We start from the raw sequence: 114,737 nt of genomic DNA, 5'->3' as shown, positions 1-114,737 counted from the left end.
ACCGATGTCCCCGCTGCTGCTGCGGCTGGTGTCCACGCTCGTGCTCGCGATCAGCGCCACCGTGCTGGCGGCGCCCAGCGCGCAGGCCGCCACCCCCGTCGCCGGTCGCAGTGCCGCGGTGGGCTCGGACCCGCTCGCCGCGGGCAGCGATATCGTTGCCGCGCGGCAGGATTCGACGATCTCGGTGCTGCTCGCCAACGATCAGATCATCTTCCGTTCGGGCCTGCGGTCGGTGATCGAATCCGAGGTGGATCTGCGATGCGTAGCGGAGGTCGGCGACGGTGCGGCCGCGATTCGCGACATGCGGCGGCTGCGACCCGATATCGCCATCCTCGATCTCGACATGCCCGGTCTCGACGACCCGGCCGCGATCGAGACGGTCGCCGACCTCGGCAGCGCGAGCCGCATTCTCACCCTCGCCACCGAGGACACCGATGAGAACCTCTACCGCGCACTACGCCTGGGCGCCAGCGGCTTCTTCTCCAAAGCGGTGCCGGCGGCGGACCTGGTCGCCGCCATCCGGGCCGCCGCGCACCGTGACGCACTGATCGACCCCCGCCGGACCAGCCGACTGATCACGCGCCTGACCCACGGCATCGAACCGTTCCCCGTTGCGCCCGAAATCGCCACGCTCACCCCGCGCGAGCATCAGGTCCTGGTGTTGATGGCCGAGGCCCGCACCAACCCCGAGATCTCCGCGGTCCTCGGCGTCGGCGAGCAGACCGTCAAAACCCATGTGTCCAACGTTCTCGCCAAGCTCGGTGTCCGTGACCGCGTGGAGGCGGTCGTCTACGCCCATACCCGCCGCATCGTCACCGGCAGCCCGTTCACCCCGACCTCGGGTGTCGGCGACGGCGCCGCCGGTGCGGGTCATCCTGACGGAGTAGTCGCGGATTAGCTCTGTGGAGGGATGCCGACGACCACGACGCGTTCGTAGCGTCGTCGCCATGAAGAACGGAATGCGCATCGCGGTAGGAGCGCTGGCGAGTGTCGCGCTGGTCGCGACCGGATCGGCCGGGGCGGGGATACCTACCGGTTCCGCCGACGGCGTGGCCGAGGGGGTCTGGCAGACCGACGGATACGGCACGATCGTCAGCGTGCGGGGAGATCGCCTGCAGTACTTCGACTCCACGGCGATCAGCTGCTCACCCGGTGTCCTCTCCGCCCGACAGAAGCCGGGCACGCCCGACACCTTCGTCGCCGACGACGGATCACGGCAGCTCACCCTGCGGCCGCGGGGACGGGATCAGGCGTCGCTGCGCTACGCCGGTGCGGTGGGAGACATCGAATTGCGCCGGCTCCCCGCGCTGCCCGAATCCTGCGCGCACCCGAACGGCGCGCAGGACCCGCGTACCGTCTTCGATGTCTTCTGGACCACGTTCGCCGAGAACTACCCGTTCTTCGTGGCGAAAGGGGTGGACTGGACATCGGTGCGCGACCGGTACCGGACCAAGATCGGCCCGAACACCACCGACGCCGAATTGTTCGGGTATCTGCGCGACATCCTGACGACCCTCGGCGACGCCCACACCGCGCTGCGTTCCGGCACCGAGGAATTCGCCAGACCCCTGCGGCCCGGCACCCGCCCGCTCGACGGGCTTCCCGCGTACCGGGCCTTCGATCAGCGGGTCCGCGCTCTCGTCGAGCAGCACGACATTCAGGGGCCGCTGCGGACCTGGGGGCAGGAGATCATCGGATACGCCGATCTCCCCGATGATGTCGGCTATCTCCGTCTCTCCGCGTTCGACGGTTACGCCGACGGCGGTTACGAAGCCAACGCCGCCGAACTGAACCGCGCTCTGGACGAGATCTTCACCGCGAGCCGCACGGCACGCCTGCGCGGCCTCGTGCTCGATGTCCGGCTGAATTTCGGCGGCTACGACGCGCTCGGCCTCGAGTTGGCCTCCCGCCTGACCGGCAACCCGTACATCGCCTACACCAAAGAGGCCCGCAACGATCCGGCCGACCCCACCCGCTTCGCGCGCTCGGAACCCTCCCGCGTGACGCCCCACGACGGCCCTCGATACACCGGCCCGATCGCCATGCTCACCAGCCCGCTCACCATCAGCGCGGGCGAGACGTTCACCCAGGCCATGACCGGTCGCGCCCCGGAACCCCATCGGGTCGGCGACGCCACGCAGGGCGCGTTCTCCGACTTCCTGTGGCGTACTCTGCCCAACGGGTGGACCTTCGCCCTGCCCAATGAGCGATTCGACAGCAGAGGAACGAGTTTCGACCTCACCGGTGTCCCTCCCCAGGATGTCATCGCCGCGACGCTCAGCGACGAGGAACTCGCCACAGGGCGCGACTCAGCCTTCGATGGAGCGCTCGAGCATCTTCGCGGCCGACGGTGAGCGCCGTGGTTCGCCGGGTGATCTGGACAACGTGGCGAGCGCTGTCCGGCGCGGCGGTGACCGGTACACCGGAACCCCCGGGCCTGTCGTCCCGCCGGTTCCTGGCGCTGCCCGGCGAAATTCGCCTCGACCTGGTCCAGTTCGGTGACTGTGTGCTGGCTTTCGTGTGTTTCGCCGGGGGAGTCGCCTACATGGAAGGCCCGGCCGCCGCGTCCGGGCTGGTCGATGCGCGCTATCTGGTGCTCGTCTCGCTGAGCTGTTCCCTGCCGCTGGTACTGCGCACCCGATGGCCCTTGGCCGCCTGGCGGTTCGCAGTGGCGGCCGTGCTCACCGGTGCGTGGATGGTCGGCGACTTTCTGCACCCGCCCTACACGCCCGGGGCGATCACGGTCGCCTTGCTGGTGACCTACTCCGCGGCGGTCCGTTGCGGTGGCGAGGTCACCGCGGGCGTATGGCTGATCTCGATCGGGGCGGCGGTACTCGTGGACACGAGGACCGCGCTGCCGGCCGCCGTCGCGCTGACGGTCGCGGTCCTGTTCGGCCACAATGTCCGGGCGCGTCGATTGGCCACCGGGAAACTGGCGAATGAGCAACGGCGCGCAGAGGACGCGCTGGCCGAGCAGGCTGTGCTGGGCGAACGAGCCAGAATCGCCCGCGAATTGCACGACGTTGTGGCGCACCATATCTCGGTGATCGCCATCCAAGCCGAGGCGGTTCCCCTGCAAGCCGAGGGCGATCCGGGCCGTTTGGCGGACGGACTGGCCGAGATCCGGGCGCTGTCGCTGCGGACGCTGGCGGAGATGCGTCAGGTCCTCGGGCTCCTGCGCGAGCACGGCGGTGTGGGCCCCAGCGCGCCACAGCCGGGTCTGCATCTGCTCGACGAACTGGCCGCCACCGCGACTCACGCCGGATTCGATGTCACCGTTGCCGTTTCGGGCGTCGAGCCGGGTTCCGCGTCCGAAATACTGGGCGATGTGCCCGCCACGGTCGGACTCACCGCGTACCGAATCCTGCAGGAGTCGGTCAGCAATGCGATGCGGCACGGGGCGGGAACCGCCATCGCCGTGGAATTGACGCACTCCGGCGACGGCCTACACCTGCGAGTCCGCAATCGAGTCGGCGGTTCGCGGTCACACCGGCCGGAGTTCTCCGGCACCTCGTGCGCGCACGGCCTGATCGGCATGCGAGAACGCGCCGCCATGCTCGGCGGCACCTTCCAGGCTGAGCGCATGGGTGACGAATTCGTGGTCACCGCAACGCTTCCGATCGAATCCGACGCATGCCGATGATTACCGTTCTTCTTGTCGACGACCAGGCCATGGTGCGGACCGGATTCACCACCTTCTTGAGCTCCCAGCCCGATATCGATGTCGTGGGTGAGGCGGCCGACGGCCGGCAGGCGGTCCGGCGGGCCGCCGAACTCGTGCCCGACGTCGTGCTGATGGACGTGCGAATGCCGGTGATGGACGGGCTCGAGGCGACGCGCGCGATCGTGTCCGCGTCCACGGACCCGCCGAAAGTCCTCGTCCTCACCACTTTCGACCTCGACGACTACGTCTACGCGGCGTTGCGGGCCGGTGCGAGCGGCTTCCTGTTGAAAGACGCTTCCGCCGAGCAGCTCGCCGAGGCGGTTCGGGTCATCGCTGCGGGCGACGCGCTCCTCGCCCCGTCGGTGACCCGGCGGCTGATCGCCGAATTCACCCGCCTCGGCCCGCGCCGCTCACATTCCGCCCCCGCCGATATCACCAACCGCGAAGCGGAGGTGCTCACCCTCGTCGCCGAAGGCTTGTCGAATCGGGAGATCGCCGCGCGCCTGGTGCTTTCCGAGCACACGGTCAAGACGCACGTGGCCCGGACCCTGACCAAGCTCGGTCTCCGTGACCGCGCCCAGATGATCGTCTACGCCTACGAAACCGGTCTGGTCCGTCCCGGTTGGTGAATCATGGGCGCCCGGCGGGATAGTAAGGCTCCCCGCAGGATTCGCATTCGGCGCCCGGATACAGGTCGTTGAGGAATTCGCCCAGCTCGACCTGACCCTGCAGGGCCGCGGTGGCGGCGAGTAGATAGCGGGTGGTGGCGGCCGGCTGCGGGGTAGCCAGTTGCTCGGTGGCCAGAGTCAGCGCTTCGGGCAACGCGGCACGATATGCCTCGGCGATGTCGTCCGGGACATCGTCACCGGTCGCGCCGAATTCTCCTGAGCAGATGACTATCAGGCCCACGACATACAGAAGGTCCCCGCGCGCCGCAGGCGGGATCGAGCGAGCCGAGGCGACCAGGTGTGGCACCGCGGCATAGGCGGCCGGCCAGGCGGTGCCCTCGGAACACAGGTACGGCCACAGGTCGTCGAAGCGTTTCGCATCCTGCGGATCCTCGGCGATCCACCGCAGCTCGTGGGGTACGAACACGACCTCGCCGCCGAGAGGCCGACCATTCGACCAGTGGCGGTGGTCGAGTTCGAGCCAGCGCGGGTCATCGAGGGGCAGCATGGGAACGAGAGTAGAGAGTAGATTCCGGTCGTGACCGTCGACATCGATGCCGCGCAGTTCGGCAACCTCCTGCACGCGTACGGTCGGTCCACCGATACACCTGCGCACCTGGCCGCGCTGGCCGGTGCGGACCCGGACGCGCGTCGCGCCGCGCTGGAACACTTGTGGTCGGCCGTCATTCACCAAGGCACGCCGTGGACGGCCACACCGCCCGCGGCCGTCGTGGTCGCCGAGCTGCTGGCGGGCCCGTTGCTGACCGACGCCGAGTTGCGGGCCGACCTGCTCGGTTTCCTGGCGGCCGTCGCCGAGGCCGGTTGGGTGTACGAGAACCTCGACGAACTCGCCCCGCCAGCGGGTTTCGACTTCGACTCGGCTCTCACTGCGGCGCTCGACAGCGGCGACGAGGAGGAGCTGTACGGCGACGAGATCATGGCGAACGCGCTCTACGGCCGTGCTGTGGGCGGTTGCCGCGCCGCCGTCCCCGCTCTCCTCCCGGCCATCATGTCGGCACTGTCCGACCCCGAGGCCCCGGTCCGCGCGGCAGCAGCCCACGCGCTCGCCGCCTGCCGCGCCTCGCTCACCGAGCCGGACGCGGGTGATCGACTCGACGAATTGGCCGCCGGAGCCGGCTCCGACGAGCGAGCCGCGCTGGTGCTGGCCATGGGCGAGCTCGGTCTGAAACCCCGTGCGTACCTGGATGATCCGCACCCCGGCGTGCGGGCGTGCGCCGCGCTGGCGCCTGGCTTGGCCGACGACGAGGCCGCGACCGCCGAGATCCTCGCCGCGCTGCGGGACCCGGCGGCCACCGACGACTGGTTCACCCGACGTCCGCCGCAGCTGGGTATGCGCATGCGCTTCACCCTGGTCGCGGCGGCGATCGACCGCATCGAGGACACGGCCCGATTGCTCCCTGCCGCACTGGCCATCGCCGCGATCGCCCACCGCCACACCGTCGACCACGACTGGGGACCGCTCCTGCGCGCCTTCTTCGCCGACTACACCGGCGGCAGCCCGACCGACATCCACACCGGCTACCTCGCCGCGCTGGTCGACAACCCCGACCTGTGGGACCCCCGACACGGCAACGCCGGCCTCGTCTTCCGCGGCGCCGGGCTGCCGTATGACCGCGACACCTGCCGCGCTCTGATTCGGGCGGGAGAGTAGCGCGCGACAGCAGCTGTGCGCGTGACCGAGTTTGCGCCGGTTCATTCGGATACCGTCGAGTCCATGTTGGGAGTGCACTTCGCCATTACCGCCGAGCAGGAGCGGGCGCTACTCGCCGCCGACGACCGGGATGATGTGGACGCGATCGACGAGTTGATCGGCGACATCGAGGAATCCTGGTCGGAGCCCGACCTGAAAGTCGACACCGACAAGGCCTGGGACGCCATTCATCGCAGCCTGACCGACGGCACCCTCGACCCCAGCAGCGGGCAGTATCCGCTCTCGCCCGCCATTCTCGGCGGTCGGCATCTGCATGACGATTACTACGCGGTCTACGTGAGCGCGGAGCAGGTGCGGCACCTGGCGACAGCGCTGCACGAGGTTGCCCGAGCGGATATGCGGACGGCTTTCGATGCCATCGATGACGACGCATACGCCGGGGCCCTCGACGACGCGGACTTCGAGTACACCTGGAGCAATTTCGTCGACGTGCGGGCTTTCTACGACCGGGCGGCCGAAGCGCGACGAGCAGTCATCTTCACCGCTCAGTGACGATCCTGCCGTGATCGGCACCGAGTATTAGGGGATTGCCCTGATGTGGCGTATCGGCCCGGCCGATTAACGTGCCGCCTATCGACCATCACAGGTGCGGAGAATTCGGGTGACGATTCGGGCGAACCGGTTTCGAGCGATGACCGCTATCGCGGTGCTGATCGTAGCGGGAGGCGTGAGTTCCGGTCCGGCGATAGCGGATGGACCGGTGGGGCTCGAGCGGTTCTATGGCCAGAGGCTGGACTGGAAATCTTGTGACACAACCGAACTCGAAGCGGCCGAGTGCGCCGATGTGGTCGTACCGGTCGACTACACCGACCCGGGAGGACGCACGCTGGCGGTGGCGATCTCGCGGGTGCGCGCCACCGGGTCCGAGCAACGCCGCGGCGTGCTGTTGACCAATCCCGGTGGGCCAGGTGAATCCGGCCTCGAGTTCCCACTGGCCCTGCGATCCGCCATGACGGCGCGGACGCTGGCCAGATACGACCTGATCGGTATGGATCCGCGTGGCGTCGGCCGATCAGGCGGCATCGATTGCGGGTGGCCGGTCGGATTCGGCGTGGAGGCATCCGGCGTCGATCTGGCCGGCTACGTGAGGTCCGTGCTGCGTCAAGGCGAACTCGCGGCCCGATGCTGGGCGCGCGACGGCGATCTGCTGCCGCATATTTCGACCCGCAATACGGCGCGTGACATGGACGTGGTGCGCGCGGCGCTGGGCGAGCCGGCGATCAGCTATTTCGGCACGTCGTATGGCACGTACTTGGGTGCCGTGTACGCCCAGCTCTTCCCCGAACGCAGCGACCGTATGGTCCTCGACAGCGCGATCGACCCGACGGCATACGGGCGCAGCGCGGTGCAAGCCGACCGCGGCGCGCCGAATGAAGCGGCCCTCGACGATTGGGCCGATTGGGTCGCCGCCCTCGCCACCGAGTACGGCCTCGGAGTCACCCGCCGAGCGGTACGCGATCGCATCGAGGACCTGATCGGCCGTGCCGCCCAGGCACCGATCCCCTTCGGCCCGTTCCGCATCGACGACCACACCTTGCCCGTCGTGCTGTATCTCGCCCTCGGCGACACCCGCCGCTATCCCGATCTCGCCGTTCAGGTTCGTCAGCTGGCCGACGCGGCGAATGGACTGACAGTGCGTCCGTCCCCGCAGCTCGAGCGGCAGCTGGCTCTCATCCTCATGGCGCAGCCGCACGATCTGTCCGCCCTCACAGCGATCACCTGTGGAGACGTATCGGCGCCCCGGGACCCGGCCGCATACTGGCGTGACATCCAGGCCGTGCGCGCCGCCCAACCGGTATTCGGTCCGTTGTTCGGCAATATCAATCCGTGTGCGTTCTGGCCCACGCCACGTGAACCCGCCACGGTGGTATCCAATGCGGTTCGCGCGCTGATCGTTCAGGCCGACGGCGACACCCGAGCCGTCTACCCCGGCGCGGTAGGCATGCACCGCGCCCTGTCGGCGTCCCGACTGCTCACCCTGCGAAACACGGTCGTCCACGGGCTGTTCGGCAACCTGCCCAACCGTTGTGTCGAGGAGGTGGTCAACGTCTATCTCGCCGACGGGACGCTGCCGTCCGCCGACGGAGTCTGCGATCCGGAGTGACGGAGCGCGGCAGCGCGCCGAGATCGCGGGGAATTCACCGATCGGGGCCGATCGTCGGGAAGGTGGCCACGGCGTCGCCGCACGACTATGCGTCGCTGTCGAGGCGATGGTTGGTGGCCGGGCGCCGGCGGAGAGGGGTCGCGGGTCATAGCGGGGCGCCGAAATCTTGTGTCCACAAGGGTCCGTCGGTGCCGAAGTGGACTCCGATGCCGATATCGGTGTACGCGCAGTTGAGGATATTGCCGCGGTGGCCGGGGCGCGACAGCCACTCGGCCATCACCTCGGCGGCGTCGGCCTGGCCGTGGGCGATGTTCTCGCCGACGGTGCGCCACAGATAGCCGGCGGCCACGACTCGCTGGTTCGGCATCCACCCGTCTGGGTCGCGATGATCGAAGTAGGCGCGAGCGGCCATATCGTCGGAATGGCGCTGTGCCGCGTTCTGCAGGCGCGCGTCGGGCCGTAGTGCGCGGCATCCGTGCTGCGCGCGTTCGCCGTTCACGAGTTCGAGCACACCTGCTCGCGCCGCATCGGTCTGTGGATCGGACGGAGCGGGCGGCTGCGCCGAACCGACGTCCGGTCCCTGGGACGAGCCGATTCCGATCCACCCGGGCGGGTCCGACAGGGCAGTGGCATGGGAAAGCACTGCCCCGGCCATCACGCAGGTGATCACGGTGGCGGATCGCTTGAAATACACCACTGATGCTCCCATTGTCTCGTTGCTCCCGGATGTTTCGATAGCGGTCGGCGGCACCGACACGGCTAGGTGTCGATGTCGAGACGGTGGTTGGTGGCGGCCAGCTGTCGGAGGGTGCTGTCGGTCAGGTTCGCGGTTTGGGTGCTGTCCAGCGGCGCCGTCAGTCGATCCCAGTGGAGGGCAACGTGATCGCCGGGTCGCGGGTCTGTCGTCAGGCGGCCGTCGGCGGTGAGGGTCGCGGTGCGGGTGCCGGGTGTGCCCAGGTCGAGGTGGTGGCCGTCCCAGGTCAGGTGGCTGGCCTCCAGCCGGACGTGGGAGCCGTCGCGGGCCACCACGCGCGCCGGGGTGATGCGGCATTTGTCGAGGACTTCCAGGGCGGTGGGGGTCGCCGCCGTGCCGAGCAGGCGGCTCCACGGGTAGACGCCGAAGACGTGGAAGCAATGGTTGGGGGCTGCCTCGGGGGCGAGCCGGGGGGTCAGGTGGGTCCAGTACAGGCCCGCGGCCGGGCCCAGGATGGCGAGCAGTTCGGTGCAGAAGGCTGCCGGATCGAGGGTCGAGCCGATTCCTCCACCGTGCCAATAGGATTCGACCAGGCGCAGGTCGAGGGGGTCGGCGATGCCGGTCATGGCGGACATGACCTGGAGGTAGGGCCAGGCGCCGGTGAAGCGGCGGGCGGCGTCGCGGATCAACGCGGGCGATCCGTCGGACAGGGCCGTCGTGTCCGGTGGTCCGCAGTAGCCCAGCGCGTTCGGCGGGTAGGCGTAACGCGCGAACATCGTCTCCCCGGCCCCCGGGCCGGGTGGCTGGGACCGGGTGTAATCGGGGTGGGGGACGGTGATGGCGGCCTCCGTGAGTTGGGGGTCAGCAGATGCGTGGAAGCTGTTCTCCTGCGGGTAGATCGACGACCCGAGTGCCACCGAGCGCGGTATGCGCGGTCACCATGCCGGGATGCTCGGCCACACAGCGGCCGATGATCTCGGCGTGCACCCCGAGCGGATGGGCGCGCATGGCGGCCAGCACTCGATCGGCGTCCGCGGCGGGCACGAAGGCCACCAGCTTGCCTTCGTTGGCCACGTACAGCGGGTCCAGGCCGAGCAGCCCGCACGCGTCGCGGACCCCGGCGGGGATCGGAATCGTGTTCTCGTCCAAAGCGATTCCCACGCCCGCGGCGCGCGCGATCTCGTTCAGGCTCGCGGCCACCCCACCGCGAGTCGGGTCGCGCATGGTGTGCACGGTCGCGCCGGTCGCCAGCATCGCCGCGACCAGACCGTGCAGCGGAGCGGTGTCACTGCACACGGTCGTCCCGAATTCGAGTCCCTCGCGGCACGACAGTACCGCGACGCCGTGCAATCCGATCTCCCCGCTGACCATGACCACGTCTCCGGGCGCGGCGAGTTCGGGCCGGATGTCGACTCCGGGATCGAGCACGCCGATGCCCGCGGTATTGACGTAGATGCCGTCCCCGTGCCCGGCGTCGACGACCTTGGTGTCGCCGGTGACGAGCGCGACCCCGGCGCCGAGCGCCGCGGTGCCCATGGCCGAGGCCACTTCCGCGATCCGTACGAGCGGCGTGCCCTCCTCGAGGATGAACGCGGTCGACAGGACCAGCGGCCGCGCCCCCGACATCGCCAGATCGTTGACCGTGCCGTTGACGGCCAGATCGCCGATGGATCCGCCGGGAAAGGTCAACGGCTTCACCACGAACGAGTCGGTGCTGAACGCCAGCCGCGTCTCGCCGACCGTCACGACCGCCGAGTCGCCGAGCCCGGCCTGCGCCGCCGCCCCGAACGCGGGCAGGAACAAATGCTCGATCAGCTCGCCGGACATCGCGCCGCCGCCTCCGTGCCCCATCACGATGGTGGGTGAGTCGCGCAGCGGCATCGGGCACACCCAGTTCTCGAAATCGACGGCGCCGTTGCCGCTTCCGACAATGTCAGGCATGAGCCACCTCCGCGGGCAGATCCAGCCGCCGGTACAGGTAGTAGGCCGCGCAGGCGCCCTCGGAGGACACCATGGTGGCGCCGAGCGGATTACGCGGTGTGCACTCCTTGCCGAAGGCGGCGCACTCGTGCGGTTTGATCAGGCCCTGCAGCACCTCGCCCGATCGGCAGATCGGCGATTCCTCGGTGTGCAGATCGCTGACCGCGAACCGGTGTTCGGCGTCGAACTCGCGGTAGCGCGGCGAGAGCCGCCAGCCGCTCTGCGGGATCACCCCGATGCCGCGCCAGCCGCGGTCGGTGATCTCGAAGACATCGGCGAGCATGGCCTTGGCGGCCGGGTTGCCCTCGGCGGTGACCGCGCGCCGGTAGGCGTTCTCCACCTCGTGGCGGCCGTGTTCGAGCTGGTCGACGGTGCGCCGGATGCCCTCGAGGATGTCGAGCGGCTCGAATCCGGTGACCACCACCGGAACCCGGTACTTCTCCGACAGTGGCGGATACTCGGCGGTGCCCATCACGGTGCACACGTGCCCCGCGGCCAGGAAGGCCTGGACCCGGCAGCTCGGCGATTCCATGATGGCGGCGATCGCCGGGGGCACCAGCACGTGCGAGACGAGCAGCGAGAAGTTGCGCACGCCGAGCCTCTGCGCCTGGTAGACGGTCATGGCGTTGGCCGGTGCGGTGGTCTCGAACCCGATGCCGAAGAACACGACCTGGCGGTCGGGGTTGGCGCGGGCGAGTTCGAGGGCGTCGAGCGGTGAGTAGACGACGCGGACGTCGCCGCCTTCGCTCTTGATCCGGAACAGATCCTTGGAACTGCCGGGCACGCGCAGCATGTCGCCGAAGGAGCAGAAGATGACATTGGGCTGGGCGGCGATGGCCAGCGCCTTGTCGATCAGCTCGAGCGGGGTGACGCAGACCGGGCAGCCGGGACCGTGGATCATCTCGATCTGGTCGGGCAGCAGTTGGTCGATCCCGTGGCGGATGATCGAATGCGTCTGCCCGCCACAGACTTCCATGATCGACCAGCGCCGCGTGGTGGTGGAGCGGATCCGATCGAGCAGCAGCTTCGCCAGTTCCGGATTACTGAATTCGTCGAGGTATTTCATGGTTTCACCTCCGGATCGGCGGGCGGGGTGGTTTCCGGGTTGGCCACTCCGGCCTGGGCTGCGGCGATCGCGAATCCATCGCCGAATTCCTCCTTCAGCACGCCGAGGTGTTCGAACTCGGCGAGCGTCTGCATGGCCGACTCCTCGTCGAGCCGCTGGATGGCGAAGCCGACGTGCACGATCACGTAGTCGCCGACGGCGATATCCGGGATGTACTGCAGGCAGACATCCTTCTGGACGCCGCCGAAGTCGACCACCGACATCCGCGTGCCATCCCGCTCGTGAACGCTGAGCACTTTGCCGGGGACTGCCAGGCACATCGCTGTTCTCCTTCCGCTCAGCTCGCCGCGACGGCGAGTAACTGGCCGAACGCGATCCCACCGTCGTTGGGTGGCACGCGATGGTGGGTGAGGACGTGGAAACCGTGCTCGCGCAGCAGCCGCAGCACGGTCGTGAGCAGCAGCGCGTTCTGGAACACGCCGCCGGACAACGCGACCGGTTGCTCCGGATCGCCGTAGCGTGTCGCCAGATCCAGGACCAGGTGTGCGACGCCCGCGTGGAACCGCGCGCCGATGACACCGGCGGGCACCCCGCCGCGCACATCGGCGATCACCGCGGCGAGCACGGGCGCCGGATCGATGGCGGCCGTCTCGTCGATGGGGTCGCCGGGCAGGGCGAACCGGTAGGCGACCGCGCCCGGGTCGGCGTCACGGGACAGGCCCTCCCATTCGATGGCGGCCTGCGCCTCGTAGTCGACCTCGTGCCGCACCCCGCACAGCGAGGCGACGGCATCGAACAACCGGCCCATGCTGGAGGTGGGCACACAGCCGAGCCCGGTGTCGAGCTGATGTGCCAGCACCTGCGCCTCGCGCGGCGGGCAGGCGCGCATGCACGGCAGATCCGGCGACCAATCGAGGTTCGCGGACCGCAAGTGCGCCAAGGCCATTCGATACGGCCGCTGCACGCTGAGGTCACCGCCGGCCAGCGGCACGTAGCGCAGGTGCGCCAGGCGGCGGAACCCCTTGTAGCTCGCGGCGAGCACCTCCCCGCCCCAGATGGCGCGGTCGGGCCCGTAACCGGTGCCGTCGAAGGCGAATCCGAGCACGGTCGCGCTCGCGTCCAGGCCGTGCTCGCCCATGACGGCCGCCACGTGCGCGTGATGGTGCTGCACCAGCCGGATCGGCCGGCGGCCCGCGTGTTCCGCGGCCCAGGCGGTGGACCGGTAGCGGGGGTGGGCGTCGGCGGCGAGCTGCTGCGGGGCGACGCCGGTGAGCTTTTCGAGATGCCGCTCGGCGGCGGTGAACGCGCGCAGGGTCGCGACGTCGTCCATGTCGCCGATGTGCTGGCTCAGCCAGGCGTAGCGGCCGTCGGCGACGGCGCAGGTGTTCTTGAGGTCCGCGCCCACGGCGAGGGTCGGCGCGGCGGGCAGCGGCAGGGCGAGCGGCAGCGGGGCGTAGCCGCGGGAGCGCCGGAACGGCACCTCGACGCCGTCGACCACCTTGACCACCGAGTCGTCGCACGGCACCAGGATCGGGCGGTTGTGGGACAGGACGGCGTCGGCGAGCCCGGACAGTCGTTCGCGGGCGTCGGAGTCGGTGTGGCAGATGGGTTCTCCGCCGAGGTTGCCCGACGTCATGACCAGCACGCGCGGGCCGGGGGCGTCGCCGGGCAGTCCGAACAGCAGCAGATGCAGCGGCGTGTAGGCGATCATCACCCCGAGATCGCGGTTGTGCGGCGCGACCGCGTCCACGGGCAGCGGCGGCGCGTCGGGGTCCGCGGACGCGGAGGTCCGGCGCGGCAGCAGCACGATGGGCCGGGCCGGGCCGGTGAGCAGGGCGGCGGCGGTCGCATCCACGTCGGCGATGGCCGCGGCGGTCGCCAGATCGGGCACCATGACCGCGAAAGGCTTGTCGCCTCGCCGTTTCCGGCGGCGCAGCTCCGCCACCGCGGCGCTGTCGGCGGCATCGCAGGCCAGGTGATAGCCGCCGATGCCCTTGACGGCCAGAATCCCGCCGTCGCGCAGCGTGTTCCGTGCCGCTCGCAGCGGCTCCCCGGCCTCGGGGTCGGAGAAACGCAGGGTCGGCCCGCACTCGTTGCAGGCGATCGGCTGCGCGTGGAAGCGGCGGTCGCCGGGATCGGCGTACTCGCGCGCGCAGGTCTCGCACATGGCGAACCCGGCCATCGAGGTCTGCGGGCGGTCGTAGGGCAGCGCGGCGATGATGGTGAACCGCGGACCGCAGTTGGTGCAGGTGATGAACGGATGCCGGTAACGCCGGTTGCCCGGATCCTGGAGTTCGGCAGCGCATTCGGCGCAGATCGCGACATCGGGCGATGCGAGGGTACGCCCGTCGCCCCGGGTGGTGCCGGAGATGTGGAAGCCGGTCCCGCCGCGGACGGGGATCTCGGTCTGCTCGACGGTCTCGACGACCGCCAGCGGCGGCGGTCGGTCCTGCAGGCGCGCGACGAAGGCGTCCACGCCGTCCGCCGCCCCCTCGATCTCGATGACCACTCCGGAGCTGTCGTTGCACACCGATCCGGTCAGCGCCAGCTCGGCCGCCGTGGTGTACACGAAGGGCCGGAACCCGACGCCCTGCACCACGCCGCCGACGATGATCCGCCGCCGGACCCGCGCCCCGGTCACTGCTCCTCACCCGATCCCATCAGCCGCAGCCCCGCCAGCGCGGCGGCGGCCCCGGCCTCGTCGGTCTTCTCGACCGCGAACCCCATGTGGATGATCACCCAGTCGCCGGGTCCGGCCGGATCGTCCTCCAGCAGGCCGACATTCACGGTCCGCTGCTCGCCGGAGACGTCGACCAGCGCGATCTGACCGTGATAGCCCTCGACCGGTCCGACGACGCGGCCGGGAATGCCCAGGCACATCGTTCACACCTCCTGCGCGTGCCGCAGCGCGGTCACCACGGATTCGACGGCGGCCATCGCGGGGTCGACCGCGGCGGCCACGGGTTCGGTCAGGCCGATGCCGTCGGCGACGGAGCCGATCTGGCAGCCCACGATCACCGTCGGCGGAATGGTTCCGCCCATCGCCCGGACCACGGCGAAGACCGCGTCCGGGTGCATGGCGTGCGCGTCGAGACCGACGCCGCCGCCACCCGGATCGGCGTGGAACACGTCCACCTGCCCGGGTGTGCCGCGGTCGGGCAGCGCGTCGACGAGCACCAGCGCGTCCCAGCCGTCGAGCAGGTCGTAGGCCAGGTGCAGTCCGCGGATGCCGTAATCGGTCACGCGCACATCGGGTTCGGTGCTCGCCGGCATGCGCCGCACCACCTCGGAGCCGAACCCGTCGTCTCCGAGGAAGATGTTGCCCATGCCGGCGACCAGCACTCTCGTCGTGGGAATCACCCCGCTACATGTGCCGGATTCGCAAGTATCGGCGCATATCCGGTATCGACCGGATGCCGACCGCTGCCACCAGCAGCGCTGCCAGGGCCACGAGCACGACGGCGATCACACCTACGATTTCCATGGCGGGATTCCTTTCTCGATCGGTTCGACTTCGTCGGGCGCGAAATACAGGTATCGGCCGTACCATTCGTGCAGCTCGGCGGCGGGATCGTCCTCGACGACCACCGCCAGGTGGAGCTGCCCGTCGACGTCCTCGTGCACCGAGGCGACGCGCGCGGTGCGGCCCGCGTAGAACAGGTCCTGCGCGTCGGCGCGGCGGGAGGGATGCAACCGCACCCGGCTGCCCCGCGCGACCGGCGTGCCGCCGATCACCACGGTGTCGGAGTCGGGATCGACGGCGGTGTCGGACAGCGGATCCCACCACGGGGTGTCCGGGTCGAGCGCGGGCAGGACGCGCGGCGATCCCGGTGCGGCGTCCACGAGCCGGTTGTCCTCGCGCGGCAGGCTGTCGTCGCGGACTAGTCCGTGCAGTCCCTGCATGCTCTCCGGTGTCATGGCCTCGCAGCGGTCGATCAGCTCGGCGGCGCGCGGATCGGTGGCGCGGGCCTGATCCTTCTCCTCGTCGGTGAGGGTGAGCACGCGCAGGGTCAGGATCTCGTCGATCTCGGTGGAATCGAACAGCGGCCCTTCGCTCTGCTCGGCGATGCGCGGATGGTCGTAGAGGATGATCGGTGAGATCAGCAGCAGGTCCGCGGTGCCCTCGGGACCCGCGAGCACGGGAAAGCAGCGGCGCTGGGTGCAGGCCTCGGCCGCGTCGACGGCATCGTCCGGCGGGTCGATCAGCGACAGGAAGACGCCGTCGCGCAGTTCGCAGAGCACGTGCGCGCCGAGGAAGGATCGGGTGACCGCATCGTCCTTGTCGATCGCGGGGACGCCGAGATTGCGGACGGTGACACTGATCCGCTGATAGCGGCCGACCCGCTCGACGACGGTCTCGGCCAGGCCGCTCAGGGTTCGGCGCGTGCGCACGAGGCTGCCGAAGGGTGTGCCGTCGTCGTCGGCGAAGTCCTCGATGTCCACTCCGCCGTCGACGTCGATGCGGAACGTGGTGTCCGACAGCGGCCTCGGCCCCGAGTCGATCTCCTGCTCGACGGCCTCGTCCCATCCGGTCCAGACTCGCGCGCCCGCCCGGAGCTCGGGCACGGTCCGCCCGGTGGCGTCCTCGACGGTGCGACGCTGCAGTTGCAGGAACCGGATCGTCAGGCGCAGCGTCGCGGCGGGGCTCGCGTCGACCAGGAATTGCGCGGCGAGCGCGGACTCCTCACCGAAGCCCGCCGCGGCCGCGCCCTCGGGACCCAGGACCCCGAATTGCCAGCGGGACTGGTTCTTTCGCGCATTCGCGTGGTACGGGTACAGCAGGTAGCCCTCATACAGCACGGCGTCGGCGACCGCCCGCGCCTGGTCGCGGACGCTGCCGGGCTCGTGGCCGCTCACGACGGCTCCCGCGACGGGGCCGACAGCAGTTCGGTGACCGCCTGGTCGTAGTCGAGGAAGCCGTGCCCGGACTTGTAGGCGGTGAGGGCGTCGACGGTCTCGCGCCGCATCCGCACCCAGCCGGTGTCGGGGTAGTGGGTGTCCATGAGCTGCCGCCACACGGAGACGGGCATATTGAACCGGTCGTCGCGATCCCACGGGATCTGCTGCACCGAGAAACCCGACGCGCCTTTGAAGAACACGGTGCCGCTGAACAGGAACAACAGCGGCACGGTGCCGTCCCGCAGGGCGTGCAGGTACTTCGATCCGGTCACCTCGAGGTCGTAGGTGCACGGCAGCGGCAGGTCCACCTCGGCGCCGCCGGTGAAGCCGGGCACCGTCGTCGTGGTGTGCATCCACAGGAACGTTCGCTGGGTGTCGTGCCAGCGGTCGCGGGTGCCGAACAGGTCGAGCAGCCCACTGCCCTCGGCGTCGGTGTAGGCGCGCCGATTGGGTTCGATGCGGACCTGGGCCCGTAAGGCGATGGCGTGCACCGGTTCCTCGCCGAGCGCCGCGATCCCGACGCGCGCCGACAGGGTCGGCCCGATGGCGTAGGGCTCGGGCTTGATGTCGAGCACCGCGAAGGTGATCGAGTAGGCGGGACTCACGGCCGCCCACCGCCTCGGGCGAGAGCGCGGGCGTTCATGGTGGCGAAGAACTCGTCGATGTAGTGCCGGGCCTCGGAACCACCGTCGAATCCCTTCCACAGCAACCGCATTCGCCCGACGAACTCGTAGCAGGTGTCGATGGGCAGCAGCAGGCAGTCGCCGGGGCTCTCGCGGCCGGCGCTGCCGGGCATACGGATCAGCAGCGCTTCGACGTCGTCGGCGAGCACGTCGAGTTCGGGATGGTTGCGCAGCAGATCCCGCCAGTGCTCGGGCGGCAGTTCCGATTCGGTCGCGCCGGCCGGGCCCGGATAGAACGCGACGGTCCGGCCCTGCGCGGAATTCGCGAACACGAACGCCAGACCCACCGGAATCTCGAGCGTGTCCCACTCGGCGGCGGTGATCGCGGTCTGCCCGAACGCCAGATACCGGTCCGGGACCGCGCGGTAGCGCAGTGCCGCGGCCGGCTCGGTGAACAGCAGATAGCAACTGGTGCAGACACACTGCAGGTGGCGGCTCTCGACATCGACCACATGCCGGTGCGGTGCGCCGATGGGCTCGGCGCACATCTCGCAGCGCTCACCGGCCGGTCCCGGATCCGGCCGGTTCGCGAGTCGGCGCAGCACCGAGAACGAGGCGCTCATGCGGTGGGCTCCAGCGCGGGCACCGCCACCGTGGGCACGCCGTCGCGCAGCAGCACCGGCAGGGGGCGCAGGTGGCCCTCCCCGTCGAGCCGGTCCCCGGCGTGCACGGCGTCGTAGTGCGCCCGGCAGGACGGGCAGCGCAGCACGGCGTCACCGACCGGATACCCGGGCCGCCGATGCAGCTGGGCGCCGGTGAGCGAGCCGCCGCACGCCGGGCAGGTGTCGCGGTACACCAGCAGGTTGTCGCCGACGCGGCAGGCCAGCAGGGCCTGCCCGGCGACCTCGTAGCCGGCGACCTCGCCCTGACTCAGTTCCGCCAGTTCGGGCACGGCGACCCAGTCGGCGGCGGGCGCGGCGTGCACCCGGGTGAACAGGGACTCGGCCGGAATCACGGCCGAGTTCGAATCAGATTGCGCGGCAACGACTTCGATGCGCTCGATTTCCGGCGCCGCGGCACGGACGGCTTCCTCGACCGCCAGTTCCAGGGTCACCGAGGACGACGGGCAGCCGCGGCAGCTGCCCGAGAGCTCCAGCCGCACCACGCCGTCCTCGACGTCGACCAGGCTGACGTCGCCGCCGTGGGAACCCAGGTAGGGGCGGACGCTGTCGAGGGCGGACCGCACCCGGTCGGGAACGTCGTCGGGGTGGAGTCCGTGCACGATCAGCAGGCTGGCCACCAGTTCGTCCGCGGCCAGCCGCCGCACCGCGTCGTCGTCGAGCAGCTCGACGACCCGTCGCAGTCCCGCGCCGTACAGCTCGACGAGTTCACCGACGAGTTGTTCGGCGCGCTCGCGGGCGATCGGGCCGCCCGCGGAGCTCGCGTCGAGGAGGTCTTCGATCCGGTCGCCGGCGTGCCGCCAATGGTCGTCGCGCGCCGCCGGACGATCGTCTCCCATCGATGTCCCTCCTCACGGTCGGTGTCCTCGTCACTGGGTGACGGGCGTCTGGGTGGGGGAGTGCAGCAGGTCCAGCGACTTGCCACCGCCCAGGTACATGTGCACGCCACACGGCAGACACGGATCGAAACTGCGCACGGTGCGCATGATGTCGATCCCCTTGAAGTGCTCCCGGTCGTTCTCCTCGAAGATCGGCTGACCCTGCACCGCGTCCTCGTAGGGACCCGGCGTGCCGAAGCTGTCGCGCGGGCTCGCGTTCCAGGGCGTCGGCGGGTACGGGTGATAGTTGGCGATCTTGCCGTCGCGGATCACCATGTGATGCGACAGCACCCCGCGGACCGCTTCGGTGAATCCGCATCCGATGCCTTCGTCGGGGACCTCGAACGCCTCCCAGGTCTTGGTCCGGCCCGCCCGGATCTCGACGAGCGCCTGCTCCGCGAAATGCAGGGCACAGGCAGCGGCGTAGGCCTGGAAATAAGTGCGAGCCCGGTTCCGCTCGATGGTGTTCGAGCCGAAAGCCGGTATCTTCCACTCGAATTCGACCGGCCCGCGTAGGGCGGTCTTGGGCAGGTTGATCTGCACGCTGTGGCCGGTGGACTTCACATAGCCGATGTCGACCAGCCCGGCCAGCGCGGTGGCCCACAGCCGGGCCAGCGGTCCGCCGCCGGTATCGAGGGCCAGATGGTCGGTGCCGTCGAACCAGCGCGGCGACATCACCCAGCTGTACTTGTCCTCCAGATCGCGTTTCTGCGGTTGAGGGTTGGTGTGCTGGTTCCACGGGTGCCGCCGGTCCACCGGATTGCCCAGCGGATCCTGGGCCACGAACATCTCCTGATCGGTCCAGTCCTCGTAATACGAACTGCCCAGCAGGATTCGGAGGCCGAGGTTGATGTCGACCAGCGAGGTGGTGAGGAGCTTGCCGTCCACGACCACGCCCGGTGAGACGAACATGTGCCGACCCCAGTCCTCCATGTCACGGTAGGAGAAGTTGCAGAACTCGGGGTCCTGGAAGGAGCCCCAGCAGCCGAGCAGCGTGCGCCGCAGTCCGACCTTGTCGTAGCCGGGCAGGGCCTCGTAGAAGAAGTCGAACAGGTCGTCGTGCATGGGCACGACTTTCTTCATGAACTCCACGTACCGCATCAGCCGTGACATGTAGTCGGTCATCAGCTGGATCGTGGCCACGGTGCCCACGCCGCCGGGGTACAGCGTCGACGGGTGGACGTGGCGGCCCTCCATGAGGCAGAACATCTCTCGCGTGTAGCGGCTGACCTGCAGCGCCTCGCGATAGAAATCGCCGGTGAAGGGATTGAGCGCGCGCATGATGTCGGCGATCGTGCGATAGCCGTGCGCGTCCGCGTGCGGCGCGGCGGTCTTCTCCGCCAGCGTGAGCACGCCGGGATTGGTCTCGGAGACCATCTTCTCGCAGAAGTCCACGCCGACCAGATTCTCCTGGAAGATATTGTGGTCGAACATGTATTCGGCGGCCTCGCCGAGATTGACGATCCATTCGCCGAGGTTCGGTGGCTTCACGCCGTACGCCATGTTCTGGCAGTAGCACGAGCAGGTGGCGTGATTGTCCCCGCAGATGCCGCAGATGCGGCTGGTGATGAAGTGCGCGTCACGCGGATCCTTGCCGCGCATGAAGATGGAGTAGCCGCGGAAGATCGACGACGTGCTGTGACATTCGACGACTTCGCGATTCGCGAAATCGATTTTGGTGTAAATGCCCAGACTGCCGACGATGCGGGTGATCGGATCCCACGCCATTTCCACGAGCGAATCGGGCTCGATGAGGCGATGTGAGGGTTCCGGAATGATCTGTGTCATCGGAATTCTCCTACCAGGTGCGTCGCGCACCCGTCTCGAGCTCGGTACCCCGATGCCGCCAATGCGGCTCCTTGTCCACGGTGCGCGCCGTGATGTGACGCAGGCTGCGGATCACCGATCCGTACAGTCCGGAGGCGGCGGAGGACAGCTTTCCGCCCGGCGGTTCGTCCATGAACGGCATGAATTTGTCCGGGAATCCGGGCATGGTGCAGCCGATGCAGATACCGCCGACATTCGGGCACCCGCCCACGCCGTTGAGCCAACCACGCTTGGGCACATTGCATTTCACGACCGGACCCCAGCAGCCGAGTTTGACGATACACTTCGGCGAACCGTATTCGTGCGCGAAATCGCCCTGCTCGTAATAGCCCGCCCGGTCGCAACCCTCGTGCACGGTCGCGCCGAAAAGCCATTTCGGACGCAGCGCTTCGTCGAGCGGAATCATCGGCGCCTGGCCGGTCGCCATGTACAGCAGATAGGTCAGGGTCTCGGAGAGATTGTCCGGTTGGATCGGGCAGCCCGGCACGCACACGATCGGGATTCCCGCCTTGCTCTGCCAGTCCCAGCCCAGATAGTCCGGGACACCCATGGCCCCGGTCGGATTGCCCGCCATGGCGTGGATGCCGCCGTAGGTGGCGCAGGTGCCCACCGCCACCACCGCGGTTGCCTTGGGCGCCAAGCGATCCAGCCATTCGCTGGTGGTCATCGGCTGACCGGTGTCGGGGTTGTTGCCGAACCCGCACCAATAGCCTTCGGTGTGCAGCTGCTCGTTCGGAATGGAGCCCTCCACGACCAGCACGAACGGCTCGAGTTCACCGCGGTCGGCCTTGAAGAACCATTCCAGGAAGTCATCGGCGCCCCCGGCGGGGCCACATTCGAAATCGATCAACGGCCAGTGGACGGCGACCTTCGGCAGCCCCGGAAGGGATCCGAGAGCGATCTCCTCGACACTGGGTTGGGTGGCGGCAGTCAACGCCACCGAGTCACCGTCACAACTGAGGCCTGCGTTGATCCACAGCACATGGATCAGCGTCTCTTCGGCTTTGACTGCTTCGCCAGTTGGCATGAATGCCGCCCTTCAGAAGCTGGTGGCCACCTGCGTGGTTCCCATACAGCTCGGAATCGCGTCGAAATGTGACCCTGATCACGCCAGTCTATTCTCGGCGCAGACCTTCCTCAAGATCGCTGAGCAGGGCGGACGTCTGTTCGAACAGCCATTCGTACCAGTTCGCCAGGCCCATTCCCGTGGTCGCCGACACCGTCAGCACGCCGATCCCGGGATTGATGGAATTCGCGTACTCGCGGCACCGCTCCACATCGAAATCCACGTAGGGCAGCAGGTCAATTTTGTTGACCAGCACCAGGGAGGCGGCCGCGAACATGTGCGGATATTTCAACGGTTTGTCGGTGCCCTCGGTCACCGAGATGACCACGACCTTCGCGTGCTCGCCCAGGTCGAAAAGCGCGGGGCAGACCAGATTCCCGACATTCTCGATGAACAGCAGTGTGCCGGGGGCGGGGGACAGCGCCGTGAGCGCGCTGTCCATCATGGCGGCGTCCAAGTGGCATCCGGCGCCGGTATTGACCTGGACCACCGGCCGCCCGGTCGCGCGGATGCGCTCGCCGTCGAGCATGGTCTCCTGATCGCCCTCGATCACCGCGATCGAGGTGTCGGCGAGGTCGCGCAGCGTGCGCTCGAGCAGGGTCGTCTTGCCCGAGCCCGGGGAGCTGGTCAGGTTGATCGCCAGGATGGCCTGCTCGGCCAGCCGGCGCCGGACCGTGCGGGCCAGTGCGTCGTTCTTCGCCAGCACCTTCTGTTCGAGGGTGATCGTCTCGGTCGGCGCGAGGTGCACGTGCTCGCCGGGACCGTGCCCGTGCACATGGTCGCCCGCGCCGCCGTCGTGCCGGTGCGGATGATCGTGCTCGGGTGAATGGTGGTGGGGGACAACGGTGATCACGGCTGATCCGTCATCACCGCAGCCGCAGGTGGCGCACATTCCCGGCTCACCTCCAAGGACCGGATACGCAGCTCGCGCCCCGCGGTGATTTCCACGTCGGCGCTGCCGCAGGGACACAACAGGATCGGATCGGCGACCTGGAATCGGTCACCGCAGGATCGGCACGACGCACTGCCCGGAATCACGGCGATCTCGAGCCGCGCGCCCTCGGCCACGGTTCCCTCCGTGGCGATCTCGAAACAGAACTCCATCGCGGCGGGGATCACCGCGCACAGCGCCCCGACCTCGACGGTCACACTGTGCACCCGCCGACCGGCGGCGTGTTCACACACCGCCTCGACCAGGCTGCAGGTTATCGCCATCTCGTGCACACGGGCCTCGATTCGACGATCGGAGAAGACCCACGCTACTCCCCGGCCTCGGGTGCGCGGGCGGTTGTCTCCACCCGGGGCGCACCGGCCCACCGCTGCTCGATGCGGCCGAAGCGCCACCCGGCCAGGGCGATCACCCAGACACCGACGAAAACACCGACGACCAGGCAGCCGAGCAGTGTCGAATCGATGCCACCGGGGTCGGAACCCGCGCCACGCAGGCTCAGCAGTTCGACCGTGCCCACGATCAGGGCGACCGCCACCGACAGCGCCGTCACGGTGAGGTTGTAGTAGACCTTGCGCAGCGGCTGCGCGAAGGCCCACCCGTAGGCGAAGTTCATGAAGGTGCCGTCGAGGGTGTCGAGCAGGCTCATTCCGGCCGCGAACAGCACCGGCAGGCACAGGATGGCGTACCAGGGCAGCCCGGCCGCCGCGCTGGTCCCGGCCAGCACCAGCAGCGCGACCTCGGTGGCGGTGTCGAAGCCCAGGCCGAACAGCAGCCCGATCGGGAACAGCTGCCACGGCCGGGAGATCGACTTCATCACCGGGCCCAGCAGCCGGGTCACGAACCCGCGCCCGGCGAGCCGGTCCTCCAGCTCGGCCTCGTCGAAGCGGCCCGAACGCAACCCGCGCACCGCCCGCAGAATCCCGATCAGCACAACGAGATTGATGAGCGCGATGAGATAGAGGAAGCCGCCCACCACCGCGGCGCCGACCACGCCGGAGTAGCGGTGCAGCACCGAGGAATCGTCGGCCACCGGCCCGGCCACCGCTTTCACGCCCACCGACAGCAGCAGGGCCAGCCCGAACACCACGGTGGAATGCCCGAGCGAGAAGTACAGCCCGGCCGACAGCGGCCGCTGCCCGTCGTGCATGAGCTTTCGGGTGGTGTTGTCGATGGCGGCGATATGGTCGGCGTCGAAGGCATGCCGCAGCCCCAGCACGTAGGCGGTCAGCCCGACCCCGACCCCGAGCGTCCGGTCGCCGACGCTGAAATGTCGCGGGGCCACGATCCCGATCAGCGTGCCCCAGCCGATCACATGCAACCCGACGACCACCGCGACGATCCCGGCCAGGCGGAGCCATTCCTGCCTGGTGATGGTGAACCGATCGGTCAGAAAGCCGATCGGACCACGTCGCTGCACTGTCGACGCCACGGCTGACTCCCTGCGACCCGGGTTCCTCGACCGTAGACTCCGCCGACCCCGCGCGGCAAGGCCACTCGACGCTCGGACAGCGGCCGTACCTCGAGCACGGACGCTCAGGTGGTCGTGAGCAGTCCGCCGTCGATCACGAAGTCCGAGCCGGTGATGTTCGCGGCGCGCTCGCTGGCGAGAAAGACCGCGAGGTCGGCGATTTCGTCGGGGCGGGTGAAGCGGCCGGTGACGGATGCCGCTGCCGCGGACCGTGCGACGTCGTCGGCGTCGCCGCCGGTGGCGTGGGCGATCGCATGGGCGACACCGGTGTCTCCCAGCCACAGGTCGGTGGCGACGGGGCCGGGGCTGATGGTGTTGACCCGGATGCCGTGGGGGCCGAGCTGTTTCGACAGCGACTTCGCGGTATTGGTGAGAGCGGCTTTCGCGGCGCTGTAATCGATCACCGCCGGATCGGCGAGCGTGGCATTGACCGAACTGATCATGACGATGCTGCCCTGGCCCGCACCGAGCATGGCGGGCAGCACGGCGCGGGTGGTTCGGATCGCGGCCAGCAGATCCAGAGTGAGGGTGCCCAGCCAGTCGTCGTCGGTGACGTCGAGGAACCCGGTCAGGCGGGGCGTGACCTTGCCGACATTGTTGACCAGAATTCTTGTGTCACCGAGCTTCTCGGCGGCGGCAGCCACATCGATCGCGCCCTCCGGGGTGGACAGATCGACCTCGACCGGATGTACCCGGCCGCCGTCGGCGAGTGCGCGCAGCTCGTCACCGGTGTGGCGGGCGGCGGCGACCACGATCGCGCCTTCCTCGACGAGGGTCCGGGTGATGGCCAGACCGATACCCCGGCTCGCGCCGGTGACCACCGCGAGCACGTCGGTCAGTCCGAGATCCATGGCAGGCGCTCCTTCGTCCGGTCGGTTACTACAGGCCCTGGTCGGCCAGCCAGGCGAGCACGGCGTCGGCGACGTCCTTCCAGCCGCTGTCCACCGTCAGTGAATGGCCACGGCCCTCGAACTGCTTCAACTCGGTCACCGCGGTGGAGTCGCGGTACTGCTTCAATGTCGATCGAGTGACTACATCGGGCACCGTGTGGTCCTCGAGACCCGAGATGAGCAGCAGCGGACCTCGATCCGCGTTGCCGGTGTTCACCTTCGCCTGCGAGTGCAGCACGAAGTTGGCGGCGGCGGCCTGGAACAGCGGGCGGGCCGGTGAGGGAATGGTCCACCGTTCGAACAGCTCGTCGGATTCCTGCTCGGACACCGCATTCCCGAATCCGAATCGGAATTCCTTCTCGGTCAAGGAGACCGCCTTGTGCAAGTTGGTCGGGTTTCCCAATGCCGGCAGGCCGGCGCGCAGCTGCGCGAGGGGCAGCGGCAGGACTCCCTTGATCTGCGCCGGATCGATCGCGACTCCGGCGACGCCGCGCCCCTCGCCCAGGAGCTTCTCGGTGATGAGGCCGCCGAAGGAATGGCCGACAATGATCGGTGCGGCAGGCAGGGTGTCGATTATCTCGGCGAAATGCGCTGTGGCATCGTCGATTCCAATGTTCGCGACCGCTTCCGGATGCTCGCGCGCGGACGCGACCGTGTCGGGCTCACCCGGCCAGCCCGGAGCGATCGGAGCGTATCCAGCGGCGCGGAAGTGTTCGACCCACGGGCCCCAACTGGTGGCATGCAGCCACAAGCCGTGAATGAACACCACCGGGGTAGCGGACTGCGGCATGTCGATCCCTCTCTGCGCGAACCTGCGGCGGCGCCAGCGGGTTCGACGGCGCATCGCCCGGCGCCCACGGCCCCTGCCGAGTCCACCATCGCGTCCCCGCGGATGTCCAAGTCATATCCAGCCCAGATCGATAACCGAGACGGCATACTTGCAGGCGAGGATGCGTTCGAGGCCGCGGGGATCGAAGAGTGAGGGCGAATTGTGGACCTGGACATACGCCGACTGCGCTACTTCGTCGCCGTCGCCGACGAGCTGCACTTCGGGCGCGCCGCAGCCAAGGTCTACATCAGCCAGCCGGCGCTGTCGAAGCAGATTCGCAAGCTCGAGGATCAGCTCGGCGTGCGACTGCTGGAACGTGACAGTCGCCATGTGACACTGACTGCGCACGGACACCGGGTCCTCTCCGATGCTCGGGAGTTGATCGCCCTGGCCGCCCGCATCGGCGAACACCCCGTCGAGTCCGCGACGGTGCGCATCGCCCACATCTTCGAGCTGCAGACCAGCCGGATCGTCGCAGACGCCTTCGCTGCCGCCTATCCCGATGTCCGGCTCGTCGAGCGCTCGCTGGACAGCCGGCGGCAATTGGACGCATTGCTGAACAACCGGCTCGATGTCGCGATATTGCGTGTCACGGCCGAGATGGTCGCGCTGAATCCGACCGGCTGGCAATTTCATCGCCTGCGTCTCGAACCGATGTTGCTGGTCGGCCGCCCGGGCGATCCGCCGAAGGCCTCGGTATCCCTGTTCGAACGCCCGGTGGAGGTCTTCGCCGACACGCCCGCGTCCGGGCTGTACAACGCGCACGGCGACTATCTCACGACCCTCGAACGCGCCAGCGGGATGTCGATGCGATGGCTGGGTAACCCCGGTACCTTCGGGCATTGCCTGGCCGCCATGCACCGTGCCACCGAGTCGGGCTATGTCCTCGAATTCGAAAGTTACGCAGCACGATACGCGGAGTCTGGAATACCGATTCACCATCCCGCGGAGCTGCAACCGTACTACCCGTGGTGTATCGCCTGGCGCGACGAACCGCACAATGCAGCCGTCGCCGACTTCCTCCGAATCGCTGAACACACTGCCCGGCAGCACCATTGGCACCTCCCACCCCACCGTCCGGCGCGGCCCTGGGTGCCTCCTGACGACCCGACGCACTCGCCCCAAGCCGTGGCCGCGACCACCGCGCCGCGGCCACGGCCGTGAGGGTCAGCTGACTTTGACGTTGTCGAGGTCGATCGAGACCAGCACCGGCTCTTCGACGCGGTGCCCGGTCACGTCACGGCCGTAGACGACACGCTTGGTAGGTAGCACGATGCCATCGACCGTCAGGAAGTCGCTCGAGTAATGGGCGGCAGGCGAATTCGCCGAGATCTCGACGGAGTAGTCGCGCCTGCGGATCAGGCCGTCGGCATCGATGCAGAGCACCTGGTGCGCGCTGTGGGTGGCGATGGCGTCCGGGTACTGGACAGCCAAACGCCGCCAGGTCCGGCCGTCCTCGTGCCAGGTGCTCAGTTGCTGTAGACGCCGGGCAGGGTGAGCGAGTACGGCTCGGACAGGTAGGTCCACATCGCGTAGCCCGAGAAGTAGGCCAATTGCAAGGTAGACCAAGGGGTTTCCAGCACGTGCCCGGCGAACGAGTTGCGCGGCGTGGTCAGTTCCTCGACCGTGCGGGGTTCGGGTTCGTCGGATTCGATCGCCACGCGGTCGGGGCTGAACGACAGTCGAGTGCCGGGCGTGAGCGCCGGTCGGAGCCAGGTGCGCTGCTCGGGCAGCCGGATCTCGACGGTCGAATCGTCGATGATTCCGTCGACGCCCTCGAGCGCCCAGGGCACCCCACCGACGCGCTGATGCACCGAGATGGCGTCGATCCGCCGCCAGCGCTCGACACCACCGTTTCGCCGATCACATCGTCAGGTAGATCCATGACAATCGCTCCTCGTCTCCGCCTGCGGGAACCTCCCGCGGCATAACCACGGTCCGGCAATCCGGTCATGCTTCGCGCCAGTGATCACCCCTGGCCCGTGGCCCGCGCCGCGCGGGCCAGGGATCGTCGATTCAGCGGGCACCGGCGCTGCCGGGCCGGACGACGAGGATCGGGGGGCGCGATGTGCACCAGAGCGGAGCTGGTGGAACCCTGCAGCACGCCCGGGAAGCCGCCTCGCCCATGACCGCCGACCAGTGCCGAACCCTGGTCGGGCCTTGGGCGCGGTCGGGGACCGTCGGTTATCCATGCACAGGAAGGGCTGGGGGCACTACCCTCGAAGGTGCCCCGGCGGTCCGATGGAGGACCGTGACGGACAGGACTGCGTTTCAGGCCCGCTCACAGCCGGAGGGAGTTCTTCCGATGCCCAGCATCCGATCCGTCCAGGTGGACCATCCGGACGGCGAACTGTTCCTGACCACTCGCGACATACCCGATCCGGGGCCGGGACAGGTGCGGGTCACCGTCGAAGCCTGCGGTATCTGCCACTCGGACAACGCGTTCGTCACCAATGCGTTGCCGGGTGTGACGTTCCCGCTGACGCCCGGCCATGAGATCGCGGGTCGTATCGACGCGGTCGGCGAGGGTGTACCGCGCTGGCGTCCCGGCGTCCCGGCGACCGGGTGGCCGTCGGCTGGTTCGGCGGTGCGTGCCTGTACTGCGACCACTGTCGTGACGGGGACTTCATGCATTGCGAGAACCTCCAGGTGCCGGGCTGGCAGTATCCGGGGGGTTATGCTGACGCCGTGGTCGTGCCGGCCAGCGCGATCGCCCGCATTCCCGACGAGTTCACCGCGGTCGACGCCGGACCGATGGCCTGCGCGGGAGTGACCACCTACAACTCGCTGCGCCGGAGCCAGGCGCGCCCCGGCGATCTGGTCGCGATCCTCGGCATCGGCGGGCTCGGGCACCTCGGTGTCCAGTTCGCCGCGAAGATGGGTTTCGATACCGTCGCGATCGCACGGGGAGAGGACAAGGAACCGCTCGCTACGAAACTCGGGGCCCGGCACTACATCGACTCCACAGCCCAGGATGTCGCCGCCGAACTCCGTCGTCTCGGCGGCGCCCGCGTCGTTCAAGCCACCGCCGCGAGCTCCGAGGCGATGGCCGCCACCATCGACGGCCTGTCCACGGACGGTGAACTGATCGTCATCGGTGCGGTTCCGACGCCGATCCCGGTCAGCCCCTTCCAACTGATCTTTCAGTCCCGGGCCGTGCGCGGGCACCCGGCAGGCACCGCCCGCGACATCGAGCGCACCCTCGACTTCGCCGCCGTCACCGGCATCCGGGCCATGATCGAGGAGCGGCCGCTCGACGATGCGCCCGCCGCATATCGCCACGCTCTCAGCGGGAAGGCCCGGTTCCGTGTGGTCCTGACAACTGGACTCTGACCGCAGCCCGGTCGCCGGGCGGGGTCGAGGTCGCGGGGCTGTCGGACGGTCGTGGCAGGTCGGCGGCTATATGAATTCCCTTGCACGGTAGCGGGATTGGCTCATCGCTGATCCTTTGCACCTGTCGTGGCGTTGTTCATCGCGGGGCGGTCGCGGCCATGGCACTGGCGAGCCTCGGTCCAGCGCTTTGCCGCTGCGGATACCGATGCACTGTTTATGCATCGATAAGCCGGTTGAGTCACCTGGCGGGCAAGCCCGCCGCGGCGGCGCAGTACTGCCACACCCGTTCCCGGTCGGCGGCCGACGTGCGGGTCCCGGCCCGGTAGTGCTCCGGCCGGGCGCGGCGATCGTGCCAGAAGCGCCCGGACGGGACGTCGGTGGCCGCCAGCCAGACCGCGGTGTCCGCGCCTTGCTCGGGTGTGCGCAGGAGCGGTCCGGCCAGTCGGCGGAAGCGGGGCAGTGCCGCCGAGATGCCGGGGGTGTCCACCCAGCCCGGGTGCATGCAGTGCACGGAAATTCCCTGCGGCGCATATCGATCGGCGAGTATCGGGGTGAGGGCCACCTGGATGCGCTTGGAGCGCGCGTAAGCCGTCGCGCCGCGATAGGGCGTCGCCCGGTACTCGATGTCGCCGGGGTGCAGGGCCTGGGTGTACATGCCGCCGGAGGACACCAGGATCACCCGCGCCGCCGCCGAGCGGGTCAGCAGTGGTGCGAGCGCCTCGGTCATCAGCAAGGGGCCGAGCACGTGGGTCGCCAGGCAGAGCTCGTGGCCCTGTGGGTTCTCGGTTCGCCGCGGCGGCAGCACTCCGGCGTTGTGGACCAGCACGTCGACGCGATCGACCTGCCGGGCCAGGTCGGCGGCGACATCGCGGACGGCGGCCAGGTCGGAGACATCGCAGCATGTGACCCCGACCGCCGCGCCGGGCACGGCCGCGGTGATCTCCGCCGCCGCGGCGACGCCGCGCTCGCGGTCGCGCACGACCAGGGTGACCGCCGCGCCGACTTCCGCCAGCCCGGTCGCGATGGCCTTGCCGATCCCGGAGTTCGCGCCGGTGACCAGGGCGGTGCGGCCGCGCAGCGCATCAGTGGGGATCGACGGCCACGACCCGCGCCGGAGCCGGTGACCGAGGCGGCCGTAACCGAGTACGACCGTGCGATCCAGGAGGTCGTCGAGGCCGTGCTGTGCGCTCATGCTGTCTCGCCTTTCGCTCGCGTCGCTCGATGCCGGGCATAGATTCAACTGATGCATCGTTTTTGCATCGATTGAATGCTAGCATCGACAACCAGGAGCCGGGAACAACCGACCGGCGCACGCCCAACCGGCGGAGGAACCATGCACACCAGTCCATTGCGCGGCCGCCGATGGCTGCGCGCCGCGGCCGCCGCCGCGGTCCTGCCCGCCTGCTGGCCGCTCGCCGCCCGGGCGGCCGCCGCCCCTCCGCCGCCGGTGCCGATGCTGGAGGTGTCCCGGTATACCGGAACCTGGCTGCAGCTCGCGGCGATCCCACAGCCGTTCAATCTCGCCTGCGCACGCGACACCCGGGCCGAGTACACCCCCACACCGGACGGACTGACCGTGCGGAACTCCTGCACCACCTGGCTCGGCACCCGTGACGAGATCACCGGCACCGCGCGCATCACCGATCCGGCCACCAACGCGCAACTGGGGGTGAGCTTCCGGGGGGAGTCCGATCCGGCGACCAACTACATCGTCACCGCGCTGGATCCCGACTACCGCTGGTCGGTCGTCGTGAACCCCGGCCGCACAGCCGGTTTCGTGCTCTCCCGTACGCCCGCGCCCGACGCCGGGCAGTGGAGCGACATCCGCGCGGGCATCGACGCGGCGGGCATGGATCCCTGCCTGTTCCTGACCTCACCGGTGACCGGCGGCTTCGACGGAATCGAGCCGTTGTGCGCGCGCTGACCGGGGCGGCCCGTCGCCGCGTCGCGGTGATCGGCAGCGGAGTGTCCGGCCTCACCGCCGCCTGGGTGCTGGCCCGCGACTGCGAAGTGGTGCTGTACGAGGCGGATTCGCGGCTCGGCGGCCATGCCCACACCCATCGGGTGCCCGTGCGTGCGGACGGCTCCGGCGATCGCCTCGGCGTGGACTCGGGGTTCATCGTGCACAACGACCGCACCTACCCGACGCTGCTGCGGTTGTTCGATGAACTGGGCGTGCGCACACAGGAATCCGACATGTCGATGTCGGTGCGCTGCGACGGCTGCGGCCTGGAGTACGCCGGAGCGAAGGGGCCGCGCGGACTGATCCCGGAACCCTCGGTCCTGCTGCGCCCGCCCTATCTGCGCATGCTCGGTGAGATCACCCGCTTCCACCGGCTGGCGCGAGCCGAATTGGCCACCGGCGCCGACGAACCGCGCACCCTCGGCGAGTTCCTCACCGACTGCGCCTTCACGCCCTACTTCACGGCGCATTTCATGGTGCCGCTGGTGGCGGCGGTCTGGTCGTGTCCGCCACGGCTGGCCCTGCGCTACCCGGCCCGCTACCTGTTCACGTTCCTCGATCATCACGGCATGCTCACCGTGTTCGGATCGCCCACCTGGCGCACCGTCACCGGCGGCTCGGCGAGCTATGTGCGGGCCGTGGCCGCCCGCCTGCACCAGGTGCGCGCCGGGGTTCCGGTCCGCTCGGTGCACCGTGGCGCGCACACCGTCGGAGTGCGTGACGATGCCGACGAGGTGGAGTTCTTCGACGCCGCGGTCATCGCCACCCACCCGGAACAGGCGCTGCGCCTGCTGGATTCGCCGACCATCGCCGAGTCGCACATCCTCGGAGGGCTGCCCTATACGGCCAATCGAGTGCTGCTGCACACCGATGATTCGGTGCTGCCCCGGCGGTCCGGCGCGCGCGCCTCGTGGAACTACCGGCTGCCGCACTGCACGGCCACCCCGGAGCGGGTCCAGGTCAGCTACGACCTGACCCGGTTGCAACGCCTGCCCGACGGACCGGGCGATCGGCGGTTCCTGGTCACCCTCGGCGACGACGGCCGGGTGGCGCCCGAGTCCGTGCTCGCGACCATGGACTACGAACACCCCCGGTACACACCCGAATCCATGACCGCGCGCCGCCGGCTCGCCGAAATCGGGGACCACACAGTGGCGTTCGCCGGGGCCTACCACGGCTGGGGATTCCACGAGGACGGCGCACTGTCCGGCGTACGCGCCGCCGAACGGATCGGCGGCCGGTGGCACGGGAGCCCATCGACCCCGGCTGTCACCATCCGGGAGTCGTCATGACCCGAGCGAGACTGGTGCGCACCGTCATTCACCACACACGACTGGCGCCGGTGCGGCACGCCTTCACCTATCGCAGTTACAGCTGGCTGGTCGACCTGGACGAACTGCCCGCACTGTCGTGGCCGTGGCGCTGCTTGGCGAGCTTCCGTGCCCGCGACCACCTCGGCGACCCCGCTGCCACCCTGCGCGCCAATGTGATCGACTACCTGGCCGCGGCCGGAATCGAACTGGGCGATGGACGCATCCTCATGCTCGCCAACGCCCGGGTGCTCGGATACGTCTTCAATCCCCTCACCGTCTACTGGTGCCACGACGCGAACGGCACACTGCGCTGGGTGATCGCCGAGGTCCACAACACCTACGGCGAGCGGCACCGCTACGTGGCGCCCGCGCGGCCGGAAGCGATTGTCGCCAAGGAGTTCTACGTGTCCCCGTTCACTCCCGCCGCCGGACGGTACCGGCTGCGGGCTCCGGAACCCACGGATCGGCTCCGGGTGGCGATCACGCTGGAAGGAACCGACGGCCGCGCCGTCTTCGCCGGGACCGTCAGCGGGCAAGTGCTGCCCGCGAACCGGCGCACCGTGGCCCGGGTACTGGCGGCGCACCCGGTCGAAACGCTGCGGGTGACCGCCCTGATCCGCTGGCAAGGCCTACGCCTGTGGCGCCGGGGCCTGCCCATCACTGCCCGCCCGTCGGCTGCCTCCCGGGAGGTCCTGACATGAGCCGATCCTCGTTCGCACGGCCGCCCGCCGTCTCCGGTGCGCACCGAATCGCACCGCCGCCGGTGCCGATCGGCCCGCGGTCCGCACTCGGCCGCCCGGTCGTCCTGGCCCTGTTCGAGCGTGCGGTGCAACGCCTTCCGCTGCGGATCGAACTGCCCGGCGGTGAACGCTGGGGCGGCGCGCTCGACGACCCGGATGCGCCCCGCCTGGTGCTTCACGATCCCGACGCCTTCGCCCGGCGGATCGCGGTCTCCGGTCTCATCGGGTTCGGCGAGGCGTACATGGCCGGCGAGTGGAGCGCCCCGGATCTGCCCGCGGTGCTGACGGTGCTGGCCGCCGACATCCGCGCAGTGGTGCCCAGGCCACTGCACGTGTTCCGGCCGCTGCTGCTCCCGCGACACCCGCGGGCCACCAGGGCGACCGCCGCGGGTGCCCGCCGCAACGCCGCGCACCATTACGACCTGTCCAACGACTTCTTCGCGGCCTTCCTCGACGAGACCCTGACCTATTCGGCGGCGCTGTTCGAACGCCTGGAACCGGCACCGACCTGGGACGATCTCGCCGCGGCGCAGCATCGCAAAATCGATCGGCTGCTCGACGACGCCGGGGTCGGGCCGGGCAGCACGGTGCTCGAAATCGGCACCGGCTGGGGCGAATTGGCGCTGCGGGCGGCACGCAGGGGCGCGACGGTCCGGTCGCTCACCCTGTCCTCCGAGCAACAGCGTCACGCCCGGCAGCGGGTCGCGGCCGCCGGGCTGACCGACCGGGTGTCGATCGAGCTGCTGGACTACCGTCGCGTCGACGGGCGCTACGACGCCGTCGTCTCGGTGGAGATGATCGAGGCGGTCGGATACGACTACCTGCCCGGCTACCTGGCCACCCTCGAACGGGTGCTCTCGCCCGGCGGGCGCATCGCTCTTCAGGTCATCACCATGCCCCACGACCGCCTGCGGGCCGCCCGGCGAACGCACACCTGGATCCAGGAGTACATCTTCCCGGGCGGGTTCCTGCCCTCGGAAACCCTGCTCGCTCAGCTTCTTTCGGCGCACACCGGCCTGGGGATCACGCATCGCCGCAGCCTGGGCCACCATTACGAGCACACGCTGCGCCTGTGGCTGGAACGGTTCACCGCCGCCGCCGACCACGTCGCCGACCTGGGATTCGACGAGGTCTTCCAGCGGATGTGGCGGTTGTACCTGGCGTACTCCGAGGCCGGATTCCGCTCGGACTATCTCGATGTCGTGCACTTCGTGCTGCGCGAGCGGGACGGCGGTGCACGATGAATCCGACCACGCCCACCCGGATCCTCGGCGCGGCGACGGCCGCCTACGGTCTCGCCGTCGCTCTGCGACCCGAGATCCTGTTGCGGCCCACGGGTTTGGGCACCGGTCTCGAATCGGAGCCGCGAGCCGCGGCGCGGCTGATCGCCCTGCGCGACCTGGCCTCTGGCCTGGCGATGCTGCTGACCTCCGATCCGCGCGCGCGGCGCACCGCGATCGTCGTGCGTGTCGCTTCGGACGCGGCCGACACCCTGGTGTTCGCCCATGCCCTGCGCGGACGGCCCGAACAGGTGAAAACGCTGGCAGTGACCGGCGGTTGGGGAGTGCTGTGCGCGGCCGGCGCGCTCCACGAGTGGCGTCGTGGCCGGCGACACCGGCTCGCGGCGCACGGTGCGGTGCGGACGTGACTTCCGGGCCGGGCGGGACGCAGTCGGGCGCGGTGGCCGAGTTCACCGTGGGCGCGGTCGCGCGGCGGGTGGGTGTTCCCGTGGCGACCTTGCGCAGCTGGAATCGGCGTTACGGCATCGGCCCGCAGCGGCATCGGCCCGGGGAGCACCGGTCCTACACCTCGACGGACCTGGCGATGGTCACCCGCATGGTCGAGTTGGTGCGGGCCGGCGCGAGTCCCGGCAGTGCCGCGCGGGCAGCGCGGGCCGTCGCCGAACCGGCCCCGCGCCGCGGCGATGTCAGGCCGGTGCTGGCTGCGGCGGAGCGCATGGATGTCGCCCGGTTGCTGACGCTGCTGTCGGCGCACGTGGCCCATCACGGGGTGGGCGACACCTGGAATCTGTTGTGCCGCCCCGCCTTCGCGGAGATCGTCGATCGCCAGCGCCGCGGCGAAGGCTATATCGAGGTCGAGCACCTGCTGTCCTGGGCGTCCACGACGAGCCTGCATCGTGCGGTTCCGGCGGTGGCGGACGCGGCGGGGGAACCCCGAATCATGTTGGCCTGCACCGCCGGAGAGCAGCATGTGCTGCCGCTCGAAGTCCTGCGCGCGGCCTTGGCCGAATGTGGAACCGCGGCGCTCCTGCTCGGTGCGTCGGTTCCGCCGGAGGCACTCGAGCGCGCTCTGTCCCGGCGACGCCGCCCGGCCGCTGTCGTGCTGTGGTCGCAATCGCCGGGCACCGCGTCGCTCGAATCGCTTCGGGTGGCCACCGCCGGGGCCGGGCCGGTGTTCGCCGCCGGGCCGGGCTGGGAACACGCCGGCGGCGAGGCCGACGTCTCGCGATTGCGCTCGCTGGAGGAGGCGCTCGATGCGCTTACCGCGCCGCGGACGCGCTGAGCAGTTCGACCGCTTCGGTGAGATCGGCAAGCCGCCGGGCGGATTCGGGCAGGATGAGAGTGTCCCAGCCGGGACCGCCGACATAGACCATCGCCTGAGCGTCGGCGCAGGCCCGGATCGCGGAGGTGAGGGCCGTCGCCTCCTGCTGCGACCACAGCACGACCGTGGCCGGAACCGGGACGCGGGCCAGCGTGTCGGCCAGGGCCGCGGTCGGGACATCCGGCCCGAGCATGCGCGCCCCCACCTCTCGTTCCGCGAGCGCCGCGCGCAGCACTTCCAATGGCAGAGAATGGGTTTCACCGCCGGTGCAGGCGAGGATCAGCGGCGCGGACATGCGGGCGGTGGCCGGCGGCACGGTCCGGTGCAGGGCCGCGACGATGCCCCAGGACAGCAGATGCTCCACGTCCACGCAGCCCTCGCCGGCGAGCTGGCGGCCGACGATCTTCGCGAAGGCGGGGCGGCACAAGCCATCCCAGGTGTCGATCACCCCGTACATGCGCAGATGCTTCTCGACCAGATCGCAGACCACGTCGGTATCGAGATCGAAGGCCGCCGACACGAGCGCGGCCGCGTCACCGAACGACAGGGCGGAACCGCGGGCGGCCGCCGCCGCGCCGGCCGGCGTGGATCCGGCGCGGATCAGATCGACCATCCGCGTCAGCAGCGCGATATCGCCTTCGGTGTAGAGCCGGTGCCGGCCCGGGCGATCCTGTGCGGGGCCGATACCGTAGCGGCGATTCCAGCTGCGCAGGGTCGCGGTCGGGATGCCGAGCCGTTCGGCCGCCGCGCGGACCGAGAAACCGGTCTGTTCGTGGGCGGATATCGGGCGGTGCGACATGCCTTGATTGTGCCTGTTCATGATCGGAAGGGGTGATTACGGTGCGGTGTGTGGTGTTCGGGGCCACCGGCTATATCGGTGGCCGCCTGGTGCCGGAACTGCTGGCGGCCGGGCAGAGCGTGCGCGTCCTGGCCCGCGACGTCGGCAAACTCGACGACGTGCCCTGGCGGGATCGGGTGGACGTGGTGCGCGGCGACGTGACCCGCCCCGACGACGTGCGCGGCGCCCTGGCCGGGCAGGATGTTCTCTACTACCTGGTGCATTCGTTGGCGCGCACCGATTTCGAGCATGTCGATCGGGAAGCGGCGCGCACGGTCGCGGCGGCGGCGGACCGTGCGGGACTGCGGCGGATCGTCTACCTGGGCGGCATCACGCCCGCCGATCAGGAACTGTCACGTCATCTGGCGTCGCGCGCCGAGGTCGGTGAGATCCTGGTGCGGGCGGCGACGCCCGCGGTGGTGTTGCGGGCCGCCGTCATCATCGGTTCCGGCTCCGCGAGTTTCGAGATGCTGCGCTATCTCACCGAACGCCTGCCGGTCATGGTGACGCCGCGCTGGGTGCGCAACCGCATCCAGCCCATCGCGGTGCGCGACGTGCTCTACTACCTCGTCGCCGCCGCGGGTCTGGCGGGCGACGTGAACGACGCGTTCGACATCGGGGGCCCCGACGTGCTCACCTACCTCGGCATGATGCGCGGCTACGCGGCCGTCGCCGAGCTGCCTCGCCGGTTGATCGTGCCGGTCCCGGTGCTCACACCCTGGCTGTCGGCGCAGTGGGTGAATCTGGTGACCCCGGTGCCGCGGGCGATCGCTGTTCCGCTGATGGAATCACTGGTCAACGACGTGATCTGCGCCGATCACCGGATCGCCACGGTCATCGCCGACCCGCCCGGCGGGCCGACGCCGTATCGCCGCGCGGTGGCCCTGGCGTTGCAGCGGGTCCGAGCGCTGGACGTGCCCACCCGCTGGTCGGACGCGAATCCGCCGCACGCCCCGGCCAATCCGCTGCCCACCGACCCGGAATGGTCTGGCGGCTCGATGTATTGCGATGTGCGAGAACAGGATACGGCTGCAGACCCGGAAGCGGTGTGGTCGGTGCTGGAGGCGATCGGCGGCGCCAACGGCTGGTACTCCTTCCCGCCCGCCTGGGCGCTGCGCGGCTGGATCGACCGCCTGATGGGCGGTGCCGGGCTGCGTCGAGGCCGCCGCCATCCGCACCGGCTGCGCGAAGGCGACGCCCTGGATTGGTGGCGGGTCGAACGCCTCGAGCGCGGCCGCCGAATCCTGCTGCGCGCGGAGATGCGGGTCCCGGGCCGCGCCTGGTTGGAACTGTCGGTCTCCCCGGCCTCCGGTGGCGGCGCCCACTACCGTCAGCGCGCCCTGTTCGAACCCCACGGCCTGGCCGGGCACCTCTACTGGCATGCCATCGCCCCGTTCCACGCCCTGATCTTCGGCGGCATGGTTCGCAATATCACCAGCGCGGCACAGCGAGCGCGGTGAGCGCCAGGCTGGGTACTTCGAGGGTGCCCTCGGGCAGGCCATCCGTCCGCAGGGTCCGCCCGCACGTCCCCTTCCACCCTGTCCGCGTGACAGTTCTCGGGGAATTGGGCCGACCGTAGCCTGTCATTGACCTTGAACGCCTACCCTGGGGCAGGTCGGCCCCTCCGCGGTGGCGCAGACCCCTCGGCAATTGCCTTTCGGGCCCTCGTGGCATTCCTCGCGCGTGGTCGACCTCGGCGTACACCGCCGCCGCGAGTTGAGAATCCAGCCCGCCCGGTGAGACCGGCGTCGGGCACGGATTCGGAGGTACGCCATGACAGCAGCTCCACACGAATCACACGGTGACGGCCCCGCTCGGCGGGCCGGACGCCGGCACCGGACACCACCCACCATCACCCGCGGTTCCGACGATGACGCGCCGGTGGTGCGCTGGCCGGATCCGAGCCGGCTCGAATCGTGGTGGGACGCGATCATGCATCACGCCGACGAGCCGCCCGTCGCCACGTGATACGTCTGGGCGGCTGGGCCCGGGCGCCCATTCATCCGTAGCGCCCGGGCCCATCGGGTGACACGCCGTCAGGTGCTCGACTGCCAAGTTGCCCAACGAATTCCATCGAGGATGGACGGCTGCCTGGGTTGCCGAGGGCAACCACAACTCGGTGATCGGGCACTCTGCCGGCTCCCGGCGCAGATGGCCGGTCTCAGGTCACACCTCCTCCAAGCCCCATGTCTGGAGGTGGGGCTCACGCTCTTCCGTAGATGGCGGTGACGAACTCCCCGAGTGTGTGTTCGTCGAGGTGCCTGGCCAGATCGGCTTCGCTGATCATGCCGACCATCCGCTTGCGCCCGTCGATCACCGGCATCCGCTTGACCCGGTGGCTCTCCATCGACCCGAGCACCTCGGAGACGTCGGCGTCAGCGGCCACCCAGCGTGGTGTGGCCTCGCACAGCTCACTGGCTCGGGTGGCCTCGGGGGACAATCCCCGGGCAACGCATTTCACCGCGATGTCGCGGTCGGTGATGATGCCGACCATTCGTTCGTTGTCATCGGCGACAACCACCGATCCGACGTCGAGCTCGGCCATCACCTGGGCCGCGTCGGCGACGGTCTGATCCTGCGATATCCACTGGGCGCCGGGCCTCATGATCTCGCGTGCCGTGGTCATAGAGCTACCTCCTCATATCCAGCCTGTGCTGATCAATGGGATGAAGCGACCCAATTCTCCGCGCTTATCGCCGGAGGTGCGAGATTCCGGAGCATCACGAAGGTGTGACTGTTCGGCATCTTCAGCAAGGATCCGGCCTTGGGCGGCGGGAATTAACCCGAGGTGATGCTGTCGACCTTGTCGCGAAGAACCCCTATGCGGGCGCCGAGATAGCGGCGGACGGGCGAAGTGCGGACCAGCCCGTGTAAAGGGCGCGGTCGAAGAAGTGGGAGAACGACCCGCTCGAGCGGGGGCATCCAGCCGCGGTAGAAGTCCTCGGCCCGGTCGATCTCGGGGCTGCTGGCCACGGTCGCACCACTTTTTCGGGTGCTCGAGTTGGCCTCGGACGTTTGGAACTCAGGCCCTGCCAACGTCAGTTACTGATCGAATGGGAGACAAACAGGCCTAACGACTGCCGTCAAGGGCCTGTTGTCCCTTCGGCGCGGCCTTCGGAGGGCGCCGGTTCAGCCGACGACTCGAAGCCCGTTCTCACGTCCTTCGGGCACAGCGGTGCGTCGGGTAGCGGGTAGCAGGCGTAGGAGAAATAGGTATATCGGGGGTAGTTCGACCGTCGTGGTCGTGCCCACCGGCGACGAGGCTGAGAGGTGTCCCGTTGGCAACCCTCGAGCGGAGGAACCGATGTCTGCACCCACCCTTCAGCACAGCTCTCATGACGCCGGCATGGTCGCGGAAGAGATCTTGATGATCCGCAGATGCGTGACCTGTGACAGGTTGTTCGCGCCGATGACCGCCGGATGTTCCTCGTGTTCGTCGGACGACCTGGAGTGCGTGCCGTCGTCCGGCGTCGGGTCGCTCGTGTCGTGGCGGGTGGTGGATCGCGCCGGTGCGCGTGGTGGGTTGGTGCCGTTGACGGTCGCGATCGTGGAGCTCGACGAGGGGCCGTGGGTCTATGCCTCCCTCGAGGGTGAGGTGCCGCCCGTGGAGGGGCCGGTGCGTGTGCAGTTTCAGCCGCGGCCTCGGGACGACAGGTTTCCCGTCTTCGTGGTGTGACGCCCCTGGAACGTGCGGTGTGCCGAATTCGATCTCCCCGACCGCGGAGGTCGCAGCGATGCCACGGTGAACCGCAACGGGATCCGGATGGGGTCCGTCGACATCTACCATGTGGTCGAGGCGATACCCGCGATCGCCGAGGCGATGGTCGTCGGCGTCGACGGACCGGACGCGAACTATTGGATGCCGATGTTCCTCACCCTCATACCGGGCGCCGAGCTCACCGACGAACTCGTGAACGGAATCCAGGACAGGATACGAATCAGGTTGTCCCCGAGGCACGTTCCCGACGGGGTGATCGAGGCCCCGGGTATCCCCCACACCCGAACAGGGAAGAAGCTGGAGATTCCCGTACCCGCCATGCTCGCCGGACGCGATGTCAGCATCGATGCCAAATCCATTGGTCGGTCTTGTCTCAGCTGCTCGGAGACAGGAGGCGTCATGTCGGTCCGCCGAAGGCTGAAGCGCAAGTGACGCACAGGGTGCGGTCGACTTCGAGGATCCGGCCGAATGGGCATCCATTGGCAGGGACCCGAAGTGCATTCGACCGGCCGGTAGGAGGGTGCGCCAGTCGGCAGAGGGATACTCCTCCCGCGAAACGCGCGCAATTAGTGACTCCGCCGGCGCCGCTACCGGTGCGGGGGTGGTGGTCAGCGGAGATCTTTCCGATTCTGCGGGGAGTGGTCGACCCGGGGCAACCTTCGAAGCACGGTAGCAATCCATGCCGCGGGCAAGACGGGCGACAAGCGCCGGGCGAGTGCGCAATTGGGACATCAGAGTGGTGTGGGGTTTGGAATAGGGCACTTCGCTGACCAGGCGGGATACCTTCTCGGGGTGATGGACAAAGATGTATGACAGCGGAATCCGTGTCCTCCCTGAGCCATCCAAACTGAAACATCACTACGTCAACGGTAGGGTTACGACCTGGAATCCGAGGGTTATCGGATTCGGATGTTGCTCTATTAGGAGATCGATGAAGTACACAAAGTTCGTGGCTACCGCATTCGTCGCCGCGGCCGCGACCGGCATTGCCGCGGGCACCGGATACGCCGTTCCGCTCGACCAGGCTCCGGTCGTGGAGCAGGCCGCGTCGCCGCTGCACGGCACCCAGCAGGGCGTCGGCTACGACGTCGTGGTCAGCGATGCCAACGACATCGTCACCAAGGTCACCGGCGGACAGTTCAGCCTGGACGCCACCGGCCAGACGGTGTTCCTGAAGAACCAGGCCGGGAACGTCGTCACCCAGGTGCCGCTGACCGGCACCCTGGCCGGCAAGCAGTACGGGCTGACCGCGGCCATCGACACCACCGGCACCCAGCTGACGCTGACCTCGGTGTCGGCGCCGCTGGCCACCGCCAAGGACATCGACTCGCAGGGTGACTTCTTCGGGCAGCTGCAGCACGCGGCGCTGGGCGGGATCATCGGCGGCATCCTCGGCGCGTTCCTGTTCGGGATCGGCGCGATCCCGGGCGCGATCATCGGGCTGCTGGTCGTCGGCGGGCAGCCGCTGATCGATTCCGGGTCGGCCTACTTCAGCGGGCAGCCCTGAGAACGCTGATCCTCGGCGGCACCCGGGAAGCCCGGGAACTCGCCGACATCGCGTCCGGCGAGCGGGGATTCGAGATCGTGTCCTCGCTCGCCGGGCGGGTGCGCGCACCCGCCCTCCCGGTCGGCGCGGTGCGGGTGGGCGGATTCGGGGGTGCCGAGGGGTTGCGGGAGTGGCTGTCCGGCAACGGCATCGAGGCCGTGGTGGACGCCACCCATCCGTTCGCGGGCCGGATCACCGCCAATGCGGCGGTCGCGGCGGCGGCGCTCGGACTGCCGGTGCTGCATGTGCGGCGGCCGGGGTGGATCGAGCGGTGCGGGGACCGGTGGGTGCGGGTGCCGGATCTGGAATTGGCGGCGGAAGCCGCTGCGGCGCTGGGTAAACGGGTATTTCTGACCATCGGCCGCCAGGGTGTGGCCGCCTTCGAGCACTCCGACGAGTGGTTCCTGATCCGGGCGATCGACCCACCCGAGGGCGCGGTGCCCGCGCATCACGAATTGCTGCTCGCCCGCGGACCTTTCAGCGTCGAGGACGAGATCGCATTGCTCGTCGAACGGCGCATCGACGTCCTGGTGACCAAGGACAGCGGGGGCGCGCTCACCGAGGCCAAGCTGACCGCGGCCCGGGAACTGGGGCTGGCGGTCGTGATGATCGACCGGCCGCCGCTGCCCGCGGGCGCGGAGCAGGTGGAAACCGTTGCGGCAGCGTGGGATTGGCTGCGCGCCCGGCGCGACGAAGCGTAACGGCATCGGCCGGGCGGCGATCCGGTCAGGACAGGCGGCTGGTGCGGTCCAACAGCTCCGGCAGGCGGTCGAACCATTCCAGGACGGCGCGTTCGTAGCGGATGCCGAAATCCAGTGTGGCCCGCTCGTAGGGCGACATCCGCTGCTCGTCCTGACCGGACAGGTAGCCCGAGAGCCGCTGTTCGTGGACGGTGCGGTTGGCGGCGACGATGCGTTCCAGGCGGGCGGCGTCCACGAATTCCCCGAAGGACAGGGTCAGCAGTAGCGGCACCCGGATGGTCTCCGCGCCCGGATCGCGGGCGATCCATTCGGCGAAGGCCTCCCGGCCGTCCTCGGTGATCCGGTACGGCGTGCGGTCGCGGGCGCCCGAGGCGCCCTTCTCGACCAGGCCGAGGCCGTGCATGGTGGCGAGCTCGCGGTACACCTGGCTCTGGGTGATGGTCCAGAAGTCGCCGATGCGGTCCTGGGCCAGCGCCACCAGATCCCACCCGGACATCTCGCCCTGGTGCAGGAATCCGAGTAGGGACGCGGCCGTCGAGTTGAGCGGGCGTCGAGCGTGATCTTCTGGCACCGGCACTCCTTCCACAGCCTACGTTCTACATAGGAATATTACGGGGCCGGGCGTTCAGGCCTCGTAGCGACGCGAGGTGAACACGCGCGGACCGCCGGCCGCCTCGAACACCGTGGTCGTGGACGCGCCCACGATCAGCAGCGTGCGCATGTCCACCACGGCGGGATCCAGCTCACCCAGCGTCACCACCCGCACCGACTCCGTCGGGCCGCCCACATCGCGGCCGATCACCACCGGCGTCTCCGGCTTGCGGTGCTCGAGCACCAGATCCCGCATGGCCGCCACCTGCCAGGTGCGCTGCGACGACGCCGGGTTGTAGACGGCGAACGCCATATCCGCCGAGGCCACCGCCGAGATCCGTTGCGCCACCGTCTCCCACGGCTTGAGGCGATCCGAGAGCGAGATCATCGCGAAATCGTGGCCCAGGGGCGCGCCCAGCCGGCTCGCCACCGCGCTCGCGGCGGTCACTCCGGGCAGCACCCGCACGGGCACCTCGCGCCACTGCGGATCCGCCGACTCCTCGATCACCGCCGCCGCCATGGCGAACACGCCGGGATCCCCGGACGACACCACCACGACCTTCGCGCCCTGCTTGGCCATGTCCAAAGCCATTCCGGCGCGCTCGGATTCGACGCGATTGTCACTGGCGTGGCGCCGCTGACCCGGCCGCACCGGCACGCGGTTCACGTAGGTGGTGTAGCCGACGATGTCGGTCGCCTCGGCCAGCGCCCGAGACACCTCCGGCGTGGTCCAGGCCTCGTCGCCCGGTCCCAGTCCGATGACGACGACCTCGCCGACCTGGTCCTGCCGCGTCACCGAGGATGCCGGATCTGCTTCGATGGGAACCGCGCTCGAGACGCCGGTCGGAGTCGCTGCCGCCGGCGCACCGGTCGGAGTCGCTACCGCCGCAACCGATTCCGAGCCGTCCCGCGCGGCTGACTCGGTCAGGGTGATGCGGGTCTGCGGGGTGGGTCCCGGAACCACCGTGATCGCGAAGTACGGGACGCTCGACTCGTCGACGTCGGCCGCGCGCAGCACGCGCTGCCGGTCGGAGCTGGCGCGCTCGACGTAATAGGCGTCGTCGAGGCGGCCGGAGTCGGCGAGGGCGCGGCGCACACCGGGGTAGGTGCGGCCGAGCTTCATGATCGCGGCGGCGTCGGTCTCGCGCAGGCGGCGGGTCAGCTCCTCGGGCGGCAGCGTGCCCGGCAGCACGGTGAGAACCTGCTTCTCCTCCACCAAGGGGGTGCCCAGGGCGGCGGAGGCGGCGCTGACCGAGGTGACGCCGGGGATGATCTCGGTGTCGAACCGGTCGGCCAGGCGGCGGTGCATGTGCTGGAACGAGCTGTAGAACAGCGGGTCACCGGCGGCGAGCAGCGCGACGGTGCGGCCCGCCGCGAGGTGCTCGGCCAGGCGGGCGGCGGCGGACTCGTAGAACTCGTCGATCGCGCCCTGGTAGCCGCCGGGGTGGTCGGTGGTCTCGGTGGTGACCGGGTAGATCAGGTGCTCCTCGAGCTGACCTTCGCGCATGTAGGGGGCGGCGATGGCGCGCGAGATGCTGCGCCCGTGCCGGGCGCTGTGGAAGGCGATGACGTCGGCCTCGCCGATCGCCCGGGCGGCCTTGACCGTCACCAGTTCCGGATCGCCGGGTCCGAGCCCGACACCCCAGAGCTTGCTCATTCTTGTTCGCTCGCAATCGCATTGAGGGCGGCGGCGGTGATGGCGCTGCCGCCGCGCCGGCCTCGCACGGTCAGGAATTCGACGCCGCCGTATTCGGCCAGCGCCTCCTTGGATTCCGCGGCCCCGATGAACCCGACCGGGATGCCGAGCACCGCGGCGGGGCGGGGCGCGCCCGCGTCGATCATGTCGAGCAGGTGGAACAGCGCGGTCGGCGCATTGCCGACGGCCACCACCGCGCCGTCGAGGCGGTCGCTCCAGAGCTCCAGGGCCGCAGCCGATCTGGTGTTGTCCATCCGCGCGGCCAGGTCGGGTACGCGCGGGTCGTCGAGCAGGCACAGCACGTCGTTGTCGGCGGGCAGCCGCTTGCGGGTGACGCCGGAGGCGACCATCTTGGCGTCGCACAGGATCGGCGCGCCCGACCGCAGCGCGGCCCGCGCCTTGGCCACCACATCGGTGCTGAACTCGACGTCGCCCGCCAGGTCCACCTGCCCGCAGGCGTGGATCATGCGCACCACCACCTGTGACACGTCCGCCGGGAACCGGGTCAGATCGGCCTCGGCCCGGATGGTCGCGAACGAGCGCCGATAGATCTCGGCCCCGTCTTTGAGGTAGCTGGCACGCACGTCGGACATGGCCTCCACCCTAGATTTCGCCGCCGGGGCGGCGCTGGGCGGGTAGTGCGCCCGGCCACAGTGGACGGTCCGCAGCGGGCGCGGCCGGTGCTTTCGGGCCCGGCCGGGTCAGGTGCGGGGGCGTTCGAGCAGGCGGGACATGACGATATTGCTGCGGGTGCGCCCGACGCGGGCGTTCTCGCGGATGCGTTCGACGGTGGCCTCGATCTCGGCCATGTCGGTGGCCATCACGTGAACCAGTGCGTCGGCCTCACCGGCGATGGTCCACACGCCGACGACCTGGGGAATCGGTTCGAGGCCGCGGCGTAGTTCGGCGGGGGAGATGTTGTCGCGGTAGAAGACCTCGACATACGCCTCGGTGCGCCAGCCCAGGGCGGCCGGGTTCACGACGGCGGTGAAACCGGTGATCTGGCCCGCCGCGACCAGTTTGTCGACGCGGCGTTTGACCGCGGGGGCGGACAGACCGATGACCGCGCCGATGTCCTGGAACGAGGCGCGCGCGTTCTCCAGCAGGTGGGCCAGGATCCGGCGGTCGAGATCGTCCACGGTCGCTCCTTCGCAAGGATCCGGGCATATCGGGCGCGATGATGCCCACGCGTCATTCAGACGCAACGAATCGCTGTTCATAGATCGATCTACGCAACGTTTCGCTATTCCTGACGCAACGGTACGCCACTTATCTTCGTGTCAGATCCGTCCGCGCCGCTTCCGAGGGAGTCCCGTTGACGTCCGTAGCCACGCTGCCCGCCCGCGATCCCGCCGCCCGCCGGCCCGTGCCCCGCCGCTACCTCATGTGCCGCCCCGACCACTTCGACGTCACCTACGCCATCAATCCGTGGATGGACACCGCCGACCCCGTGAACCGGGGGCTCGCCCTGGCCCAGTGGGACGCGCTGCGCGTCGCCTACGAGGGGCATGGACACCGGGTCGACGTCATCGAACCGGTGGCGGGGCTGCCCGACATGGTGTTCGCCGCCAATGGGGGACTGGCCATCGGGGAGCGGGCGCTCTCGGCCCGCTTCGCCAATCCCGAACGTGCGCAGGAAGGCCCGGCCTACCACGACTGGATGGCCGCCCAGTGCTTCACGAGCGTGGCGCGCGCCCGTGAAACCAATGAGGGCGAGGGCGATTTCGCCATCGCGCCCGACCGCATCCTCGCCGGGACCGGGTTCCGCAGCGCCCGCGGCGCGCATCAGGAGGTGGCGGAGTACTTCGGATTGCCGGTCGTCTCACTGGATCTGGTGGACCCGCGCTTCTACCACCTCGACACCGCGCTCATGGTCCTCGACGACACCATCGCCTACTATCCGGCCGCCTTCAGCGGACCCAGCGCGCGGCTGCTCGCGAGCCTGTACCCGGACGCGATTCTCGCCACCGAGGCCGACGCGAATGTGCTGGGCCTCAACGGGGTCTGCGACGGGTACCACGTGTTCCTCAGCGACAAGGCCGTCGACCTGGCCGCGCAATTGGGGGCCCGCGGCTACGAGCCGGTCGGGATCGACATGTCGGAGCTGCTCAAGTCCGGCGGCAGCGTCAAGTGCTGCACCATGGAGTGGCACTCGGTCAGAACGGCAGTCGCGTCCGGAACGGACTGACCCGCGGATCGTTCAGCGGGTGAGCCAGGATCAGGAAGCGCAGCAGCATGATCGCACCGGTTATCTGCAACGCCGCCAACGGGATCTCGCCGATGATCGCCGTGCCCAGTGACAGCCAGAAATCCCCGGCGTCCGCGGTGACGATGTCGAACCAGGCGTCCACCACCAGCAGGATGCCGGTGCCGAACGCCGGGAGCAGCAACACCACCCGCCGCTTCCAGCCCAGATAAGCGGTGGTCGCCATCATCAGCACGAGCACGATGTCGAACCCGATCCAGGCCAGCGACCAATTGCGGGCGTGATATTCCGCCGGCAGCGAGAACCCCAGGTACACGATCCACGGAATCAGCCCCAGACAGCCGCCGACCATGAGCGCCAGCCGCACCCGCCGGTGCAGCCGCACCACCTCCGGGCGCGGCAGCACCCGCTCCGGCGGCGGCTGCAACCGCCGGATCAGCTCGCGACGCTCCTCATCGGACATCGCCAGGATCTCCTGATCGCTGAGCTTCGCGATGGTCATGGCCGCCTCCAGCATCCGATGGTCGTCGCAGCGCGGATAACCCACTGTGCACCAGCAACCGCGCCGCGTGCACCCCGCACCCGTCCCGGACCGGTCGGGCCCGTCCGCGCGCGGGTCGGCGGTGGAATCGAGTAGTCCGCCACCTGGCCGGGAGTGTTGTCCCGCGTTCTCCCGACCGGCTCGCCGCCGCGCCGATCGGCCGGGACCGTGGTGCTCACCCGATCGCCGCGGATCGGGAGGGACCTGACCTTCCCGGCGACCTCGGGGTCCGACGCCCGAGCGTGTCCGTCGGTTCCGGCAGCTCGTTGCCGGTGCGCCTCGGCTCCCGGACCACGTGACCGCCGGTGCGACCGGGTGTCCGCCGATATCCTCATGCCGATGGTCGAGTACCGGCCCGATGCCATCCGCACCAGCGGACACGAACACGCGCGCTACCGCCAAGCCGTGACCGACGCCCTGTCCGGCATCGACCTGCACACGGTGCGGACCGCGCTCGCGGCGTGCCTGTTCACGACACACTGTGATGGTTCACTGCGAACATTCAGACAATCTGTGTAACACTACAATTCGTGACTTTCGGGCCGAACGTGGCACTGTGGCAACGAATCACGCGAGCGGCCCTGGTCGCGACCGTGGTTCAGCAGCCGTGTCCTGCTACCGGCCTGCTCACGCGAATCTCTCTCCCGCGCAACACCGTGATCCGGTCGGGCACGCGTGGCCTCCCGAACCTTCCCCAGCCCACATCGCTGGATGTCGCGTGAAGGTGAGTGGTGCGTCGAACTTCTGACAGGTAATCGCCCGGCTCTCTGTTCCGGACCCGTCACGGTGCCCGCGTAATCACGCAGCAACGCCGGGTACCGGTGCGCCCGAGCGCCGCGATTGCCTCCTATGCCCTCGGCGGACCAGTTGCCGACGGGATCGATTGAATGAGTAGGAGAAGGATCCATGCAGCATGAGCAGACCCCCTTGGCCGGAGTTCTCCGCCACGGCAGCCTCGAGTTCGACCAGCACTTGCAGAAGATCCTGAACAACCCGGCCTACTTCGTCACCGAGGCCCAGAGCCAGGAGCAGCGCCGCCAGAACGCCTACGACCAGCTGCACAACCTGGTCGAGGAGGTCGGCAGCACCCGCGACATCGCCACCGACCTGCCGCGACTCTTCGCCGTCTTCGACTGGTCGGCGGTGCTGGCGACGGATCTGATCCCGCTGATCTCCGGGCACTACAACCTGGCCTCGGGCAGCCTGTCCACCCTGACCGATTCTGATTCGGCCGCACCGTATCTGCAGGACCTCGACAACGGCTCGAGCGTCGGGGTCATGCTGCTGACCGAATACGGGTGCGGGTCCAACATCCAGTTCATGCAGACCCGCGCGACCTGGGACGGCGACGGGTTCGTCATCGACACCCCGAACCCGCGGGCCCGCAAGTTCATGCCCAGCGTCGGCATCCCCGTGTCCCGCGTCTGCGTGGTCGGTGCGCGCTTCATCGACGCCGCGGGCGTCGATCACGGCGTGCATCTGTTCGCGGCACGACTACGAGGACCCGACGGCGCCCCCGCGCCCGGTGTGACCATCACCCAGCTCGACCATCAACCGCTGGTCATCATGGACAACTCCGTCATCGCGTTCGACAAACTGAAGGTCGATCGCAGCGCCTGGCTGAGCAACGACCTCGCCACCATCGACGACCGGGGTGTGCTGACCTGGCGCGACGAGGACAGCCGGAAGAGGTCGTTCGCCTCGGCGATCAGTCAGCTCACGGTCGGCCGGCTCGCGCTCGCGTCCTGCCTCAACGCCGCCGCGCGGGCCTCGCTCTACATCGCGCTGCGGTACGCCGCCAAACGGGTGGTGCCGCTGACCCCCTCCGACACCCCGTACATGGTCGAGCTGCCGCACGTGCGCGACACCCTGCTCACCGACCTGGCCGGCACCATCGCTCGCACGCTCTACGGCAACACGGTGAAAACGTCGCTCGCCAACGCCGACCTCACCAGCCGTGACACGGTCGTCTCGGTGATGCTGGCCAAGCACTTCATCCAGCTGCACGCCCTGGACACGGTGACCCACGCCAGAATTCGGATGGGCGCCCAGGGAATGTTCAGCGCCAATCGGGTGGCCGACTACCTCGGGGTCTGCCACGCGGCCATCACCGGCGAGGGCGATTGCCACGTCCTCGGTTCCGTGGCCGGTCGCGTCCTGGCCAAACACCTGGCCGGAAAGCCGGTACCCGAAGTCGTTCTGCACGATCCCGCCGATCAAGCCGACCGTCTGAGCCTGTTCAGCGCCCGGACCTTGACGATCGTGGAAGAGACCCAGCAATATCTGACGACGCCCGGGCTCGAGGGGCGCTTGGCGGTCATTCCCGAAGCGCTCGCCCTCGCCGAGGCCTTCTCGGCCGAAGAAGCCCTCCAGGTGCTCCACCGATTCGCCGATCACCCCGAGATCGCCGCCGTGCGTGATGTCTTCGCGCTGAACTACCTCGATCAGCACGCCGTCTGGTACCTCACCCACGGACTGCTCGACATCGCCGCGGTCGACACCATCAAACAGCGACTCCGCATGGCCATCGACACCCTGGCCGAGCACCTCCCCGCGTTGCTGGACGCTTTCGGTTTCGACGATGAAATTCTGGCGGCACCGGTCCTTTCCGACGATCTGCCCACTGCCTGGGAAACTCGCTGCCACGATCGGTGACGACCCTGACCTAGGTGCCAGCGGCCAGGCCCGCCCGCGAGCCTGGCCGCTGGCCGTTCACCAGGTCCGAACCCCGGACCAACGGCACCCAGCGGCCGCGGTCAGGTCGATCTGCTCCGTAGCCGGCCGGGCGGAACGCCGAATCTGTCACGGCAGCCCTTGGTGAAGACGGACAAAGCGACAAATCCGCTGTCGTAGGCGATATCCGCGATCGTGTGACCGGCGTTCCGAGGATCGGCCAACCGTTTCGCGGCACGGTCGAGGCGGGTCGCGAGCAGGTAGCTGTGAGGGGATGTACCGAAATCGCGCATCGCCCGCTCGAGTTGGCGCCGGGTGATGCCGAGATGTTCGGCCACCGCGTCCACGGTGAGTCGCGGATCATCCGAACATCGTTGAATGTACACACGCGCATCCCGGGAAATGGCCGCGAATTTCGTGTCTTCCGGGGCTCGGCGTTCGTCGAGGGCGCCGGCGAGCAAGCCCGTCCAATGCGTGCTGATTCTCAGGAACTGGCTGGGCGTCATGGCGTCGCCGTGACGGGAGAGTTGCTCGGTCAGCGCGAGCACGGAACCGAGCAAGGGGTCATGGGTGTCGAGCGCCAGAAACGAGCGGCTGACCGGGGCTTCGGGAAGCCGCAGCGCGTCGGCGGGGATATTGAGGATCCAAGCCCGCACATGGTCGGCATGGGAGAGCACCATGCGTTGCCCCCAATCGACCACACTCATCTGCCCGGGTCGCAACGACACCCGAGTGCCGTGCTGCTCGATGTCGAGGGGCCCACTACGGGCGACGAGCAGCCGAGCGCTGCGGTCACCATCGGCATCGATGTCGGCCATGGTGCGCTCGTACGAGATTCCAGTCGATTCGAAGGCGACATTCTGGAAGTCGCCGAGCCGATAGCTCGCCAGACGTTGAACCCGCAGTGCGCCATGGAAGTTCGGCCAATCGGCGAAGTCGACCCGTGCCCCGCCCTGGTTCGCCGACACCTGCTCACGCCAGTATCCAGGCCTGTCATGCTTCGACAACTCCGTTGTCGTATCGCTCACCACGACGAGTTCGGACACCGGCGCCCCCTTCTTCCGTCGCAAATCCGGACGCGGCTCGTCGCGAATCCGGTGGAACAGAATCTATACGCGCACATAGTCTTTGGCCGAAGCTCCGGTCGATGGCGCCGACGTCGACGACCGGGAACGCCGCTCGCGGTCAGCGAGGCCCGCGGGCGGCGTCAGGCCTTCGCTCAGCTGCTCGACGAAACCGCGCCCGAGCAGGGGACGCGCCCGGGGCTGGTGTGTGCCGGCGGTCTGCTGAAGGGGGGCAGATCTCGAGCATCTACCAGCCCTGGGGCGGGTCGGCGGGGAAATCGAGTAGTCCGGTACCCGTGCCCGTGCGCCCGGCATCGGTGACCATTCGTCAATGTCCGACAACATGTACGGCGGCGCGTCGGTGCAGGTCTACCCGAAAGATGCCACGTTGACCTACCCGCACGCGTGCGTGAGCGGCTTCCTCGACTACGTCGCGAAGTTCAACGGCGTCAACTTCCACGCCAAGGACGACGATGTGCGCGAATGGCGGTACGACCAGGAGTACGACAACTGGCAGGACAGCCTCGGCATGGACTCGGTGCGGGTCTTCTACCACTACGCGCACAGCACCACCATGAGCAATGGCGTGTACCTGACCTCGATGGGCCGCACCTGGGACAACACCATCTACGCCGAATCCGACCGGATGGGCTTCGGCGACCAGCGCCTGCGCTACCTGTTCCTGCACGGCTGCGAATCGCTGCGCACCAACTTCGGACACAGCCCCTACCGCACCTGGCACACGCCGAACCGGGGCGCGCGGATGCTGTTCGGATTCGACAGCCTCACCTTCGACACCGACCAGCAGGGGACACGGTTCTTCAAGGAATGGAACACCGGCAAATCGTTCAGCCAGGCGTGGCAGGACGCGGCGCTGTCGATCTTCCACAACAATCACCGGGTGTCCTCCGCCGCCTGCGGCGCCACCGACCGTGAAGCGCAGGACCGGCTCTGGAACGAGCGGCTGTTCCATGGCGGCGCGGTCTCCGACGACTGGTACTGGTGGCGCTGGGCGGGTCAATTCCCCCTCGAAGTCGACCTGAGCATTCCCCTTCCACGCCAACCGATGTCACTGCGCCTGGCCCGCCGCAGCGCCGACGCCGACACCGCGGCCGCCCTGGGGGAACGGCACGGTCTCCGCGGCCTGCTCGCCGAGTCCGCGTCCCCGGTTACCGAGGAGTCCTGCGCGCGAGCCGAATTCGAACCCCGGCTGGTCATGCACCCCGACGGCGCCTACCAGGCGTTCCACGCCGAGCCGGACCGCACCGCCAACGGCCGCACACCCGAAGAGATTCGCGACCTCGCCGACCTGGCCGTGCGAGAACTGGACCTCGGCCACGACCTGGCCCTGGCCGGAATGTCGGCCACCTTCCACGCGGGCGCGAGCCGCGACGGCGACACGGTGGCGGCGGCGGTGGCCGACTACACCCTGCACTACCGCCAGCTCCACGACGGCGTCCCCGCTGTCGCGGGCGGTGACGGCCAGCTCACCATGACCCTCGATCCGACCGGCCGACTCTGCTCGATCTCCGACACCACCGTCCCGATCCTGAGCGCCGAGCAGGCCCACCCGCCCACCACCGACGACACCGACGCCTGCACGGCCCTGACCGAGGCGACCGCCGCCCGCGCCGAATGCCTCGGCGGCCGTGCCCGTCTCGCCGTCGTCCCCGACTCGCGCGAGATCGGCTACCGCTACGACCGCGACGACGCGGCCCTCGTCGCCCGTCAGACGATCGAGATCACCGGTGGCCGCTTCCGGATCCGCGACATCGTCGAGGTCACTGTCTGAGCGCGCACCGAACTGCCGGATGTCCCGCCGTCAGGAGAACAGCCGTCGGCGCACGGCCGCCTCGAGTTCCGCGGTGCCGCGACGGGAGGACGAGGCATCTCACTCACACCGCCCGATCCCGGCGGTTCGGTTCCTCGGCTAGTCCGCGGGGATGATGCGGTAGCCGTCGGTGGTGGCGATGACGTCGGTGACCGCGCCCTTCGGGCGGCCGCAGCGGCGGTCGCAGCCGGACCAGTGCTGGCGGCCGGCGACCACCACGTCGGCGGTGTCGAGACCTTCGCGGGCGAATCCCGGTGCGCCCGTGGGGAGTACGCGGCCGGAGTCGACGGCCTCGGCGACGTCGGCGCGGACATCGGTGCGGGACTTGGCGCAGCCGGGCATGCCGGCGCAGGCGCTGACCTGGAGCCACGGGGAGGCGGTGTCGAAGATCAGGCCCATGGGGGCCAGGACTCGGACCACCTGTTCGGCGGGCCATTCGTCGAGGTCGGCGAGGATCAGGCTGCGCCACGGGGTGACGATGATCGGGCATTCGACGGCGGCGAGGAATTCGGCGGTGCGGGCGGGGAGGGAGCCGAGGCGCACGCCCGCGCCGAGGGCCACCCGGCCGTCGGACTGGGTCATCCAACCGATCGGAATGTCCTGGGGGCCGGGCGGTTCCAGGAGGTCGGTGGCGACGTCGAGGTCGGGGTGGGCGGCGCGGAGGCGGTCGGTCAGCCGGGCCGCGCCGTCGGGGATCTCGTGCAGACGCCAGTGGCCGTCGCGGAGGTCGAGGAAGCCGTCGGCGGCGGCGAGCATGTGGTCGACCGCGGCGTCGGCGGGCAGGCGGAGGCCGGAGTCCTTACCCGCCAACAGGAGTGCGTAGGTGTGCTCGTCGAGCGCGTGCACGCCGATGTCGCCGCCCAGGCCGCTGACATCGCCGCGGCCGTCGTCGAGGGTGAACAGGACCCGGCCGGGCAGCTCGGCGTAGCGCGGCCGTGCGCGCAGTCCTTCGTCGAGAGTCGGAACCAGGGGATATACATCGGTCCAGCCCCCGACGCGTCCCGACAGCGGCGAGGCGATGATGTTGCGCACCCGTTCATGGGTGGCGCTGGGCAGCAGTCCGGCCGCGGTGAGCCGCTCGGTGAGCGCGGCCGCGTCGCGGACCTGCCGGAACTGGATGTTCCCGCGCGAGGTGAGCTCGATGTTCCCGTCGCCGAGGTCGGCGGCCGCTTCCGCGAGGGCCTGGAGCTGGGTGGGGGAGAGGAGTCCGCCGGGCACCCGGATACGGGCGAGGGGACCGTCGGCTGCTTCGTGCAGGCGCAGCACGCCCGGGCAGGAGTCGGGATCGGTTCGCGTCATGACGCCACCCAGCGTACGGAGGACGCCGAGACCGGGCACGGCCGCCCGGGGTCGGGTTCCCATCTCTGACTATCTGCATTTGGAGATATTGCAATCTAAATATGCGTTCCGGTGCGGCGGGATGAAGACAAAAGAAGACTCTGCGACGGGGGAGTCTCGGAGTCTGGTTGCCGGATCGATCGATTCGCCGGGCGGTTCAGCCCGCACGGTGCGGTTCGATGGCCGCCGGCGCCCCGCGGCGGCGGGCGAAGGCGGGTGTGGTTTCCCAGGTGTCGTTGAGCAGGCTGGGGACGTTGTGGTGGTCGGCGTGATCGCGGTGCACGGTGGTGCTCATGACCGTGAGGCCGAACAGGATGGTCGCCGCGCAGATGATCCCGGCGATGAGCGCCCACTGCGAGTGACCGGAGCCGGCGGCCGTGAGAGCCATGGCCAGCGTCGCGAAGGCAACCAGTACGCAAAAGTATCCCGACCAGGCAGCAAAGCGGTTCCGCCTGACCCATCCTGGAGTGAGTGGCATACCGGCAGCGTACGCGCGGACCGGTCGGTTCCGCAGGGGTGCGAGCCAGGATTGGCCGCACTGTGATCGGTGCCCGCGGGCGGCGACACGGGCGCGATATCGGGCCCGCGACGGCGGCGCGATAGCATCGGCGAGCTCGTCGAACGGAAGAAAGCCGGTGCAATTCCGGTGCGGTCGCGCCACTGTGACAGTCAGACCTTCCCGGCGAGCGCCGAACCGTGCTGGGCGCGTCACCCTAGGAAGGCCGAGACCCTTGATCCTGTTGCTGTCCACCTCCGACACCGATCTGCTGAGCGCGCGCGCCAGCGGCGCCGCCTACCGGCTGGCCAATCCGGCCCGGCTGCTGCCGGAGGACCTGCCGGTCCTGCTGAACGGTGTGTCGCTGGTGATCGTGCGCGTGCTGGGCGGGAAGCGGGCCTGGGAGGAGGGCCTCGAGACGGTGCGCGCCAGCGGAATTCCGGTGGTCGCCCTCGGCGGTGAGATCGCGCCCGACGCCGAGCTGATGGAGTGCTCGACCGTGCCCGGCGGTGTCGCCGCCGACGCCCACAACTACCTGGCCGCGGGCGGCCCGCGAAACCTGCTGCAGCTGCACAACTTCCTGTCCGACACGGTGCTGCTCACCGGCGAGGGGTTCGAGCCGCCGGTCGAGATGCCGAGCTGGGGTGAGCTGGAACGGCACGCCTGCCCGGCCCCGGACGACGCGCCGACCGTGGCCGTGGTCTACTACCGCGCCCAGCACCTGGCCGGGAACACCGCCTACATCGACGCGCTGTGCACCGCCATCGAGGCCAAGGGCGCTCGCGCGCTGCCGATCTACTGCGCCTCGCTGCGCACCGCGGAGCCGGAGCTGCTCGCCACGCTCGGCACCGCCGACGCTCTGGTGGTGACCGTGCTCGCGGCGGGCGGCACCAAGCCCGCGACCGCCTCGGCCGGCGGCGACGACGAGGCCTGGGACGTGGGCGCGCTCGCGGACCTGGATGTGCCGATCCTGCAGGGCCTGTGCCTGACCAGCGGCCGCGAGCAGTGGGAGGCCAATGACGACGGCCTGTCGCCGCTGGATGTCGCCACCCAGGTGGCGGTGCCGGAGTTCGACGGTCGCATCATCACGGTCCCGTTCTCGTTCAAGGAGTTCGACGCGGACGGGCTGTCGTCGTACGTCCCCGACGCCGAGCGCGCGGCCCGGGTGGCGGGTATCGCGGTGCGCTACGCGCGGCTGCGCCACATTCCGGCCGAGCGCAAGAAGGTCGCGATCGTGCTGTCGGCGTACCCGACCAAGCACGCCCGCATCGGCAATGCCGTCGGTCTGGACACTCCCGCCAGCGCCATCCGGCTGCTCACCGAGATGCGCGAGGCCGGATACGACCTCGGCGCGCCCGGTGAGATCCCGGGTCTGGAGGCCGCGGACGGTGACGCCCTGATCCACGCCCTCATCGCGGCGGGCGGGCAGGACCCGGACTGGCTGAGCCAGGAACAGCTGGAGGGCAACCCGATTCGCATCGGCGCCGACCTCTACACCCGCTGGTTCGAGACGCTGCCGGAGGATCTGCGCGAGGCGGTCGTCGAGGCGTGGGGCCCGCCGCCGGGTGAGCTGTACGTGGACCGCTCCGCCGACCCGAAGGGCGAGATCGTCATCGCCGCCTTGCGTTTCGGCAATGTGGTGCTGATCGTGCAGCCGCCGCGCGGTTTCGGCGAGAACCCGGTCGCCATCTACCACGATCCGGACCTGCCGCCGAGCCACCACTACCTGGCCGCGTACCGCTGGCTGGCCGCCGCGGAGGGCTTCGCCGCCGACGCCGTGGTGCACCTGGGCAAGCACGGCAACCTGGAGTGGCTGCCCGGCAAGACCCTCGGCATGTCCGCCTCCTGCGGCACCGATGCCGCCCTCGGCGATCTGCCGCTGATCTACCCGTTCCTGGTCAACGACCCGGGCGAGGGCACCCAGGCCAAGCGCCGCGCCCACGCCACCCTGGTCGACCACCTGATCCCGCCGATGGCGCGCGCCGAGACCTACGGCGACATCTCACGGCTCGAGCAGCTGCTCGACGAGCACGCCAATATCTCCGCGCTCGACCCGGCCAAGCTGCCCGCCATCCGCCAGCAGATCTGGACGCTCATGCGCGCGGCCAAGATGGACCACGACCTCGGGCTCACCGAACGCCCGGACGAAGAGGTCTTCGACGACATGCTGCTGCACGTCGACGGCTGGCTGTGCGAGATCAAGGACGTGCAGATCCGTGACGGCCTGCACGTGCTCGGCCAGGCCCCGGCGGGGGAGGCCGAGGTCGACCTGGTGCTGGCCATGCTGCGCGCCCGCCAGCTGTGGGGCGGCGAGGTCAATGTGCCGGGCCTGCGAGAAGCGCTGGGGCTCAGCGAATCCGGTGACGAGAAGCGCGACCGGGTGGACGCCTTCGAGCAGTTGGCGCGCGAACTGGTCTCGGGCATGCAGGAAGTCGACTGGGACGTCGACTCCATCGACGCGGTGACCGCGGGCGTGTTCGGCGGGGAGGCGGCCGCGGCCGCGGGCCTCACCGACGTCCCCGGGCGCCTGGCGGAGACGCGCCGGGTGCTGGGCTTCGCCGCCACCGAGGTGGTGCCGCGACTGCGACAGACCGGTGTCGAGGTGGCTCGCATCCTGCACGCGCTGAATGGCGGTTTCATTCCGGCCGGACCGAGTGGTTCGCCGCTGCGCGGTCTGATCAACGTGCTGCCCACCGGCCGCAACTTCTACTCGGTCGACCCGAAGGCGGTGCCGTCGCGGCTGGCCTGGGAAACCGGTCAGGCCATGGCGGATTCGCTGCTGGCCCGCTACCTGGCCGACCACGGCGAGTACCCGCGATCGGTGGGTCTGTCGGTGTGGGGCACCTCGGCCATGCGCACCTCCGGCGACGATATCGCCGAGGTGTTCGCGCTGCTGGGCGTGCGGCCGGTGTGGGACGAGGCCAGCCGCCGTGTCACCCGCCTGGAAGCCATCACCCTCGAGGAGCTGGGCCGTCCGCGCATCGACGTGACCGTGCGGATCAGCGGCTTCTTCCGCGACGCCTTCCCGCACGTGCTGGCCCTGCTCGACGACGCGGTGCGCCTGGCCGCCGGACTCGACGAGCCCGCCGACCGGAACTACGTGCGCGCCCACGCCCAGGCCGACCTGGCCGAGCACGGCGACGAACGCCGCGCCACCACACGCATTTTCGGCTCCAAGCCCGGCACCTACGGGGCGGGCCTGCTGCAGCTCATCGACTCCAAGAGCTGGCGCACCGACGATGACCTGGCCCGGGTGTACACCGCGTGGGGCGGCTTCGCCTACGGTCGCGACCTCGACGGCGCGCCCGCCGCCGACGACATGCGGACCGCCTACAAGCGAATCGCGGTGGCGGCCAAGAACACCGACACCCGTGAACACGATATCGCCGACTCCGACGACTACTTCCAGTACCACGGCGGCATGGTGGCCGCGGTGCGCGCGTTCACCGGCTCGAACCCCGAGGCGTACATCGGCGACAGCACCCGCCCGGACGCGGTCCGCACCCGCACCCTGTCGGAGGAGACCACCCGGGTGTTCCGGGCGCGCGTGGTGAATCCGCGCTGGATCGAGGCCATGCGCCGGCACGGCTACAAGGGCGCCTTCGAGATGGCCGCCACCGTCGACTATCTGTTCGGTTACGACGCCACCACCAATGTGGTCGCCGACTGGATGTACGAAAAGCTGGCCGAGTCCTACGTTTTCGACGAGACCAACCGCAAGTTCATGGAGCAGTCCAATCCCTGGGCGCTGCACGGGATCGCGGAACGTCTGCTGGAGGCGGCGGAGCGGAAGCTGTGGGAGCAGCCTGACCCCGCCACGCTGGATCGGCTGCGGCAGGTCTACCTGGAGACCGAAGGCGAACTGGAGTAGGCGATTTCGCGTACCCGGACCGGGGTGGCCCGCAGGACAGCAGCGGACAATCCCGGTGCAGGGGGGGTTCCCACCGCCGGTTCGTAAGAGGAGTATGAGAACCGGACCCGGCGTCGGGCTCGGGGAAGCGGCGGGGCCTCCGGTGATATGCGAGTCATATTGCCGGACCGAATAATTCGAAGTGGGGAATCCCCGATTCGCAGCGGTCCGGGTGTGTGCGTCCGAGTCGTGTCTCACGGCGTCCCATGATGGTACGGACGTCTACTCGGTCATGCGGTGAATCGGTCCCTCGACGTAGGGAACCATCATGAGAATCGCCAAGATCGCCGCTACCGCTCTGCTGTCCGTCGCCGCGCTGTGCGTGGCCACGGTGACCGCCCACGGCGAACCCGCTGTCGCGGCACCGGGAATCAGCGGGGTGGACCGGGGTGTCGACTACTCCATCTCCCTGGCCCAGGACCGCAGCGCGGTCACCACCACGCTGGCCTCGGGCCATTTCGAGCTCGCCGGCGGCGCGGTGAACATCATCGCGCCCTCGGGGGAGACCCTCGCGGCGCTGCCGCTGGTCTACCAGGCCGCCGACCGCACCCTCACCGTCGTCCCCGAGGTGAACGCCGACGCCACCGAATTGACGGTGCGACCGGCGAATCCAGCCGATGTCGCCGCACCCAACGGTGATGTCGTCGCGTTGCAGAGCGTGGCCAATGCCGGATCGATCGTCGCCGGGGCGCTCATCGGCTGTGTGGTCGGGGCTGTGATCGGCGTCTGGTTCTTCCTGGTCGGCGCCGTGATCGGTTGCGGTGTCGGCGGTTTGGTCGGCGCGATCATCGCGAACGACCAGCCGTGATCGACCGATCCGGAAGCAGATAGCGCGAAACCACGTCGCCGGACCGGTCGGTACGGCGACGTGGCGTGAATTCGCTTATGCCGGAAGGATCTCGATGCCGATGGTGCCCGCGTTGCCGCGGCGCAGCTTGCTTCCCATGATGGTCAGCCAGCCCAGGATCCCGTACTTGCGCTTGATGAGATCCCGCACGCGGTCGCTGCCCGCGTCGTCGAGCACCGTCGCGCGCCCCTTGACGATCTCGCCGTGCGTCTTGCCGCGCACATCGCACGGTTGCAGCGTCACGTCGGGATTGCGCCGGATGCGCTTGACCTTCCAGCTGTCGGTGACCGTCCACACGTAGAGGCGGCCGCCGTCGAGCGCGGCCCACAGCGGCGTCGCCACCGCGGTGCCGTCCTTCTTGTAGGTGGTCAGGTTGACGTAGTTCGCGGTGCCCACGGGCCCGAACGGGTTGTCCACGCCCGCAGCCTATCCGGTATGGGCGCCGGACGCTCCCAGGCGCACGAGGTCCCGGGACGCGGCGAAATCGGCGACCAGGTCGGCGAAGGCCGCACCGTGGGTGAGCGGGAGATAGTGCCCCGAACGCGGCACGACCAGCAGCCGGGCGTCGGGGGCGGCGTGCAGGAAGCGCTGTTCGCCGAGGCGGAAGTGGTCGTGGCCGCCGTTGATCAGGCGCACGGGCCCGCGATACTCGGCCAGCGCGGCGAGCGGATCGAATGCGGTGAGGGCCGCCATCACCTCGGGAATGGCCTCGGTCGCGATGCCGCCGCGTGCGATGTCGGCGGCGACCCGGGGCGGCAGCACCCGCTCGAAGACCTGCTCGCTGAAGTCCTTTCCGCCGTCGGCGCGGGCGGTCAGGACGCGGTGCATGAGCAGGAACGGGGTCGCGAGGGCCCGGCTCGGAGTCACGCTCGCGCCCGCCACGACCAGGCCGGTCACCCGCTCGGGGTGGGCCGCGGCGGCCGCGACCGAGACCTGGCCGCCCAGTGAATGGCCCACGACCACCGCCTCGCCGCCGAGTTGATCGATCCCCGCGCGCACGGCCTCGATCGCGCCCGGCAGCGTGAATCGCTCGCCGCGGCGGCGGCCGTGCCCGGGCAGATCGATGGCCAGCACCGGGTGCCGCGGGGTGAGGTGTTCGCTGACCTGCCCCCAGCAGGCGGAGCTCAATCGAATGCCGTGGACCAGCAGGATCGGTGTTGTCGTCATGGCGTCCTCCCGACTCGAATGCAACGCTACGTTGCGTTGCAATCAAAACAGGGATCCGTTCACAACGCAACGTTGTGTTGTATTTTGGTGGGGTGACGACACCGGAACGGCGAACCGCGGGCGCGCCGCGGCAGGCGGCCGCGATCTTCGCCGCGGCCCTGGAACTGCTGGCGGACAAGGGATATGACGGCCTCACCATGGAGGCGGTGGCCGCGCGATCCGGGGTGAACAAGACGACGCTGTACCGGTGGTGGCCCGCCAAGGACGCGCTGCTGGCCGCAGCGCTCACCGACTCCGACCTGCTGAGCTTCCCGATGCCGGACACCGGCAGCCTGCGCGGCGATCTGCTGGGGCTGGCGCGGGCCATCGCCGGACTGCTCACCGACCCCGCGACCGCGCCCGTGGCGACCGCGGTACTGGCCGCGGCGCCCGCGCGGCCGCAGCTCGCGGCGGTCGGGGCCGCGTTCTTCGCCGAACGGCTCGGCCGCGAGCAACCGGTGTTCGAACGAGCCGTCGCACGCGGCGAACTCGACCCCGGCTGTGATCCCGCGGCCATCATGGATCTGCTGGCCGGGGCCATCTGGTTCCGGCTGCTCCTGCGCGGCCGGCCGCTGACACCCGAATATCTCTCCGGTGCGGTCGATCTCGTGGTGGACGGGTTGCCCGGGGCGGGCTGAGGTGGGCGCGAGGCCGGGTCATAGGCGCGTACCCGCCCCGATCCGTACGTTGGGTTCCGACGACCCGAACGGCACGAGGAGGCGCACGATGGCGGCAGTTTCGGTACCGATGCTCTGGGGCGGCGAGCTACCCAAGACCCTGGATTTCTACCGGACACTGGGATACGCCGTCACCTACGAGATGACCCGGCCCTATACCTACGGAATCGTCGAACGCGATGGCTTCCAGCTGCATTTCGGGCCCACACCGCAGGATCTGTCCGCGGAAGGAGCCCATATCGGCTGTCTGGTGCTCGTGGACGAGGTCGAGCCCTGGCACGCGGAATTCAAGGCCGCGCTGCGTGCCCGCTACGGCAAGGTGCCCGGTCGGGGCGCCCCGCGCATCACCCGATTCCGCACCGGGCAGACCCGGTTCACGGTCGTGGATCCGGTCGGCAATACCGTCATCTACATCCAGCGCGACGAACCCGATCCCGAATACGGCGGCTCGAAACAGCTCGAGGGCCTGGCCCGGGTGCTCGACAACGCGCGCATCTTCCGTGATTCGAAGAACGACGACGCCACCGCGGTCCGCGTACTCGAGACCGGGCTGCGTCGTCACGCCGCCACCGCCCCGCTGGTCGACCGGGCCCGGGCGCTGGCGATGCTCGCCGAAATCGCCACGGTCGCAGGCGAAGCCGCGCGGGTGGCCGAATTACGGGCCGAGATCGAGGGATTGGGACTCTGCGACGCCGATCGTGCGGCGATGGCGGGAGACCTGGACGCCATCGCCGCCGCCGGGGAGTGATCAGGCGGGGCGGGCACCGACTATCCGCAGGGCCACGGCCGCGTAGTCGGCGCCGATCTCGTCGGGGGTACGGCGGTAGTCGCCGTGGTACCAGCGGGAGGTGTCCACGCACAGCGACATGAGCGCCAAGGTGGCGGCGTGGGTGTCGGCGACATCGAACACGCCCTCGCCGACCCCGCGGGCGACGAGGTCGCGGACCAGGCGGTGAATGGCGAGCTGGAGGTCGGTGACCTCGGCGCGGTGCTCGGGGGTGAGGTCGGTGAGATGGTGCAGGACCACCCGGACCGAGGCGGCGTGCTCGGCGTGCCAGACCGTCAGGTCGCGCACCACGGCGGCGAGCCGCTCGGCCACGGTGCCCGCACCCCCGGCCGCGGTGGTGGCGACCTGTTCGGTCAGCCGCATCGACGACAGCGAGATGCGGTAGAGGACTTCCTCTTTGGAGCCGAAATGCACGTACAACCCGGCCGGGCTCAGACCCGCGCGGGCGGCGATGTCGCGGGTCGTGGTGGCGTGGAAGCCGCGTTCGGCGAAGGCGTCGATGGCGGCCAGGAAGATGCGGCGCTGGCCCTCGGGGAAGCGGCGCTGGATGAGCTCCTGCTGCGCGACCGCGACCGTGCCACGGGCGGCGTCACGCGCCGCGTCGTCGTCGATACCCATCGAATGAGTATCTCCCAGCGAGTGTTTCACCCGCTCACCGGCCGGGGAACCCCGGTGTGATCTCGCGGCGCCGACACACGCGCCGGGAGCTTGACTCATCGCGGGGGGCGGCGACCGTAACTTGGTTGTCGGAGCCACCTCGTGGGTGGACGACCAGGGAAGGGACGCATGGCGATGAGCAGGCGGAGTTTCGTGGTGGGTAGCGCCGTGGCGGCGTCGGCCGCGGTCGCGGCGTGCGGGACCGACGACTCGGGATCGGGTGCGTTGGCGGATGTCATCTTCTCCGGTGGGCCGATCGTCACCGTGGCCGGCGGGGCGCCCGAGGCCGAGGCGCTGGCCGTCACCGGCGGGTGGATCAGTGCGGTGGGCGCCGAATCCGAGGTGATGGCTCACCGGGGACCCGCGACGACGATGGTCGATCTGCGGGGGCGGGCGCTGTTGCCCGCGTTCGTGGAACCGCACAGCCATCCCTCGCAGATCGCCGCCGCCCTCGCCCCGCCCGCGGTCGACGTGCGGCCGTTCACCGTGCCGACCGGGGACGGCGTGAGCGCGAAGCTGGCCGAGGCGGTGCGGAACGCGCAGCCGGGGGAGTCGATCCTGTTGTACGGGATCGATGTGCTGTTGCAGACCGGCCTGGTGCTGCCGACCGTGCGGAGTCTCGATGCCGCCGCGCCCGCGAATCCGGTTGTGGTGGTGGCCAACAGCGGGCACGCCGCATACGGCAATACCGCGGCGCTGGTACGGGCCGGGATCACTCGCGACACCCCGAATCCGCCGGGGGCGGAGTTCGTCCACGGGCCCGACGGCGAACTGACCGGCGAGGTGCGGGAGGCGGCCGCGATCCTGACACTGACCGAGCCGTTGCAGGCATCGGTCAGCGGCGGGATGCCCGACCGATTGCGCTGGGCCTACGGACAATTGGCGGCCGCCGGATACGCCACCGCCAGCGAGCACACCGGCAGCGCCGACTCCGGGACGCTGTACACCGCGATGGCCGCGGACCCGGCCTGCCCGATCCGGATTCGCTCCTACACCATGGGAACCCCGGAACTGGCCACCAATGCCGCCCACGTGCCCGGCCCGGCCGTCGGCGGGGACGCCCTGTTCGGAGTCATCGGCATGAAACTGTGGGCGGACGGATCGCCCTGGCAGGGCAATATCTTCACCACGTTCCCGTATCTCACGAACGAGGCCACCGCCCGCATGGGTCTCGAGCCGCACCACCACGGCGGCATGAACTACACCCCCGAACAGATCACCGACCTGTCGGCCGCGTTCGTCGGGCAGGGCTGGCAGCCCGCCTGCCACGTGCACGGCGACGCGGCCGTGGATGTCGTGCTCGACGCCTACGAAAAGGCCCTCGCCGGGAAGAGCGGCGAGCTGCGGCCGCGGCTCGAGCACTGTGGGGCGATGCGGCCCGACCAGTTCGCTCGCGCCGCCGAGCTCGGGGTGACGGTGAGCTTCTTCATCGAGCACGTCTACTACTGGGGTGACGTGCTGCTGGACGAACTGTTCGGTCCCGAACACGGCGCGCACTGGATGTCGGCGAAATCGGCGCTGGACGCGGGGCTGCGGATCTCGTTCCACAATGACGGCACCGTCACCCCGCCCGACCCCATCGGCAATATCGCCACCGCCGTCACCCGCACCGCGCGCGGCAGCGGGCGCGTCCTGGCCGCCGAGCAGTGCCTGAGCGTCGACGCCGCGATCAAGGCGCAGACCCTCGACGCGGCCTGGCAGCTGCACCTCGACACCGAGATCGGCAGCCTGGAACCGGGCAAGTACGCGGATCTGGTGGTGCTGTCGGGCAATCCGCGCGCCGTGCCGCCGGAGTCGTTGCGCGCCTTGACGGTCGAGGCCACCTACCTCATGGGTCGCCAGACCTTCGGCGAACCGCTCGCCTGACCCGTCACCCGACGCGGGTCAGCACCTGCGGGCCCGCCTCGGTGATGGCGATGGTGTGCTCGGAGTGGGCGGTGCGCGAACCGTCGGCCGAGCGCAGGGTCCAGCCGTCGGGGTCGGTGACGATGCGGTCGGTGCCGCGCGCGAACCACGGCTCGATCGCCAGGGTCAGGCCCGGGCGCAGCCGGAAACCGCGCCCGGCGCGCCCGGCATTGGGGACGTGCGGGTCCTCGTGCATGGTGCGGCCCAGGCCGTGCCCGCCGTACTCGGTGTTGATCGGGTAGCCGTGGTCGCGGGCCACGGCGGCGATGGCCGCGGACAGGTCGCCGATGCTGTTGCCGGGCTCGGCGACCGCGATGGCCGCGTCCAGTGCCGCTTCGGTGGCGCGGATCAGCCGTTCGTCCTCGGGATCGGGGCTGCCCACGATGACCGTGACCGCGGAGTCGGCGACCCAGCCGTCGATGCTCACCGCCAGATCCATGCTCAGCACGTCGCCGTCGCGCAGCGTGTAGTCGAACGGGAGCCCGTGCAGCACGGCATCGTTCACCGACAGGCAGATGGTGTTGCGGAACGGTCCGCGACCGAAACTCGGGGAGTAGTCCCAGTAGCAGGAGATCGCGCCGCGCTCCCGGATGCGTTCGCGGACCACGGCCTCCAGCTCCAGCAGGTTGACCCCGATCCGGGCCCGCTCCCGCAGTTCGGCGAGCACGCCGGCCACGAACTGCCCGGTCACGCGCATGCTGTCGATCTCGGCGGGGCTCTTGAGTTCCACCATGACTACCTCCATCAATCGGTATTTTAATACCGACCATAGCGGCTTGCGGTATTTAAATACCAACCGTAGGGTGGCCGGTATGGTCCGACTGCCCCTCACGCCCGCCCAGCTCGAAGCCGGACGCCGCCTGGGCGCGGCCCTGCGCACCGCCCGCGACGGCCGCGATCCGGTGGAAGTGGCCGCGAGCGCCGGCATCTCGCCGGAGACCCTGCGCAAGATCGAATCGGGGCGCCTGCCCACGCCCGCGTTCGGGACCGTGGTGGCGTTGAGCCGCACCCTTGACATTCCCCTCGACGAGCTGGCCGAGATCTGGCATCCCGGCGACGCGGAGCAGCGCTCGGCCTCGTAACCGATTGCCGGGAACCGTGACCGGCCGGTTCAGTCGCCGGTCAGCTCGACCGGCACCGCCAGCACATCCACCATCGCGCCATTGCGCAGCACCGTCACCGGCAGCGTGCGCCCGATGGCGTCGGCGAACAACTGTCGCTGGATGCCCTGCGCGTCGCGGATCTCGGTGCGGGCGATGCTGAGCACCAGGTCCCCGCGCCGCAGCCCGGCCTGTTCGGCGGGCCCGCCGCGCACCACCTCCACGATCCGCAGTCCCGCGTCCTGCCCGGTGCGGGCGGCGACCGCGGTCGGCAGGGGAGCGGGCACCCCGACCACGCCCAGATAGGCGCGCCGGACCCGGCCCTCGGTGAGCAGCGTGCTGATGATGCGGCGGGTGGTGACATTGATCGGAATCGCCAGACCCAGCCCGATCCCGGCGACCGCGGTATTGATCCCCACCACCCGGCCCGCCGAATCCGCCAGCGCGCCACCGGAATTGCCGGGATTGAGGGCGGCATCGGTCTGGATCACGTCCTCGATGACGCGCGCGGTGCGCCGGTTGCCGACCGGCACCGAGCGGCCCAGCGCGCTCACCACGCCCGCGGTCACCGACCCGGCCAGCCCCAGCGGAGAACCGACCGCCACCACCAGCTGCCCGACCACCAGGCTGTCGGCGTCCCCGAGCCGCACCGCGTCGGGCGCGCCGCTGCGGGCGCGCAGGACCGCCAGATCCGAGAGCGGATCCACCCCCACCACGTCGAAGGCCGATTCGAGGCCGTCGGCGAACACCACGGTCCCCTTGCTCGCCTCGCCGACCACGTGCGCGTTGGTGAGCAGGAATCCGTCGGCGGTGAACACCACCGCCGATCCGCCGCCGTGCCGGGTCTGCACGCTGGCCACGTGCGGGGTCACCGAGGCGGCGACCGCGATCACGGTGCGCGAGTAGGCGTCCAGGGCCGCGGGGTCCGGATCGCCGAAACCCGGCGGCGGCGCGGGGTCGGGGTTCTCGTCCCACGGCGAGAGTTCGTCGTCCACGACGACCACCATCCGATTACGTGATTACAGTGCGTAATCCCAGGATGCGCGCGTCCACGGCGCCGCGACAACCGGTTCGCCGACAGCGCAAACCGGCGACGCGGTTCAGCGCAGGCGGTACTTCAGGTGGGTGACACGGGAGCCGGGCACGATCTCCGGATCGTCCAGCAGCACCGGCGCATTCGCCAGCTCACCCAGCAGCGGCACCCCGCTGCCCAGCAGCACCGGCACCAGATCGACCCAGACCTCGTCGAGCAGGCCCTCGTCGAGGCACTGCCGGGCCACATCACCGCCGCTGACACCGACCATCCGGTCCCCGGCGATGCCGCGCGCCACGTCGATGGCCTCCTTCACCCCGCCGGTCACGAAGGTGAACGGCGCGTCGGGGTGCTCGGCGATCCACTGCTCGGGCACGGTGTGGGTGACCACCACGATCGGCTTGTCCGCCGGATGCACCCCGCCCCAGCCGTCGGTCAGCGTGAACAGCCGCTTGCCGACCACATAGACCCCGACCCCGTCGAGCCAGGCTCGCAGGTATTCGGCGTCGGAGGCGGTCAGCGTGAACGGGATCTCGGGGTGGGTGCCGGCGATCGGCACGTCGCCACTCTGGTACCAGGCGAACAGGTGCTCGAAACCGGTTTCGCCGGGGCCCGCGATGAATCCGTCGAGGGACATGCTCGCGCCGGTGACTACCTTGCTCATGGCCGTACTCCTTCAGCAGGGGAACGAATCGGCGTGTTTCGCCGTCTCTGCCTGGAAGTCGGCGCCGCCTCCCGGAAATCATCGTTGTCGCGCGACGAACTTTTCCGGGAAACGGACCGGTCCGACCGGATCAGGTCGCCTGGCTCACCGAGGACATGTGGAAATCGGGAATCCGCAACGGCGGCATGGCCGTCCGGGTGAACCAGTCCTTCCACTCGCGCGGCAGGGTGATCTCGGTGCGGCCAGCCTCCGACACGCGCCGCAGCAGGTCCAGGGGGCTCTCGTTGAAGCGGAAATTGTTGACCGCGCCGGTCACCTCGCCGTTCTCGACCAGGTAGACGCCGTCGCGGGTGAGGCCGGTGAGCAGCAGCGTGGCCGGATCGACCTCGCGGATGTACCACAGGCAGGTCAGCAGCAGGCCGCGCTCGGTGCGCGCGATCATGTCGGTCAGGGTGGCGTCGCCGCCGCCGGTCAGGAGCAGGTTCTCGCCGGGCAGCGTGACGGGGGCGTCGAATTCGGCGGCGGTGGCACGCGGATACACCAGCGACTCGATCACGCCCTCGCGCACCCAGTCGGTGCGCTGCGCGGTCAGGCCGTTGTCGAACACCGACAGCGACTCCGACGACGACGGCGTCGCCACGAACGGCCGGTACTCCAGACCTGCCGCGCTCGGATCCGAGGACAGGGTCAGCGGAATCCCGGTGAGCCGCTCCCCGATTCGGGTGCCGCCCGCCCGCGAGAAGGCCGTGTGGCCCTCGTGCGCGCCGCGGCCCTCCATGGACCAGGCCATGTAGATCATCAGATCCGCGACCGCGGACGGCGGCAGCAGCGTCTCGTAGCGGCCCGCGGGCAGCTCGACGCGCCGCGTGGACCAGTCCAGCCGCCGCGACAGCTCCGCCAGCAGACCGGGGGTGTCGACATCGGCGAAATCGGTGGTGCCCGTGCCGACCCACGCGCTGGCCAGCTCCGCGCCCGCACCGCGCTTGCCGTTGATCTCCACCGAACCCGTCGGCTGCACCCAGCGCCGCCGCAACCCGGTGGAGGTGCCCAGCCAGGTGGAGTGCATCTGGTGGTGCGCGAAACCGTACAGGCGGTCGGAACCGTCGAAACCGGCGGCGAGATCGCGTGCCAGCGTGGTGAACACGCCGATGTCGGTGGTGGCCGGATCACCGTCCCAGTCCAGCAGCCGGTCCAGGGTGTCGGCGTCGACGGCGCCGGGATCCAGCAGCGGCATGGCGTCGCGCGCCGGCTCGGCGTCGCGGGCGGCCCGCTCGCTGGCCCGCACCACGGCCTCGATCTCGGCCGGATCCACGCTCGTGGAACTCACGCTGCCGACCCGCGCGACGGCCGGGCCCTCCCGGAACACCGAGACCACCGCCCAGTCGCGCGCCACCGAGGAACCGTTGGTGGTCATGGAGTTTCCGGCCCAGCGCAGCGACGCCTCGTGCGCGTCGGTGACGATCACCATGGCCTCGTCGGCGCGCGAGGCCCGCAGCGCGCGTTCGACGACCTCGGGGGCGGGGAGCACACTCACCGTGTCGGTCCTTTCCTACTGTCCGGCTTCGGCGCGGGTATTGAGAATATTGATGCCGCGCACCAGCACCGACGGGCAGCCGTGCGAGACCGCCGCCACCTGACCGGGTTGCGCCTTACCGCAGTTGAACGCCCCGCCCAGCACCCAGGTCGAGGGCCCGCCGACGGCCTCCATCGCGCCCCAGAAGTCGGTGGTGGTGGCCTGGTAGGCGACATCGCGCACCTGCCCGGCCAGCTCACCGTGACGAATCCGGAAGAAGCGCTGACCGGTGAACTGGAAGTTGTAGCGCTGCATGTCGATCGACCACGACTTGTCGCCGACGATGTAGAGACCGTTCTCCACCCGGGAGATGAGCTCGGCGGTGCTGGTGTCGCGCTCCAGGTCGGGTTGCAGCGACACATTGGCCATGCGCTGGATCGGCACGTGGTGCGCGGAATCGGCGTAGGAGCAGCCGTTGGAGCGCTCCAGGCCCAGCTTGGGCGCGAACACCCGGTCGAGCTGGTAGCCGACCAGCACCCCGTCGCGCACCAGATCCCAGCGCTGCCCGGCCACGCCCTCGTCGTCCCAGCCGACGGTGGCCAGGCCGTGCTCCTGGGTGCGGTCACCGGTGACGTGCATGATCGGCGTGCCGTAGCGCAGCGTGCCGAGCTGGTCGGGGGTGGCGAACGAAGTTCCCGCGTAGGCGGATTCATAGCCGATGGCGCGGTCGTACTCGGTGGCGTGGCCGATGGACTCGTGAATGGTGAGCCACAGATTGCTCGGATCGATGACCAGATCGGTGGGGCCCGCCTCGACGGTGGGGGCCTTCACCTTCTCCGCCAGCCACTCCGGCATCCGCGCGAGTTCGCCCGCCCAATCCCAGCTTCCGTCCGCGCCGGTCACGTACTCCCAGCCGCGCCCGGCCGGAGCGGCCAGGGTGCGCATGGTCTCGAACACGCCCGCCGCCGGATCGACGGTGATGGCCTCGAACTGCGGGTGCAGGCGCACCCGCTGCTGGGTGATGCGCGAGCCGAAGGTGTCGGCGTAGAAGGTCTGCTCCTTGACCTGCAGTACCGCCGCCGTCACGTGATCCACGCCGTCGGCGGAACTCAGCCGCCCCGAATAGTCCAGCAGCAGCGCCACTTTCTCCGGTGTCGGCACCTCGAAGGGGTCGACGTCGTAGGCGGAGACGTACTCGGCGTCGTCGTAGCGTGGCTCCGGAGCCAGTTCCACGCGTTCGCGATTGAGCGCGCGCAAGGTCCGCGCCACCGTCACCGCGCGCTGCGCCACCTGGGCGGCGGTTTCGGTGGTGAGGTCGGCGTGTGAGGCGAAACCCCAGGTGCCGTCGACGATCACGCGCACCGCGAACCCGAGATCGGTACTGTCGGACACCGATTCGACGCGGCCGTCGCGCAATCTGATGGACTGCTGCACGAGTCGATGGACCCGCAGGTCCGCGTACTCGGCCCCGGCCGCGCGGGCCGCGCTCAACGCGGCGTCGGCGAGCGCGGACAGCGGCAGCGCGCGGAACTGGCCGTCGATGACCTTGGTAGCGATGCTCACCCGCACCACGCTAGAGGGCGACACGCCGGGGGTTCAAGAAACCACGCAGCCCGAACGAAATTCATCCCGCGCAAATCTGCATACGCTGCAACGATGCGCGAAGTGCGAAGGAGCACACCGGGAAACGGCACGCTCAACGGCCTGACATTCCGCGGATTGCCGATCGGATGCCGTACTGTCTGCCCGCGTGCCGCCATCCGCACTCCGCGATCGCAAACGGGAACGTACCCGCCGAGCCCTGCTCGAAGCCGCCGTAGAACAATTCGAGAGCCGAGGATACGAGGCGGCCACCGTCGCCGACATCGCGGCCGCCGCCGAAGTCGGCACCCGGACGTTCTTCAACTACTTCGCCAGCAAAGAGGAACTATTGTTCCCCGAGCCGGACGAACGCGTACAGGCCGCCGTGCGCGCCATCGCCACCCGCCGCCCCGGTGAACGACCCGTCGAGGTGCTGCTGCGCGCGCTGCGCGCCGCCGGTGACAATCCCGGCGACCACCTGGGCGACGACCTCGCCGCGCGCATCGCCGTACTCCGCGCCCAGGTATCACGCACCGTGCCCGCGGTGTCGGGCCGGGCCGCCTACGCCCAGCTCGCGTCGCAGCAGGAGATCGCGCGCCAGCTGCGCGCCGCGTTCCCCGAGGAACTCGACGACGTCGGCGCGGCCGCCCTGGTCGGCGCGGTCGTCGGCGCCGTATCCGGGGCGCTGACCGTGCTGTTCCAACGGCCCGGCCTCGAGGACGGCGAAGCGCTGCAACGCAAGATCCAGGAGACCACCTCGAAGGTGCTGGCGCCGTGGCTGTCCCAGCCCGCACCGGAGCTGCCCGCCGACCACCAACCGGTGATCGCCGACGTTCCACTACGCCCGGAACCCGAAGCCTTTCGCCCCCTGAGCTCGGCACACCGGCTGGCCCGCGTCTGAACCCGGTCAGCCGAACTGCTGCCAGCCCAGGCGGATCACCATGGCGGTGACCACCACCAGCAGAACGACCCGGACGAAACCGGCGCCCTTGGCCAGGGCCATGCGGGACCCGGCGATCGAACCGGCCACATTCGCCACCGCCATGGACAGCCCCAGCGCCCACAGCACGTGACCCGTGCTCGCCAGGAACAGCAGCGAACCCAGGTTGGATCCGCAGTTGATCACCTTCGCCATGGCCGCGGCCCGCACGAACTCGGTGCCGAGCAGGGTGGCGAAGGTGATGATCAGGAACGTGCCCGTCCCCGGCCCGAGAACGCCGTCGTAGAGGCCGATCAGACCCGCGGCCAGCGCCACAACCAGGATGGTCTTGCGGCGGGTCGGGGGATGGGTGGCCATCGTGACCCCGATCGAGGGGCGCAGCGTCACGAACACCGCCACCCCGATCAGCACCACCATGACGATCGGAATGAAGTACCGGCGGTCGATGAGGGCCACCGCCGCCGAACCGCACGCGGCCGCCACCGCCGCGATGATGGCGCCCGGGATCAGCACCTTCCAGCGCATCGGCACCTTGCGGGCGAAGGTGAACACCGCGGCGCTGGTGCCGGAGAACGCGGCGATCTTGTTGGTGCCCAGGGCCGTTTGCGGCGCCAGGCCGGGCAGCACCACGAACAGGGTCGGCAACACGATCAGCCCGCCGCCGCCGACCACGGCGTCGACCCAGCCGGCCGCTGTCGCCGCGGTCAACAGGATCGCCCAGTCCGCAATGCTCACTCCGCGACCCAACCAGACGCCGCCACCGCGATTCAAACCGCCGGGTCTGGCAGCGAGTTGTCAGCGAACCGGCCCGTAGGGTGGACGGGTGCGCCGATTCAGTCTCTGGCTGCGCGGAAAACCGCTGATCACCGATTCGGCGGTCGCGCTGCTGTTGTTCGTCATCGATGTGCTCGCCCTGAGCAACAGCCAGTACAAGCCCACCTACCTCGTGCTCAGCGTGCTGCTGCCGCTGCCGATCGTGTTCCGCCGCACCCACACCCGCGCCGCCGCGGCCGCCATGGTCGTGCTGTCCATGACCGCGTCGCTGGTGCACTGGAGCGTCAGCGACCACGCCGTGCACCCGGCGCTGCTGGGCCTGGGCATCATGCTCTACACCCTCGTCGCCTACGTCGGCCGCCGCCAAGGACTCGTCTACCTGGTGATCCTGCTCGTCGACGGGATCGTCGCCGCGGCCGCCATCGGCACACCGCAGGGCACCGACATCCTGTTCAACGCCCTCTACTACGCGCTGTGCTGGACCCTGGCCGAATTCGTCGGCGCCCGCCACGCCTACGACGCCGAGGTCGCCGCCCGCCTGGCCGTCGCCGACTACGACCGCGAACGCCGCGCCCACGACGCCGTCGCCGCCGAACGCACCCGCATCGCCCGCGAACTGCACGACGTGGTCGCGCACGCGGTCAGCGTCATCATCGTGCAGGCCGACGGCGCCCGCTACGCCCTGCGCCACGACCCCGACACCGCCGAGCAAGCGCTCACCACCATCGCCGGCACCGGCCGCGAAGCCCTGCGCGAACTGCGCCGCACCGTCGAGCTGCTACGCACCGAGCATGCGCCCGAACAACTTCCGCAACACGGCACCGCGGGCATCGCCAAGCTCGCCGACATGATGCGCAGCGCCGGACTGGACGTGTCCCTCGAACTGCGCGGCGAACTCGACACCGTCACCCCCGAGGTCAGCCTCGGCATCCACCGCATCGTGCAGGAATCGCTCACCAACACCCTGCGCCACGCCGGACCCGACCCGCACGCCGAAGTCCGCGTCACCCGCCGCGACACCGACGTGCTGCTCGAGATCACCGACACCGGCGGCGCCCCGCTCACCGCGCCCCCCGACAGCGGCTGCCCCGCCGGATCCGCCACCGCCCTGCCCGTGCTCGCCACCCGCATCCCCGGCAGCGGACTGGGACTGGTCGGGATGCGCGAACGCATCGCCGTCCTGGGCGGCACCCTCACCACGGGCCGGAATCCGCACGGCGGCTGGACCGTCCGCGCCACCATCCCGCTCGACCGCGACGACGTGCAGGACTGAACCGCCCCACCTGCACCGACCGTGACGGGCCGCCGCCCGGCTACCCGCCCGCATCCCGGCGCCGGATAGGTTGGGGGCGTGCCGATCACCGTGCTCGTCGTCGATGACCAGGAACTCATGCGCGCCGGATTGCGAATGGTGCTCGGCGCGCACCCCGACATCGACGTGGTCGGGGAGGCCGACAACGGCGCCACCGCCATCGCCCGCGCCACCGAACTCGTCCCCGACGTCGTCCTCATGGATGTCCGCATGCCCGTCACCGACGGCGTCACCGCCACCGCCCGCATCATCGAATCCGGCTGCGGCAGCCGCGTTCTCGTCATGACCACCTTCGATCTCGACGAACACGCCCTCGGCGCGCTGCGCGCGGGAGCCAGCGGCTTCCTGCTCAAGGACACCCCGCCCGAAGACCTCATCTCCGCCATCCGCAGCGTCGCCGCCGGCGACGCCGTCGTCTCCCCGAAGGTCACCAAACGCCTGCTCGACCGCCTCATCGCCGAGGACCCGGCCGCCGGGCGCGACCCCGGCGTCCTCAACGTCCTCACCGCCCGCGAACGCGAGGTCCTCGAACACATCGCCGCGGGCCGCTCCAACGCCGAGATCGCGGGCGCCCTCTACCTCTCCGAGGCCACCGTCAAAACCCACGTCGGCCGCGTCCTCACCAAACTCGGCCTCCGCGACCGGGTCCAGGCCGTCGTCCTGGCCTACGAGACCGGCCTGGTCCGGCCCGGCGGCGCCTGACCGGTGTGACCGGGACCGCACCCGGGAGAAAATTCGGGGCCTCGCGCGTTGTCACGGGTAGACCGATCGAAAGGATCGCCTGATGCCCGCCCTGTTGTTCCTCGCCTGGTTCGCCGCCGAGATCGCCACCCTGATCGGGGTCGGCCACCTCATCGGCGTCTTCCCCACGATCCTGCTGCTGCTGGCCGGATCGGCCGTGGGTCTGGTGCTCGTGCGCTCGCAGGGCCGCCGCGTGTTCGAGGGATTCCGCCGCGCCGCGCGCGGTGAACTCGAACCCAGCACCGCCGTCGCCGACGGCGCGCTGGTCGGCGTGGGCGCGGTCCTGATGTTCGTGCCCGGCCTGCTCACCACCGCGCTCGGCCTGCTGGCCCTGCTGCCGTTCACCCGATTCCTGCTCCGCCCGATCGTGGCCGCCTTCGCGGCGCGCCGACTGAACCGGGTCGCCACCGCCGTCGGACCCTACGGGTACCGCAATGTCGTGATCGATCCCGACGGCGAGGTCATCGACGCGACCGTGGTCACCGAGTACTACGACGACGGTCAGGGCAACGGATACAAGATGATCGATCCCCGCTGAGCGGGAACCCACACCTCGATCCCTACCGCCCGCGGGGCCGATCACCAGCACGGTGATCGGCCCCGCGGCCTTGCGGCAGGGGTCCTGGTCACAGTCGGCGAGTGCGATTGCCGGGACCGGCGGGCCGTGCGGCAGACTGGGCAGTCGTGAGTACCCAGTTGCTGGTCGGCGGCCGTATCTACAGTTCGAGCAATCCCGACGCGACGGCCATGGCCGTCACCGACGGGACCGTGGTGTGGGTCGGGCTGGACAAGCCGGGGCGGGCGCTGCATCCCGACGCGGAGATCATCGACCTCGACGGGGCGTTCGTCGCGCCGGGATTCGTCGACCCGCACGTGCACGTCACCGCACTGGGGTTGAAGCTGACGGGACTCGATCTGGCGCAAGCCGGTTCACTGCGGGAATGCCTGGAACTGGTGCGGGACTTCGCCTCCGGCCACCCCGACGGCGTGATCCTCGGCGAGGGCTGGGACGAGACCCGCTGGGCCGAGGGCCGGACTCCGACCCGCGAGGAACTCGACGCGGCCGCGCCGGGACGACAGGTGTATCTGGCTCGCGTGGACGCGCATTCGGCCGTCGCCTCGACCGCGCTGCTCGACGCCGTCGACGGAATCACCGAGGCCGACGGGTTCACCCGCGGCGAGCCGCTGCGCGGGGACGCCCACCACCGGGTGCGCGGGGCCGCGCTCGGCGCGCTGAGCCGGGCGCAGCGCGACGCGGCCCGGCAGGCGGCGTTGGACTCGGCCGCCGCCAACGGGGTTGTGGCCGTGCACGAATGCGCGGGACCCGAGATCTCCGGCGCCGACGACGTGCGCGAACTCCTCGACTTCACCCACGGCGTCGAGGTCCGCGCCTACTGGGGACAGGCCGTCCGCACCGCCGACGAAGCCCGCACCCTGGTCGAGGAACTCGGCGTGCACGCCCTCGGCGGCGACTTGTTCGTCGACGGGGCCATCGGCTCGCACACCGCCTGGCTGCGCGACCCCTACGCCGACCGCGACAGCGCCGGCACCGCCTACCTGGACGCCGAAGCCATTGCGGCCCACGTGCTCGCCTGCACCGAAGCCGGCATCCAGACCGGCTTCCACGTCATCGGCGACGCCGCCATGGACGCCGTCGTCACCGGATTCGAACGGGCCGTGGACGCCCTCGGCGGACCGGCCGTCGCCTCGCGCGGGCACCGGCTCGAACACGCCGAGATGATGACGGCCGACCAGATCGGCAAACTCGCCGCCTGGGGTGTGATCGCCAGCGTCCAACCGGGATTCGACGCCGCCTGGGGCGGCCCCGACGGCATGTACGCCACCCGCCTCGGCGCCGACCGGGCCGCCACCCTGAACCCGTTCGCCGCCATGGCCGCCGCGGGCATCTCCCTCGCCATCGGCTCCGACGCCCCGGTCACCGCGCTGAACCCGTGGGAAGCGCTGCGCGCCGCGGTCAACCACCGCACCCCCGGCCACCAGATCTCCCCGCGCGCCGCCTTCGCCGCCGCCACCCGGGGCGCCTGGCGCGCGGGCGGCGTCCGCGACGGCGTCGCCGGAACCCTGGTCCCCGGCGCACCCGCCTCCTACGCGATCTGGGACTCGCGCGAACTGGTCGTCGCGGCCGCCGCCGACACCGTCCAGCGCTGGTCCACCGACCCCCGCTCCCGCGTCCCCGGCCTGCCGCCGCTCACCCCGGCCGCCACCCTGCCGCAATGCCTGCGCACCGTGCACCGCGGGGTCACCATCCATGAAGCCTGACACCGATCCCGAAAGGAACCTCCGGGCATCGGCTTCCGCCGCCGATGCGGGTGGTGCGTCCGAAACCGGCTCGCGCCCGGACGGTTCGGACGACGTGACGGGTGGCGTGGACCAGGGGCCCGGGGCCCGCGCCGCGAATCCGGAACAGATCGCCGCGACCACCGCCGATGCGGGCGGTCCGTCCGAAACCGGCTCGCGCCCGGACGGTTCGGACGACGTGACGGGTGGCGTGGACCAGCGGCCCGTCACCCGCGCCGCGAATCCGGAACAGATCGCCGCGACCACCGACGGGGATTCAGCAGCCGCAGAGGGTTCGGCGGCCGCTCGTTCGGCTGACGCAGCGGCCGCCGGTGCCGGTTCGGTTCTCGGATCGGCTGCGGTTGAGGGTGGTTCGGCCAGTGGCGCGGTGCCGCCGAGGTTCGGGATCGGTAGGTCGCTCGCCGCGATCGCGGCGGTCGCAGAGCGCTGGCCCAGGGCGGCACGCCTGCTCGCGGCCGTCGTGGCCGGGCTGCTGCTCTACGCGAGCTTCCCACCGCGGACCCTGTGGTTCCTCGCGCCGGTCGGGATCGCGATCCTGACGCTGGCGGTGCGTGGAACCGGCCGGGCGCGTGCGGGATTCGGGTACGGGTATGTGGCGGGGCTCGCGTTCTTCCTGCCGCTGTTGCCGTGGACCGGGATCTATGTCGGTCCCGCGCCGTGGCTCGCCCTGTCGGCGGTATGCGCCGTCTACGTCGGGCTTTTCGGGCTGCTGACCCGGTGGGTGGCGACCCTGCCGGGGTGGCCGCTGTGGGTGGCGACGGTGTGGTCGCTCACCGAATGGGGACGCGCCAGTTTCCCGTTCGGCGGGTTTCCCTGGGGGAAGCTGGCTTTCGGGCAGGCCGACGGCTGGTACCTGCCGTACGCGATGGTCGGCGGCGCACCGCTGGTGAGTTTCGCGGTGGCGCTCACCGGCACCGGACTCGCCGCGCTCGCCGCGGGATTGCCGGGCCGCCTCACCGCCCGTGCCGGCGATAGCGGAGGAGTGGCCGGGGCCACATCGGATTCTCCCAGATGGAGAGCATCGCATCTCACATCGTGGAACCGGATTGTTGCTGCGGCAATGCTTGTGGCTATAGTTCCCCTGGCCGGAGTGATCCTCCGGACCGCGCTGCCCGGCCCGGAGGACGGCAACCGGCCGATCACGGTCGCCGCCATCCAGGGCAGCGTGCCGCGCCTGGGCCTGGACTTCAATGCCCAGCGCCGCGCGGTTCTCGACAATCACGTCAAGCGCACCGAGGAACTCGCCCGCGACATCGCGGCCGGGAAGGCCCCGCAGCCCGACGTGGTGATCTGGCCGGAGAACTCCTCCGATATCGATCCGCTGCGCAACGCCGATGCGGCGCAGGAGATCTCGCAGGCGTCGGTCGCGGTGAAGGCCCCCATCCTGGTGGGCGCGGTGCTCGTGAACTCCGATCGCACCACCACCAACTCGGTCATCGTGTGGAACGGCGACGCGGGCCCGGCCGAGCGGCACGACAAGAAGATCATCCAGCCCTTCGGCGAGTATCTGCCCTACCGGGAGTTCTTCCGCCACTTCTCCGAATACGCCGACCGTGCGGGCTATTTCGTGCCCGGCCACGGTGACGGCGTGGTGCACGTGCGGCCGGCGGGCGGCGGCGCCCCGGTCGCCATCGGCGTGGCCACCTGTTACGAGGTCGCCTTCGACCGCGCCTTCGAGCAGTCGGTGCGCGCCGGCGCGCAGCTGCTCTCCGTGCCGTCCAACAACGCCACCTTCGGCCGCAGTGAGATGACCTATCAGCAGCTGGCCATGTCGCGGGTGCGCGCGGTCGAGCACGGCCGCGCGGTGGTGGTGTCGGTGACCACCGGCGTCAGCGCCATGATCACCGCCGATGGCGTGATCCGGCAGCAGACGCCGCAGTTCGAGCCCGCGGCGCTGGTCGCGACGTTGCCGCTGCGGAACAATACGACACTCGCGTCCCGTTTGGGCCCCACGCCCGAGACTGTTGTGTGTATTCTGGCCGCGGCCGCTACAGCGGCCGCGCTGTTCCGGAGGCGTTATCGCACCCCGCGCGGGTGAAATCTGAATCGGTCATAACCAACCGGACGGCCGGAGAATTCATCCGGCGTGGTACCGCGGGCACGTGTGTGAGGGCCGTTCCCGTACTCGGCGACTGAGATTCGCCAGTTTGTTGCCAGGGCTTGTGGAGTTCCCCGATAGGTCCGAACCAAAACCGTTCCAATATGTGAGTTGGGCGCATATTGTGAGGTTGCTGTTCGGTAACTGAACTACAGCCGCGTTCCGCCAACGCTGTTCGTTGCGGCAACTCGAGATCACCACCGATCCACTCGGCGGGATGCTCCGAATCATAGGACGTGGATCACGTCCTACGGCTCGCGCATGCGCGCGCACGCCGGGCATCCAGGACCTTGTGATCACTCTTTCGGGGCTCGGGGAGTTGCGTCTACAGCGTCAGAACGGAGTGTTTGATGAGTTCATTGGCCACCGACCGTGTCGACCAATGTTCTTCGGGTGAATTCTCGGCCCAACCTTTCGTGCTCTCCCCGGCGCAGACAGCCCTCTGGTACGCCCAGCGGATCAGGCCAGACATCCCCCTCACCATCGCGCAGTTCGTCGAGATCCACGGCGACCTCGATGTCGGCCGCCTGCTCTACGCCATCGAACGCTTCGGCGCCGAGAGCGAGGTCGGCCACGTCCGCCTGCTCGAGATCGACGGCGTCCCGCACCAGGTGGTCGACCTCAACCGGCGCCCCGGCTGGGCCCGGGTCGACCTGCGCGGCGAGCCGGACCCGCGCGCCGCGGCCCACGCCTGGATGAACGAGCACGCCAGCTCGCCCATCGACATCGAGCGCGACCCGCTCACCACCAATGTGGTGATCCAGATCGGCGATGCCGACTGGATCTGGTACACCCGCGGCCACCACATCGTGATCGACGGCTACGGCGCCATGAACGCCACCACCCGCGCCGCCGAGATCTACACCGCGCTCGAGGATCACACCGAACCGACGGTCTCCCGCGCCACGCCGCTGGCCACCATCTACGGCGACGAGAACCGCTACCGCGACACCACCCGCTTCGTCTCCGACTGCGACTACTGGCGCGCCCAGCTCGCCGGCGTCGGCGAACCCCTCACGCTGTCGGCCAACGGCACCGTCGCCCCGATCTCCGACGCCGGTCGCCGCAGCGCCACCGCGGTGCTCACGCCCGAGGTCGAGGCCGCTATCGAGGCCGCCGCCACCGCATTCGGCTCCAACACCTCCGCGCTGTTCGTCGCCGCCCTGGCCGGCTACGTGCGCGCGGTCACCGGCACCCAGGACGTGGTGCTCAGCCTGCCCGTCTCCGCGCGCACCACGGTGGCGTTGCGGCGTTCGGCGGGCGTGGTGTCGAACGTGGTGCCCATCCGCGTGCAGTTCACCGGCGCCGAGACCGTCGCCGACACCGTGCGCGCCGTCGAGTTACAGATCACCGGCGCGCTGCGCCACCAGCGCTACCGCAGTGACGACATCCGCCGCGACTGCGGCTACTCACGCGATTCGCGCGGCTTCTTCGGGCCCATGGTCAACCTCATGCTCTTCCACAGCGAGCTGAAGTTCGGCAGCCTGATGGGCTCGATCAACGTGCTGTCCACCGGCCCGGTCGAGGACCTCTCGATCAACCTCTACAACGGCCTGGGCGACCGCACCCACATCGACTTCGAGGCCAACCCGCGCCTCTACGGCGACGCCGAACTGTCCATGCACCACGGCCGGTTCCTGGACTACCTGGGCCGATTCGTCTCCGCCGCACCCGAATCCGTGGTCGTGGACATGCCGGTACTCACCGATGTCGAACGCGACCGCGTCCTGCGTGAATGGAATTCGACCGAGGTCGCCCGCCAGGAGGGCACCCTGGCCGGGCTGTTCGCCGACCGGGCAGCCATGTCCGCCGACCGGATCGCACTGGATTTCGAGGGCGAGACCCTCACCTACGGCGCGCTCGACGAGCGCGCCAACCGCCTCGCGCGCGAACTCGTCGCGCGCGGCGCGGGCCCCGACACCCTGGTCGGCCTGGCCATGCGCCGCAGCCTCGACCTGCTGGTCGGCATGTACGCCGTCGTCAAGGCGGGCGCGGCCTACCTGCCCATCGATTCCGACCACCCGGCCGACCGCATCGCCGCCGTCCTCGAGCAGGGCCGGCCGCTGTGCGTGCTCACCACCGCCGCCGACGGCGTCGAACTGCCCGATCTCGCACCGCGATTCGACATCGACACCGCTGATCTGTCCGCCCACTCCGGCCGACCGGTCACCGACGCCGACCGCACCGCCCCGCTGCGCGCCGACCACCTGGCGTACGTCATCTTCACCTCCGGCTCCACCGGCAAGCCCAAGGGCGTCGGCGTCAGCCACGCCGCCATCGTGAACCGGCTGCGCTGGATGCAGCACGCCTACCCGCTCGACACCTCCGACGTCGTGCTGCAGAAGACCCCCGCCACCTTCGACGTGTCGGTGTGGGAGTTCTTCTGGCCCTTGCAGATCGGCGCCCGCCTGGTCATCGCCGCCCCCGACGGCCACCGCGACCCGGCCTACCTGGCCCGAGTCATCGCCGAGAAGGGCGTCACCACGGCCCATTTCGTGCCGTCCATGCTGTCGGTGTTCCTCACCGACACCGAGGTGAGCGGCTGCACCGGCCTGGTACGGGTGTTCTGCAGCGGTGAGGCGCTGCCCGCCGCCACCGTCGCCGAATTCCACGCCGCCCTGGGCACCGGACCCGAAGCGCCGCAACTGCACAACCTCTACGGACCCACCGAGGCCGCCGTCGACGTCACCGCCTGGCACTGCACGCCCGGCAGCACCGACGTGCCGATCGGCGCGCCCGTCTGGAACACCCACACCTACGTCCTCGACGCCCGCCTGCAGCCCGTCGCCCCCGGCGTGGTCGGCGAGCTGTACCTGGCGGGCGTGCAGCTGGCCCGCGGCTACCTGGGCCGCGCCGCCCTCACCGGCGACCGGTTCGTGGCCAACCCGTTCACCCCCGGCGCCCGCATGTACCGCACCGGCGACCTGGTGCGCTGGCGCGGCAGCGGCCACTCCGGCGTACTGGAGTACCTGGGCCGCAGCGACTTCCAGGTCAAGGTGCGCGGCCTGCGCATCGAACTCGGCGACATCGAGGCCGCCCTGCTCGCCGACCCCCGGGTCGCGCGCGCGGTGTGCGTCGCCCGCCGCGGCCGCGGCGGCGACGAACTGGTCGGCTACGCGGTCGCCGGCCCCGGCGTCGAGGTGCTGGACCCCATCGAGCTCACCGCCGGGCTGCGCCGCACCCTGCCCGGCTACATGGTGCCCTCGGTCGTGATGGTCATCGACGAACTACCGTTGAGCGCCAACGGCAAGGTGGATCGCAAGGCGCTGCCCGAGCCGGACGCGGGGGCCCGACGGCCCGACCGACCCGTGGCCGAGCCCAGCACCGATATGGAACGCCAGCTCCTCGCCATCTTCGCCGAGGTGCTCGGCACCGACGAACTCGACGTCCAGGACAGCTTCTTCGACCTGGGCGGCAACTCGCTGACCGCGGCCCGCGCCATGGCGCGCGTCAATGCCGCGCTCGGCGTCTCGCTCACCATTCGCGACCTGTTCGAAACCTCCACCGTGGCCGCGCTCGCCGCCCGGCTCTCCGCCGCGCGGCTCGACGGGACCGCGCGCCCCGAGCCGCTGCTGACGGCCGGGCCACGGCCGCAGCAGATTCCGCTGTCCCTGGCCCAGCAGCGGCTGTGGATCCTCAACCGGTTCGCCGAGCACGCGGCCGCCTACAATATGCCGTTCGCGGTGAAACTGACCGGGCCGCTGGACATTCCGGCCCTGCGCGCCGGACTGGTGGACGTGCTGGAACGGCACGAGAGCCTGCGCACCACCTTCCCCGACACCCCCGACGGGCCCTGCCAGCTCATCCACCCGGCGGCCGAGATCCCGCTCACCCTCGACCCCATCGACGCGGACGCCGACGCCGTCGCGCTGGCCACCGAATTCGCCGGGTACGGTTTCGACCTGCGCAGTCAGGCCCCCGTGCGGGTGGCGTTGTACCGCACCGGCCCCGACACCCACCTGCTGCTGGTGGTGCTGCACCACATCAGCGGTGATGGCTGGTCGATCGACCCGCTCACCCGCGACCTGATGACCGCGGTCGCCGCCCGCGCCCGGGGCGAGGCCCCGGTGTGGACGCCGCTGCCGGTGCAGTACGCCGATTTCGCGCTGTGGCAACGGGAACTGCTCGGCGACGAAGCCGATCCGGCCAGCGCCCTGGCCCGGCAGCTGGCCTACTGGCGTGCCGCCCTCGCCGACCTGCCCGACCAGCTGGACCTGCCCCTGGACCGTCCGCGTCCGCGGCAGCGGTCCACCGACGGCGGGACCGTCGAATTCACCATCCCCGCCGAGGTCCGCCGCGCCCTGGCCACCGTCGCCCACGACCGCGGCGTCAGCACGTTCATGGTGTTGCACGCCGCGCTGGCCGTGGTGCTCTCGCGCCTGTGCAACACCGCCGACATCGCCATCGGCACGCCGATCGCCGGGCGCAGCGATCCCGCGCTCGACGACCTGGTCGGCATGTTCGTCAACACCCTGGTGCTGCGCACCCGGGTGGATCCGGCCGCCGGATTCGACCGCATGCTCACCGAGGTCCGCGACACCGACCTCAACGCCTTCGCCAATGCCGACGTGCCGTTCGAGCGGCTCGTCGAGGTGGTCAACCCGGAGCGGTCCGCGTCCCGGCACCCGCTGTTCCAGGTCATGCTGTCCTACGACAACGGGCCCGAGACGCGCGTCGACCTGCCCGGCGTGGACAGCGAAGTGGTGCCGATGGCCACCGACGTCGCCAAGTTCGACCTGCAGCTGACCGTGCACGACCCGGCCGGGGCCCCGGCCGAGGACGCCGAGATGTCGGCCGAATTCGGTTACGCCGCCGATGTTTTCGACCACGCCACGGTCGCGGCCATCGCCCGCCGCTTCGGCGCGCTGCTGGCCGCCGCGGTCACCGAACCCGCGCTGCCGGTCGGCGATCTGCCACTGCTGGACGTGCGCGAGACCGCGAGACTGGTGCCCATCATGGGTGCGCCCGGCGAACCCGCCACCACCCTGGCGCGGCTGCTCACCGACACCGCCGAACGCGTCCCCGACGCGGTGGCCGTGCGCTACCTGGGCGAGGACACCACCTACCGCGAACTCGACGAACGCTCGAACCGCTTGGCGCGGGTGCTGATCGAGCACGGCGCCGGGCCCGAGGTGGTCGTCGCCGTCGCGCTGTCGCGCAGCCTCGACAGCATCCTCGCGGTGTGGTCGGTCGCCAAGACCGGCGCCGCCTACGTGCCCATCGACCCCGACTACCCGTCGGACCGCATCGCCCACATGCTCGCCGACTCCGGGGCCATGCTCGGTATCACCAATGCCGAACGGCGCGCGGACATGCCGACCACCTGGCCCGGCAACCGGGGGCGGCACCGCAAGAGCTACGTGGACTGGCTGCTGCTCGGCTCCGAACAGCTCGGCACGGAATGCGCGCAGTTCCCCGACACCGCGGTCACCGACATCGAACGGCACCACCCGCTGCGCACCGGTGGCCCGGCCTACCTCATCTACACCTCCGGCTCCACCGGCAAGCCCAAGGCCGTGGTGGTCACCAACGCGGGCATCGCCTCGCTGGCGCACGAGCAGATGCACCTGTTCAAGGTCACCGATTCGGCTCGCACCCTGCACTTCTCGTCGCCCAGCTTCGACGCCTCGGTGCTGGAGCTGCTGCTCGGCTTCGCGGCCGGCGCCACCATCGTGGTCGCGCCGGCGGGCGTCTTCGGTGGTGAGGAGCTCGCGCGCATCCTGCGCGAGGAGCACGTGACGCACGCGTTCGTCACCCCCGCCGCCCTGGGCACCGTACCCGCCGCCGACCTGCCCGAACTCGAGGCCGTCATCGTCGGCGGCGAGGCCTGCCCCGAGGACCTGGTGACGGTGTGGACCGCGCCGGAATCGCGGCCCGGGAAGCCCGCCCGGCGCATGCACAACATGTACGGCCCGTCCGAGGCCACCGTCGCCGCCACCGCCACCGGACCCATGGTGGCCGGGCAGCCGGTGCCGATCGGCCTGCCCGTGCGCGGAATGCGGCTGTTCGTGCTCGACGGCCGCCTGCACCCGGTGCCGCCGGGCGTGGCGGGGGAGCTGTACCTGTCCGGCCCCGGCCTGGCGCGCGGCTACCTGGGCCGGCACGCCCTGACCGCGCAACGCTTCCCGGCCAACCCGCACGGCCGCCGCGGCGAACGCATGTACCGCACCGGCGATCTGGTGGTCGCCGACGACGCCGGGCAGCTGCGCTTCCTGGGCCGCGCCGACGATCAGATCAAGATCCGCGGCTTCCGCATCGAACTCGCCGAGATCGACCACGTGCTCGCCGCGCACCCGGGCGTCACGTTCGCGCTCACCCTCGTCCACCACGACGAGCGCGGAATCCCGCGCCTGGTCTCCTATCTCACCGCCGACACCGCCCTCGACGCGGCCCAGGTGCTCGGCACCGCGCGCGGACGGCTGCCCGGCTACATGGTGCCCTCGGCGCTGACCGTGCTCGACGCCATGCCCGTCACCCCGTCGGGCAAGCTGGACCGCAAGGCGCTGCCCGCGCCCGAGTTCATGGCCGCCGCGGCCTCCCGCGCTCCGGAAACCGAACTGGAACAGCAGGTCGCGCTGGCGTTCGGCTCGATCCTGGGCGGGATCGCGCCCGGCGTGGACGACAACTTCTTCGAGATCGGCGGCAACTCGCTGCTGGCGACCCGCCTCACCGCGGCCCTGTACGCCGAATTCGGGGTGGAGCTGCCGGTGCGCGACATCTTCGAGTCGCCCACTGTGGCCGGGGTGGCCGTACGTCTGGCGGCTGTCACTACTCCCGGCTTCGCGGGTGCGCCCCGGGCGCAGCGTGTCGCGCTGGCTGTGCACTCGCCGCGCCCGGAGCGCGTACCACTGTCGCTGCCGCAACAGCGACTGTGGTTCCTCAACAGATATTCCCCCGAATCCAGTGCTTACAACATCGCATTCGTGCTGCGGATCGACGGCGATCCGGACATCGACGCCCTGCGGGCCGCTCTGGCCGACGTGGTCGAACGCCACGAGGTACTGCGCACCGTCTTCCCTGCGGACGAGCAGGGCGCCTACCAGGTCGTCCTCGACACCGCGGGCTGCCTTCCGGTGCCCGAGGTCGTCGAGACCGACGATGTCGGCGCCCGCAATGCGCTGCGCTCGCTGGCCCGGCGCGGCTTCGATCTGGCGCACGAGATCCCGCTGCACATGGCGTTGCTGCGCACCGGAACCCGCCGGCACCTGCTCGGCATCGCGCTGCACCACATCGCCGCCGACGGCTGGTCGCTGGGCCCGCTGACCCAGGACCTGGCCATCGCCTACGCCGCCCGCCACGGCGGCGTGGCCCCCGCGTGGACGCCGCTGCCGGTGCAGTACGCCGACTTCAGCCTGTGGCAGCGCGAGATCCTGGGCGCCGACACCGACGCCGAGAGCGCCGCCGCCGCGCAGCTCGCCTACTGGCGGGCCGCCCTGGCCGACCTGCCCGAGGAACTGCCGTTGCCCTACGACCGGCCCCGTCCGGCCGAACCCACCGGCCGGGCCGGGACGGTGCGGTTCGAGGTGCCGGAAGCCTTGCAGCGCAGGCTCGGCGAGGTCGCGCGGGCGCACGGCGTCAGCCTGTTCATGGTGCTGCACTCCACCCTCGCCGTCATGCTGCGGGTGGTCACCGGTGGCCGCGACATCGTCATCGGCACCCCGATCGCCGGGCGCTCCGATACCCGCCTCGACGACCTGGTCGGCATGTTCGTCAACACGCTGATCCTGCGTTCGGACGTGGACCCCGACCACACCTTCGCCGAACTGCTGCAGGCCGACCGCGACACCGAACTGGCCGCCATGGCCAACGCCGAGGTGCCCTACGAGCGGGTCGTGGAGGAACTGCATTCCGGCGAGGACCGGCACCGCCGGTTCGGCGCGAGCCCGCTGCTGCAGGTGGCGCTGAGCGTGCAGGACACCCCGGCGCCCGTGCTGCGGCTGCCCGGACTGTCGCTGCACGCCGAGGAACTCGACATCGCGCTGGCCAAGTTCGATCTGGAACTGCGGGTGCTGCCCGGCCTCGCCGCCGACGAACGCGTCTTCGAATTCGTCTACGCCGCCGAGCTGTTCGAGCAGCAGACGGTGACCGTCCTGGCCGAACGCCTGGTCCAGGTGTTCGAGGCCGTCACCGGTGACGCGCAGGTGCGGGTCCGCGACATCGACGCGCGCACCGAACTCGAGCGCGAGATGTTCACCCCCGCCTGGGGTCCGGTGCCCGAACCGCAGTGCAGCCTGGCCGCCTACTTCGCGGCCACCGCGCACCTCAACGCGGACCGGGTGTTCCTGCGTCTCGACGAGACCGAACTGACCTACCGCGAAGCCGACATCTACTCGAACCGCCTGGCGCGGGCCCTGATCGATCGCGGCCTGGGCCCCGGCGACCGGGTCGCGCTCGGCCTGACCCGCTCGATGGAATCGGTCCTGGCGGCACTGTCCGTCACCAAGTGCGGCGCCGCGTTCGTCCCGGTGGACCCGAACTATCCGGCGGATCGGGTGCGGCACATGCTCTCCGACTCCGGCTGCCGGGTCGGCATCAGCATGACCGAGCACGCGGCCGCGCTGCACACCGCCGCCGGGGAGCACCCGGTGGACTGGCTGCTGCTCGACGACCCCGAGCTGCTCGAAGTGCTCGAGGTGCTCGACGAGACCGCGATCACCGACGCCGACCGCACCGCCGCCCTGTGGACGGGGGACCTCGCCTACATCGTCTACACCTCCGGTTCGACCGGAAAACCCAAGGGCGTGGCCGTCACCCACGGGGGCCTGTCCAACTTCGCCGACGAGATCCGCGAGCGCATGCGGGTCGAACGGGACTCGCGGGCCATGCATTTCGCGTCCCCGAGCTTCGACGCCGCCATACTCGACCTGCTACTGGCGATCGGGGCCGGCGCGACCATGATCATCGTCCCGCCCGACGTGTACGGCGGCGACGAACTGGCCTCGCTCATGGACCGCGAACAGGTCAGCCACACCTTCATGACCCCGGCCGCGCTGGCCACCATCGACCGCGAGCGCTGGCCGCTGCCGCACCTGCGGTCGGTCATGGTCGGCGGCGAGGCCTGCGGTCCGGAACTGGTGGCGCGCTGGGCTCCCGGCCGCATGATGTTCAACGGCTACGGGCCCACCGAGACCACCGTCGTCGCCACTATCGCCGGACCGCTGGCGGTCGGGGAGCCGATCACCATCGGCAAGCTGGTGCGCGGCGCGCGGGCCCTGGTCCTCGACGAACGCCTGCGGGCGGTCCCGGTCGGCGTCCCCGGCGAGCTGTACCTGGGCGGACAGGGTTGCGCGCGTGGCTATCTCGAACGGTTCGAGCTGACCGCGGCCCGCTTCGTGGCCGACCCGTACGGGCCGCCCGGATCACGGATCTACCGCACCGGTGACGTGGTGCGCTGGAGCGCCGACGGCGACATCGTCTACCTGGGTCGCACCGACCACCAGGTGAAGGTGCGCGGCTTCCGCATCGAGCTCGGCGAGATCGACGGCGTGCTCACCGCGCATCCCGCGATCCGCTTCGCGCACACCGAGGTCCGCGAGATCGCGGGCGTGCGGCGCATCGTGTCGTTCGTGCTGCCCGCCGACGGCGGCACGCCCGACCTCGAGCAGCTGCGCGGCCACTGCGCCGGACACCTGCCCGCGCATATGGTTCCGAGTTCGCTCACCGTGCTCGACCGCATTCCGCTCACCCCGGTCGGCAAGCTGGACCGCGACGCGCTGCCGCCGCCCGCGACGCCGCTCGCCTCGGTCTCGCGCGCACCGGAGACCGACACCGAGCGCCTGGTCGCCGAGGTGATAGGGGAACTGGTCGGTGCGCCGGGGATCGGCGCGGACGACAGCTTCTTCGAGGTCGGCGGAAACTCGCTGCTGGCCACCCAATTGGTGGCCCGGCTGGCCACCGCCACCGGGGTACGGCTCGAGGTGCGGGCCGTGTTCGCCGCCCCGACCGTGGCCGGTCTCGCGGCCGCGCTCGACGCCGGCTCCGCCTCGGACGACCTGCGTCCGGAACCGCGCCGGCGCACCCGACCCGAGCGGATCCCGCTCTCGGCGGCGCAGCGACGGCTGTGGTTCCTGGAGAAGTTCAACGCCTCCGTGGAGAACGGGGAAGCGCTGGGCGCCTACAACGTTCCGGTCGCCCTGCGCCTGCGCGGCGAACTGAACGTCGCGGCCCTGCGCGCGGCCCTGCACCAGGTGCAGGAACGGCACGAGACGCTGCGCACCGTGTTCCCCGAGATCGACGGCGAACCGTGCCAGCAGATCCTGGAACCGGGCGAGGCCACCGTCGGGCTGCCGATCCGGACCGTGACCGAGGCCGAGGTGCCGGGCGAGATCCGCCGGGTCACCGCCGGCGGCTTCGACCTGGCCACCAGCGTGCCGCTGCGCGCGGCCCTGCTGCGGCTGCCGGGCGACCAGACCGAGCACGTGCTGGTGCTGGTCGTGCACCACATCGCCATGGACGGCTGGTCGCTGCAACCGCTCGCGGCCGACGTGGCCGCCGCCTACCGGGCGCACGTCGCCAAGCAGGCCCCCGAATGGCCCGAACTGCCCATCCAGTACGCCGATTACACGCTGTGGCAGCAGGATGTGCTGGGCCGTGAGGACGATCCGGAATCGGTGATCAGCGGCCAGCTCGGCTACTGGCGGCGCGCCCTGGACGGTCTGCCCGAGCTGCTCGCGGTGCCGTCGGACCGGCCGCGCCCGCCCGCCCCGACCTATCGCGGCGGCACGGTGGAATGCGGGCTGGACCCGTTCACACACCGCGAATTGCAGGCGCTGGCAGCCGAACACGGCGTCACCATGTTCATGGTGCTGCACGCCGCACTGGCGGCACTGTTGCATCGACTGACCGCGGGCGACGACATCGCCGTGGGCACGCCCATTGCCGGACGTGGCCACCCCGCGCTGGACCGGCTGGTCGGCATGTTCGTCGGAACCCTGGTGCTGCGCACCAGCATCGACGGCGGCACCAGCTTCGCCGATCTGCTGCGCACGGTCCGCGACACCGACCTGGAGGCGTTCGCGCACGCCGACGTGCCGTTCGAGCGACTGGTCGAGGTGCTCAACCCGGTCCGCTCGCAGGCGCATCACCCGATGTTCCAGGTGATGCTGTCGGTGCAGAACCAGCCGGTGCGGGTGCTCGAACTGCCGGGTCTGCGCATCGAGGCCGACGACGCCGACCCCGGCATCGCCAAGTTCGACCTGCAGTTCACCCTCACCGAATCCTGGACCGCGGCACGCGAACCCGACGGCATCACCGTCTCGGTCAACTACGCCGCCGACCTCTTCGACGAGGACACCGCCCAGGGACTGGCCCAGCGGTTCGTGCGGCTGCTCGGCGCGGCCGCCGGGCACCCGGGCACCGCGATCGGTGATCTTGACCTGCTCGACGCCGCCGAGTGGACGGCCCTGGCGCCGGTGCGCGGCGCGGAACCCGGTCTGCCGATCACCTTCCCGGAGGTGTTCGAGGCCGCCGCCAACCTGAACCGGGCCGCCATCGCGGTCCGCTCGGCGGGCACCCAGATCTCCTACGACGCCCTCGACCGCTGGACCAACCGGCTCGCCCGGGTCCTGATCGGCTACGGCGTCGGACCGGAAACCCTGGTCGCCATGGGCATTCCGCGGTCGGCCGAATCGGTGGCGGTGACCCTCGCCATCGCCAAGGCCGGCGCCGCGTTCGTGCCCGTCGACCCCGGGTACCCGGAGCAGCGGATCAGCCACATGCTGCTGGATTCCGGTGCGGCCGTGGGCATCACCCTGTCCACACACCGCGGGCGCATGCCCGACGGCGCCAACTGGACCGTGCTGGACGCGCCGTCGTTCCGGCGTCGCGTGCTGGCCACCTCCGACGCGCCCATCCGTGACAGCGAGCGGACCTCGCCGCTGCGCATGGACAACCCGGCGTACGTCATCTACACCTCCGGGTCCACGGGCATCCCGAAGGGCGTCGTCGTCACCCACGGCGGCCTGTCCAACTTCGCCGCCGAGACCGCGCAGCGGTTCGACGTCGGACCCGGCTGCCGCGTGCTGCACTTCGCCACACCGAGTTTCGACGCCGCCATGCTCGACCTGCTGTTCGCCCTCGGCGGCGCCGCGACCCTCGTCATCACTCCGCCCGGCGTGGTCGGCGGCGAGGAGCTGGGGAAGGTGTTCGCCGACGAGGGCATCACCCACGCCTTCATCACCACCTCGGCGCTCGGGACCGTCGACCCGGCGGGCGCGACCGCGCTGCGGCACGTCCTGGTCGGCGGCGAGGCGTTGCCGCCGGACCTGGTCACCCGGTGGGCTCCCGGCCGCAAGCTGTACAACGTGTACGGGCCGACGGAAACCACCATCGTCACGGTGATCTCGCAGCCGTTGACGCCCGGCGGGCCGATCACCATCGGCGGACCCATCCGCGGCGTCGGCGCGACCGTCCTGGACGTGCGCCTGCACCCGGCCCCGGCCGGAGTCACCGGTGAACTGCACCTGGCGGGCGCGGCCCTGGCCCGCGGCTACCTGCGCCGCCCGGGCCTGACCGCGCAGCGGTTCGTGGCCAACCCGTTCGGCAAGCCGGGCGCCCGCATGTACCGCACCGGCGACCTGGTCCGCTGGCTCGAACGCGACGGCAGCGCACGGGATCTGGACTACGTGGGCCGCACCGACCATCAGGTCAAGATCCGCGGCTTCCGCATCGAGCTCGGCGAGATCGACGCGGCGCTGGCCAAGCACCCGGCGGTGGAGTTCGCGACGACCATCGGCCACCGCACCACGGCCGGGTCCACCGCGCTGGTGGCCTACGTGAAGCCGCGCACCGGAACCGCGCCCACCCCGGCCGAACTCACCGCGCACATGGCCGCGTTGGTGCCCAACTACATGGTGCCGCAGTCGATCATGCTGCTGGACCGGGTGCCGCTGTCGCCGGTCGGCAAACTGGACCGGAAGGCGTTGCCGGAACCGGTGTTCGCGGCCCGCGAGGGCTACCGGGCGCCGACCGGCCCGATCGAGACGGCCCTGTGCGCGGCCTTCGCGGACGTGCTCGGCCTCGGCGCGGAGCGCCAGGTCGGCGTGGACGACGGGTTCTTCGAACTCGGCGGCAACTCGCTGCTGGCCACCAAGGTGGTCGCGCAGTTGCGGGCCGCCGGGATCGACCTGCCCGTGCAGGCCATGTTCGGAGAATCCACGCCGGCCGCCATCGCCGCCCGCCTGTCCTCGGCCGAGGGCGACGTCGGGGCGGCGCTGAGCGCGGCGCTCGGCGCGGTGCTGCCGCTGCGCCCGAGCACGGATTCGACGGTGCCGCCGCTGTTCTGCGTACATCCGGCGATCGGCCTGTCCTGGTGCTTCGCCGGACTGCTGTCGCACCTGCCGCCCGAACGGCCGGTGTACGGCCTGCAGGCGCCGCACGTGGCGGGCGAGGAAAGCCACCGGACCATCGCCGAAGCCGCGAAATACTATGTGGCGCACATGAAATCGGTGCAGCCGGAGGGTCCTTACCATGTGCTGGGCTGGTCGCTGGGCGGGCTCATCGCCCACGAGGTGGCGGTGCAGCTGCAGGAGGGCGGCGACGAGGTGGCGCTGCTCGGCATGATGGACAGCTACCAGCTCTCCGACCGGTGGCTCGAGCAGGCCATGCCGACGGTGGCCTCGATCATCGCCGAATTCGGATCCGACCTGCTCGGCGGTGACGCCGACATCGATCCGCGCGTGACCCTGCAGGAGGCGGCCGAACTGCTGCGCGGCCGCTCCGGGCCGTTCGCGGCGCTCACGATCGAACACCTGGAACGGCTCTACACCGGTTACGAGAACGGCACGGCCCAGGCGCACGGCTTCCGGCCGCGGGTCTTCGACGGCGACCTGGTGTTCTTCACCGCCGCCGACGACGAGATCAACCGGGCGGACCCGGCGCGCTGCGCCGCGGCCTGGCAGTCCCACGTCACCGGCGTGGTGCACGACCAGCTGGTGCGCTGCACGCACGCCGGCATGACCACGCCGGAATCCCTCGCCGTCATCGGGCCGGTGCTGCGGGAACAGCTGGCGGAGATCGAAGCCCGGCGGGAGGGAACGCGATGAGTCTGGCCGTGGAAGTCCAAGGGCTGGTGAAGTATTACGGCAAGGTCCGGGTGCTGGACGGGATCGATCTGGAGATCCCGAGTGGCACCGTGATGGGACTGCTCGGGCCCAACGGCGCGGGCAAGACCACCACCGTGCGCATCGTCACCACCCTCTTACGCCCGAGCTCCGGCTCGGTGCAGGTGGCAGGCGTGGACGTGCTGAAGCATCCGGCCCGCGCCCGCACCCGGATCGGTCTGTCGGGTCAGTACGCGGCCATCGACGCCAATCTGTCCGGCTTCGAGAACCTGCGCATGGTGGCCCGGCTGTACGGCATGAACCACAAGAAAGCCACCGACCGCGCCACCGAGCTCTTGTCGGCGCTGGGCCTCGACCACGCGGCCGGGCGCCGGGCGGGCACCTACTCCGGCGGTATGGCGCGGCGCCTCGACCTCGCCGGGGCGCTGGTGTGCAGACCCCTGGTGGTGGTGCTCGACGAGCCCACCACCGGGCTGGATCCCCGTGGGCGACTGGACATGTGGCGCGTCATCGGCGAACTCGTCGACGACGGCACCACCGTGCTGCTCACCACCCAGTACCTGGAAGAGGCCGACCTGCTGGCCGACCGCATCACCGTCATCGACCGCGGGCGCGTCATCGCCCGCGGGTCGGCCGACGAACTCAAGACCTCCATCGGCGGCGACAAACTCACCGTCACCCTGGCCGCCGGCCAGAATCCCGCCCCCGCCCGCCGTGTGCTGGCCGGGGTCGGCATCGGTGAACCCGAGTACGACGAGTCGACCGACGGGCTGACCGTGGTGGTGAGCGACGGCACCCGCACCATGGTCGAAGCGCTGCGCCGCCTCGACGACGTCGGTGTGCACGTGCTCGACGCGACCGTGCACCGGCCCAGCCTCGACGACGTATTCCTGTCTCTCACCGGCAAATCCGCCGACCGCACGATCGATGTGCCCGCCACCGAGTCAGTTCAAGAGGAGATCCTGTCGTGACGACCCTGCCCGCCGACCCGGAAGCGCCTCCGGGCGAGGAGACAGCGGCCACCGCCGAGCAGCGGAACGTCCGCCCGGCCGGTGAGGGGCCCGCCATCCTGTTACCGCGGGTGGTGCGCGACAGCGCCATCGTCGCCTATCGCAACCTGATCACCATCCTGCGCGTGCCGACCCTGCTGGTGACCGCCACCATCCAGCCGCTGATGTTCGTGTTCCTGTTCGCCTACATCTTCGGCGCGTCCCTGGGCGGCAGCCAGTATCGGGAGTTCCTGCTCGCCGGAATCTTCACGCAGACAGTCGCTTTCAACGCGGCGTTCACCACCGTCGGCCTGGCGAACGACCTGCACAAGGGCATCATCGACCGGATGCGGACACTGCCCATGTCGCGGCTGGCGGTGCTGATGGGCCGCACCCTGTCCGACCTGGTGGTCAATATCCTGGCGCTCGCGGTCATGGTGGCGTGCGGGTACGTGGTCGGCTGGCGGATCAACGGGGCGATCATGGACGCGGTGCTGGCGTTCGCCGTCATCCTGCTGTTCGCCTTCGCCATGTCGTGGGTGGGCGCGATCACCGGGCTCATGTCGCCGAGCGTCGAGGTGGCCCAGAGTGCCGGGCTCATCTGGCTTTTCCCGCTGACGTTCATCTCCTCGGCGTTCATCTCCGGGGAGACGCTGCCGGGTCCGCTGCGCACGGTGGCCGCCTGGAATCCGATCACCGCGGTGTCGGCGGCCGGGCGCAAACTGTTCGGCAACGGGTCACCGCCCTCGTTCACCCCGGCCACCGGCTGGGCCGCCGACCACTGCGTCGAGTACTCGATCCTGTGCTCGGTGGGCATCCTGGCGATCGCGGTGCCGCTGGCCCTGGTGCAGTACCGCAAGGTCGCCAGTCACTGAGCAGGCTGGGCCTGCGGCAGTGCGCCGAGCTGGCCCAGCAGGCCGGACATGTCGAAAGAGCCACGGAATTCGCTGATCCGGCCGTCGCGCACGCGGTAGAACACGACACCGGGCACCACCACCGTGCGGCCGGTCGCCGGAATTCCCTGGAACTCGCCGAGCTGGGTGCCGCGGCCGGTCCAGCGTTCGGCCACCCGATCACCTTCCGCCACCACCTCTTCCAGGGTCGAATGCCAGTCGGGGAAGGCGGTGCGCAGGGTGGTGTTGAACGCTTCGAGGCCCTCGATCCCGCCGACCTCGGGGGCGTGGATGACGACGTCGGGGGCCATCAGCTCGTCGGCCGCCGCCAGTCGGCCCGCATTCCAGAATTCGTTCACGAAGCGCTCGATCAGCGCCTTGTTCGACTCGGACATGATCACTCCTCGATCGATGGTCGGGGCTCGCGGTGAGCCCTCGTACCGACTGTGCGCGCTCGCGGCCGCCGGGAACATTCCAGAAAACTGGTATCCCGTGGGTGTGGGCCCGGCCGTAGCCTGAGATGGTGGGGCAGCACCGATCGACGGATCGGGCACGGCGTGAGATCGTCCGCCTGTGCCATTCCGGGCTGGACGCGGGCACGGTTCTCACCGAATCGTTGACCGCGCTGCGGGCGGCCGTTCCGATCGCCGCCTACTGGGCGGCCACCACCGACCCGGCCACCGTCCTGTTCACCGGGTCGGTCATCGACGAGATTCCCGCCGCGGCCACGCCCCTGTTCCTGGCCAACGAGTTCCTCGACGACGACGTGAACCATTTCCGGGCGCTGGCCGGCGCCCCCGACCCGGTCCGGACCCTGTTCGACGCCACCCGAGGCGCCCCCGAGGCCAGCGCCCGCTATCGCGACATCCTCGCTCCGCTCGGCATGGGCGACGAACTGCGCGCCGCGCTGCGGACGGGGGCGAGCTGCTGGGGTGTGCTGTGCCTGCACCGGGAGCCCTCGCCGGAGGGCTTCCGCGCCGACGAGGTCGGGTTCGTGCACGCCATGACCGCGCATCTGGCCGAGGGTCTGCGCGCGGCGGTACTGCTGTCGGAGGTGGAGACAGGTGCGGACGGGCCGCCCCCGCCCTGCCTGCTGCTGCTCGACGACGCCGGGACCGTGCTGGCCCGCACGCCCGAGGCGAGCGTTCTCCTGGCCGAGCTCGCCGACCAACCCGCGCGCGAGACGCTGCCGCAGGCGATCGTGGCGGTCGCCGTGCGCCTGCGCAGTCTGGAACTGGATCCGAATTCGCCTGCGGTGCCCCGTGTTCGACTGCGCACCCGGTCGGGTCGCTGGCTGGTGGCCCACGCCTCCCGGCTGCACACCGATCCGGGCGCGGACCCCGAGGGACCCATCGCGGTCATCCTCGAACCGGCCCGCGCCCCGGAGATCGCGCCGCTGAAACTGGCCGCTTACCCGCTGACCCCGCGCGAACACCAGATCGCGGCCCTGGTCCTGGCGGGCAATTCGACCCGGCGGATCGCCGACGCGTTGGTGGTCTCACCGCTGACGGTGCAGCAGCACCTGAAGTCGATCTTCGAGAAGTCCGGGGTGCGCAGCCGTCGCGATCTGGTCGCCAATCTGCTTGCCGCCCAGTACGGCCCACCTCACTGACCCCCTGACACAGAACGGGTCCCCCGCACCGGTGGTGCGGGGGACCCGTGTCGTCGTGTCGCTGTGCGGCTAGCCGCGCCGGCGGGACTTGATCAAGTCCATGCGCTCCTGCAGCAGCTCCTCGAGCTCTTCCTTGCTGCGACGCTCGAGCAGCATGTCCCAGTGGGTGCGGGGCGGCTTGACCTTCTTGGGCTCCTGGGTGGTGCCCTCCATGAGCGTGCCCTCCTGGCCGTTGCGGCACAGCCAGGTGGGGGGGATTTCGGCGTCGTCGGCGAACGGGACGTCGAATTCCTCGCCGTTGTCGGTGCGGTACCGCGCCATCCGACGCGGCGCCAGGTCGTGGTCGCGGTCGGTCTCGTAGCTCACCGCTCCGAGCCGAGACCCCCGGAGTACGCGATCTGCCATGAGTGCGGTCCCTTCTCGCCTGTCGGCAATGTTCTACTTCAGTGTTTCTGCAGCTGCGGTACGTAGTGTCAACGTAGCCACGCACGTTTCGGTTCCCGTGGGGAGAACCCTGCCATCCTACCCGTGCGGGTCGCCCGGTTTGCTGCGGCGTGCCACTGCACCCGGTCGGGGCCGGAAACCGCTATTGTCTCGGACCATGTCTCGACGCGTGCTGTCCTGCTGCCAGTGGTGCGGGCGGGAGATCGCCGAATCGGAGATCGGACGCCGCCGCCGGTACTGCCGGCAATCGTGTCGCCAGCGGGCGTACGAGCATCGGAACAGTGTGAAGGGCACCGGTATTCCCGAGGATTCGGTGGTCCTGAGCGCACAGGAGGTGTCGGATCTGTCCGACCGCTGGTTCGCCGCCCGCTGTGCCGCCGAGGATGTGGCCACCGCGGTCTCCGAGGGCGCGGAGATGATCGAACTCGCCGATCTCACCGCGACTTTGGTGGCGTTGACCCGCGAGGCCGAGCGGCTGCGCTGACCCCGCCGGTGCGTCCGCTCAGCGCGTACACGATCGCGATCCCCGCGGCCGTGACGGCGGCGACAAGGCCGAGCGCGGTGAGGGTTTCGGCATCGGGCGAGGTCACGGGCTGCCCGCGCAGCGCCTGCCGCAGCAGCGTCGCCACCAGGCCGCTGTAGCCGAGCGCGAGCACCCCGATCAGCCGGGCGCGGGTGCGTTCGGCGCGCAGCCACCCCACGGTGGGGGCGAGGCGGGTCAGCACGATGGCGGCGATGATGAGCAGCTGGATGCCGTGCAGGCCCGCGAAGTGCGCGATCCGCACGTCACCACCGTTCGTGCTCCAGTGCGTGATCGGCACGGTCGCGATACCGTCGCGGACCGCGTCGGACTGCCCGTGCCCGACGGTGTGGCCCGCGACCAGGGTGATCGGGCGTCCGTAGGCGTCGGTGGTCTGCTGCTTGCCGCTGTATCCCATCAGGTAGCCCAGCGCCATTCCGAACACCGCGATTCCCAGGCCCGCGCGGATGGCCATCGAGGTGGGCCGGTCGGTGACGCGCTGCCACGAAAGGGTCACCGCGATCACCAGATTCGCCAGGAACAGGCCCGGCACGCCGATCATGAACACCTTCTGGCCGATGGTGTTGAACGCGTCGGTCTGGGTGTTGAAGTGGCTGAAGGTGCCGCGCGCGGCCTGCACCACGACGAATCCGACATCGGCGACGGCGGTGCCGGCGAAGACGGTACCCATCCACCAGGTCAGGCGCTGCCCGCGGTGCGGGAAGGACACCAGCCAGGCCAGGGTGCCGCAGTACAGGACCATGGCTATGGCGAACTTGAGGGGTTTGAGCCACACCGTCTCGCCGAGCAGCACGCGGTCGTCGAAGACCATGGCGCACAGGGAGAACAGGGCCAGGGCGGCCATGGCGGCGGTGGTGGCGAGCAGGGGCCGGTGCAGTCGGCGGGCGGGGGCGAGGTCGGTGAGCGGCGCGAGCGTCGGGCGATCGAGCGTGGTCATGGGGCTGACGGTAGGTTCGCGATCCGCTGGTTCACGTCCCCCGGCGGTGGTGTGGCGACCCCGTACCCGGGTATGAGAAACGGCCCCGGCGGTAGCGCCGGGGCCGTTCTCCATCGTGCGGACGACGTTGTCGCACAAACCGATCCGTGCATCCCTCATCGGTGCTCGGAGTGGTCGGGGGGTTGGGGTGGGTCTAGTCCGCGGGGGCGAACCCGAAGTCGACGCCGCGGCCGGCCAGCCAGCCGATCGGGTCGATGGGCGCGCCGGGGGCGGTGTGCACCTCGTAGTGCAGGTGCGGGCCGGTGGAGTAGCCGCGGCTGCCGACGGTGGCGAGCACGTCGCCGGCGCGCAGCTGCTGGCCGACGCCGACCAGGATGTCCTGCATGTGGCCGTAGACGCCGATGGTGCCGTCGTCCTGCTGCACACGCACCCACAGGCCGAAGCCGGAGGCGGGGCCGGCCTCGATCACGGTACCGTCGGTGATGGCGCGGATCGGGGTGCCGAAGCCGTCGCCGAAGTCGATGCCGGCGTGCATGGCGCCCCAGCGGATGCCGAAGCCGGAGGTCAGCGGGCCGTCGACGGGTCGCACGGTGGCCGGGCGCGGTGCCGGGATGCCGGGCAGCGGCGGCAGCGGCGGCAGCGGGATGTTGAGGCCGTTGAGGTAGTCCAGCACCTCCTGCGGCACGATCTGCGGCTGCTGGGCCTCGCGCGGGGTGAAGGCGGTGAACTGGATGTCGTCGGCGGCGGAGGCGTTGGCGATGGCCACGGTGTCGTGGGCGGCATCGGGGCCGGTGGCGGCGAGGGCGGCCATGGACGCGCCGACGAGGGCGGTCACGGCTGCGGCGCGGGTCGCGGCTGCTCGGTATCGGCCGGTTCCCCAGAAGCGGGATAACGAATCGGTTACGGGCATGTCTCGAAGCTACGAGATCTCAGCTTGCGTTCAGAAACCCTGTTGCTACCGTCACATTGGTACAAAAGCCCAGTTCGATGATTACGAGTCGATAACGACACGCGAGTAATTCTGTGATGACGTTGGATTGTGCCGATAACGCGTGTATTGACCGTTGATCGATCTGGCGGCACACTATGTAAGTGCCCACTAACGGAGTGAAGGTGATCGGCGCGCTCGCCGACGACACCCGGCGCGCGGTCTTCGAGTCCCTGCCGCAGGGCCCGAAGGCGGTCGGGGAGATCGCCGAGGCCCTGGGCGTGACCAGCTCGGCGGTCTCGCAGCATCTGAAGGTGCTGCGCGAGGCCCGCCTGGTGATGATGCGCCCGCAGGGCAACCGCCGCCTGTACTCCCTGGACCCGCGTGGCCTGGCCGATGCCCGCGACTATCTCGAACAGTTCTGGCCCAGCGCCATCGCCGCCTACTCGGCCGCCCTGTCGGAGGCGAAGGCCGCGCCGGAAGGGGAGTAGCCGGTCGGGTTCGCGCATAGACGCGATGGTGTTCCCCGGGCCGGGACCGTGCGGACGTGCCGCGGCCTGCCCGCTCGAGCGGGCGATACGGTGTCGAGGTGGGTACGTCGGTCGGAGTGCAGCGGCAACGCCGCGTGGGTCTGCCCGGCTGGTCGGTCCCGCTGGTCTTCATCGTCAGCGGGGTGTCGCTGTACGCGGGCGCGGCGATCGGCGTGCGGTTGTTCGACACGGTCGAGCCCGCGACGGTGGCCTGGTTGCGGGCCGCGGCGGCCGGGGTGGCGCTGCTGATCTGGCGGCGGCCGTGGCGCTCGCGCTGGACGCGGCGCGCGGTGCTGGTGGCCTCGGGGTTCGGGGTGGTCACCCTCGGCATGAACATCGCCTTCTATGAGGCGATCGCGCGGATTCCGCTCGGCACCGCGGTGGCCATCGAGTTCCTGGGTCCGATCGCGGTGGCGGCGCTGGGTTCACGCCGGGCCCGCGATCTGCTGGCCGTCGCGCTCGTGGCGGCCGGTGTCTTCCTGCTGGCGGGGGTGTCGTCGGAGGCCGGGCCCGGCGGTGTCGGGTTCGCGGTGCTGGCGGGTGTGTTGTGGGCGGGCTACATCCTGCTGGGTAAGCGGGTGGCCGATACGGGTTCGGGGATGGACGCGCTGGCGATCGGGACGACGGTGTCGGCGATCGTGCTGGCCCCGATCCTGGTGACCCGCCAATGTGTGCTCGCCCCGGCCGTTTTCGCCGATCCGCGCACCTGGCTGCTGGGTGTGGGCGTCGGGGTGTTGTCGAGCGCGGTGCCCTATGCCCTGGATCAGGTGGTGTTGCGCCGGGTGGGCCGCGCCCGGTTCGCGCTGTTGCTGGCCTTGCTGCCCGCGACGGCGGCGGTGATCGGGGCGGTGGCGCTGGCCCAGCGGCCCGGTGCGGCGGAGCTGGCCGGGATCGGGTTGGTGATGGCGGCGTTGAGTATCAGTGCCGGGCAACGGGATCCGCGGGTCCCGGCCACCGATTCGGGGGCCTAGCCGACGCGCCGGTAGGCCTGCTGGGCGCGGCGGTCGAGGCCGGTGCCGGGCCAGGGGCGTTTGCGCAGTTGCTTGTCGACGGCGTTGATCACCTCGGGGACACCGATCTTCAGCAGACCGGGGTCGATGGCGTCGGCGTCCGGGTCGCCGGACTGCCCGGCCCACAGCACGGCGTGGCGGCCCAGCAGGTGCGGAGGCGGGCCGCTGCGGCTGGGCGGGTTGGGTCCGAACAGCTGCACGGTACGGGTGCCGAAGGCGGCGGCCAGGTGGGCGACGCCGGTGTCGCCGCATACCACGAGCGCGGCTTCGGCGACGGTGGCGGCCAGCTCGATGAGGTTCTGCTGTCCTGCGAGGACTCGCGCCGGTGAGAGTCCCGCGCGGGAGGCGACGCCGAACGCGGTCTCGCGTTCGGATTCGTCGCCGGTCAGCACGACCTCGCGGTCCTGCACCAGCAGGTGCCGGACCACCGCGGCGAACCGGTCGGCCGGCCAGCGGCGGGCTGGTGCGCCCGCGCCGATGTGGACGACCACGGCGTCGCGGTGGCTGGTGGTGGCCACCGGCGGCACCAGGCCGAGGTTGCGGCGGTCGGCGGCGATGCCGTCGTATTCGAGGAGATGGCACCAGCGGTCCACGTCGTGCAGGTCGGGTTCCCAGGCGGGGCCGGCGAGGTCGGGGAAGGCCGGATTGCGGTAGGACAGGATGCGTCCGGGGTGGGTGCGCGAGAGTTCCACGATGCCGTCGGCGCCGGGGCCGTTGAGGTTGACCGCGAGCGCGGGGGCGGGACCGTCCCAGCGCAGCCCGACGGGGTCGCTGACCGGGATCATCTCGTCGACGCAGGCGATGAGGTCGACGATCGGTTTGAGGCGGTGGGGTGCGGCGAGTGCGATGTGGTCACCGGGCCGGGCCCGGCGCAACGCGCGCAACGCGGGAACCGCGGTGAGCAGGTCACCGAGTCCACGTGCTCGCAGCACTAGTACAACCGCCACTGAAACCTCTCCTAGCCGGCCACGCTGCCCACGACGCCTGATCCACCACGTGCGGGGACCATCGGGTGAGGACTACCCGGCCTGTCCGAGGGCGAAACCCTCGGACCGGTCCGCACGGACAGTTGGTGCCGCCCTGTCCGATTCGCGAAAGATCGCGGGTACTACCGGCTGTCGTTGTGGGGTTCCGATCGACTACCGTGACACCCATGACCTTCGTCTACAACCTCATGGTGACGGCTCATCTGCTGGGTATGGCGGCCGTGGTCGGCGGGTACGCCGCCGCGCAGCCGCGAGTGTCGGAACTGATGGTGTGGGGCGCGCGCGTGATGGTCCTCACCGGCGTGATCCTGGTGGGCATGGCCGAGTCGATCGACTCGCTGCACAAGGACCCGAACATGGCGAAGATCATCACCAAGCTGGTGGTGGCCGTGGCGGTGGCCGCGTTCGCCGAGATGGGTCGCGCGGACGCCAAGCGCGGCAAGGAGGTGGCGTGGATGACCCACGCCGCGGGTGGCCTGGCGATCCTGAACGTCCTGATCGCCGCCCTGTGGAAGTGACCCCGTGAGAGGGCCTGCGCGGACAGGACCTCGGATGGCGGCGATGCCGCATCGGGTGCGTAGTCGCATCCGATGCGGCATCGGTCGGTTTCGGGGTCAGGATCGCCCGATGAGCTCCGGCGGCACCTCCCGGGCGTGGTGACGGGCCAGGCTCTTGGCGAGTTCGGCCGCGACCACGGCGTGCCCGGCCATGGTGAGGTGGATCCGGTCCGCGGAGAGCCAGTCCTCGCGCAGCCGCGCGGGGTGGTCCCAGAACTCGGTGAGGATGGCGTCGCGGCGGTGGGCGATGCGACGGACCGACTGCGCGAACTCGGCGAAACGCGGCCGCAGCGGGGCCAGCCGCCCGACGTAGGCGTCGGCGAGGGTGAACAGCGCGAGCCGGGCGCCGGTGGCGGCGACGCTCGCGCACAGGTCGTCGAGGTCGGCTTCCACGGTCAGCGGACCGGCGTCGCGCAGGAACAGGTCGTTGCCGCCGCAGGTGACGACCACCAGATCCGGTCCGAACTCCTCGAGCGCGCGGAGTTGCCCGGCGCGCACGTCGGCGATGACCGCGCCGACCACGCCGGTGTTGAGGTAGGCGGCGTCGGGGTGCGCGGCGTGCAGCCAGCGGCCCAATCGGTCTGCCCAGGACACGGTTTCGTAGCCGGGCCGCGGGTCACCGGTGCCCGCGGCGGTCGAGTCGCCGATGACGGCGAGTCGGCGGAACGGCACCGCGCGCAACATGGTGGCGGCCGCCGCATCGGAGAGCGTGTAGGGATCGGTGTTCTCGGTGTGGTCGGTCATGAGGTGGTCTCCTCGGTGCGGACGGGCAGCGCCGCGAGCACGGCCGTGACGACGGCGATGGCGGCACAGCATGCGAACAGGGTGTGGAAAGCGGTCAGCGGCTGCCCGGGATGGGCGGCGAACACCGCGGCCAGCAGGGCGACCCCGAGCGCGCCGCCGGATTGGCGGGCGGTGATGTTCATGCCGACCCCGGCCGCGAACCGCTGCGGCGGCAGCGCTCGCGCGGCGGCGGTGCCCAGCACGGTGACGAGGATGCCGATGCCGCCGCCGCCCAGGATTCCGGCGGGCACCCATCCGGACCAGAGCGCGGGCTCGGTGTCGAAGACCCCGGTGCTCATGTAGAAGGTGGACGCGGCGAACAGCAACGCGCCCAGCACGCCGAGCCATCGCTGCCACGGGACGGGTGCGCGTCCGGCGACGACCGCGGTGACCATGGAGGCGACCGCGCCGATGCTCATGGCCGCCGCGGACTCCAGTACGGAGTACTGCCAGATGGCGTCGAGCCAGAGCGGTCCGGCCAGCAGCCACGCGAACATGGTGGCGCCGAAGACGAACGAGACGGCATTGACGAGGGCGTAGGCGTGGCTGCGCCACAGTCCGATGGCGATGGCGGGGCGCGGATGCCGCCGCGACCGCCACAACGCCAGGGCCAGCAGGGCGACTCCGATCAGCGCGCTGCCCAGGGTGCGGGCGTCGGTCCAACCCCATTGCGGGCCTTGGGTGACCGCGGCGACGACAGTGCCGATACCGAGTCCGGTCGCGACGGCCCCGAGGAGATCGGGCAGTCCGTGCGGTTGCCGGTGCTCGCCGCGGGCCAGCCGCCATCCGGCGGCGACGAGCGCGGCCGCGATGGGCACGTTGATGACGAAGACCGACCGCCACCCGAACCAGTCCACGAGCGCCCCGCCCACGGCCGGGCCGACGGTCGCGGCGAATCCGCCCGCCGCGGTCCAGGCGGCCATGGCCATGCCGACGCGTTCGGGCGGGCTGCTGCTCAGGACGAGCGCGAGCCCTGCGGGAATGAGGAAGGCCGCGGTGCCGCCTTGCAGGAACCGTCCCGCGATGAGCCATTCGGCGCCGGGCGCGAGGGCGCACAACAGGGAGGTGAGGGCGAATCCGGCCAGGGCGGTGAGGAATACGCGGCCGCGGCCGAGGGTGTCGGCGAGTTGCCCGGCGGGGGTGAGCAGGGCGGCGAAGGCGACGGCGTAGCCGCTGACCACCCAGGTGAGGGTGCCGGCGGCGGTGTCGGGGTAGTCGCGGGTGATCTCGGGGAAGGCGATATTGACCACGGACAGGTCGAGGAAGGACATGAATGCCGCGCCGGAGGCGACGAGCAGGGCGAGTTTCGCCGCGCGGCCGGAGTCGGCGGGTGCCGTCGCGGTGGTGCCGGTGGTGGGCGGTTCGGGTGGGGAGGTGTCGGGGCTCGGACGGTGAGTGGTGTCGGTCATGACGGGCTCTCTGGGTGAGGGTCGGGAGCGGGATCAAAACTGTACGCACGATCGTTCGTATTGTTGAAAAGTACGACCGATCGTGCGTTTACGCAACAGGTGATGCGAGGATGGATCCATGGACGAACCGGTGCGCGCTTCCGACCAGGAGATTTCCGATCAGCGTCGGCTCAAGGGCGCGCGGGCCCGCGCGAGCATCGCCCGCCACGCCGCCGACGTCGCCTCCGTCGAGGGGCTGACGGGATTGAGTCTCGGGCGGCTGGCCGAGGACCTCGGGGTCAGCAAGTCCGGGGTGGCGACCCTGTTCGGCAGCAAGGAGAACCTGCAACTGGCCGCGGTGGCCGCGGCGCGCGAGGTGTTCATCGACAATGTCGTGCGCCCGGCCCTCACCGCGGACCCGGGCCTGCCGCGGCTGCGCGCGCTGATGGACCGCTGGTTCGACTACATCGGTGAGCCGGTGCTGCCCGGCGGCTGCTTCCGGGGCGCGTGCCAGCCGGAGTTCGACAGCCGTCCCGGCCCGGTGCGTGACGCGCTGGCAGCCGACCGCGAGGACTGGTTCACGATGCTGGCCGCGGAGATCGGCCGCGCCCAGCAGCAGGGCGCGATGACCGGACTGGATCCGCGCGCGGTCGCGTTCCAGTTCGACGCGGTGGTGTCGGCGGCCAACACCGCGACCCGTCTGGGTGATGAGGCGGCGCTGCCGACGGCGCGCGCGATCATCGACGGCCTGCTCGGCGCGGCACCTCACCGGTGATCATGGCCGTGACCTGCGGGAATTCGTAATCGGTTCGCGTATCGCGGTGTTGCATTCGATGCACCGATCGCCAACCCTCGACCTTTATGCGCGGAATGCGTGAATGCAGTTCGGGCGCAGCCGGTTTCACGTGGAGCAATGCATCGGTGTGTCTCACACCGAGCGTGGCGCGTACATGATGAGCGCGACCCCCAGCACGCACACCAGGGCCCCGATCACATCCCAGCGGTCGGGCCGGAACCCGTCGAACACCATGCCCCACAGCAGTGATCCCGCCACGAACACGCCACCGTAGGCGGCCAGGATCCGACCGAAGTGGGCGTCGGGTTGCAGGGTGGCGACGAACCCGTAGCAGCCGAGCGCGACCACCCCCGCGCCCATCCACGCCCAGCCGCGCTGCTCCCGGACTCCCTGCCAGATCAGCCAGGCGCCACCGATTTCGGCGATGGCGGCCAACCCGAACAACACGATCGATCGCAACACGGTCATGGGGTCACCCTAGGTCCCGTGCCGGGCAACCGGCCGGACCGCCCGGGAGCGGTCCGGCCGGTCGCGATCAGCGTTGCGCCGGGGCGCTGTCGAACAACTGCTGACCGAGATAGCCGCCCGGTCCGGGCACCCCCGGCGGGATGGCGAACACCGCCGACCCGACCGGCGTCGTCCACTGGTTGAGCGCGTCGAAGTCGGCCAGCCGCTGCTGCACCGGCAGGTACTGGGCGTCCACGTCGCGCTGGAACGAGGCGAACAGCAGCCCCGAGTTCGACACGTGCCCGGGGGCGGGCGCGTCGTCGTAGTTGTAGCCGCGGCGCAGGAACCGCTCCCCGTCGTGGGCATGGTGGGCGCGAGCGATATGGGAGGACGGCGGGATCTTCGGGATGCCGTAGCGGTCGGTGGCCGCGAAGTCGGCTTCGTCGAATTCGCGGGTGCCCGACAAGGGCGCCCCGGTGTCGACGGTGCGCCCGACGGTGATCGCGCGGCCGTCGGCGTCGAGTTCGTCCCAGGTGTCGAGGTTCATCGCGATGCGCCGCAACACCATCGAGGTGCCCCCGGCCAGCCACGGCCGGACCGCGCCGTCGTCCCACACCAGGCGGTCGAAATCCGGTGTGGCCGGGGCGATGTTGACCGTCCCGTCGACCGAGCCCATCAGATTGCGCATGGTCTGGCCTCGCGGTGCGTCCCGGAAGCCGCGTTGCACCCACTTCACCGAGACCAGCGATTTGACGTGCTTGGACAGCACGCGCACCGCGTGCGCGACGGTGGTCGCCTCCTCACCGCACACCTGCAACAGCAGATCGCCCCCGCACCAGGCGGGATCGAGCCGGTCGATGGTGAACGGCGGCAACGGTTCGAGCCAGTGCGGGCGCTGGGATTCCAGCCCGGCCGCGGTGAACATCCCGGGACCGAACCCGGCGGTCACGGTGAGCCGGGCGGGCCGGGCGGCCAGCTCCGGTTCGGTGTCGGCGAGCGCGGGCTTGCCCTGGGTGAGGCGCGCGGCGTCGTCGGTCCAGATCTTCAACAGCCCGATGACGTCCTCGCGCCCCAGACCCGGTTTCAGGTCGAAGGCCACGAACGCCGCGTGCCGGGGCGGTTCGGTGGCGATTCCCGCCTGGTGGGGGCCGTAGAACGCGACCGTGTCCGATCCGGGGTCGCGATCGTGCTCGCGGTGGGTGAGGGTGGCCGCGCCCCAGCCGATGCCGGCGGCCCCGGCCGCGCCCGCCGCGACGGCGCCGCCGCCCAGCAGCCGCCGCCGCGACAGCCGGGCGGGCCGCGGTGCCGGATCAGCCACCGTGGGCGGCGTTGTCGCCGGAGGGCTGGTAGTTCTCCTTGCCGCCGGCGAAGTCACGCACCTGCGCGGTGATGGTCTTGGTGGAGCCGTCGGAGAAGGTGAGGGTGAGCGCGGCCTCCGAGCCGGTGCGCAGCGGGCCCTTCAGATCCATGAACATGAGGTGTTCCGCGCCGGGCTTGAGGGTCGCGGTGCCGTGGGCGGGGATGACGAGACCGCCGGCCTTGGGGCGCATCGCCTTGTCGCCCGAGGCGTCGGCCACGACTTCGTGGATCTCCACCCGCGCCGAGGCCGGGCTGCTGGCCGCGACCAGGTTCACCGGCTGGTCGGAGGAATTGGCCAGGGTGCCGAACGCGGCGGACATCCCGCTGTCGGCGGCCTTGACCCACTGATCGGTCAGGGTGATCGCCGCCGCCGCGGTGGCGGGGGACGACGAGGCGGTCTGCGAGGACGAGCAGGCGACGGGCAGCAGCGCCAGCGTCGTCACCGCCGCGACCGCGCCGACCCGGCGGGCGAATCCGCCGGTGCGCAGACGGAAGCCGTGGCAGAAGGGCATCTGGGACATGTGAGAACTCCGTAGGTAGAAGACGGTGAAAGCCACCCCGGCGGAACGGTCGAGCCCGGATCGGCGCCGGATGCGCTCGGCCGCAACGCAGTGCGTCGGCGTCAGCGCGGCACGCGTCCGGCAGCGCGCTCGCCGCCTTCGGTCACAGCGCGGCGTTGCTCTGCTCGGCTGCCGCGCGGCGTCTCCGTCGGGCACTGTGCGTGGCGTATTCGGCGCTGCGCGGGTGTGTCCGTCGGTCGCCGTGCTCGGCCTCGGTGCGGGGTGTGTCGGCGGTTGGTGGGCATCGGTCACCGAGCGCGGTCGCGTCCGGCGATGGCGCGGTGCACGATTCGGGCGTCAGCGCCGGATCGAGGGGTGTCAGGCCGGAACGAGGTCGGTGTACCGTGCGGCGGCCGGAGGCGGTCCGCGGCGTCCGATCCCGGGGCTCACCAGCAGCCGTCGCGCCACGGCGCGGTCATCGGCCGGCCTGGGCCGCATCCGGCGCACCGGCGGCGCGAGGATCGCGCTCAGCGCGAGCAGGAACCTGCGCACACCGGTGACGGCCCGCCGCAGGCCCGCCTCGGCGGCGCGAATCAGCAACGCGCCCACCGGAATCGCCACCAGGTGGGCGATCAGCATGGCCGCGGACGACGAATGATGGTGGTGCCCCGGCGACATCGACAGCGCGGCGTGCCCGATCGCCTGCCCGGCCGCCAGCATCCCGATGGTTCCGGGCAGCCCGTAGCGTGGCCGCATCGACGACGCCACGACCCCGATCACGGTGCACGCGGCCAGGAGCAGGGCCAGCGCCGAACCGTCGGTCAGGGACGCGCCGCCGCCGAGCCCGTGGGCGAGGATCGCGACCGCACCCGAGGACGCGCCGGCGGCAGCGCCGCGCAGGCGCGCGGTGTGATCCGTCGGTGAGCGCACCCCGTCATGCTACGACGTCGCGTCGTTGTCGACGTTTCCAGGTGGTATGACCGGCGTCTCCACAACATCTCCACACGCGAGGCGAACGATCTCCACGCCGGTTGCCTAATGTCGGCTGCATGGAAACCAGTGCGCGCCGGATCCTGGTGGTCGAGGACGAGCCGACCATCGCCGAATCGATCGCCGCCCGCCTGCGCGCCGAGGGCTACACCGTCGACATCGCCCACGACGGGCCCGCCGGGGTGGCGGCCGAGGCGGCCGGGGACCCGGACCTGGTGGTGCTGGATGTGATGCTGCCCGGTTTCGACGGTCTCGAGGTGTGCCGCCGCATCCAGGCCCGCCGCCCCGTGCCGGTGCTCATGCTGACCGCCCGCACCGACGAGACCGACATGCTCGTCGGGCTCGGCGTCGGCGCGGACGACTATCTGACCAAACCGTTCTCCATGCGAGTGCTCGCCGCCCGCGTCCACGCCCTGCTGCGCCGGGTGGAACGCACCGCCGCACCGGTGGCCACCATCCTCGTCGGTGACCTGCGGATCGACACCGACCAGCGGCGGGTGTGGCGCGCGGACAGCGAAACCCAGCTCACGCCACTGGAATTCGAACTGCTCGTGCATCTGGCGCGGCGGCCGCGCACGGTGCTGGCGCGCGAACGACTACTGAGCGAGGTGTGGGGGTGGGCCGACGCGTCGGGCACCCGCGCGGTCGACAGCCACATCAAGGCGTTGCGCCGCAAGCTGGGCGCGGACCTGATCCGCACCGTGCACGGCGTCGGCTACAGCCTGGAGGCGCGATGATCGGCGATGCCGTGGCTCCGGTGACCGGGGTGCGGGCGGTCGCGAACCGGGTGGCGGCACGGCTGCCGCGGCCCCTGGACCGGGTGCCGTCGATCAAGGCGAAGCTGGCGATCCTCATGGTCGGCTCCGGTGCGGGCGCGTTCGGCTACTTCGCGATCCGCATCGGCGTGCTGCCGCCGCGCGCCACCGTCGTCGCCATGGTGTTCGCGCTGCTGATCTCCCAGGTACTGGCCCACGGGATGACGATGCCGTTGCGGGAGATGACCGCCGCGGCCAAACACATGGCGCAGGGCGACTATTCGCGCCGCGTGCGCGCCACCTCCCGTGACGAGGTGGGCCAGCTGGCGGTGGCGTTCAATCAGATGGCCGCCGACCTGGCCGCAGCCGATCAGCAGCGGCGCGAGTTCATCGCCAATGTGTCCCACGAACTGCGCACCCCGATCACCGCCCTGGGCGCGGTGCTGGAGAACCTGGTCGACGGTGTCGCCCAACCGGATCCGGCGACCCTGCGCACCGCCCACGCCCAGACCCAGCGGCTGAGCCTGCTGGTATCGGAACTGCTGGCCTTGTCGAGCATCGAGGCGGGCGCGGTGCGCCTGGACCGCGAACCGGTGGATCTCGAGCCGCTGCTGAGCGAGGTGGTCGCCGAGGCCGAGGTGATGGCCGCCGCCGTGGACCGTCCCGTCCGCTTCACCATGGCCCTCGCCCCCGGCCTGACCGTGCACGCCGACCCCGCCCGCCTGCACCAGGTGCTGCTCAACCTGCTCGACAACGCCACCCGCCACGGCCCCGCCCACGGCGAGGTCCGCGTCCACGTCCGCACCGCCCATGGCCACACCGTCATCGAGGTCTCCGACGACGGCCCCGGCATCCCCGCCGCCGAACGCGCACGCGTCTTCGAACGCTTCACCCGCGGCGGCCGCGCCACCGGCGGCGGCACCGGCCTGGGCCTGGCCATCGCCCGCTGGATCGTGGACCTGCACGGCGGCACCATCGCCGTCGCGGACCCGGGCTCGTGCATCCGCATCACCTTGCCCCCACCCTGACCCGCACTCTCTTCTCACCGATTCCCGACCGTGCCCCGGCTGCGCACCGCGCTCCCCGGGCCGGTCCCGTTCACCCGATGGAGGAACACATGCCCGACACGCCCACACCGCCTCCCGATCCGAAACCGGATGCGGCGAGCACCCCTGCTCCCGCACCCGCGACATCGGCCGAACAATCCGTCACGCCTGTTCCGGAGTCGGCATCCTCGACCGAAGGGTCCGACGCGCACGCTCCCGCCTCGGCGACCGAAGGGTCCGCGGCGGATGCTCTTGATCGGGCTGCTGAACCGGCCATGGCCACCGTGAGTTCCGCGCCTGTGCGGGACCCGGTGAGAGCCGCGTTCGTCCCCGGCGGTCCGCCGCCCCTCGTACCGGCTGCGGCGGCACCGGCGTTCGCCCCGGCGATGGCGGGTGCCGCGCCGACGGGCGCCGGTGGACCCGCGCCGTGGCCCGCCGCGTGGCCGCCCTATCCCACCCCGGTGCCGCAATCGGGTGTGGCGGGGCTCTATCGTGTTGCACCGCAAGCGATTCCGTCGCGATCGGAGCGGGTTCCGGTGCCGAACGGGTTGCTTGCCGCCACGGCCGCTGCGGGGTGTGCGGCCGCGGTACTGGTACCCCTGGACCGTCCCGGCATCGGATGGCTGCTCACCGGACTGGCGATCACCGGCATGGTGTACGCGGTCGATCGCGCGGCACGGAACGCGGATTGGGGCGATGAAGAGGACGACTCGGACCGGAGTGACGTCGACCGCGCGGATCAGGGATCGGACAAGGGCCTGAGCGGTGCCGGTGACCGCCGGGACGACGTCGCGAATGGCAGCGCAGCGCGCGCTGACAGCGGTGACAGCCCAGCCCGCGATGGCGTCGGGGGCAGCCCAGCCCGCGATGGCGTCGGGGGCAGCGTCGACGGTCACGAGGCCGGCGCCGACGCCGCACGCGAGGAGGACACCGGTCGCTCCGGTGCCGCCGATCACGACGATGCGGCTGCGGCACGCGTGGTCGCCGCATCCGGCGCCGATCGGGCAGCGTCCGAAACACATTCGTCGGCCGGGACGGGTCCTGTCGCGGGTATCGCCGGTCTGCTGCCCGCTGCTATCAGGGAGGTGCCCTGGGGTCGTGTCTGGTGGACAGGTGTGGCGCTGGCGCTGCTGTCGGTGGGTGCCTTCCGTGCCGCGCCGTGGCTTTTCGTGCTGTGCCTGGCGGGTGCGGCGGTGGCCGGGTCGCTGGCGGTGGTGCCGCGTTCGGCGTACGGAATGTGGTTCGACGTGCTCGCGGTGCCGTTCGCGGGGCTGAATTCATGGCCGTGGCTGTATCGGGCGATGACTCGCACCCGGGAGCGGGCGGGGACGGGCACGCAGCGGGTGTGGTGGTCGATCGGTGCGGCGGCGGCGCTGCTGCTGATCATGGTGCCGTTGCTGGCGGGGGCCGACGCGGTGTTCGCGGGTCTGGTGGACGGGCTGATCCCGGCCGTCGACGTCCCGGCGGTGCTGCGGTGGGTCGCGGTGTTCGTGGTCGCCGGGTCCGGGGTGGCCGGGGCGTTGTACCTGCTGGCCGGTCCGGCCCCGGCGGCCGACGATGACTCGTTCTCCGACCGGGGCCGGGGCGTGCGCCGGTTCTCGCCGCTGGAGTGGGGAATCCCGGTGGGCGCGTTGACGATCGTGTTCGCGGCGTTCGTCGCCACCCAGGTGGCGGTGCTGTTCGGTGGCGACGGCTATGTGCAGCGCACCGCGAGCCTCACCTACGCCGAGTACGCGCGCAGCGGCTTCTGGCAGTTGTCGATCGTGAGCCTGCTGACTCTCGCTGTGATCGGGGTCGTGCTGCGTTTCGCCGCGCAGGACGACGCCGCCGAGCGTCGCTGGCTGCGAATCGCGATCGCCGTGGTGATCGGTCTGGCGCTGGTGATCGTGGCGTCGGCGCTGCACCGCATGTGGACCTATCAGCAGGCGTACGGCTTCACCCTGCTGCGGCTGCTGGTGGAGGTGTTCGAAGGCTGGATCGCGCTGGTGTACCTGCTGCTGCTCGCCAGCCTGGTGGGCTTGCGCCGGTACTGGGTGCCGCGTGTGGCCGTGGGCGCCGCCCTGACGACCCTGTTCGCCTTGTCGGTCCTGAACCCGGAAGGTTTCGTCGCCGACCGCAATATCGCGCGCTGGCAGTCGGGCAAGTCCCTCGACAGCGACTACCTGTCGAGCCTGTCCCCGGACGCGCTGCCCGCCACCGACCGGCTGCCCGACCCCCAGCGCACAGCCATCGCGAACGCCATCCGCGAAAGCCTGAAAGACGATTCCTGGCAGGGCTGGAACTACTCGCGCGCGACCGCGGACCGCTGATCAGCCGAAGCCGACCGGTGTCCAGCTCTGACCCCCGTCGCGGGTGGCGAGCATCATGGTGGGCACCGGCCCGCTTCCCGGGTGGCCCAGCACCACGAAACCCGTTGTCTCGGTGACGAACTCGCCGGACAACGGCTGCCAGCCGCGGTCGGGTGCGGTGTAGGTGGTGGTCCAGGTCTCGCCGCCGTCGGTGGAGGTCAGCAGGCGTTCGTCGACGGCGGCGACCAGATGGTTGCCATCGGCGGCCAGCAGCACGGCCTTGGCCGGCCGCGACGGCGACAGCTGCCCGGTCTCGGTGAACGTGACGCCACCGTCGACCGAGGTCACCACACGGGTGGTGCCGCCGTCGCCGGACGCCGGGAGACCGCACAGCGCCACCAGCCGCTTCTCCGACACCGCGTGCCAGTCCGCGGGCCCGTTGCCGCCGCACGGCAGCTGCCACGGCGTCCACGTGCCGTCGACCATGCGGGCGCCGCTCCTGCCGCGCCCGGTGACCACCATCCAGGCACGGCTTCCGGTCGCCGACACCTCGGGGACCGGGTAGGGGCCGCCGGCACCGGGCACCGCGACCTCGACGGGTCCGGTCCACGCGTCGCGGGTGATCGGGCTGGTGAACAACGCGGTCCGCTCATCGGCCCGCGCGGACGCCACCCAGACGGTGTCCTCGGACACGGTGAGCGACCAGGCCGGTTCCGCCGTCTTGATGTCGACATCGATCTCGCGCCAGGTGGATCCGCCGTCGTGGGTGGCGAACAGTGTGTCGCGGGTCCCGATCCAGCCGTTGCGGGCGTCGGCGAACTTCACCCAACCACCGTGGTGCCCGGCGTCGCGCAGCGGGGCCGGGAGCGGCGTCTCCCGCCAGGTGCGCCCGCCATCGGTGGTGTGCCGCAACGACTGGCACAGCTGGGCCGGGCACGGATAGCTGCGGCCCAGCACCCAGCCCTCGTCCGCGGAGACGAAGTTGATCGAATCGGGTTGGAAGCCCACCGGATCCGGGTCCGCGGCGCGCGTGGCCGCCGGTGTCGCGGTCGGCGCGGCCGGGATGGGACGAGGAGTCACCGCCGCGTCCGGTGCGGCCGAGGCTCCGCTCGCCGAATCCGGCCCGCTGTCACCGTCGTCCATGGTGAGCCCCGCGATCACCCCCGCGGCGAGCACCGGCATTCCGACCCCGATGACTCCGGCCAGTACGACCGGATTCGCCCGCAACCGCACCGGCCGGGACTCCCTTCGACACGAACCCGGGCCCCGTTCCCGGGCGGTCGCCCGGCGGCCCTGCGGCACAACGGGATCGAGTATGCCCGGTGCCGGCCGGTTACGCCCATCCCGTGGTCAGCGGCCTCCGCGCTGCGCGGCCAGCCGGACCGCGACATCGCCGATGAGGTCGTAGGGGATGGGGTCGCGCAGCGGGAACTTCAACGTCCCCCTGCCCTTCAGGTAGGGCGCGATCGCCTGCTGGAACCCGTCGTCGCCGGTGGGCACCGGATACACCGACAGGAAGGTCTTCCAGCCCGCGAAATACATGACGGCCTTGCCGTTCACCTGGACCGCGGGGATCTGGTAGCTGATGGTCTCCGACGCGTCGGGCAGGGCGGCGTGGATGGTGGCGCGAATCCTCTCGAGGGCGGCGCGGGCCGGGGCGGGCT

The 114,737-nt window shown here is 70.3% G+C and carries 104 protein-coding genes and 3 pseudogenes (2 of these 107 running past the window's edge); 50 read left to right on the top strand and 57 right to left on the bottom strand.

Annotation, left to right across the window (positions count from 1 at the left end; translation table 11 throughout):
- The 4 genes in view from ACFYTS_RS12385 to ACFYTS_RS12370 are tightly spaced (at most 49 nt apart) and all read left to right on the top strand, a layout consistent with a single transcriptional unit that may run on beyond the window.
- Window positions 1–898, top strand: the 3' portion of a protein-coding gene (locus ACFYTS_RS12385) for a LuxR C-terminal-related transcriptional regulator (RefSeq protein ID WP_387303470.1). It extends 14 nt beyond the left edge of the window; the window shows 898 of its 912 coding nt (coding positions 15–912); its start codon lies beyond the left edge, outside the window; the stop codon is at window positions 896–898.
- Window positions 899–947: 49 nt separating this feature from the next.
- Window positions 948–2,354 carry a S41 family peptidase gene (locus ACFYTS_RS12380; protein WP_387303467.1) on the top strand — a complete coding sequence of 469 codons (1,407 nt, stop codon included), beginning with the start codon at window positions 948–950 and terminating at the stop codon, window positions 2,352–2,354.
- 17 nt (window positions 2,355–2,371) lie between these two features.
- On the top strand, window positions 2,372–3,643 hold the full coding sequence (locus ACFYTS_RS12375; protein ID WP_387303465.1) for a sensor histidine kinase: 1,272 nt from the start codon (window positions 2,372–2,374) through the stop codon (window positions 3,641–3,643).
- Entirely contained in the window at window positions 3,634–4,293 is a 660-nt protein-coding gene (locus ACFYTS_RS12370; RefSeq protein ID WP_387303462.1) for a response regulator, read from the top strand. The genes ACFYTS_RS12375 and ACFYTS_RS12370 overlap by 10 nt, the downstream gene beginning before the upstream one ends.
- A gap of 1 nt (window position 4,294) precedes the next feature.
- Here the strand turns inward: ACFYTS_RS12370 and ACFYTS_RS12365 are convergent, their stop codons facing one another.
- Complete coding sequence (locus tag ACFYTS_RS12365) at window positions 4,295–4,840, bottom strand: hypothetical protein (protein ID WP_387303459.1); 546 nt, start codon at window positions 4,838–4,840, stop codon at window positions 4,295–4,297.
- Between the two features lie 30 nt (window positions 4,841–4,870).
- Between ACFYTS_RS12365 and ACFYTS_RS12360 the strand changes: the two genes are divergently transcribed.
- The 3 genes from ACFYTS_RS12360 (at window position 4,871) to ACFYTS_RS12350 (ending at window position 8,168) form a co-directional block, all read left to right on the top strand.
- Window positions 4,871–6,004: a hypothetical protein gene (locus ACFYTS_RS12360; protein ID WP_387303457.1), complete on the top strand. Its 1,134-nt coding sequence runs from the start codon at window positions 4,871–4,873 to the stop codon at window positions 6,002–6,004.
- 63 nt (window positions 6,005–6,067) lie between these two features.
- A complete protein-coding gene (locus ACFYTS_RS12355) occupies window positions 6,068–6,556 on the top strand; it encodes a YfbM family protein (RefSeq protein WP_387303454.1) in 489 nt (162 codons plus the stop codon).
- Window positions 6,557–6,848: 292 nt separating this feature from the next.
- A complete protein-coding gene (locus ACFYTS_RS12350) occupies window positions 6,849–8,168 on the top strand; it encodes an alpha/beta fold hydrolase (RefSeq protein ID WP_387303451.1) in 1,320 nt (439 codons plus the stop codon).
- Between the two features lie 145 nt (window positions 8,169–8,313).
- On the opposite strand, the gene ACFYTS_RS12345 is transcribed toward ACFYTS_RS12350, so the two are convergent.
- The 20 genes from ACFYTS_RS12345 to ACFYTS_RS12250 form a co-directional block, all read right to left on the bottom strand.
- Window positions 8,314–8,865, bottom strand: coding sequence for a CAP domain-containing protein (locus ACFYTS_RS12345; protein WP_357275985.1), 552 nt, complete (start codon window positions 8,863–8,865; stop codon window positions 8,314–8,316).
- A 62-nt stretch (window positions 8,866–8,927) separates the two neighbouring features.
- The gene (locus tag ACFYTS_RS12340; RefSeq protein ID WP_387303448.1) at window positions 8,928–9,638 is read right to left on the bottom strand and encodes a DUF6390 family protein; all 711 of its coding nucleotides are present in this window, start codon (window positions 9,636–9,638) and stop codon (window positions 8,928–8,930) included.
- An 85-nt stretch (window positions 9,639–9,723) separates the two neighbouring features.
- Complete coding sequence (gene hypE / locus ACFYTS_RS12335; protein WP_357275987.1) at window positions 9,724–10,803, bottom strand: hydrogenase expression/formation protein HypE; 1,080 nt, start codon at window positions 10,801–10,803, stop codon at window positions 9,724–9,726.
- Window positions 10,796–11,908, bottom strand: coding sequence for a hydrogenase formation protein HypD (hypD, locus tag ACFYTS_RS12330; protein WP_357275990.1), 1,113 nt, complete (start codon window positions 11,906–11,908; stop codon window positions 10,796–10,798). The genes hypE and hypD overlap by 8 nt, the downstream gene beginning before the upstream one ends.
- Window positions 11,905–12,228 (bottom strand): HypC/HybG/HupF family hydrogenase formation chaperone, encoded by a 324-nt coding sequence (locus ACFYTS_RS12325; RefSeq protein WP_357275992.1) that lies wholly within the window; start codon window positions 12,226–12,228, stop codon window positions 11,905–11,907. The genes hypD and ACFYTS_RS12325 overlap by 4 nt, the downstream gene beginning before the upstream one ends.
- Window positions 12,229–12,245: 17 nt before the next feature.
- On the bottom strand, window positions 12,246–14,549 hold the full coding sequence (hypF, locus tag ACFYTS_RS12320) for a carbamoyltransferase HypF (protein WP_387303444.1): 2,304 nt from the start codon (window positions 14,547–14,549) through the stop codon (window positions 12,246–12,248).
- Window positions 14,546–14,788, bottom strand: coding sequence for a HypC/HybG/HupF family hydrogenase formation chaperone (locus tag ACFYTS_RS12315; RefSeq protein WP_357275997.1), 243 nt, complete (start codon window positions 14,786–14,788; stop codon window positions 14,546–14,548). The genes hypF and ACFYTS_RS12315 overlap by 4 nt, the downstream gene beginning before the upstream one ends.
- Before the next feature lie 3 nt (window positions 14,789–14,791).
- Window positions 14,792–15,235 carry a hydrogenase maturation protease gene (locus ACFYTS_RS12310; RefSeq protein WP_387303441.1) on the bottom strand — a complete coding sequence of 148 codons (444 nt, stop codon included), beginning with the start codon at window positions 15,233–15,235 and terminating at the stop codon, window positions 14,792–14,794.
- A 37-nt stretch (window positions 15,236–15,272) separates the two neighbouring features.
- Complete coding sequence (locus ACFYTS_RS12305; RefSeq protein WP_387303439.1) at window positions 15,273–15,392, bottom strand: DUF6893 family small protein; 120 nt, start codon at window positions 15,390–15,392, stop codon at window positions 15,273–15,275.
- Window positions 15,380–16,765 carry a hypothetical protein gene (locus ACFYTS_RS12300; protein WP_387303437.1) on the bottom strand — a complete coding sequence of 462 codons (1,386 nt, stop codon included), beginning with the start codon at window positions 16,763–16,765 and terminating at the stop codon, window positions 15,380–15,382. The genes ACFYTS_RS12305 and ACFYTS_RS12300 overlap by 13 nt, the downstream gene beginning before the upstream one ends.
- The gene (locus ACFYTS_RS12295) at window positions 16,762–17,412 is read right to left on the bottom strand and encodes a DUF6084 family protein (RefSeq protein WP_387303435.1); all 651 of its coding nucleotides are present in this window, start codon (window positions 17,410–17,412) and stop codon (window positions 16,762–16,764) included. The genes ACFYTS_RS12300 and ACFYTS_RS12295 overlap by 4 nt, the downstream gene beginning before the upstream one ends.
- Window positions 17,409–18,053, bottom strand: a complete 645-nt coding sequence (locus tag ACFYTS_RS12290; protein WP_357276006.1) for a DUF5947 family protein — start codon at window positions 18,051–18,053, stop codon at window positions 17,409–17,411. The genes ACFYTS_RS12295 and ACFYTS_RS12290 overlap by 4 nt, the downstream gene beginning before the upstream one ends.
- A complete protein-coding gene (locus tag ACFYTS_RS12285) occupies window positions 18,050–18,949 on the bottom strand; it encodes a NifU family protein (protein ID WP_387303432.1) in 900 nt (299 codons plus the stop codon). The genes ACFYTS_RS12290 and ACFYTS_RS12285 overlap by 4 nt, the downstream gene beginning before the upstream one ends.
- A gap of 30 nt (window positions 18,950–18,979) precedes the next feature.
- Window positions 18,980–20,776 carry a nickel-dependent hydrogenase large subunit gene (locus tag ACFYTS_RS12280; protein WP_387303430.1) on the bottom strand — a complete coding sequence of 599 codons (1,797 nt, stop codon included), beginning with the start codon at window positions 20,774–20,776 and terminating at the stop codon, window positions 18,980–18,982.
- Between the two features lie 10 nt (window positions 20,777–20,786).
- On the bottom strand, window positions 20,787–21,842 hold the full coding sequence (locus tag ACFYTS_RS12275) for a hydrogenase expression protein HypE (protein WP_357276013.1): 1,056 nt from the start codon (window positions 21,840–21,842) through the stop codon (window positions 20,787–20,789).
- 88 nt (window positions 21,843–21,930) lie between these two features.
- The gene (gene hypB / locus ACFYTS_RS12270; RefSeq protein WP_387303427.1) at window positions 21,931–22,773 is read right to left on the bottom strand and encodes a hydrogenase nickel incorporation protein HypB; all 843 of its coding nucleotides are present in this window, start codon (window positions 22,771–22,773) and stop codon (window positions 21,931–21,933) included.
- The gene (hypA, locus tag ACFYTS_RS12265; protein ID WP_387303425.1) at window positions 22,731–23,105 is read right to left on the bottom strand and encodes a hydrogenase maturation nickel metallochaperone HypA; all 375 of its coding nucleotides are present in this window, start codon (window positions 23,103–23,105) and stop codon (window positions 22,731–22,733) included. Before hypA ends, hypB begins: the two co-directional genes overlap by 43 nt.
- A gap of 35 nt (window positions 23,106–23,140) precedes the next feature.
- Window positions 23,141–24,262, bottom strand: a complete 1,122-nt coding sequence (locus tag ACFYTS_RS12260; RefSeq protein WP_387303423.1) for a HoxN/HupN/NixA family nickel/cobalt transporter — start codon at window positions 24,260–24,262, stop codon at window positions 23,141–23,143.
- Between the two features lie 104 nt (window positions 24,263–24,366).
- Entirely contained in the window at window positions 24,367–25,152 is a 786-nt protein-coding gene (locus ACFYTS_RS12255) for an SDR family NAD(P)-dependent oxidoreductase (RefSeq protein ID WP_387303421.1), read from the bottom strand.
- A gap of 28 nt (window positions 25,153–25,180) precedes the next feature.
- Complete coding sequence (locus ACFYTS_RS12250) at window positions 25,181–25,981, bottom strand: alpha/beta hydrolase (protein WP_387303418.1); 801 nt, start codon at window positions 25,979–25,981, stop codon at window positions 25,181–25,183.
- 201 nt (window positions 25,982–26,182) lie between these two features.
- Between ACFYTS_RS12250 and ACFYTS_RS12245 the strand changes: the two are divergent.
- Both ACFYTS_RS12245 and ACFYTS_RS12240 read left to right on the top strand, forming a co-directional pair.
- A pseudogene (locus tag ACFYTS_RS12245) lies at window positions 26,183–26,314 on the top strand (LysR family transcriptional regulator); the annotation flags it as partial.
- Between the two features lie 135 nt (window positions 26,315–26,449).
- The gene (locus ACFYTS_RS12240; RefSeq protein WP_387303817.1) at window positions 26,450–27,184 is read left to right on the top strand and encodes a LysR substrate-binding domain-containing protein; all 735 of its coding nucleotides are present in this window, start codon (window positions 26,450–26,452) and stop codon (window positions 27,182–27,184) included.
- A 3-nt stretch (window positions 27,185–27,187) separates the two neighbouring features.
- Here ACFYTS_RS12240 and ACFYTS_RS12235 read toward each other — a convergent pair whose 3' ends face one another.
- Entirely contained in the window at window positions 27,188–27,454 is a 267-nt protein-coding gene (locus ACFYTS_RS12235; protein WP_387303415.1) for a hypothetical protein, read from the bottom strand.
- A 35-nt stretch (window positions 27,455–27,489) separates the two neighbouring features.
- Complete coding sequence (locus tag ACFYTS_RS12230) at window positions 27,490–27,834, bottom strand: hypothetical protein (RefSeq protein WP_387303413.1); 345 nt, start codon at window positions 27,832–27,834, stop codon at window positions 27,490–27,492.
- 491 nt (window positions 27,835–28,325) lie between these two features.
- Between ACFYTS_RS12230 and ACFYTS_RS12225 the strand changes: the two are divergent.
- Window positions 28,326–29,353: pseudogene (locus ACFYTS_RS12225) on the top strand (alcohol dehydrogenase catalytic domain-containing protein).
- A gap of 238 nt (window positions 29,354–29,591) precedes the next feature.
- Here ACFYTS_RS12225 and ACFYTS_RS12220 read toward each other — a convergent pair.
- Window positions 29,592–30,545 (bottom strand): SDR family NAD(P)-dependent oxidoreductase, encoded by a 954-nt coding sequence (locus tag ACFYTS_RS12220; protein WP_387303410.1) that lies wholly within the window; start codon window positions 30,543–30,545, stop codon window positions 29,592–29,594.
- A 141-nt stretch (window positions 30,546–30,686) separates the two neighbouring features.
- On the opposite strand from ACFYTS_RS12220, the gene ACFYTS_RS12215 reads away from it, so the two are divergent.
- The 6 genes from ACFYTS_RS12215 to ACFYTS_RS12190 are packed head-to-tail and all read left to right on the top strand — an operon-like array spanning window position 30,687 to window position 35,892.
- Complete coding sequence (locus ACFYTS_RS12215; RefSeq protein ID WP_357276030.1) at window positions 30,687–31,277, top strand: lipocalin family protein; 591 nt, start codon at window positions 30,687–30,689, stop codon at window positions 31,275–31,277.
- Window positions 31,265–32,608, top strand: coding sequence for an NAD(P)/FAD-dependent oxidoreductase (locus ACFYTS_RS12210; RefSeq protein WP_387303407.1), 1,344 nt, complete (start codon window positions 31,265–31,267; stop codon window positions 32,606–32,608). The genes ACFYTS_RS12215 and ACFYTS_RS12210 overlap by 13 nt, the downstream gene beginning before the upstream one ends.
- Complete coding sequence (locus tag ACFYTS_RS12205) at window positions 32,605–33,330, top strand: DUF1365 domain-containing protein (protein WP_387303404.1); 726 nt, start codon at window positions 32,605–32,607, stop codon at window positions 33,328–33,330. Before ACFYTS_RS12210 ends, ACFYTS_RS12205 begins: the two co-directional genes overlap by 4 nt.
- Complete coding sequence (locus ACFYTS_RS12200) at window positions 33,327–34,613, top strand: class I SAM-dependent methyltransferase (protein ID WP_387303401.1); 1,287 nt, start codon at window positions 33,327–33,329, stop codon at window positions 34,611–34,613. Before ACFYTS_RS12205 ends, ACFYTS_RS12200 begins: the two co-directional genes overlap by 4 nt.
- Window positions 34,610–35,017, top strand: coding sequence for a hypothetical protein (locus ACFYTS_RS12195; RefSeq protein ID WP_387303399.1), 408 nt, complete (start codon window positions 34,610–34,612; stop codon window positions 35,015–35,017). Before ACFYTS_RS12200 ends, ACFYTS_RS12195 begins: the two co-directional genes overlap by 4 nt.
- Window positions 35,014–35,892: a MerR family transcriptional regulator gene (locus tag ACFYTS_RS12190; protein ID WP_387303396.1), complete on the top strand. Its 879-nt coding sequence runs from the start codon at window positions 35,014–35,016 to the stop codon at window positions 35,890–35,892. The genes ACFYTS_RS12195 and ACFYTS_RS12190 overlap by 4 nt, the downstream gene beginning before the upstream one ends.
- Here the strand turns inward: ACFYTS_RS12190 and ACFYTS_RS12185 are convergent.
- Window positions 35,870–36,730 carry a MerR family transcriptional regulator gene (locus ACFYTS_RS12185; protein WP_387303394.1) on the bottom strand — a complete coding sequence of 287 codons (861 nt, stop codon included), beginning with the start codon at window positions 36,728–36,730 and terminating at the stop codon, window positions 35,870–35,872. The two genes, ACFYTS_RS12190 and ACFYTS_RS12185, sit on opposite strands and share 23 nt — an antisense overlap.
- 50 nt (window positions 36,731–36,780) lie before the next feature.
- On the opposite strand from ACFYTS_RS12185, the gene ACFYTS_RS12180 reads away from it, so the two are divergent.
- Together ACFYTS_RS12180 and ACFYTS_RS12175 are read left to right on the top strand one after the other, a co-directional pair.
- Complete coding sequence (locus ACFYTS_RS12180; RefSeq protein ID WP_387303391.1) at window positions 36,781–38,229, top strand: SDR family oxidoreductase; 1,449 nt, start codon at window positions 36,781–36,783, stop codon at window positions 38,227–38,229.
- 313 nt (window positions 38,230–38,542) lie between these two features.
- Window positions 38,543–38,737, top strand: coding sequence for a hypothetical protein (locus tag ACFYTS_RS12175; RefSeq protein WP_357276047.1), 195 nt, complete (start codon window positions 38,543–38,545; stop codon window positions 38,735–38,737).
- Between the two features lie 235 nt (window positions 38,738–38,972).
- On the opposite strand, the gene ACFYTS_RS12170 is transcribed toward ACFYTS_RS12175, so the two are convergent.
- Both ACFYTS_RS12170 and ACFYTS_RS12165 read right to left on the bottom strand, forming a co-directional pair.
- Complete coding sequence (locus ACFYTS_RS12170; RefSeq protein WP_357276049.1) at window positions 38,973–39,395, bottom strand: CBS domain-containing protein; 423 nt, start codon at window positions 39,393–39,395, stop codon at window positions 38,973–38,975.
- Window positions 39,396–39,547: 152 nt separating this feature from the next.
- Window positions 39,548–39,742: a hypothetical protein gene (locus ACFYTS_RS12165; RefSeq protein WP_387303388.1), complete on the bottom strand. Its 195-nt coding sequence runs from the start codon at window positions 39,740–39,742 to the stop codon at window positions 39,548–39,550.
- Window positions 39,743–40,073: 331 nt separating this feature from the next.
- Between ACFYTS_RS12165 and ACFYTS_RS12160 the strand changes: the two genes are divergently transcribed.
- The 4 genes and pseudogenes from ACFYTS_RS12160 to ACFYTS_RS12145 all read left to right on the top strand — a co-directional run bounded on the left by ACFYTS_RS12160 (window position 40,074) and on the right by ACFYTS_RS12145 (window position 42,734).
- Entirely contained in the window at window positions 40,074–40,445 is a 372-nt protein-coding gene (locus tag ACFYTS_RS12160; protein WP_387303385.1) for a Zn-ribbon domain-containing OB-fold protein, read from the top strand.
- A gap of 39 nt (window positions 40,446–40,484) precedes the next feature.
- A pseudogene (locus tag ACFYTS_RS12155) lies at window positions 40,485–40,919 on the top strand (hypothetical protein); the annotation flags it as partial.
- Window positions 40,920–41,418: 499 nt separating this feature from the next.
- On the top strand, window positions 41,419–41,994 hold the full coding sequence (locus ACFYTS_RS12150) for a hypothetical protein (protein ID WP_387303382.1): 576 nt from the start codon (window positions 41,419–41,421) through the stop codon (window positions 41,992–41,994).
- A complete protein-coding gene (locus ACFYTS_RS12145; protein ID WP_387303814.1) occupies window positions 41,991–42,734 on the top strand; it encodes a cobalt-precorrin-6A reductase in 744 nt (247 codons plus the stop codon). The genes ACFYTS_RS12150 and ACFYTS_RS12145 overlap by 4 nt, the downstream gene beginning before the upstream one ends.
- A gap of 25 nt (window positions 42,735–42,759) precedes the next feature.
- Here ACFYTS_RS12145 and ACFYTS_RS12140 read toward each other — a convergent pair whose 3' ends face one another.
- The 4 genes from ACFYTS_RS12140 to ACFYTS_RS12125 all read right to left on the bottom strand — a co-directional run bounded on the left by ACFYTS_RS12140 (window position 42,760) and on the right by ACFYTS_RS12125 (window position 46,160).
- The gene (locus ACFYTS_RS12140; RefSeq protein WP_357276060.1) at window positions 42,760–43,305 is read right to left on the bottom strand and encodes a PadR family transcriptional regulator; all 546 of its coding nucleotides are present in this window, start codon (window positions 43,303–43,305) and stop codon (window positions 42,760–42,762) included.
- Window positions 43,306–43,359: 54 nt separating this feature from the next.
- Window positions 43,360–44,982: a precorrin-3B C(17)-methyltransferase gene (cobJ, locus tag ACFYTS_RS12135; protein WP_387303379.1), complete on the bottom strand. Its 1,623-nt coding sequence runs from the start codon at window positions 44,980–44,982 to the stop codon at window positions 43,360–43,362.
- Window positions 44,979–45,614, bottom strand: a complete 636-nt coding sequence (locus tag ACFYTS_RS12130; RefSeq protein ID WP_357276065.1) for a precorrin-8X methylmutase — start codon at window positions 45,612–45,614, stop codon at window positions 44,979–44,981. The genes cobJ and ACFYTS_RS12130 overlap by 4 nt, the downstream gene beginning before the upstream one ends.
- 108 nt (window positions 45,615–45,722) lie before the next feature.
- Window positions 45,723–46,160 (bottom strand): Lrp/AsnC family transcriptional regulator, encoded by a 438-nt coding sequence (locus tag ACFYTS_RS12125; RefSeq protein WP_357276068.1) that lies wholly within the window; start codon window positions 46,158–46,160, stop codon window positions 45,723–45,725.
- Window positions 46,161–46,336: 176 nt separating this feature from the next.
- Between ACFYTS_RS12125 and ddaH the strand changes: the two genes are divergently transcribed.
- A complete protein-coding gene (gene ddaH, locus ACFYTS_RS12120; protein ID WP_387303375.1) occupies window positions 46,337–47,209 on the top strand; it encodes a dimethylargininase in 873 nt (290 codons plus the stop codon).
- On the opposite strand, the gene ACFYTS_RS12115 is transcribed toward ddaH, so the two are convergent.
- A complete protein-coding gene (locus ACFYTS_RS12115) occupies window positions 47,178–47,729 on the bottom strand; it encodes a hypothetical protein (RefSeq protein WP_357276072.1) in 552 nt (183 codons plus the stop codon). The genes ddaH and ACFYTS_RS12115 overlap by 32 nt on opposite strands.
- A 378-nt stretch (window positions 47,730–48,107) precedes the next feature.
- On the opposite strand from ACFYTS_RS12115, the gene ACFYTS_RS12110 reads away from it, so the two are divergent.
- Together ACFYTS_RS12110 and ACFYTS_RS12105 are read left to right on the top strand one after the other, a co-directional pair.
- Window positions 48,108–48,287: a hypothetical protein gene (locus ACFYTS_RS12110; RefSeq protein WP_387303373.1), complete on the top strand. Its 180-nt coding sequence runs from the start codon at window positions 48,108–48,110 to the stop codon at window positions 48,285–48,287.
- 387 nt (window positions 48,288–48,674) lie between these two features.
- Window positions 48,675–50,423, top strand: a complete 1,749-nt coding sequence (locus ACFYTS_RS12105; RefSeq protein ID WP_387303371.1) for an acyl-CoA dehydrogenase — start codon at window positions 48,675–48,677, stop codon at window positions 50,421–50,423.
- Between the two features lie 101 nt (window positions 50,424–50,524).
- On the opposite strand, the gene ACFYTS_RS12100 is transcribed toward ACFYTS_RS12105, so the two are convergent.
- Window positions 50,525–51,487 carry an AraC family transcriptional regulator gene (locus ACFYTS_RS12100; protein ID WP_387303368.1) on the bottom strand — a complete coding sequence of 321 codons (963 nt, stop codon included), beginning with the start codon at window positions 51,485–51,487 and terminating at the stop codon, window positions 50,525–50,527.
- 349 nt (window positions 51,488–51,836) lie between these two features.
- On the opposite strand from ACFYTS_RS12100, the gene ACFYTS_RS12095 reads away from it, so the two are divergent.
- The gene (locus ACFYTS_RS12095) at window positions 51,837–53,297 is read left to right on the top strand and encodes a DUF6345 domain-containing protein (protein WP_387303365.1); all 1,461 of its coding nucleotides are present in this window, start codon (window positions 51,837–51,839) and stop codon (window positions 53,295–53,297) included.
- A 138-nt stretch (window positions 53,298–53,435) separates the two neighbouring features.
- Here the strand turns inward: ACFYTS_RS12095 and cobG are convergent, their stop codons facing one another.
- Both cobG and ACFYTS_RS12085 read right to left on the bottom strand, forming a co-directional pair.
- Window positions 53,436–54,635: a precorrin-3B synthase gene (gene cobG / locus ACFYTS_RS12090; RefSeq protein ID WP_387303362.1), complete on the bottom strand. Its 1,200-nt coding sequence runs from the start codon at window positions 54,633–54,635 to the stop codon at window positions 53,436–53,438.
- Window positions 54,636–54,831: 196 nt separating this feature from the next.
- Complete coding sequence (locus ACFYTS_RS12085; protein WP_357276085.1) at window positions 54,832–55,062, bottom strand: hypothetical protein; 231 nt, start codon at window positions 55,060–55,062, stop codon at window positions 54,832–54,834.
- 343 nt (window positions 55,063–55,405) lie between these two features.
- Here ACFYTS_RS12085 and cobN point away from each other — a divergent pair, with 343 nt between their 5' ends.
- Together cobN and ACFYTS_RS12075 are read left to right on the top strand one after the other, a co-directional pair.
- Window positions 55,406–59,041, top strand: a complete 3,636-nt coding sequence (gene cobN, locus ACFYTS_RS12080) for a cobaltochelatase subunit CobN (RefSeq protein ID WP_387303358.1) — start codon at window positions 55,406–55,408, stop codon at window positions 59,039–59,041.
- Window positions 59,042–59,348: 307 nt separating this feature from the next.
- Window positions 59,349–59,888, top strand: coding sequence for a hypothetical protein (locus ACFYTS_RS12075; protein ID WP_387303356.1), 540 nt, complete (start codon window positions 59,349–59,351; stop codon window positions 59,886–59,888).
- A gap of 75 nt (window positions 59,889–59,963) precedes the next feature.
- Here ACFYTS_RS12075 and ACFYTS_RS12070 read toward each other — a convergent pair whose 3' ends face one another.
- Both ACFYTS_RS12070 and ACFYTS_RS12065 read right to left on the bottom strand, forming a co-directional pair.
- A complete protein-coding gene (locus ACFYTS_RS12070) occupies window positions 59,964–60,344 on the bottom strand; it encodes a PPOX class F420-dependent oxidoreductase (protein WP_357276091.1) in 381 nt (126 codons plus the stop codon).
- A gap of 9 nt (window positions 60,345–60,353) precedes the next feature.
- On the bottom strand, window positions 60,354–61,094 hold the full coding sequence (locus ACFYTS_RS12065; protein ID WP_387303354.1) for an alpha/beta fold hydrolase: 741 nt from the start codon (window positions 61,092–61,094) through the stop codon (window positions 60,354–60,356).
- Window positions 61,095–61,186: 92 nt separating this feature from the next.
- On the opposite strand from ACFYTS_RS12065, the gene ACFYTS_RS12060 reads away from it, so the two are divergent.
- Both ACFYTS_RS12060 and ACFYTS_RS12055 read left to right on the top strand, forming a co-directional pair.
- Window positions 61,187–61,771, top strand: a complete 585-nt coding sequence (locus ACFYTS_RS12060) for a TetR/AcrR family transcriptional regulator (RefSeq protein ID WP_357276095.1) — start codon at window positions 61,187–61,189, stop codon at window positions 61,769–61,771.
- A gap of 88 nt (window positions 61,772–61,859) precedes the next feature.
- Window positions 61,860–62,558: a glyoxalase gene (locus ACFYTS_RS12055; protein WP_387303351.1), complete on the top strand. Its 699-nt coding sequence runs from the start codon at window positions 61,860–61,862 to the stop codon at window positions 62,556–62,558.
- Here ACFYTS_RS12055 and ACFYTS_RS12050 read toward each other — a convergent pair whose 3' ends face one another.
- Window positions 62,559–63,215, bottom strand: a complete 657-nt coding sequence (locus ACFYTS_RS12050) for a TetR/AcrR family transcriptional regulator (RefSeq protein ID WP_387303349.1) — start codon at window positions 63,213–63,215, stop codon at window positions 62,559–62,561.
- A gap of 168 nt (window positions 63,216–63,383) precedes the next feature.
- Here ACFYTS_RS12050 and ACFYTS_RS12045 point away from each other — a divergent pair, with 168 nt between their 5' ends.
- On the top strand, window positions 63,384–65,120 hold the full coding sequence (locus ACFYTS_RS12045) for an amidohydrolase (RefSeq protein WP_387303347.1): 1,737 nt from the start codon (window positions 63,384–63,386) through the stop codon (window positions 65,118–65,120).
- A 4-nt stretch (window positions 65,121–65,124) separates the two neighbouring features.
- Here the strand turns inward: ACFYTS_RS12045 and map are convergent, their stop codons facing one another.
- Window positions 65,125–65,892 (bottom strand): type I methionyl aminopeptidase, encoded by a 768-nt coding sequence (map, locus tag ACFYTS_RS12040; RefSeq protein WP_387303344.1) that lies wholly within the window; start codon window positions 65,890–65,892, stop codon window positions 65,125–65,127.
- A 79-nt stretch (window positions 65,893–65,971) separates the two neighbouring features.
- Here map and ACFYTS_RS12035 point away from each other — a divergent pair, with 79 nt between their 5' ends.
- Window positions 65,972–66,241: a helix-turn-helix transcriptional regulator gene (locus ACFYTS_RS12035; protein ID WP_357276106.1), complete on the top strand. Its 270-nt coding sequence runs from the start codon at window positions 65,972–65,974 to the stop codon at window positions 66,239–66,241.
- Window positions 66,242–66,270: 29 nt separating this feature from the next.
- On the opposite strand, the gene ACFYTS_RS12030 is transcribed toward ACFYTS_RS12035, so the two are convergent.
- The 4 genes from ACFYTS_RS12030 to ACFYTS_RS12015 all read right to left on the bottom strand — a co-directional run bounded on the left by ACFYTS_RS12030 (window position 66,271) and on the right by ACFYTS_RS12015 (window position 71,032).
- The gene (locus tag ACFYTS_RS12030) at window positions 66,271–67,266 is read right to left on the bottom strand and encodes a S1C family serine protease (protein ID WP_387303342.1); all 996 of its coding nucleotides are present in this window, start codon (window positions 67,264–67,266) and stop codon (window positions 66,271–66,273) included.
- 93 nt (window positions 67,267–67,359) lie between these two features.
- On the bottom strand, window positions 67,360–67,956 hold the full coding sequence (locus tag ACFYTS_RS12025) for a dihydrofolate reductase (RefSeq protein ID WP_357276111.1): 597 nt from the start codon (window positions 67,954–67,956) through the stop codon (window positions 67,360–67,362).
- Between the two features lie 130 nt (window positions 67,957–68,086).
- Entirely contained in the window at window positions 68,087–69,484 is a 1,398-nt protein-coding gene (locus ACFYTS_RS12020; protein ID WP_387303811.1) for a metallopeptidase TldD-related protein, read from the bottom strand.
- A 21-nt stretch (window positions 69,485–69,505) separates the two neighbouring features.
- A complete protein-coding gene (locus ACFYTS_RS12015; protein WP_387303340.1) occupies window positions 69,506–71,032 on the bottom strand; it encodes a TldD/PmbA family protein in 1,527 nt (508 codons plus the stop codon).
- Between the two features lie 187 nt (window positions 71,033–71,219).
- On the opposite strand from ACFYTS_RS12015, the gene ACFYTS_RS12010 reads away from it, so the two are divergent.
- Window positions 71,220–71,951 carry a TetR family transcriptional regulator gene (locus ACFYTS_RS12010; protein ID WP_357276113.1) on the top strand — a complete coding sequence of 244 codons (732 nt, stop codon included), beginning with the start codon at window positions 71,220–71,222 and terminating at the stop codon, window positions 71,949–71,951.
- A 6-nt stretch (window positions 71,952–71,957) separates the two neighbouring features.
- Here ACFYTS_RS12010 and ACFYTS_RS12005 read toward each other — a convergent pair whose 3' ends face one another.
- Window positions 71,958–72,725, bottom strand: a complete 768-nt coding sequence (locus ACFYTS_RS12005) for a TSUP family transporter (protein ID WP_387303337.1) — start codon at window positions 72,723–72,725, stop codon at window positions 71,958–71,960.
- Between the two features lie 88 nt (window positions 72,726–72,813).
- Between ACFYTS_RS12005 and ACFYTS_RS12000 the strand changes: the two genes are divergently transcribed.
- From ACFYTS_RS12000 to ACFYTS_RS11965, 8 genes are all read left to right on the top strand, one after another.
- Window positions 72,814–74,037 (top strand): sensor histidine kinase, encoded by a 1,224-nt coding sequence (locus tag ACFYTS_RS12000; protein WP_357276119.1) that lies wholly within the window; start codon window positions 72,814–72,816, stop codon window positions 74,035–74,037.
- A 78-nt stretch (window positions 74,038–74,115) separates the two neighbouring features.
- Window positions 74,116–74,778 (top strand): response regulator transcription factor, encoded by a 663-nt coding sequence (locus tag ACFYTS_RS11995; RefSeq protein ID WP_357276121.1) that lies wholly within the window; start codon window positions 74,116–74,118, stop codon window positions 74,776–74,778.
- 82 nt (window positions 74,779–74,860) lie between these two features.
- Window positions 74,861–75,355 carry an FxsA family protein gene (locus ACFYTS_RS11990; RefSeq protein ID WP_357085757.1) on the top strand — a complete coding sequence of 165 codons (495 nt, stop codon included), beginning with the start codon at window positions 74,861–74,863 and terminating at the stop codon, window positions 75,353–75,355.
- 146 nt (window positions 75,356–75,501) lie between these two features.
- Window positions 75,502–77,097: an amidohydrolase gene (locus ACFYTS_RS11985; protein WP_387303334.1), complete on the top strand. Its 1,596-nt coding sequence runs from the start codon at window positions 75,502–75,504 to the stop codon at window positions 77,095–77,097.
- A 445-nt stretch (window positions 77,098–77,542) separates the two neighbouring features.
- Window positions 77,543–79,174, top strand: coding sequence for an apolipoprotein N-acyltransferase (lnt, locus tag ACFYTS_RS11980; protein WP_387303808.1), 1,632 nt, complete (start codon window positions 77,543–77,545; stop codon window positions 79,172–79,174).
- Between the two features lie 410 nt (window positions 79,175–79,584).
- The gene (locus ACFYTS_RS11975) at window positions 79,585–93,276 is read left to right on the top strand and encodes an amino acid adenylation domain-containing protein (protein WP_387303332.1); all 13,692 of its coding nucleotides are present in this window, start codon (window positions 79,585–79,587) and stop codon (window positions 93,274–93,276) included.
- Window positions 93,273–94,265 carry an ATP-binding cassette domain-containing protein gene (locus tag ACFYTS_RS11970; protein WP_387303329.1) on the top strand — a complete coding sequence of 331 codons (993 nt, stop codon included), beginning with the start codon at window positions 93,273–93,275 and terminating at the stop codon, window positions 94,263–94,265. Before ACFYTS_RS11975 ends, ACFYTS_RS11970 begins: the two co-directional genes overlap by 4 nt.
- Entirely contained in the window at window positions 94,262–95,158 is an 897-nt protein-coding gene (locus ACFYTS_RS11965) for an ABC transporter permease (protein WP_387303326.1), read from the top strand. Before ACFYTS_RS11970 ends, ACFYTS_RS11965 begins: the two co-directional genes overlap by 4 nt.
- Here ACFYTS_RS11965 and ACFYTS_RS11960 read toward each other — a convergent pair.
- Window positions 95,152–95,571: an ester cyclase gene (locus tag ACFYTS_RS11960; protein ID WP_387303323.1), complete on the bottom strand. Its 420-nt coding sequence runs from the start codon at window positions 95,569–95,571 to the stop codon at window positions 95,152–95,154. The genes ACFYTS_RS11965 and ACFYTS_RS11960 overlap by 7 nt on opposite strands.
- 128 nt (window positions 95,572–95,699) lie before the next feature.
- Between ACFYTS_RS11960 and ACFYTS_RS11955 the strand changes: the two genes are divergently transcribed.
- The gene (locus ACFYTS_RS11955) at window positions 95,700–96,788 is read left to right on the top strand and encodes a response regulator transcription factor (protein WP_387303320.1); all 1,089 of its coding nucleotides are present in this window, start codon (window positions 95,700–95,702) and stop codon (window positions 96,786–96,788) included.
- 69 nt (window positions 96,789–96,857) lie between these two features.
- On the opposite strand, the gene ACFYTS_RS11950 is transcribed toward ACFYTS_RS11955, so the two are convergent.
- Entirely contained in the window at window positions 96,858–97,193 is a 336-nt protein-coding gene (locus tag ACFYTS_RS11950) for an RNA polymerase-binding protein RbpA (protein ID WP_213555785.1), read from the bottom strand.
- A gap of 196 nt (window positions 97,194–97,389) precedes the next feature.
- Between ACFYTS_RS11950 and ACFYTS_RS11945 the strand changes: the two genes are divergently transcribed.
- Complete coding sequence (locus tag ACFYTS_RS11945; protein ID WP_033086730.1) at window positions 97,390–97,716, top strand: hypothetical protein; 327 nt, start codon at window positions 97,390–97,392, stop codon at window positions 97,714–97,716.
- Here the strand turns inward: ACFYTS_RS11945 and ACFYTS_RS11940 are convergent.
- A complete protein-coding gene (locus tag ACFYTS_RS11940) occupies window positions 97,667–98,710 on the bottom strand; it encodes a hypothetical protein (protein WP_387303316.1) in 1,044 nt (347 codons plus the stop codon). The two genes, ACFYTS_RS11945 and ACFYTS_RS11940, sit on opposite strands and share 50 nt — an antisense overlap.
- 193 nt (window positions 98,711–98,903) lie before the next feature.
- A complete protein-coding gene (locus ACFYTS_RS11935) occupies window positions 98,904–99,620 on the bottom strand; it encodes a M23 family metallopeptidase (RefSeq protein WP_387303313.1) in 717 nt (238 codons plus the stop codon).
- A gap of 182 nt (window positions 99,621–99,802) precedes the next feature.
- Between ACFYTS_RS11935 and ACFYTS_RS11930 the strand changes: the two genes are divergently transcribed.
- Together ACFYTS_RS11930 and ACFYTS_RS11925 are read left to right on the top strand one after the other, a co-directional pair.
- Window positions 99,803–100,129, top strand: a complete 327-nt coding sequence (locus tag ACFYTS_RS11930; RefSeq protein WP_357276138.1) for a metalloregulator ArsR/SmtB family transcription factor — start codon at window positions 99,803–99,805, stop codon at window positions 100,127–100,129.
- Between the two features lie 98 nt (window positions 100,130–100,227).
- The gene (locus ACFYTS_RS11925) at window positions 100,228–101,139 is read left to right on the top strand and encodes a DMT family transporter (RefSeq protein ID WP_387303310.1); all 912 of its coding nucleotides are present in this window, start codon (window positions 100,228–100,230) and stop codon (window positions 101,137–101,139) included.
- Here ACFYTS_RS11925 and ACFYTS_RS11920 read toward each other — a convergent pair.
- Complete coding sequence (locus ACFYTS_RS11920; protein ID WP_387303307.1) at window positions 101,136–102,125, bottom strand: glycosyltransferase family 9 protein; 990 nt, start codon at window positions 102,123–102,125, stop codon at window positions 101,136–101,138. The genes ACFYTS_RS11925 and ACFYTS_RS11920 overlap by 4 nt on opposite strands.
- A 206-nt stretch (window positions 102,126–102,331) precedes the next feature.
- On the opposite strand from ACFYTS_RS11920, the gene ACFYTS_RS11915 reads away from it, so the two are divergent.
- Complete coding sequence (locus ACFYTS_RS11915) at window positions 102,332–102,682, top strand: hypothetical protein (protein ID WP_357276146.1); 351 nt, start codon at window positions 102,332–102,334, stop codon at window positions 102,680–102,682.
- A 96-nt stretch (window positions 102,683–102,778) separates the two neighbouring features.
- Here ACFYTS_RS11915 and ACFYTS_RS11910 read toward each other — a convergent pair whose 3' ends face one another.
- Window positions 102,779–103,465: an SGNH/GDSL hydrolase family protein gene (locus ACFYTS_RS11910; protein WP_387303303.1), complete on the bottom strand. Its 687-nt coding sequence runs from the start codon at window positions 103,463–103,465 to the stop codon at window positions 102,779–102,781.
- On the bottom strand, window positions 103,462–104,913 hold the full coding sequence (locus ACFYTS_RS11905; protein WP_387303300.1) for an MFS transporter: 1,452 nt from the start codon (window positions 104,911–104,913) through the stop codon (window positions 103,462–103,464). The genes ACFYTS_RS11910 and ACFYTS_RS11905 overlap by 4 nt, the downstream gene beginning before the upstream one ends.
- A 118-nt stretch (window positions 104,914–105,031) precedes the next feature.
- Here ACFYTS_RS11905 and ACFYTS_RS11900 point away from each other — a divergent pair, with 118 nt between their 5' ends.
- Window positions 105,032–105,667 carry a TetR/AcrR family transcriptional regulator gene (locus tag ACFYTS_RS11900; RefSeq protein WP_357276152.1) on the top strand — a complete coding sequence of 212 codons (636 nt, stop codon included), beginning with the start codon at window positions 105,032–105,034 and terminating at the stop codon, window positions 105,665–105,667.
- Window positions 105,668–105,820: 153 nt separating this feature from the next.
- Here ACFYTS_RS11900 and ACFYTS_RS11895 read toward each other — a convergent pair whose 3' ends face one another.
- The 4 genes from ACFYTS_RS11895 to ACFYTS_RS11880 form a co-directional block, all read right to left on the bottom strand.
- Window positions 105,821–106,156 (bottom strand): YnfA family protein, encoded by a 336-nt coding sequence (locus ACFYTS_RS11895; protein ID WP_387303296.1) that lies wholly within the window; start codon window positions 106,154–106,156, stop codon window positions 105,821–105,823.
- Window positions 106,157–106,223: 67 nt separating this feature from the next.
- Window positions 106,224–107,453: a Dyp-type peroxidase gene (locus tag ACFYTS_RS11890; protein WP_357276156.1), complete on the bottom strand. Its 1,230-nt coding sequence runs from the start codon at window positions 107,451–107,453 to the stop codon at window positions 106,224–106,226.
- A complete protein-coding gene (locus ACFYTS_RS11885) occupies window positions 107,446–108,006 on the bottom strand; it encodes a copper chaperone PCu(A)C (RefSeq protein WP_387303805.1) in 561 nt (186 codons plus the stop codon). The genes ACFYTS_RS11890 and ACFYTS_RS11885 overlap by 8 nt, the downstream gene beginning before the upstream one ends.
- Window positions 108,007–108,372: 366 nt before the next feature.
- Window positions 108,373–108,924, bottom strand: coding sequence for a hypothetical protein (locus ACFYTS_RS11880; RefSeq protein ID WP_387303294.1), 552 nt, complete (start codon window positions 108,922–108,924; stop codon window positions 108,373–108,375).
- 119 nt (window positions 108,925–109,043) lie between these two features.
- Between ACFYTS_RS11880 and ACFYTS_RS11875 the strand changes: the two genes are divergently transcribed.
- The 3 genes from ACFYTS_RS11875 (at window position 109,044) to ACFYTS_RS11865 (ending at window position 113,094) form a co-directional block, all read left to right on the top strand.
- Window positions 109,044–109,721, top strand: a complete 678-nt coding sequence (locus ACFYTS_RS11875; protein WP_357276164.1) for a response regulator transcription factor — start codon at window positions 109,044–109,046, stop codon at window positions 109,719–109,721.
- Window positions 109,718–110,767 (top strand): ATP-binding protein, encoded by a 1,050-nt coding sequence (locus ACFYTS_RS11870; protein WP_387303291.1) that lies wholly within the window; start codon window positions 109,718–109,720, stop codon window positions 110,765–110,767. The genes ACFYTS_RS11875 and ACFYTS_RS11870 overlap by 4 nt, the downstream gene beginning before the upstream one ends.
- 554 nt (window positions 110,768–111,321) lie before the next feature.
- The gene (locus ACFYTS_RS11865) at window positions 111,322–113,094 is read left to right on the top strand and encodes a DUF4153 domain-containing protein (RefSeq protein ID WP_387303288.1); all 1,773 of its coding nucleotides are present in this window, start codon (window positions 111,322–111,324) and stop codon (window positions 113,092–113,094) included.
- On the opposite strand, the gene ACFYTS_RS11860 is transcribed toward ACFYTS_RS11865, so the two are convergent.
- Together ACFYTS_RS11860 and ACFYTS_RS11855 are read right to left on the bottom strand one after the other, a co-directional pair.
- Window positions 113,095–114,306 (bottom strand): hypothetical protein, encoded by a 1,212-nt coding sequence (locus tag ACFYTS_RS11860; protein WP_387303285.1) that lies wholly within the window; start codon window positions 114,304–114,306, stop codon window positions 113,095–113,097.
- Window positions 114,307–114,423: 117 nt separating this feature from the next.
- Window positions 114,424–114,737: the 3' portion of an iron chaperone gene (locus tag ACFYTS_RS11855; RefSeq protein WP_387303282.1), read on the bottom strand. It continues 40 nt past the right edge of the window; 314 of the gene's 354 nt are visible here — the last part of the coding sequence; its start codon lies off the right edge, out of view; its stop codon occupies window positions 114,424–114,426.

It is taken from the genome of Nocardia sp. NPDC004151, from assembly GCF_042874235.1.
Classification (GTDB): Bacteria; Actinomycetota; Actinomycetes; order Mycobacteriales; family Mycobacteriaceae; genus Nocardia.
This window is presented reverse-complemented; position numbering and strand designations above follow the sequence as displayed.

Excerpts from the sequence above, each read along its gene's own strand:
- ACFYTS_RS12380 (WP_387303467.1), top strand. The coding sequence starts at position 948 with ATGAAGAACGGAATGCGCATCGCGGTAGGAGCGCTGGCGAGTGTCGCG.
- ACFYTS_RS12370 (WP_387303462.1), top strand. The coding sequence starts at position 3,634 with ATGCCGATGATTACCGTTCTTCTTGTCGACGACCAGGCCATGGTGCGG.
- ACFYTS_RS12365 (WP_387303459.1), bottom strand. The coding sequence starts at position 4,840 with ATGCTGCCCCTCGATGACCCGCGCTGGCTCGAACTCGACCACCGCCAC.
- ACFYTS_RS12355 (WP_387303454.1), top strand. The coding sequence starts at position 6,068 with ATGTTGGGAGTGCACTTCGCCATTACCGCCGAGCAGGAGCGGGCGCTA.
- ACFYTS_RS12340 (WP_387303448.1), bottom strand. The coding sequence starts at position 9,638 with ATGTTCGCGCGTTACGCCTACCCGCCGAACGCGCTGGGCTACTGCGGA.
- hypE (WP_357275987.1), bottom strand. The coding sequence starts at position 10,803 with ATGCCTGACATTGTCGGAAGCGGCAACGGCGCCGTCGATTTCGAGAAC.
- hypD (WP_357275990.1), bottom strand. The coding sequence starts at position 11,908 with ATGAAATACCTCGACGAATTCAGTAATCCGGAACTGGCGAAGCTGCTG.
- ACFYTS_RS12325 (WP_357275992.1), bottom strand. The coding sequence starts at position 12,228 with ATGTGCCTGGCAGTCCCCGGCAAAGTGCTCAGCGTTCACGAGCGGGAT.
- ACFYTS_RS12315 (WP_357275997.1), bottom strand. The coding sequence starts at position 14,788 with ATGTGCCTGGGCATTCCCGGCCGCGTCGTCGGACCGGTCGAGGGCTAT.
- ACFYTS_RS12310 (WP_387303441.1), bottom strand. The coding sequence starts at position 15,235 with ATGGGCAACATCTTCCTCGGAGACGACGGGTTCGGCTCCGAGGTGGTG.
- ACFYTS_RS12305 (WP_387303439.1), bottom strand. The coding sequence starts at position 15,392 with ATGGAAATCGTAGGTGTGATCGCCGTCGTGCTCGTGGCCCTGGCAGCG.
- ACFYTS_RS12290 (WP_357276006.1), bottom strand. The coding sequence starts at position 18,053 with ATGAGCGCCTCGTTCTCGGTGCTGCGCCGACTCGCGAACCGGCCGGAT.
- ACFYTS_RS12285 (WP_387303432.1), bottom strand. The coding sequence starts at position 18,949 with ATGGGAGACGATCGTCCGGCGGCGCGCGACGACCATTGGCGGCACGCC.
- ACFYTS_RS12280 (WP_387303430.1), bottom strand. The coding sequence starts at position 20,776 with ATGACACAGATCATTCCGGAACCCTCACATCGCCTCATCGAGCCCGAT.
- ACFYTS_RS12275 (WP_357276013.1), bottom strand. The coding sequence starts at position 21,842 with ATGCCAACTGGCGAAGCAGTCAAAGCCGAAGAGACGCTGATCCATGTG.
- hypB (WP_387303427.1), bottom strand. The coding sequence starts at position 22,773 with ATGTGCGCCACCTGCGGCTGCGGTGATGACGGATCAGCCGTGATCACC.
- ACFYTS_RS12255 (WP_387303421.1), bottom strand. The coding sequence starts at position 25,152 with ATGGATCTCGGACTGACCGACGTGCTCGCGGTGGTCACCGGCGCGAGC.
- ACFYTS_RS12250 (WP_387303418.1), bottom strand. The coding sequence starts at position 25,981 with ATGCCGCAGTCCGCTACCCCGGTGGTGTTCATTCACGGCTTGTGGCTG.
- ACFYTS_RS12220 (WP_387303410.1), bottom strand. The coding sequence starts at position 30,545 with ATGAGCGCACAGCACGGCCTCGACGACCTCCTGGATCGCACGGTCGTA.
- ACFYTS_RS12215 (WP_357276030.1), top strand. The coding sequence starts at position 30,687 with ATGCACACCAGTCCATTGCGCGGCCGCCGATGGCTGCGCGCCGCGGCC.
- ACFYTS_RS12205 (WP_387303404.1), top strand. The coding sequence starts at position 32,605 with ATGACCCGAGCGAGACTGGTGCGCACCGTCATTCACCACACACGACTG.
- ACFYTS_RS12200 (WP_387303401.1), top strand. The coding sequence starts at position 33,327 with ATGAGCCGATCCTCGTTCGCACGGCCGCCCGCCGTCTCCGGTGCGCAC.
- ACFYTS_RS12195 (WP_387303399.1), top strand. The coding sequence starts at position 34,610 with ATGAATCCGACCACGCCCACCCGGATCCTCGGCGCGGCGACGGCCGCC.
- ACFYTS_RS12185 (WP_387303394.1), bottom strand. The coding sequence starts at position 36,730 with ATGTCGCACCGCCCGATATCCGCCCACGAACAGACCGGTTTCTCGGTC.
- ACFYTS_RS12175 (WP_357276047.1), top strand. The coding sequence starts at position 38,543 with ATGACAGCAGCTCCACACGAATCACACGGTGACGGCCCCGCTCGGCGG.
- ACFYTS_RS12170 (WP_357276049.1), bottom strand. The coding sequence starts at position 39,395 with ATGACCACGGCACGCGAGATCATGAGGCCCGGCGCCCAGTGGATATCG.
- ACFYTS_RS12160 (WP_387303385.1), top strand. The coding sequence starts at position 40,074 with ATGTCTGCACCCACCCTTCAGCACAGCTCTCATGACGCCGGCATGGTC.
- ACFYTS_RS12150 (WP_387303382.1), top strand. The coding sequence starts at position 41,419 with ATGAAGTACACAAAGTTCGTGGCTACCGCATTCGTCGCCGCGGCCGCG.
- cobJ (WP_387303379.1), bottom strand. The coding sequence starts at position 44,982 with ATGAGCAAGCTCTGGGGTGTCGGGCTCGGACCCGGCGATCCGGAACTG.
- ACFYTS_RS12130 (WP_357276065.1), bottom strand. The coding sequence starts at position 45,614 with ATGTCCGACGTGCGTGCCAGCTACCTCAAAGACGGGGCCGAGATCTAT.
- ACFYTS_RS12115 (WP_357276072.1), bottom strand. The coding sequence starts at position 47,729 with ATGACCATCGCGAAGCTCAGCGATCAGGAGATCCTGGCGATGTCCGAT.
- ACFYTS_RS12110 (WP_387303373.1), top strand. The coding sequence starts at position 48,108 with ATGGTCGAGTACCGGCCCGATGCCATCCGCACCAGCGGACACGAACAC.
- ACFYTS_RS12105 (WP_387303371.1), top strand. The coding sequence starts at position 48,675 with ATGCAGCATGAGCAGACCCCCTTGGCCGGAGTTCTCCGCCACGGCAGC.
- ACFYTS_RS12095 (WP_387303365.1), top strand. The coding sequence starts at position 51,837 with ATGTCCGACAACATGTACGGCGGCGCGTCGGTGCAGGTCTACCCGAAA.
- cobG (WP_387303362.1), bottom strand. The coding sequence starts at position 54,635 with ATGACGCGAACCGATCCCGACTCCTGCCCGGGCGTGCTGCGCCTGCAC.
- ACFYTS_RS12085 (WP_357276085.1), bottom strand. The coding sequence starts at position 55,062 with ATGGCTCTCACGGCCGCCGGCTCCGGTCACTCGCAGTGGGCGCTCATC.
- ACFYTS_RS12075 (WP_387303356.1), top strand. The coding sequence starts at position 59,349 with ATGAGAATCGCCAAGATCGCCGCTACCGCTCTGCTGTCCGTCGCCGCG.
- ACFYTS_RS12065 (WP_387303354.1), bottom strand. The coding sequence starts at position 61,094 with ATGACGACAACACCGATCCTGCTGGTCCACGGCATTCGATTGAGCTCC.
- ACFYTS_RS12055 (WP_387303351.1), top strand. The coding sequence starts at position 61,860 with ATGGCGGCAGTTTCGGTACCGATGCTCTGGGGCGGCGAGCTACCCAAG.
- ACFYTS_RS12050 (WP_387303349.1), bottom strand. The coding sequence starts at position 63,215 with ATGGGTATCGACGACGACGCGGCGCGTGACGCCGCCCGTGGCACGGTC.
- ACFYTS_RS12045 (WP_387303347.1), top strand. The coding sequence starts at position 63,384 with ATGGCGATGAGCAGGCGGAGTTTCGTGGTGGGTAGCGCCGTGGCGGCG.
- map (WP_387303344.1), bottom strand. The coding sequence starts at position 65,892 with ATGGTGGAACTCAAGAGCCCCGCCGAGATCGACAGCATGCGCGTGACC.
- ACFYTS_RS12035 (WP_357276106.1), top strand. The coding sequence starts at position 65,972 with ATGGTCCGACTGCCCCTCACGCCCGCCCAGCTCGAAGCCGGACGCCGC.
- ACFYTS_RS12030 (WP_387303342.1), bottom strand. The coding sequence starts at position 67,266 with ATGGTGGTCGTCGTGGACGACGAACTCTCGCCGTGGGACGAGAACCCC.
- ACFYTS_RS12025 (WP_357276111.1), bottom strand. The coding sequence starts at position 67,956 with ATGAGCAAGGTAGTCACCGGCGCGAGCATGTCCCTCGACGGATTCATC.
- ACFYTS_RS11990 (WP_357085757.1), top strand. The coding sequence starts at position 74,861 with ATGCCCGCCCTGTTGTTCCTCGCCTGGTTCGCCGCCGAGATCGCCACC.
- ACFYTS_RS11975 (WP_387303332.1), top strand. The coding sequence starts at position 79,585 with ATGAGTTCATTGGCCACCGACCGTGTCGACCAATGTTCTTCGGGTGAA.
- ACFYTS_RS11970 (WP_387303329.1), top strand. The coding sequence starts at position 93,273 with ATGAGTCTGGCCGTGGAAGTCCAAGGGCTGGTGAAGTATTACGGCAAG.
- ACFYTS_RS11960 (WP_387303323.1), bottom strand. The coding sequence starts at position 95,571 with ATGTCCGAGTCGAACAAGGCGCTGATCGAGCGCTTCGTGAACGAATTC.
- ACFYTS_RS11950 (WP_213555785.1), bottom strand. The coding sequence starts at position 97,193 with ATGGCAGATCGCGTACTCCGGGGGTCTCGGCTCGGAGCGGTGAGCTAC.
- ACFYTS_RS11945 (WP_033086730.1), top strand. The coding sequence starts at position 97,390 with ATGTCTCGACGCGTGCTGTCCTGCTGCCAGTGGTGCGGGCGGGAGATC.
- ACFYTS_RS11940 (WP_387303316.1), bottom strand. The coding sequence starts at position 98,710 with ATGACCACGCTCGATCGCCCGACGCTCGCGCCGCTCACCGACCTCGCC.
- ACFYTS_RS11935 (WP_387303313.1), bottom strand. The coding sequence starts at position 99,620 with ATGCCCGTAACCGATTCGTTATCCCGCTTCTGGGGAACCGGCCGATAC.
- ACFYTS_RS11915 (WP_357276146.1), top strand. The coding sequence starts at position 102,332 with ATGACCTTCGTCTACAACCTCATGGTGACGGCTCATCTGCTGGGTATG.
- ACFYTS_RS11910 (WP_387303303.1), bottom strand. The coding sequence starts at position 103,465 with ATGACCGACCACACCGAGAACACCGATCCCTACACGCTCTCCGATGCG.
- ACFYTS_RS11905 (WP_387303300.1), bottom strand. The coding sequence starts at position 104,913 with ATGACCGACACCACTCACCGTCCGAGCCCCGACACCTCCCCACCCGAA.
- ACFYTS_RS11900 (WP_357276152.1), top strand. The coding sequence starts at position 105,032 with ATGGACGAACCGGTGCGCGCTTCCGACCAGGAGATTTCCGATCAGCGT.
- ACFYTS_RS11895 (WP_387303296.1), bottom strand. The coding sequence starts at position 106,156 with ATGACCGTGTTGCGATCGATCGTGTTGTTCGGGTTGGCCGCCATCGCC.
- ACFYTS_RS11885 (WP_387303805.1), bottom strand. The coding sequence starts at position 108,006 with ATGCCCTTCTGCCACGGCTTCCGTCTGCGCACCGGCGGATTCGCCCGC.
- ACFYTS_RS11875 (WP_357276164.1), top strand. The coding sequence starts at position 109,044 with ATGGAAACCAGTGCGCGCCGGATCCTGGTGGTCGAGGACGAGCCGACC.
- ACFYTS_RS11870 (WP_387303291.1), top strand. The coding sequence starts at position 109,718 with ATGATCGGCGATGCCGTGGCTCCGGTGACCGGGGTGCGGGCGGTCGCG.